At 66.3% G+C, this 111,582-nt stretch carries 104 protein-coding genes and 1 tRNA gene (2 of these 105 running past the window's edge); 50 read left to right on the top strand and 55 right to left on the bottom strand.

Features of this window, described 5'->3' with window-relative positions; all coding sequences use genetic code 11:
- On the top strand, nt 1–780 hold the 3' portion of the coding sequence (locus tag ACSC1S_RS10965) for a DUF63 family protein (protein ID WP_435318903.1). It extends 381 nt beyond the left edge of the window; the window shows 780 of its 1,161 coding nt (coding positions 382–1,161); its start codon lies off the left edge, out of view; its stop codon occupies nt 778–780.
- A 16-nt stretch (nt 781–796) separates the two neighbouring features.
- On the opposite strand, the gene ACSC1S_RS10960 is transcribed toward ACSC1S_RS10965, so the two are convergent.
- From ACSC1S_RS10960 to ACSC1S_RS10945, 4 genes are all read right to left on the bottom strand, one after another.
- Complete coding sequence (locus tag ACSC1S_RS10960) at nt 797–994, bottom strand: DUF7479 domain-containing protein (protein ID WP_435364320.1); 198 nt, start codon at nt 992–994, stop codon at nt 797–799.
- Nucleotides 995–1,086: 92 nt separating this feature from the next.
- Nucleotides 1,087–2,787 (bottom strand): YcaO-like family protein, encoded by a 1,701-nt coding sequence (locus ACSC1S_RS10955; RefSeq protein ID WP_435364319.1) that lies wholly within the window; start codon nt 2,785–2,787, stop codon nt 1,087–1,089.
- Nucleotides 2,788–2,824: 37 nt separating this feature from the next.
- Nucleotides 2,825–3,289, bottom strand: coding sequence for a hypothetical protein (locus tag ACSC1S_RS10950; protein WP_435364318.1), 465 nt, complete (start codon nt 3,287–3,289; stop codon nt 2,825–2,827).
- Nucleotides 3,290–3,316: 27 nt separating this feature from the next.
- Nucleotides 3,317–3,463, bottom strand: coding sequence for a DUF8555 family protein (locus tag ACSC1S_RS10945; protein ID WP_261651886.1), 147 nt, complete (start codon nt 3,461–3,463; stop codon nt 3,317–3,319).
- Nucleotides 3,464–3,628: 165 nt separating this feature from the next.
- Here ACSC1S_RS10945 and ACSC1S_RS10940 point away from each other — a divergent pair, with 165 nt between their 5' ends.
- Complete coding sequence (locus ACSC1S_RS10940) at nt 3,629–3,970, top strand: cupin domain-containing protein (RefSeq protein ID WP_435364317.1); 342 nt, start codon at nt 3,629–3,631, stop codon at nt 3,968–3,970.
- Between the two features lie 71 nt (nt 3,971–4,041).
- Entirely contained in the window at nt 4,042–4,626 is a 585-nt protein-coding gene (locus ACSC1S_RS10935) for an MBL fold metallo-hydrolase (protein ID WP_435364316.1), read from the top strand.
- 28 nt (nt 4,627–4,654) lie between these two features.
- Here the strand turns inward: ACSC1S_RS10935 and ACSC1S_RS10930 are convergent, their stop codons facing one another.
- Both ACSC1S_RS10930 and ACSC1S_RS10925 read right to left on the bottom strand, forming a co-directional pair.
- Nucleotides 4,655–5,458 carry an ATPase gene (locus ACSC1S_RS10930; RefSeq protein ID WP_435364315.1) on the bottom strand — a complete coding sequence of 268 codons (804 nt, stop codon included), beginning with the start codon at nt 5,456–5,458 and terminating at the stop codon, nt 4,655–4,657.
- A complete protein-coding gene (locus ACSC1S_RS10925; RefSeq protein WP_435364314.1) occupies nt 5,455–5,721 on the bottom strand; it encodes a DUF5827 family protein in 267 nt (88 codons plus the stop codon). Before ACSC1S_RS10925 ends, ACSC1S_RS10930 begins: the two co-directional genes overlap by 4 nt.
- 456 nt (nt 5,722–6,177) lie before the next feature.
- Between ACSC1S_RS10925 and ACSC1S_RS10920 the strand changes: the two genes are divergently transcribed.
- Both ACSC1S_RS10920 and ACSC1S_RS10915 read left to right on the top strand, forming a co-directional pair.
- Nucleotides 6,178–7,953 (top strand): histidine kinase N-terminal 7TM domain-containing protein, encoded by a 1,776-nt coding sequence (locus ACSC1S_RS10920; protein WP_435364313.1) that lies wholly within the window; start codon nt 6,178–6,180, stop codon nt 7,951–7,953.
- A 126-nt stretch (nt 7,954–8,079) separates the two neighbouring features.
- The gene (locus ACSC1S_RS10915) at nt 8,080–9,894 is read left to right on the top strand and encodes a sensor histidine kinase (RefSeq protein WP_435364312.1); all 1,815 of its coding nucleotides are present in this window, start codon (nt 8,080–8,082) and stop codon (nt 9,892–9,894) included.
- A 29-nt stretch (nt 9,895–9,923) separates the two neighbouring features.
- On the opposite strand, the gene sod is transcribed toward ACSC1S_RS10915, so the two are convergent.
- The 5 genes from sod to ACSC1S_RS10890 all read right to left on the bottom strand — a co-directional run bounded on the left by sod (nt 9,924) and on the right by ACSC1S_RS10890 (nt 16,727).
- Entirely contained in the window at nt 9,924–10,535 is a 612-nt protein-coding gene (sod, locus tag ACSC1S_RS10910) for a superoxide dismutase [Mn] (RefSeq protein ID WP_435318894.1), read from the bottom strand.
- Nucleotides 10,536–10,597: 62 nt separating this feature from the next.
- Nucleotides 10,598–12,289 carry a histidine kinase N-terminal 7TM domain-containing protein gene (locus tag ACSC1S_RS10905; RefSeq protein WP_435364311.1) on the bottom strand — a complete coding sequence of 564 codons (1,692 nt, stop codon included), beginning with the start codon at nt 12,287–12,289 and terminating at the stop codon, nt 10,598–10,600.
- Nucleotides 12,290–12,388: 99 nt separating this feature from the next.
- Nucleotides 12,389–13,294, bottom strand: a complete 906-nt coding sequence (locus ACSC1S_RS10900) for a UbiA family prenyltransferase (RefSeq protein ID WP_435364310.1) — start codon at nt 13,292–13,294, stop codon at nt 12,389–12,391.
- A 211-nt stretch (nt 13,295–13,505) separates the two neighbouring features.
- Complete coding sequence (locus ACSC1S_RS10895) at nt 13,506–15,230, bottom strand: histidine kinase N-terminal 7TM domain-containing protein (RefSeq protein ID WP_435364309.1); 1,725 nt, start codon at nt 15,228–15,230, stop codon at nt 13,506–13,508.
- An 84-nt stretch (nt 15,231–15,314) separates the two neighbouring features.
- Entirely contained in the window at nt 15,315–16,727 is a 1,413-nt protein-coding gene (locus tag ACSC1S_RS10890; protein WP_435364308.1) for a cryptochrome/photolyase family protein, read from the bottom strand.
- Nucleotides 16,728–16,800: 73 nt separating this feature from the next.
- Here ACSC1S_RS10890 and ACSC1S_RS10885 point away from each other — a divergent pair, with 73 nt between their 5' ends.
- Entirely contained in the window at nt 16,801–17,232 is a 432-nt protein-coding gene (locus tag ACSC1S_RS10885) for a universal stress protein (protein ID WP_435364307.1), read from the top strand.
- Between the two features lie 5 nt (nt 17,233–17,237).
- Here the strand turns inward: ACSC1S_RS10885 and ACSC1S_RS10880 are convergent, their stop codons facing one another.
- Nucleotides 17,238–19,112, bottom strand: coding sequence for an ABC transporter ATP-binding protein (locus ACSC1S_RS10880; protein WP_435364306.1), 1,875 nt, complete (start codon nt 19,110–19,112; stop codon nt 17,238–17,240).
- A 114-nt stretch (nt 19,113–19,226) separates the two neighbouring features.
- Nucleotides 19,227–20,813 (bottom strand): hypothetical protein, encoded by a 1,587-nt coding sequence (locus tag ACSC1S_RS10875; RefSeq protein WP_435364305.1) that lies wholly within the window; start codon nt 20,811–20,813, stop codon nt 19,227–19,229.
- A 203-nt stretch (nt 20,814–21,016) separates the two neighbouring features.
- On the opposite strand from ACSC1S_RS10875, the gene ACSC1S_RS10870 reads away from it, so the two are divergent.
- The 5 genes from ACSC1S_RS10870 (at nt 21,017) to ACSC1S_RS10850 (ending at nt 27,150) form a co-directional block, all read left to right on the top strand.
- Nucleotides 21,017–21,793 (top strand): SDR family NAD(P)-dependent oxidoreductase, encoded by a 777-nt coding sequence (locus ACSC1S_RS10870; RefSeq protein WP_435364304.1) that lies wholly within the window; start codon nt 21,017–21,019, stop codon nt 21,791–21,793.
- Between the two features lie 99 nt (nt 21,794–21,892).
- Complete coding sequence (locus ACSC1S_RS10865) at nt 21,893–22,897, top strand: TIGR04024 family LLM class F420-dependent oxidoreductase (RefSeq protein ID WP_435364303.1); 1,005 nt, start codon at nt 21,893–21,895, stop codon at nt 22,895–22,897.
- Nucleotides 22,898–23,263: 366 nt separating this feature from the next.
- Nucleotides 23,264–24,550 (top strand): O-acetylhomoserine aminocarboxypropyltransferase/cysteine synthase family protein, encoded by a 1,287-nt coding sequence (locus ACSC1S_RS10860; protein ID WP_435318881.1) that lies wholly within the window; start codon nt 23,264–23,266, stop codon nt 24,548–24,550.
- Nucleotides 24,551–24,922: 372 nt separating this feature from the next.
- Nucleotides 24,923–26,617 carry a thiamine pyrophosphate-binding protein gene (locus ACSC1S_RS10855; protein WP_435364302.1) on the top strand — a complete coding sequence of 565 codons (1,695 nt, stop codon included), beginning with the start codon at nt 24,923–24,925 and terminating at the stop codon, nt 26,615–26,617.
- 71 nt (nt 26,618–26,688) lie between these two features.
- Nucleotides 26,689–27,150, top strand: a complete 462-nt coding sequence (locus ACSC1S_RS10850) for an SHOCT domain-containing protein (RefSeq protein WP_435364301.1) — start codon at nt 26,689–26,691, stop codon at nt 27,148–27,150.
- Nucleotides 27,151–27,180: 30 nt separating this feature from the next.
- Here the strand turns inward: ACSC1S_RS10850 and ddh are convergent, their stop codons facing one another.
- The gene (ddh, locus tag ACSC1S_RS10845) at nt 27,181–28,110 is read right to left on the bottom strand and encodes a D-2-hydroxyacid dehydrogenase (protein ID WP_435364300.1); all 930 of its coding nucleotides are present in this window, start codon (nt 28,108–28,110) and stop codon (nt 27,181–27,183) included.
- A gap of 69 nt (nt 28,111–28,179) precedes the next feature.
- On the bottom strand, nt 28,180–29,604 hold the full coding sequence (locus ACSC1S_RS10840; RefSeq protein WP_435364299.1) for an FAD-binding oxidoreductase: 1,425 nt from the start codon (nt 29,602–29,604) through the stop codon (nt 28,180–28,182).
- 141 nt (nt 29,605–29,745) lie between these two features.
- On the opposite strand from ACSC1S_RS10840, the gene ACSC1S_RS10835 reads away from it, so the two are divergent.
- Complete coding sequence (locus ACSC1S_RS10835) at nt 29,746–30,717, top strand: quinone oxidoreductase family protein (protein WP_435364606.1); 972 nt, start codon at nt 29,746–29,748, stop codon at nt 30,715–30,717.
- A gap of 56 nt (nt 30,718–30,773) precedes the next feature.
- Here the strand turns inward: ACSC1S_RS10835 and ACSC1S_RS10830 are convergent, their stop codons facing one another.
- The 3 genes from ACSC1S_RS10830 to ACSC1S_RS10820 all read right to left on the bottom strand — a co-directional run bounded on the left by ACSC1S_RS10830 (nt 30,774) and on the right by ACSC1S_RS10820 (nt 33,949).
- Nucleotides 30,774–31,448, bottom strand: a complete 675-nt coding sequence (locus tag ACSC1S_RS10830) for a 6-hydroxymethylpterin diphosphokinase MptE-like protein (RefSeq protein ID WP_435364298.1) — start codon at nt 31,446–31,448, stop codon at nt 30,774–30,776.
- Nucleotides 31,449–31,800: 352 nt separating this feature from the next.
- The gene (folP, locus tag ACSC1S_RS10825; protein ID WP_435364297.1) at nt 31,801–32,997 is read right to left on the bottom strand and encodes a dihydropteroate synthase; all 1,197 of its coding nucleotides are present in this window, start codon (nt 32,995–32,997) and stop codon (nt 31,801–31,803) included.
- A 76-nt stretch (nt 32,998–33,073) separates the two neighbouring features.
- Nucleotides 33,074–33,949 carry a hypothetical protein gene (locus ACSC1S_RS10820; protein ID WP_435364296.1) on the bottom strand — a complete coding sequence of 292 codons (876 nt, stop codon included), beginning with the start codon at nt 33,947–33,949 and terminating at the stop codon, nt 33,074–33,076.
- 126 nt (nt 33,950–34,075) lie between these two features.
- On the opposite strand from ACSC1S_RS10820, the gene ACSC1S_RS10815 reads away from it, so the two are divergent.
- The 3 genes from ACSC1S_RS10815 to ACSC1S_RS10805 all read left to right on the top strand — a co-directional run bounded on the left by ACSC1S_RS10815 (nt 34,076) and on the right by ACSC1S_RS10805 (nt 36,439).
- Entirely contained in the window at nt 34,076–34,624 is a 549-nt protein-coding gene (locus tag ACSC1S_RS10815; protein ID WP_435364295.1) for a DUF8114 family protein, read from the top strand.
- Nucleotides 34,624–35,412, top strand: a complete 789-nt coding sequence (locus ACSC1S_RS10810) for an RNA methyltransferase (RefSeq protein ID WP_435364294.1) — start codon at nt 34,624–34,626, stop codon at nt 35,410–35,412. Before ACSC1S_RS10815 ends, ACSC1S_RS10810 begins: the two co-directional genes overlap by 1 nt.
- A gap of 154 nt (nt 35,413–35,566) precedes the next feature.
- The gene (locus tag ACSC1S_RS10805; protein ID WP_435364293.1) at nt 35,567–36,439 is read left to right on the top strand and encodes a phosphatase PAP2 family protein; all 873 of its coding nucleotides are present in this window, start codon (nt 35,567–35,569) and stop codon (nt 36,437–36,439) included.
- Nucleotides 36,440–36,481: 42 nt separating this feature from the next.
- Here ACSC1S_RS10805 and ACSC1S_RS10800 read toward each other — a convergent pair whose 3' ends face one another.
- From ACSC1S_RS10800 to ACSC1S_RS10785, 4 genes are all read right to left on the bottom strand, one after another.
- Nucleotides 36,482–36,922: a hypothetical protein gene (locus tag ACSC1S_RS10800; protein ID WP_435318868.1), complete on the bottom strand. Its 441-nt coding sequence runs from the start codon at nt 36,920–36,922 to the stop codon at nt 36,482–36,484.
- A 92-nt stretch (nt 36,923–37,014) separates the two neighbouring features.
- Entirely contained in the window at nt 37,015–38,883 is a 1,869-nt protein-coding gene (gatE, locus tag ACSC1S_RS10795) for a Glu-tRNA(Gln) amidotransferase subunit GatE (protein ID WP_435318867.1), read from the bottom strand.
- A 183-nt stretch (nt 38,884–39,066) separates the two neighbouring features.
- Complete coding sequence (locus tag ACSC1S_RS10790; RefSeq protein WP_261652567.1) at nt 39,067–39,300, bottom strand: HVO_2901 family zinc finger protein; 234 nt, start codon at nt 39,298–39,300, stop codon at nt 39,067–39,069.
- Between the two features lie 243 nt (nt 39,301–39,543).
- A complete protein-coding gene (locus ACSC1S_RS10785; RefSeq protein ID WP_435318866.1) occupies nt 39,544–40,953 on the bottom strand; it encodes a class II fumarate hydratase in 1,410 nt (469 codons plus the stop codon).
- Nucleotides 40,954–41,296: 343 nt separating this feature from the next.
- On the opposite strand from ACSC1S_RS10785, the gene ACSC1S_RS10780 reads away from it, so the two are divergent.
- The 4 genes from ACSC1S_RS10780 to ACSC1S_RS10765 are packed head-to-tail and all read left to right on the top strand — an operon-like array spanning nt 41,297 to nt 45,663.
- Complete coding sequence (locus ACSC1S_RS10780) at nt 41,297–42,544, top strand: ABC transporter substrate-binding protein (protein ID WP_435364292.1); 1,248 nt, start codon at nt 41,297–41,299, stop codon at nt 42,542–42,544.
- Between the two features lie 24 nt (nt 42,545–42,568).
- Complete coding sequence (locus ACSC1S_RS10775) at nt 42,569–43,570, top strand: carbohydrate ABC transporter permease (protein ID WP_435318864.1); 1,002 nt, start codon at nt 42,569–42,571, stop codon at nt 43,568–43,570.
- Nucleotides 43,567–44,481, top strand: a complete 915-nt coding sequence (locus tag ACSC1S_RS10770) for a carbohydrate ABC transporter permease (protein WP_435364291.1) — start codon at nt 43,567–43,569, stop codon at nt 44,479–44,481. The genes ACSC1S_RS10775 and ACSC1S_RS10770 overlap by 4 nt, the downstream gene beginning before the upstream one ends.
- 33 nt (nt 44,482–44,514) lie before the next feature.
- Entirely contained in the window at nt 44,515–45,663 is a 1,149-nt protein-coding gene (locus tag ACSC1S_RS10765; RefSeq protein ID WP_435364290.1) for an ABC transporter ATP-binding protein, read from the top strand.
- 4 nt (nt 45,664–45,667) lie between these two features.
- On the opposite strand, the gene ACSC1S_RS10760 is transcribed toward ACSC1S_RS10765, so the two are convergent.
- The 6 genes from ACSC1S_RS10760 to ACSC1S_RS10735 form a co-directional block, all read right to left on the bottom strand.
- Nucleotides 45,668–46,867, bottom strand: a complete 1,200-nt coding sequence (locus ACSC1S_RS10760; RefSeq protein WP_435364289.1) for an outer membrane protein assembly factor BamB family protein — start codon at nt 46,865–46,867, stop codon at nt 45,668–45,670.
- A 62-nt stretch (nt 46,868–46,929) separates the two neighbouring features.
- Nucleotides 46,930–48,585 carry a PH domain-containing protein gene (locus ACSC1S_RS10755; RefSeq protein WP_435364288.1) on the bottom strand — a complete coding sequence of 552 codons (1,656 nt, stop codon included), beginning with the start codon at nt 48,583–48,585 and terminating at the stop codon, nt 46,930–46,932.
- A gap of 2 nt (nt 48,586–48,587) precedes the next feature.
- A complete protein-coding gene (locus tag ACSC1S_RS10750) occupies nt 48,588–49,052 on the bottom strand; it encodes a PH domain-containing protein (protein WP_435364287.1) in 465 nt (154 codons plus the stop codon).
- A 77-nt stretch (nt 49,053–49,129) separates the two neighbouring features.
- Nucleotides 49,130–49,378 carry a BolA family protein gene (locus ACSC1S_RS10745; RefSeq protein WP_261651847.1) on the bottom strand — a complete coding sequence of 83 codons (249 nt, stop codon included), beginning with the start codon at nt 49,376–49,378 and terminating at the stop codon, nt 49,130–49,132.
- A 503-nt stretch (nt 49,379–49,881) separates the two neighbouring features.
- Nucleotides 49,882–50,862, bottom strand: coding sequence for a flap endonuclease-1 (fen, locus tag ACSC1S_RS10740; protein ID WP_435364286.1), 981 nt, complete (start codon nt 50,860–50,862; stop codon nt 49,882–49,884).
- A 75-nt stretch (nt 50,863–50,937) separates the two neighbouring features.
- A complete protein-coding gene (locus ACSC1S_RS10735; protein WP_435364285.1) occupies nt 50,938–51,534 on the bottom strand; it encodes a GNAT family N-acetyltransferase in 597 nt (198 codons plus the stop codon).
- Between the two features lie 129 nt (nt 51,535–51,663).
- On the opposite strand from ACSC1S_RS10735, the gene ACSC1S_RS10730 reads away from it, so the two are divergent.
- Together ACSC1S_RS10730 and ACSC1S_RS10725 are read left to right on the top strand one after the other, a co-directional pair.
- Nucleotides 51,664–52,347, top strand: coding sequence for a DUF2238 domain-containing protein (locus tag ACSC1S_RS10730; RefSeq protein WP_435364284.1), 684 nt, complete (start codon nt 51,664–51,666; stop codon nt 52,345–52,347).
- Nucleotides 52,348–52,426: 79 nt separating this feature from the next.
- The gene (locus ACSC1S_RS10725; protein ID WP_435364283.1) at nt 52,427–54,211 is read left to right on the top strand and encodes a hypothetical protein; all 1,785 of its coding nucleotides are present in this window, start codon (nt 52,427–52,429) and stop codon (nt 54,209–54,211) included.
- Here ACSC1S_RS10725 and ACSC1S_RS10720 read toward each other — a convergent pair.
- The 8 genes from ACSC1S_RS10720 to ACSC1S_RS10685 form a co-directional block, all read right to left on the bottom strand.
- A complete protein-coding gene (locus tag ACSC1S_RS10720; protein WP_435318852.1) occupies nt 54,201–54,545 on the bottom strand; it encodes an avidin-fold protein in 345 nt (114 codons plus the stop codon). The two genes, ACSC1S_RS10725 and ACSC1S_RS10720, sit on opposite strands and share 11 nt — an antisense overlap.
- 38 nt (nt 54,546–54,583) lie before the next feature.
- The gene (locus ACSC1S_RS10715) at nt 54,584–55,390 is read right to left on the bottom strand and encodes a response regulator (protein ID WP_435364282.1); all 807 of its coding nucleotides are present in this window, start codon (nt 55,388–55,390) and stop codon (nt 54,584–54,586) included.
- Nucleotides 55,391–55,457: 67 nt separating this feature from the next.
- Nucleotides 55,458–56,105 carry a hypothetical protein gene (locus tag ACSC1S_RS10710; RefSeq protein ID WP_435364281.1) on the bottom strand — a complete coding sequence of 216 codons (648 nt, stop codon included), beginning with the start codon at nt 56,103–56,105 and terminating at the stop codon, nt 55,458–55,460.
- Between the two features lie 147 nt (nt 56,106–56,252).
- Nucleotides 56,253–56,323: transfer RNA gene (locus ACSC1S_RS10705), tRNA-Gly, on the bottom strand.
- A 275-nt stretch (nt 56,324–56,598) separates the two neighbouring features.
- Nucleotides 56,599–57,243: a class I SAM-dependent methyltransferase gene (locus ACSC1S_RS10700; RefSeq protein WP_435364280.1), complete on the bottom strand. Its 645-nt coding sequence runs from the start codon at nt 57,241–57,243 to the stop codon at nt 56,599–56,601.
- Nucleotides 57,244–57,302: 59 nt separating this feature from the next.
- Nucleotides 57,303–59,426 carry a type II secretion system F family protein gene (locus tag ACSC1S_RS10695; protein ID WP_435364279.1) on the bottom strand — a complete coding sequence of 708 codons (2,124 nt, stop codon included), beginning with the start codon at nt 59,424–59,426 and terminating at the stop codon, nt 57,303–57,305.
- A gap of 1 nt (nt 59,427) precedes the next feature.
- Nucleotides 59,428–61,125, bottom strand: coding sequence for a type II/IV secretion system ATPase subunit (locus ACSC1S_RS10690; RefSeq protein ID WP_435364278.1), 1,698 nt, complete (start codon nt 61,123–61,125; stop codon nt 59,428–59,430).
- Between the two features lie 118 nt (nt 61,126–61,243).
- Complete coding sequence (locus tag ACSC1S_RS10685; RefSeq protein ID WP_435364277.1) at nt 61,244–61,798, bottom strand: DUF7549 family protein; 555 nt, start codon at nt 61,796–61,798, stop codon at nt 61,244–61,246.
- Between the two features lie 127 nt (nt 61,799–61,925).
- Here ACSC1S_RS10685 and ACSC1S_RS10680 point away from each other — a divergent pair, with 127 nt between their 5' ends.
- Entirely contained in the window at nt 61,926–62,402 is a 477-nt protein-coding gene (locus tag ACSC1S_RS10680) for a DUF5793 family protein (RefSeq protein ID WP_435364276.1), read from the top strand.
- Here ACSC1S_RS10680 and ACSC1S_RS10675 read toward each other — a convergent pair.
- A complete protein-coding gene (locus ACSC1S_RS10675) occupies nt 62,399–63,034 on the bottom strand; it encodes an RAD55 family ATPase (RefSeq protein WP_435364275.1) in 636 nt (211 codons plus the stop codon). The genes ACSC1S_RS10680 and ACSC1S_RS10675 overlap by 4 nt on opposite strands.
- Before the next feature lie 134 nt (nt 63,035–63,168).
- Here ACSC1S_RS10675 and ACSC1S_RS10670 point away from each other — a divergent pair, with 134 nt between their 5' ends.
- From ACSC1S_RS10670 to ACSC1S_RS10650, 5 genes are all read left to right on the top strand, one after another.
- Nucleotides 63,169–64,539: a phosphopentomutase/phosphoglucosamine mutase gene (locus tag ACSC1S_RS10670; RefSeq protein WP_435364274.1), complete on the top strand. Its 1,371-nt coding sequence runs from the start codon at nt 63,169–63,171 to the stop codon at nt 64,537–64,539.
- Between the two features lie 242 nt (nt 64,540–64,781).
- Nucleotides 64,782–65,924, top strand: coding sequence for a BMP family lipoprotein (locus ACSC1S_RS10665; RefSeq protein ID WP_435364273.1), 1,143 nt, complete (start codon nt 64,782–64,784; stop codon nt 65,922–65,924).
- Nucleotides 65,925–65,965: 41 nt separating this feature from the next.
- A complete protein-coding gene (locus ACSC1S_RS10660) occupies nt 65,966–67,516 on the top strand; it encodes an ABC transporter ATP-binding protein (RefSeq protein ID WP_435364272.1) in 1,551 nt (516 codons plus the stop codon).
- On the top strand, nt 67,513–68,805 hold the full coding sequence (locus ACSC1S_RS10655) for an ABC transporter permease (protein WP_435364271.1): 1,293 nt from the start codon (nt 67,513–67,515) through the stop codon (nt 68,803–68,805). Before ACSC1S_RS10660 ends, ACSC1S_RS10655 begins: the two co-directional genes overlap by 4 nt.
- Nucleotides 68,798–69,955 carry an ABC transporter permease gene (locus tag ACSC1S_RS10650; RefSeq protein ID WP_435364270.1) on the top strand — a complete coding sequence of 386 codons (1,158 nt, stop codon included), beginning with the start codon at nt 68,798–68,800 and terminating at the stop codon, nt 69,953–69,955. Before ACSC1S_RS10655 ends, ACSC1S_RS10650 begins: the two co-directional genes overlap by 8 nt.
- A 15-nt stretch (nt 69,956–69,970) precedes the next feature.
- Here ACSC1S_RS10650 and ACSC1S_RS10645 read toward each other — a convergent pair whose 3' ends face one another.
- Nucleotides 69,971–70,189 (bottom strand): hypothetical protein, encoded by a 219-nt coding sequence (locus ACSC1S_RS10645; protein WP_435364269.1) that lies wholly within the window; start codon nt 70,187–70,189, stop codon nt 69,971–69,973.
- A gap of 114 nt (nt 70,190–70,303) precedes the next feature.
- Between ACSC1S_RS10645 and cdd the strand changes: the two genes are divergently transcribed.
- The 3 genes from cdd (at nt 70,304) to ACSC1S_RS10630 (ending at nt 72,574) form a co-directional block, all read left to right on the top strand.
- A complete protein-coding gene (cdd, locus tag ACSC1S_RS10640) occupies nt 70,304–70,708 on the top strand; it encodes a cytidine deaminase (protein ID WP_261651827.1) in 405 nt (134 codons plus the stop codon).
- 48 nt (nt 70,709–70,756) lie between these two features.
- Nucleotides 70,757–71,578 carry a nucleoside phosphorylase gene (locus ACSC1S_RS10635; RefSeq protein ID WP_435364268.1) on the top strand — a complete coding sequence of 274 codons (822 nt, stop codon included), beginning with the start codon at nt 70,757–70,759 and terminating at the stop codon, nt 71,576–71,578.
- 177 nt (nt 71,579–71,755) lie between these two features.
- The gene (locus tag ACSC1S_RS10630) at nt 71,756–72,574 is read left to right on the top strand and encodes a YihY/virulence factor BrkB family protein (RefSeq protein ID WP_435364267.1); all 819 of its coding nucleotides are present in this window, start codon (nt 71,756–71,758) and stop codon (nt 72,572–72,574) included.
- A gap of 65 nt (nt 72,575–72,639) precedes the next feature.
- Here the strand turns inward: ACSC1S_RS10630 and ACSC1S_RS10625 are convergent, their stop codons facing one another.
- Together ACSC1S_RS10625 and ACSC1S_RS10620 are read right to left on the bottom strand one after the other, a co-directional pair.
- Nucleotides 72,640–73,797, bottom strand: coding sequence for an NAD(P)/FAD-dependent oxidoreductase (locus tag ACSC1S_RS10625; protein WP_435364266.1), 1,158 nt, complete (start codon nt 73,795–73,797; stop codon nt 72,640–72,642).
- Nucleotides 73,798–73,866: 69 nt separating this feature from the next.
- The gene (locus tag ACSC1S_RS10620) at nt 73,867–74,400 is read right to left on the bottom strand and encodes an Rrf2 family transcriptional regulator (protein ID WP_261651823.1); all 534 of its coding nucleotides are present in this window, start codon (nt 74,398–74,400) and stop codon (nt 73,867–73,869) included.
- A 126-nt stretch (nt 74,401–74,526) separates the two neighbouring features.
- On the opposite strand from ACSC1S_RS10620, the gene ACSC1S_RS10615 reads away from it, so the two are divergent.
- Nucleotides 74,527–75,462 (top strand): NAD-dependent epimerase/dehydratase family protein, encoded by a 936-nt coding sequence (locus ACSC1S_RS10615; RefSeq protein WP_435318834.1) that lies wholly within the window; start codon nt 74,527–74,529, stop codon nt 75,460–75,462.
- A 9-nt stretch (nt 75,463–75,471) separates the two neighbouring features.
- Here the strand turns inward: ACSC1S_RS10615 and ACSC1S_RS10610 are convergent, their stop codons facing one another.
- Entirely contained in the window at nt 75,472–75,846 is a 375-nt protein-coding gene (locus ACSC1S_RS10610) for a hypothetical protein (RefSeq protein WP_435364265.1), read from the bottom strand.
- Nucleotides 75,847–75,993: 147 nt separating this feature from the next.
- Between ACSC1S_RS10610 and rocF the strand changes: the two genes are divergently transcribed.
- A complete protein-coding gene (rocF, locus tag ACSC1S_RS10605) occupies nt 75,994–76,920 on the top strand; it encodes an arginase (RefSeq protein ID WP_435364264.1) in 927 nt (308 codons plus the stop codon).
- A gap of 49 nt (nt 76,921–76,969) precedes the next feature.
- Here the strand turns inward: rocF and ACSC1S_RS10600 are convergent, their stop codons facing one another.
- The 4 genes from ACSC1S_RS10600 to ACSC1S_RS10585 all read right to left on the bottom strand — a co-directional run bounded on the left by ACSC1S_RS10600 (nt 76,970) and on the right by ACSC1S_RS10585 (nt 82,414).
- On the bottom strand, nt 76,970–77,401 hold the full coding sequence (locus ACSC1S_RS10600; RefSeq protein ID WP_435364263.1) for an ester cyclase: 432 nt from the start codon (nt 77,399–77,401) through the stop codon (nt 76,970–76,972).
- Between the two features lie 109 nt (nt 77,402–77,510).
- On the bottom strand, nt 77,511–80,009 hold the full coding sequence (gene gyrA, locus ACSC1S_RS10595) for a DNA gyrase subunit A (RefSeq protein ID WP_435364262.1): 2,499 nt from the start codon (nt 80,007–80,009) through the stop codon (nt 77,511–77,513).
- Entirely contained in the window at nt 80,010–81,923 is a 1,914-nt protein-coding gene (gene gyrB / locus ACSC1S_RS10590; protein ID WP_435364261.1) for a DNA topoisomerase (ATP-hydrolyzing) subunit B, read from the bottom strand.
- Nucleotides 81,924–82,081: 158 nt separating this feature from the next.
- Complete coding sequence (locus tag ACSC1S_RS10585) at nt 82,082–82,414, bottom strand: hypothetical protein (protein ID WP_435318827.1); 333 nt, start codon at nt 82,412–82,414, stop codon at nt 82,082–82,084.
- 114 nt (nt 82,415–82,528) lie between these two features.
- On the opposite strand from ACSC1S_RS10585, the gene ACSC1S_RS10580 reads away from it, so the two are divergent.
- Nucleotides 82,529–84,955, top strand: coding sequence for a DNA topoisomerase VI subunit B (locus ACSC1S_RS10580; protein WP_435364260.1), 2,427 nt, complete (start codon nt 82,529–82,531; stop codon nt 84,953–84,955).
- Nucleotides 84,952–86,043, top strand: a complete 1,092-nt coding sequence (locus ACSC1S_RS10575) for a DNA topoisomerase IV subunit A (RefSeq protein ID WP_435364259.1) — start codon at nt 84,952–84,954, stop codon at nt 86,041–86,043. Before ACSC1S_RS10580 ends, ACSC1S_RS10575 begins: the two co-directional genes overlap by 4 nt.
- Before the next feature lie 75 nt (nt 86,044–86,118).
- On the opposite strand, the gene ACSC1S_RS10570 is transcribed toward ACSC1S_RS10575, so the two are convergent.
- Nucleotides 86,119–87,189, bottom strand: coding sequence for a zinc ribbon domain-containing protein (locus tag ACSC1S_RS10570; RefSeq protein ID WP_435364258.1), 1,071 nt, complete (start codon nt 87,187–87,189; stop codon nt 86,119–86,121).
- Nucleotides 87,190–87,367: 178 nt separating this feature from the next.
- Here ACSC1S_RS10570 and ACSC1S_RS10565 point away from each other — a divergent pair, with 178 nt between their 5' ends.
- Entirely contained in the window at nt 87,368–88,087 is a 720-nt protein-coding gene (locus tag ACSC1S_RS10565; RefSeq protein WP_435364257.1) for a hypothetical protein, read from the top strand.
- Nucleotides 88,088–88,096: 9 nt separating this feature from the next.
- Here the strand turns inward: ACSC1S_RS10565 and ACSC1S_RS10560 are convergent, their stop codons facing one another.
- Nucleotides 88,097–88,849 carry an MBL fold metallo-hydrolase gene (locus ACSC1S_RS10560; protein ID WP_435364256.1) on the bottom strand — a complete coding sequence of 251 codons (753 nt, stop codon included), beginning with the start codon at nt 88,847–88,849 and terminating at the stop codon, nt 88,097–88,099.
- 84 nt (nt 88,850–88,933) lie between these two features.
- Here ACSC1S_RS10560 and ACSC1S_RS10555 point away from each other — a divergent pair, with 84 nt between their 5' ends.
- Entirely contained in the window at nt 88,934–91,036 is a 2,103-nt protein-coding gene (locus tag ACSC1S_RS10555) for a hypothetical protein (RefSeq protein WP_435364255.1), read from the top strand.
- Between the two features lie 71 nt (nt 91,037–91,107).
- Nucleotides 91,108–91,713, top strand: coding sequence for a hypothetical protein (locus tag ACSC1S_RS10550; RefSeq protein WP_435364254.1), 606 nt, complete (start codon nt 91,108–91,110; stop codon nt 91,711–91,713).
- 30 nt (nt 91,714–91,743) lie between these two features.
- On the opposite strand, the gene ACSC1S_RS10545 is transcribed toward ACSC1S_RS10550, so the two are convergent.
- Nucleotides 91,744–92,262, bottom strand: coding sequence for a hypothetical protein (locus ACSC1S_RS10545; protein ID WP_435318819.1), 519 nt, complete (start codon nt 92,260–92,262; stop codon nt 91,744–91,746).
- 172 nt (nt 92,263–92,434) lie between these two features.
- Between ACSC1S_RS10545 and ACSC1S_RS10540 the strand changes: the two genes are divergently transcribed.
- Together ACSC1S_RS10540 and ACSC1S_RS10535 are read left to right on the top strand one after the other, a co-directional pair.
- The gene (locus tag ACSC1S_RS10540) at nt 92,435–92,773 is read left to right on the top strand and encodes a winged helix-turn-helix domain-containing protein (RefSeq protein WP_435364253.1); all 339 of its coding nucleotides are present in this window, start codon (nt 92,435–92,437) and stop codon (nt 92,771–92,773) included.
- Nucleotides 92,774–92,813: 40 nt separating this feature from the next.
- The gene (locus tag ACSC1S_RS10535; protein ID WP_435364252.1) at nt 92,814–93,464 is read left to right on the top strand and encodes a DUF7504 family protein; all 651 of its coding nucleotides are present in this window, start codon (nt 92,814–92,816) and stop codon (nt 93,462–93,464) included.
- Between the two features lie 36 nt (nt 93,465–93,500).
- Here ACSC1S_RS10535 and ligA read toward each other — a convergent pair whose 3' ends face one another.
- The gene (ligA, locus tag ACSC1S_RS10530) at nt 93,501–95,156 is read right to left on the bottom strand and encodes an ATP-dependent DNA ligase LigA (RefSeq protein ID WP_435364251.1); all 1,656 of its coding nucleotides are present in this window, start codon (nt 95,154–95,156) and stop codon (nt 93,501–93,503) included.
- A gap of 263 nt (nt 95,157–95,419) precedes the next feature.
- Between ligA and ACSC1S_RS10525 the strand changes: the two genes are divergently transcribed.
- From ACSC1S_RS10525 to ACSC1S_RS10500, 6 genes are all read left to right on the top strand, one after another.
- Nucleotides 95,420–96,982, top strand: coding sequence for a glutamate-cysteine ligase family protein (locus tag ACSC1S_RS10525; RefSeq protein WP_435364250.1), 1,563 nt, complete (start codon nt 95,420–95,422; stop codon nt 96,980–96,982).
- Nucleotides 96,983–97,011: 29 nt separating this feature from the next.
- Complete coding sequence (cofD, locus tag ACSC1S_RS10520) at nt 97,012–98,004, top strand: 2-phospho-L-lactate transferase (RefSeq protein WP_435364249.1); 993 nt, start codon at nt 97,012–97,014, stop codon at nt 98,002–98,004.
- Nucleotides 98,001–98,765 (top strand): tRNA-dihydrouridine synthase, encoded by a 765-nt coding sequence (locus tag ACSC1S_RS10515; protein ID WP_435364248.1) that lies wholly within the window; start codon nt 98,001–98,003, stop codon nt 98,763–98,765. Before cofD ends, ACSC1S_RS10515 begins: the two co-directional genes overlap by 4 nt.
- A gap of 86 nt (nt 98,766–98,851) precedes the next feature.
- Nucleotides 98,852–99,697 carry a triphosphoribosyl-dephospho-CoA synthase gene (locus tag ACSC1S_RS10510; protein ID WP_435364247.1) on the top strand — a complete coding sequence of 282 codons (846 nt, stop codon included), beginning with the start codon at nt 98,852–98,854 and terminating at the stop codon, nt 99,695–99,697.
- Nucleotides 99,694–100,296 carry a DUF447 domain-containing protein gene (locus ACSC1S_RS10505; RefSeq protein WP_435364246.1) on the top strand — a complete coding sequence of 201 codons (603 nt, stop codon included), beginning with the start codon at nt 99,694–99,696 and terminating at the stop codon, nt 100,294–100,296. The genes ACSC1S_RS10510 and ACSC1S_RS10505 overlap by 4 nt, the downstream gene beginning before the upstream one ends.
- Before the next feature lie 24 nt (nt 100,297–100,320).
- Nucleotides 100,321–100,512 (top strand): 30S ribosomal protein S17e, encoded by a 192-nt coding sequence (locus tag ACSC1S_RS10500; RefSeq protein WP_261651799.1) that lies wholly within the window; start codon nt 100,321–100,323, stop codon nt 100,510–100,512.
- Between the two features lie 39 nt (nt 100,513–100,551).
- Here ACSC1S_RS10500 and ACSC1S_RS10495 read toward each other — a convergent pair whose 3' ends face one another.
- Nucleotides 100,552–100,746: a hypothetical protein gene (locus ACSC1S_RS10495; protein WP_435364245.1), complete on the bottom strand. Its 195-nt coding sequence runs from the start codon at nt 100,744–100,746 to the stop codon at nt 100,552–100,554.
- 78 nt (nt 100,747–100,824) lie between these two features.
- On the opposite strand from ACSC1S_RS10495, the gene ACSC1S_RS10490 reads away from it, so the two are divergent.
- Complete coding sequence (locus ACSC1S_RS10490; RefSeq protein WP_435364244.1) at nt 100,825–101,808, top strand: aldo/keto reductase; 984 nt, start codon at nt 100,825–100,827, stop codon at nt 101,806–101,808.
- Nucleotides 101,809–101,877: 69 nt separating this feature from the next.
- Here ACSC1S_RS10490 and ACSC1S_RS10485 read toward each other — a convergent pair whose 3' ends face one another.
- Nucleotides 101,878–102,417 (bottom strand): hypothetical protein, encoded by a 540-nt coding sequence (locus tag ACSC1S_RS10485; RefSeq protein WP_435364243.1) that lies wholly within the window; start codon nt 102,415–102,417, stop codon nt 101,878–101,880.
- Nucleotides 102,418–102,598: 181 nt separating this feature from the next.
- Between ACSC1S_RS10485 and asd the strand changes: the two genes are divergently transcribed.
- The gene (asd, locus tag ACSC1S_RS10480; RefSeq protein WP_435364242.1) at nt 102,599–103,639 is read left to right on the top strand and encodes an aspartate-semialdehyde dehydrogenase; all 1,041 of its coding nucleotides are present in this window, start codon (nt 102,599–102,601) and stop codon (nt 103,637–103,639) included.
- 27 nt (nt 103,640–103,666) lie between these two features.
- Here asd and ACSC1S_RS10475 read toward each other — a convergent pair whose 3' ends face one another.
- Together ACSC1S_RS10475 and ACSC1S_RS10470 are read right to left on the bottom strand one after the other, a co-directional pair.
- On the bottom strand, nt 103,667–105,001 hold the full coding sequence (locus tag ACSC1S_RS10475; protein ID WP_435364241.1) for a cytochrome P450: 1,335 nt from the start codon (nt 104,999–105,001) through the stop codon (nt 103,667–103,669).
- Between the two features lie 47 nt (nt 105,002–105,048).
- Complete coding sequence (locus tag ACSC1S_RS10470; RefSeq protein WP_435364240.1) at nt 105,049–106,017, bottom strand: D-2-hydroxyacid dehydrogenase; 969 nt, start codon at nt 106,015–106,017, stop codon at nt 105,049–105,051.
- Between the two features lie 124 nt (nt 106,018–106,141).
- Between ACSC1S_RS10470 and ACSC1S_RS10465 the strand changes: the two genes are divergently transcribed.
- On the top strand, nt 106,142–107,335 hold the full coding sequence (locus ACSC1S_RS10465; protein ID WP_435364239.1) for a hypothetical protein: 1,194 nt from the start codon (nt 106,142–106,144) through the stop codon (nt 107,333–107,335).
- Between the two features lie 15 nt (nt 107,336–107,350).
- Here ACSC1S_RS10465 and ACSC1S_RS10460 read toward each other — a convergent pair whose 3' ends face one another.
- A complete protein-coding gene (locus tag ACSC1S_RS10460; protein WP_435364238.1) occupies nt 107,351–108,139 on the bottom strand; it encodes an enoyl-CoA hydratase/isomerase family protein in 789 nt (262 codons plus the stop codon).
- Between the two features lie 83 nt (nt 108,140–108,222).
- On the opposite strand from ACSC1S_RS10460, the gene ACSC1S_RS10455 reads away from it, so the two are divergent.
- Both ACSC1S_RS10455 and ACSC1S_RS10450 read left to right on the top strand, forming a co-directional pair.
- Complete coding sequence (locus ACSC1S_RS10455) at nt 108,223–109,596, top strand: NAD(P)/FAD-dependent oxidoreductase (RefSeq protein ID WP_435364237.1); 1,374 nt, start codon at nt 108,223–108,225, stop codon at nt 109,594–109,596.
- Nucleotides 109,597–109,667: 71 nt separating this feature from the next.
- Nucleotides 109,668–110,930 (top strand): NAD(P)/FAD-dependent oxidoreductase, encoded by a 1,263-nt coding sequence (locus ACSC1S_RS10450; RefSeq protein WP_435364236.1) that lies wholly within the window; start codon nt 109,668–109,670, stop codon nt 110,928–110,930.
- A gap of 408 nt (nt 110,931–111,338) precedes the next feature.
- Here ACSC1S_RS10450 and ACSC1S_RS10445 read toward each other — a convergent pair whose 3' ends face one another.
- Nucleotides 111,339–111,582, bottom strand: partial view of a DUF2309 domain-containing protein gene (locus tag ACSC1S_RS10445; protein WP_435364235.1) — the final stretch only. 2,162 nt of this gene lie beyond the right edge of the window; 244 of the gene's 2,406 nt are visible here — the last part of the coding sequence; its start codon lies off the right edge, out of view — the gene reads right to left on this strand; the stop codon is at nt 111,339–111,341.

Below are 111,582 nucleotides of genomic sequence, written 5' to 3'. Positions count from 1 at the left end.
TTCATGTTCTTCGGCGGGGCGCTCCGGGTCGTCGAGGACGTGAACAACCGCGCCGCACAGGTCCGCGCTGACGAACTCGCGAGCGGGGTCAGTCCCGCCGAGGCGACGGGTGTCCTCATCGACTACCCGCTCAATTCCTTCCTCATCAGTCCCATCATCTACTTCACCGTGTTCTTCGTCGCGCTCGGGTCGCTGGTGTTGGCGGTCTACCTCTCACGGAACGTCATCGAGCAGACCTACGAGTACCCGCTGTTCGTCATCGCGAGCGCGATTCTGGCCGTGACGCTCGGCTATCTCGGCTGGGCGTCGCTCACCAAGGAGTTCGTCTACTTCTACCCGCAGGTGCTCGTGGTCGTGCTGGTCGGGGCGACCATCTCGACGGCGGTCGTCTGGTACCTCATCGAGAAGTTCAAGCCCGGCATCAACCGCGGCACTGGCCTGATGGGTGTGGTCATCCTCTGGGCGCATTCCATCGACGGCGTCGCGAACGTCGTCGGCCTCGACTGGATGACGTTCCTGACGGGCCAGGCGAACCTCGTCGGGAAGCACCCGGTCAACCGGTTCATCGTCGATATCTCGGGCGGTATCCTCCCGGCGTACCTCGACGCGTTCCCGTTCCTCATCGTGAAGCTGGTCGCGGCGACGTTCGTCATCTACGTCTTCGACGACGTGGTGTTCGAGGATAGCCCGCGCTTCACCGTGATGTTGCTCGTCGCAATCGTCGCGGTCGGCCTCGGGCCGGGGACGCGTGACATGCTTCGGGCGGCGCTGTACGTCTGAACGGTTTCTGTTCCGACTACAGGGCGTCGAGCGTGTTCCGCGGGAAGTACCGGCCGCCGCAGTTCGCACATTCTGCGACCTCGAGTGGGTCGGTCGTTTCGACGCCGATCGTCTCCGGGGAGACGTGAGACCGTGTCAACGAACCGCCGCATGTTGCGCAGCCGAGATCGAACTCCGAGACGACGTGCTCCCCATCCGTGGATAGCTCTGTCATGTTAGTAGTTGGCACACCAATCGTACCTTTGGACCCACCCTGCTTAAAGTTACTCTTCACCGAGGTATCGTTCTCGAAACCGGAACGATTTCTCAGGGATACGGGTGATGTCGCCGGTTCAACCGCGGTTCGAATCCGAGCGACTCGGGGACCGACTCCGCACGCTCCCCGAAGGCGGGCTGGTCGGTGAACAGCGGCTGGGCACCGGGCACGACGACGCGGACGGCCTCGAAGCCAGCCTGGGCCACGTCGGGCGGCGTGAGCCGGACGGCGTAGGGCGTCAGGTCCGCGTCGGTGACACGGCCGACGAGTTCGTCGACGGCCTCGGCACCGGTCGCCGGGTCGTCCGGGCCGACACTCGTCGCCGGGACCGGCCCGCCGGCATCGAGGAAGTCCGCGGCCGCCGAGGGGAAGTCGGCGAAGGCCGCGATTGCGCCGGGTTCGTCCGTCGACTGCGAGCGCCCCATCGACCGCAGTTCCATCCAGTTCTGGAGCGCTTCGGCGAGGCCCGAGCGTGCCGCATCGACCGGGTCCAGTGCCGCCCCGGAGCCGACCGCGAACGCCGGCCAGTCACCGTTCTCGCGGTGGACCGCCACCGCGACGACCGGCACGTCCACGTCCTGCGTGACGAGCAAGGCGGTCGTCCGGAGCCCTTCGGAGCGGGCCCGCCGCGCCAGGGTCTGGTAGGCATCGTCGTCGACACGGAGTTCGAGCGGTTCGAACGTCGAGTACCACGCGAGCATCGTCGCGTCGCGCTCGATGACCTCGGTCAGCCCGGAGGCGAGTGCGTCCGCACCCGAGCTGCCGAGCCCGAGGCCGGTCGTGATGGCGTCGGTGTAGCGCTCTTCCGGCGGCGGGAACTGCACGAGTTCCGCCGGAAGCGGCGCTTCCTCGCCCGTGGCCAGGTTCTCACCCATCACCCACGGAATCGGCTCCTCGGGGTCGACCGCGGGCGCATCGTCCCGCCGGACGACGGCATCGGGGGCGACCCCACCATCGACCATCGCGGGCGGCATCGACTGGAACTCGCTGGTCCGGTACACCGCCGAGGAGTAGCGTTCGAGCGCCTCGCCGACGGCCTTCATGAACGCGGCGTTCCAGTCGTCGTCGACGCCGGCAGCCTGCTTCGGCGCGCTCGCGTCGCTGAAGACGCTGGTCTCGGAGTTCGTCGCGAGGTAGTACGGCGCGGGGAACGACTCCACCTCGCCGATGTCGCTGACGAGGCCGACCCGCGGGTCGAGCGTCTGCTCGGCCCGGCCGACCGCGTCGTCCAGACTCACGTCCTCGTGGTCGCGGCGGATGGTTCGGTCGCGGCTCACACAGCAACCGGGCACGGGGAGGAACGAGCGGTTCTGGTGCGGGAGTTCGTGAACCGCGCCCACGATGTCGCCCTCCTCGGAGAGGAACCCGACCGCCTGCCGCCCGGCGACGGCACCCGCGAGTCTCGCGGTCGGTGCGTCCACGTCCCCCTCGTCGGCCTCGCGGGCGTTCGCGGCGACTCGCGCCCGAAGACAGTCGTAACAGCCACGCCCGGATTCGAGGCCGGTGACGGCGGCGTCGACGCCCGCCACGGGCGCGCCACCGATGCCACCGAGTTCGACGGCCAGCCACGGCCCGTCCGCCACTTCGTTCGCCGTCTCGAACGACTCGTCACCGACCTGCCCGACGACGATGCCGAGGTCGCCCCCGGCGAGCGCGTCGGGCGCGACCCGCTCGGACTCGGCAGCCGTGTCGGCCAGTGCCGCCACCACGGCCTCGGCCGCCGGTCCGTCACCTGCGATACGTACGTTCATGCCACAGCGTGCTCGGGCCCGGGAGAAAAGTGCGACGCTACAGGCCGACCGCGCTCCTGACCTCGGCCACGTCGGCGAGTCCCGCCCAGTTCACGTCCTCACACGTCGGTTCCCGGCCGCCCCGCTCGCTGTACTCGAACCAGGTGTCGGAACACGAACCCAGCGTCCGGGCGACCGCCTGTCCGGCCTCCGCGTCCCGGACGACGCTCTCGTAGCCGAGCCCGGCCGCCATCGCGCTCGCCCTGGCGAAACGGTCCCCCGCGTCCGTCGCCTGCGTCCGGGCCATGGTGAACGCTGGCCCGGCGAGTTCGGGTTCCTCGCCGTCGAGGAGGCGCTTCCCGTCCTCCAGGTTCCTGTTCGACGCGACCACGTTCTCCTGGGCGCGATGGTACTGTTCGACCAGTTCCGGCCGGCGGTCGGGCGGGTCGGACTGACAGCCGGCCAGCGTGACCGCTAGCCCGGTGACACCAGCCAGAACCCCCCGCCGCCCGATGTCTCTCATTCCAGCACAGATAGGCCCCCAGATAGTTTAGATGTGCTCTTCTTCGAGCACCCAGCCGAGGGCCCGCTTGTAGTACGTGAACATCTGTTTGACGCCCTCGTGTTTCATGTCCTCGTCGTCGAGTTGGTCCTTGAGGAACTCGTACTGCTCGCGAATCTCGGCTTCGTCGCGCATACTGTCCCCTGGGGCTTCTGGCCAGAAGTGTGTTTCTTCCGTCACCCCCGAGCGCGAACCGCCATGGGCTGTCCTGCCCCACGCCACCATGGGCTGTCCTGCCCCACGCCACCATGGGCTGTCCCGCCCCACGTTGATACGGCGGGCACCCGTACCGCCACACGCATGAGCTACACGAAAGCCGGCATCGACGACGTGGACTCGGTCATGGACGAGGCGTACGGCGGGATGTGGTTCCTCCGCGACGCCCTCGACGCCGAGCACGTCGGCGTGACGGTCATGGAGATGGAACCGGGCTGCAAGGGCAAGGAACACGACCACGCTCACGACGGGCAGGAGGAGGTGTACGTCGTGGTCGCAGGCAGCGTCGACGTGGTCCTCGACGACGAGACGGTCACCGTCGGTGCGGACGAGGCGCTTCGGCTCTCTGCGGAGGAGACACGCCAGCTGACGAACCCCCACGACGAGCCCGCGAAGCTGGTGCTGGTCGGGGCTGGCGCGGCGTAGGGGAACACCGAACTGGACGCACGCGACCCGCGAGCGGAACCGTCAAACACCTCGCACCGGTAGGGTGGAACATGATCTCCAACCTCGCCGCAGGCGTGCAGGCGTTCACGAGCAACGTCTTCCTTGTCTCGGGCGACCGCCGCGTCCTGGTCGACGCGGGCGCGAACTTCGACGTGGTGCCCAAGATAGAGGAGCGTGGCGGCATCGACGCCGTCGTGATGACCCACACCCACCCAGACCACGTGGGCAACCTCGCCGACGTGAAGGAGGCATTCGGCGTCGAGGCGTGGGGCTTCGACACCGACCAGCCCGGCATCGACCACGCCATCGCCGACGGCGAGATGGTGACAATCGGCGACCACGAGTACGAGGCGCTGCACACGCCCGGGCACAAGAACGACCACCTCTGTTTCTACAGCGACGACGCCGGTGTGCTGTTCGCGGGCGACCTCATCTTCCAGAACGGCAGCTTCGGCCGGACCGACCTCGAGGAGGGCGACCACGGCGCGCTCATCGAGAGCATCGAGCGCGTGAAAGAGCGGGTCGACGAGGACTTCGGGGAGATGCACGTCGGCCACGGGCCGTCCGTGACGAACGAGCCGTACGGCCACGTCGACGCCGCCCTGCAGATGGCCTCCTCGGCGTTCCGACGGTAGGGAACGAGAAGAAGAGAGAACCAGCGAATCAGGAGAGCGCGGCAGTCACGACTGCTTCGTAGGCCACCTCGTACGCGTCGGCCACGCGTTCCGGGTCGGCCCTGGCGTCGCTCCCGAGCGCGGGAAGCCCGACCGTCGCGAGCGGGTCGCAGTACGAGAGAACGTCCGAGACGCGCTCTTCCAGTTTTCCTTCGTGGGTGCTCCCGCCGACCACCGCACAGGCCTTCGCGTAGCGCTCGCCGCCGTACACCCGGGCGCGCTCGGGCTCGACCACTGCCACGGCGTCGAACGCGACGTCCTGGATGGGCAGCGCGATGTCCGCGTAGGACTCGACGACGGCCCGGTCACGGGACAGTATCTCCTCGCGGATTCTCTCGAATTCGGCGGTGTGACGCTCGGCCATGACCTCGTTCAGGTCTGCCAGCGTCTCGACCACGATGGCATCGTCGAGGGGGAGGTGCTCGCGGGCGCTCTCGGGGATGTCGGCGTTCGCGTTGACGACGTACTCGTCGCCCACCCGGTCGAGAACGAACCGGCGGTGACTCGCGCCGAGCATCCCCGAGTCCGAGCCGGGCGAGGGTCGCCAGAGCCGGTGGAGGGGGTTCAGGTCCTCCGGGTCCGGGGAGCCGGGACTGGCGGCCGCGAGCCGTTTCGCGTCCTTCCCGTAGAGTCGGCCCTGCTCGACGGCTCGCTGGTAGTCGTCGTGGTCGAACCAGTAGTCGTTGCCGGCGCGCGGTTTGAAACCGGTCGCGCCGACGTACTCGCACAGGCCGGTCGAGAACGTCGTCTTCCCGGCGTCGACGCGGGCGTCGCCGGCGACGAGTAGCCTCATTCCTTCAGGCCGTAGTAGCCGGGTTCGTCGTCGCTCCGCGGGGTCGCCACGACGAGGTCGTCGGCGTTGCGCATGACCCACGGGATGGCCCAGTCGAGCAGGATGTCCTCGGTGTCGCGGTCGAGGTCGGCGTCGGTGTCGAGCCCCTGCAGGAGCCGGGCGATCTCGTAGACGGTGTACATCTCGTCGTCGTCGAACAGTTCCTCGGGTGTGTAGAAGTCACACGGGTGGAGTTGCTCGAACTCCGACTTCGGGACGGGCATGGTCACGCGTAGGACGCTCCCGCCCCTAAACGGTCCGGTTGCTGGCCGACGCTGTGTCGGTCTATCGCTGTGGACGGGTGGGTATGAAGGGCGCAGGGAGCTACTCGGGTGCAGCGGTTTCCCACGCCGTGCGCGCCGACGCCGTGACACTGGGAAGCAGGATGACAGGTTAGGACATGGTGGTGTCGTGTGGAATCGCAGTGTCGTGTGGCAGTACAGTGGTGGTGTCTGGCTCGGCGGCGTGTGGACGAGGAGGGCTATCCCGCATTTTATTATCTTTTAGTATACATTTTGGTGGATGGAGCACGGGGAACGAGTCGGTGTGACTATAGTACCCACCCGAGGCGCTGTCTGCCGGTGCTGGTGGGGTCGAACCGGTCGTTCGTGAGCTGACGGCGGTGGGTGCTAACGGCCAAAGCACCTATCTATTCCGGAACAATCATTAATGAACGATACATGAGTGGTTTGTTTACTATCGGTGGCGTCACGTACGGGCTCTACGACCTCGTGCTCGTCCTATCGATCCTCGCCTCGATGACCGCGGCGACGCTGGCCTGGCAGAACAGACGCAAACCCATCGCCCGACCGCTGGTGGTGATGATGGTGTCGTCCATCGTCTGGGAGGTCGGGTCGCTGGTCTACCGGTACGGCGTCCTGAGCGGCTCCTACGAGCTCGCCCTCCGGGGCTCCCAGTTCGTGTACCTGGGCATCCCCGTCGTGGTGGCGGCGTGGTTCGTGCTGGCGCTTCGCTACGCCGGTCGGGAGGACCTCGTCGACACTCGGTTGCTGGCTGTGCTCGCTATCGTCCCCATCGGGGTCAACGTCCTCGTCTGGACCGCCCCGATGCACTCGCTCTGGTGGAGCAACGTCCAGCCGGGCACCGACACCGTCATCCAGTACGGTGACGGCTACGGGATTCCGTACTACCTCCACTTCGCCTACGGCTACCTGCTCACCCTGGCGGGGGCCGTGCTCGTCTTCCGGCAGGTCTCGCGGTCGAAGTCGCTGTACCGCGGCCAGGCGTTCATGATGGGCATCGCCGCCCTCACGCCGCTGGTCGGGAACGTCGCGTTCTTCGGGCTTACCGCCGCCGGGAGTGCGGTCCCCGACCTCACCCCGCTCGTCGGGTTCACCCGCGTCCCCGACTTCACGCCGGTCATGTTCGCCATCAGCGGCGTCGCGCTCGTCGCGGGCATCTTCCGGTTCGGGCTGACCGAGGTCGCACCGGTCGCCCGCGCGACCGTCCTCGACAACATCACCGACGGCGTGTTCGTGCTCGACACCGACGACCAGTTCGTCGAGGTGAACCCTCGCGCCAAGGAGATACTGGGCGTCGCGGGCGAGCGGGTCGTTGGCCGGTCGCTGTCGGACGTGCTCGGCGACAACGAGGCGTTGTACCAGCGCTACGCCGATGCCGACGACCTGACCGAGGAGATCAGCCTCGACACCGCCGAGGGTCGGCGCTACTTCGAGATCGAGGTCTCACCACTCGCCTCCGAGAAGGGCCAGCGCGTCGGCCGCCTGTTCATCGTCAGGGACGTGACCGACCGGACCCACCGCGAGCAGGAACTCCAGCGCCAGAACGAGCAACTGGAGCGGTTCACGAGCATCGTGAGCCACGACCTTCGGCGGCCGCTCGCGACCGCCGAGGAGAGCCTGGTCAGGGGGCTCCGACAGGGCGACCGCGGGGAACTCCGCAAGACGCGACAGGCCCTGACCGACATGGACGCCATCGTCGAGGACATGATGACGCTGGCCCAGCAGGGCGAGAGCATCACCGACGAGGACCAGGAGTTCCACCCACTCCGGGACGTCGCCCGGGACGCCTGGAACAACCTCGACACCGGGAACGCCAGCCTGTCGGTGCAGGCCGACCAGTACATCAGGGCGGACCGCAGACGGCTACTCCGGCTGTTCGAGAACCTGTTCGAGAATTCGGTGGAACACGGGGCGAAAACCGACGGCGTCCAGATCCGCGTCGGCACCCTCGGCTCGGCCGAGTCGCTCCTGCGCGCCGACGAGCAAGGGTTCTACGTCGAGGACGACGGCTCGGGGATTCCCATCGACGAGCGTGAACACGTCCTCGAGGCCGGCTACTCCGGAGAGGACGGAACCGGCCTCGGACTGGCTATCGTCGCGTCCATCGCGGACGCCCACGGCTGGAGTGTCGCGGTCACCGAGAGTTCGGCTGGTGGTGCCCGCTTCGAGTTCACCGGTGCCGTCGTCGACTGATACTGTCTATTGTCGGTCGTACCGCTGGTTCGCCGGAACGTGGGGGCGAACCAGCAGTAAACAGCGACAATAGACATGATGACCCGGCCAGCGAATCTAAGTGAGGCTGTCGAGAACCCGTGAACCATGAACGTCTGGGCCGCGACCCCGCTCGGTCCGCTCTCGACGCTCCCGCCCGTCGTCAGGCTCTCACTCCAGGCAGTGTTCAGCGTCGGCATCCCCATCTCGCTCGCCGTCGCGGTCGTGGCGTGGCGGAACCGGCCAGCGCCCGGGTCGCGCCCGCTCTCCGTGTTCATGCTGTCGATGGCGCTCTGGTTCGGGACGGTCCTCGGCTCCTCGCTGGTCCCCGGAACCGACCGCTCGCTCCTGTTGAACAAACTGCTGTACGTCGCGATCGTCACCATCATCCCCGCCTGGTACGCGCTCGTCCTGGAGTACACCGGCCACGGCGACCGCCTGACCCGTCGCCGGGTCGGCGTGTTCGCACTGGTCGGTCTCGTCGCCGTCGCGCTCGCGTTCGCCTATCCCGGGCTCCGGGTCTTCTGGACGGACGTGACCGCGGCAGCGGCCCTTCCACCGGGCGAGACCGCCTCGATCAGCGGTCACCGGTTCGCCCACGGCCCCGCGTTCTGGGCGCTGTTCGCCTACGGTACCGGGCTGCTGGTGGCCGGCACGTACCACCTGCTTCGCTACCTCTACTACGCCCAGGACGTGTACCGCCAGCAGGGGCGGACGTTGATGCTCGCGGTCGCAGCACCCTGGACCGCGAACGCCTTCTACATCACGGACCTGACGCCGTTCGACCCGACGCCGTTCGGCCTGTTCGCCTCCGGCCTCGCGTTCGCCTGGGCAATGTTCCGGTTCCGCTTTCTCGACCTCTCCCCGGTCGCCCGCGAGGCGGTCGTCGAGAACATGCGCGACGGGGTGTTCGTGCTCGACGAAGACGACCGACTCGTCGACATCAACGGGGCCGCCCGGGACATGCTCGACCTTCGGGGCCGGTCGGTGCTCGGGGACCGCATCGACAGCGTGCTGGACGAGTCCTACCAGCCCGTCGCGGCCGTCGCCGTCAGCGCCAGCGAGGACTCTCGGACGACCGTCGGTGTCGAGACCGAGTACGACACGCGCTACTTCGACGTCCAAGCCGCGCCACAGCGTGACGGCCGGGGCCGCGACGTTGGCCGCCTCTATCTCCTCCACGACATCACCGAACGAAAGGCCCGTGAGGAGGAGCTCGAGCGGCAGAACGAGCAACTGGAACGCTTCGCGAGCCTCGTCAGCCACGACCTCCGGAACCCGCTCAACGTCGCCGAGGGGTACGTGGAACTCACCCGAGAGACGGGGAACGTCGCCCACCTCGACGAGGTAACCGTCTCCCACGACCGGATGCGGCACATCATCGACGACGTGCTGGCACTGGCCCGCGCCGGCCAGACCGTCGATGCGACCGAACCCGTCTCCCTGGCGTCGCTCGCCTGGGACGCCTGGGAGACCGTCGACACCGGTTCGGGGACGCTCGTCGTCGACGGCGACTGGTCGTTCCACGCCGACGAACGCCAGCTGCGCCGGGGACTGGAGAACCTGTTCCGCAACGCCGTGGAACACGGTTCCACGAGCCCGCAGCAAGCTGCGGACGCCGTCGAACACACCGCCCCGGACGTCCGGGTTCACGTCGGGCCGCTCTCCAGAGACGAGCAGGGGTTCTACGTCGAGGACGACGGGCCGGGCATCCCCGAGGACGACCGGCAGCAGGTGCTCGAAGACGGCTACTCGACCAACGAGGACGGCACCGGGCTCGGGCTCTCGATCGTCCGCAGCATCGTCGAGGGGCACGGCTGGTCACTCGCGGTGACCGACGGCCGTGACGGCGGTGCGCGATTCGAGGTCACGGGGATAGCGGCGGCTCACGGACGCGTCGCTCCCGAGGCCGGCGACGACTAAAGAAAACGTGTGGTTGTACGACTCGTCGCTTACTCGAAGTGCGCCGTGCACTTCTCGTACTCTGCGGCGACCTTGTCCCAGTTCACGACGTCGAAGAAGCCCTCGATGAAGGAACCGCGGTCCGGACCGTAGTCGTAGTAGTAGGAGTGCTCCCAGACGTCGCAGGCGAGGATGGGGTGTGCGCCCCAGAGCGCGCCCTGGTCGTGCTTGTCGACCTTGACGTTGCGGAGCTGCTTGGCGACCGGGTCGTAGACGAGAAGTGCCCAGCCACCGGCGGCGGAGGCGGCAGCCTCGAATTCGCCCTTCCAGCCCTCGTAGGAGCCGAAGTCGGCCTCGATACGGTCACGGAGGTCACCCTCGGGCTCGTCGCCACCCTCCGGGGACATGTTCTCCCAGAAGAGGGTGTGGAGGTAGTGTCCACAGCCATTGTGCGTCACGTTGCCGAGCGCACCGGCCGTCGACGAGTAGTCGCCAGACTCGCGGTTCTCCGCGAGTGTCTCTTCGGCGGCGTTGAGGCCGTTCACGTAACCCTGATGGTGCGTGTCATGATGCCACGTGAGGACCTGCTCTGAGATGGCGGGTTCGAGTGCGTCATACTCGTACGGAAGCGGCGGAAGTTCGGCGTTGGATTTCTCTGCCATTTGTATCACCCGATGGAATACTTCGCGCGACTGCTGTTTAAAAGTATGGAAGGCGGTTGCTATCACTCCGCACTCGCCTGCTGGTCGGCCGACTGGGCCGACTCGACCACCGGGACGTGGACGGTGACCGCGTTCCCGGTGTCGGAGTGGGACTCGAAGTCGAGTGTCCCTCCCATCGCACGGGTCCCCCAGAGGACCAGCCAGAGGTCGAGACCGCTCGCGTGGTCCAGCGGCGTCTCCGCACCGCTCTCGAGGACGGCCCGCTCGGCGTCGGAGATCGGCGGCCCGTCGTCGGCGACGGTGATGGAGACGTAGTCCTCGGTGTCGGCCGCGACGAACAGTCGGACGTGGGGGTTCGGCGGTCTGTTCGAGGAGGTGGCCGCTTCGAGGAGGTGACGCAACACCGGCTCGATAGGGCGAAAACACCGGATGGCGTGGTCTGGCGTCCACTGGAGCGTAAAGACCGCCCCGGGGTTCTCGGTCTCCGCGTCGTCGAGGAGGCGGTCGATGGCGTCCCGGAGGCCGATTGCAGGGGTGCTCTCCGGGGTCTCGAGGAGGTCCTCTATCTCCCGGGCGGTGTCGCCGAGTGCGGAGACCTCGTTGGCGGATTCGGCGATGGTGGTCGCGAGCGCCACGTCCGCCTCGTCGTCGAGCCGCGACTGGAGTTCCTCGGCACAGCCGGCGACGACCTGCATCTCGTTGCGGAGGTTGTGCCTGAGGACGCGGTTGAGCACGTTCAGGCGCTGCTCGTCGTGTTCGCGCTTGGTGACGTCCCGCATCGTCACCACCTGTCCGAGTGGTCGGCCGTGGGCGTCCTCGACGGCCGAGATGGCCACGTCGAAGTGGCGAACGCCCTCGGGTGAGTCGACCGTCACGGTCTCGCCGTCGGCCGTGCCCTCGGGGAAGCCCGGGACGGTCTCGTTCGCGTCCCGTCCCAGGGCGGTCTGTGCAGAGAATCCCACGACGGTCGTCGCCGCGGTGTTCATGTCCACGATGCGGTCGCGGTTGTCGACGACGACGACGGGGTCGTACATCCCGTCGATGACGATGTCGCGGGCGATGCGGTCGGGCACGGGCACCGCATCGAACAGGTCGAGCTGCTCGAGTGCGACGAAACTGGCGACGCCCGTCACCAGGAACGCCATCGGCGTCGGGTCCACATCGGCGAGCAGGGAGACGTCGAAGATGTAGACGAGGTTGCCGAGCCAGGGGGCGACGATGGCGACGAGGAGCGCGAGCGACTGCTTGCGGTGGGTCGAACTCCGGCCAGCCAGCAGGGAGACGAACAGCGCCGACCCGACCAGCGTGAGCAGGTAGGAGTAGCCGATGCCGACGTAGAACGCCGGGCCGAACACGTGTTCGACGGCGTAGAGGTCACCGTTCTGGACGAGTTCGACCGACCGGTAGAGCAAGGTGTGGTGTTCGAAGGTGAACACCAGCGCGGCCACGACCGTCGGGACGACGAAGAGCCCGGCGATGGAAATGGGGTTGACCCAGCGGTCCCGGCCCGTGTACTCCAGGGAGAACAACAGCCAGAACACCGGGATGCTGAGACTCCCGAGCCACTGGAGCTTCATGAACGGCTGTCGCACCGGGAGGGGTGTGATCGGGAGTTCGACGGCGTAGACGGCCGCCCACCAGGCGACACCGGCCAGCAGCAGGGCGAGCCAGATCGCCCCGGGTTTCGGGCGCTGGCGATAGGCGAAGACTGCAACAACCGCGGCTATGACGGCGGCAAAGAGGAGCAAACTCATGGCGGTGAGAGAATGCGGCATCTTGCAGTCTGTACGTGTATGCGGTGGTTCATCGGCATCAGACTTAACTCGAATGGTGATATCGAGTGCTGAGTCGGCTCACAGGAAGACCACGACTCCGGCCAGCATGAGCGGGTATTCCAGGTCGCGCCAGGCACACAGCCGCGAGAGGTCGACGTCACGACCGACGAGCGCCGTCACGAGCAGCGAGTAGCCGACCGCGGGAAGCAGCGCGAGCACGGCCTGTTCGTCGAGCGTGCCGACGAGACCCGCGCCGAGCAGGAGCGTGATGGTGAGTCCGTCGAGGCCGTAGAGGACCGTCTGCGCCCGCTCGACGCCGAGCCGCGTCGGGAGCGTGCTGACGCCCTCGCGACGGTCACCGACCACGTCGCGAGCGTTGAGGACCTCACCGGCGACGACGGTCTGGAGGAAGAAGAACGCACAGAGGGTGAGTGCGGGCGCGCCGGGGAGCCGGTCGGTGAACGCAACCGGGATGAACGAGATGTAGACCGCCCAGGCGGCCGCGACCAGAACCGTGTTGAGGAGGAAGACGTCCTTGACCCGCGTCCCGCCGCCGTACGGGAGCCACTTGACACTGTACAGGAGCGCGGCGGCCCCGGGGACCAGTGTCAGGGCGACCGCCAGCGGCCCTTCGAGTGCGGCGAGGACGAGCGCGAGGCCGTACCCGCCGACCGTCGCCAGCGTGAGGGCCGCGCGGTGCCGGGCGACGAACGCGGCCCGGTCCGGGCAGTTCACGGCGTCCTCGGCGTCGACGAGCTTGTTCGACCCGTAGACGCCGAAGGTGACGAGGAACGCGAGGGCGACGGCCGGTGAGAGTGAGACCGACAGCAACGCACTGACGACCACGACCTTCGTCGCGGCGACGGCCCCGTCGAGCAGCGACGTGTGGACCGCGACCCCCGCGAGGGACTGGACTCTCGCGGTCGGGTCCGGTAGCCGGTTGCGGATGGACTGGTTGCTGAATCGGTCGGTTGATTGGCTCATCTATAGCCATTGGGCATCTCTAAAGGAAATAAGTTTGGGGGTTGTCGCGGTGGGACGTCGACCGTCACCAGTTCCGACCGCGTCGCCACTGGCAAACCGACGCACCAGTTCCGACCGCGTTGCCACTGGCAAACCGACGCAGTGGACGTGACCAACGCTGTCGAGGCGCGACGTGTCGAAGCAGCAAACCGGAAAAGAGGGACTCGACGCCTCAGTCGAAGGCCGACACTGCCGTCTCCTCCACGAGCGGCAGCCGAAGGTCGACCCGGCCGGTGTCGGTGTCCGGAACGGCCACCGACCCCCCGAGGTGGTCGACCCCCCAGTGCACGAGCCACAGCGAGAGCGTCGACGCATCGGAGTCGTCGGCCTCGGTCGGGACGGCACCCTCACACAGCACGGCGCGACTCTGGTCGGACCGGGCCGGGCCGCTGTCGGTCACGCTGACGGTGACCCTGCCGTCCGACTCGTCGACCCGAACGTCGACGGTCACCGTCGGTTCGGGCCCGGTCGCCCGCGCAGCCGCATCGTTCACGAGCGCCCGGAACACCGGTTCGAACAGTGCCCCGCAGTGAGCCCATTCGCCCAGGGGTGCATCGAGAGACACGTCCACCCGCGGATAGCGCTCGCGGACCCTGTCGAGTTCGGCACCGACGATGGGGACGATGTCTGCGGGCGGGTCCGACACCGAATCGCCGAGCAGGGGTTCGAACTCCTCGGCGACCGAGCCGAGCTCGAGCGCGTCCCGGGCGCGCTCCTGGAGATCGGTCACCACCTCGTCGTCCTCGCGGATCTCCCCGGCGTGGCTATACACCGCGTCCATCTCCTCGCGGAGGGTCCGGCGCAGGACGCGGGTGAGCGTCTCGGTCCGGCGCTCCCGCCGTCGTCGGTCGGTGACGTCGTGGAACGTCAGCACCCAGCCCGTCACGGTGCCACGTCGGTCCCGCAGGGCGCTGGTGCTCGAATCGAAGTAGCGGGTCTCACCGTCGTTCGAGTGCTCGACCGTCGGCACGTCGCCGCCGGCAGCGAGCGTGTCGATGTCGACCACCTCCGGGAGCACCGCGTCGGCGTCGTGCCCGACGACACCAGTCCCGAGGATGCGCTCTGCGGCCGGGTTCGCATCGACGACCTGCCGGTTCCGGTCGAGAACGACCACGGCGTCGTCGAGTCGTTCGATGACGCGGTTCGGTGCGACCTGGGAGGCGACGGGGTCCGATTCGAGGAAGCCGAACCGGCCGATAGCCGCGATACCGATGGCGGCCGACCCGATGAAGCCGAACGGGGTCAGGTTCACCTCCGGTATCGGGCCGGGGTGGGTGAGGTACAGGACCTGTGTGACGAACGGGAGAACCGCTGCCAGGACCATCGCGCCCGCCTGTCGGCGGTACACCGAGGTGCTGTCGAGAGCGAGGACCAGAAGCAGGGTCGCGCCCACGCCGAGCAACAGGTACGAGTAGAGGGCGAACACCCAGTAGCCGATGCCGAACGAGGCCTCGAACTGGGCGACGCCACCGACGACGTCGACCCAGCGGTCGTCCCACATCAGCCCGAACTGTGGATTGGTCCAGACGCCGACGACGGCCAGTGCTGGGAGGGCAGCGATCGCCGCGGTCGACCGCCACGTGACGTACTCCTCTCGCCCGGTGTACTCCAGTGCGAACAGCAGCCAGGCGGTCGGGACGAGGGCCGCGCCGGGGTACTGGATTCGGACGAGAAGGTAGTGTATGCTCTCGTCCGTCGTCCACATCCCCGCGGCCGCGGTCGCGACCCACCAGGTCACGCCGAAGAGCATGACGATGAAGGGTCTCGCGCCCGGCCGGTCGCGGTATCGCCACGCGAGAAGCATGAACGCGACGGCGAGGACGACGCCGAGGACCGCGACCACGTGTAACGGGGTCGCGTCGGTCAGCATCCTGTCCGCCCCGCTGTCGACCGGCACCCGCTAGTACTTTCAGGCGAACTGACACTCCCCATCGTTGGTAGCTACTCTTCGTCTTTCCAACTTAATTCTACTCGCCCCCCGTCACTCCTCCCCACGTGCGGATTTGAACATCGAGAGGGCCTGTTCTCGGCGCTCGGCGTGGTCGACGATGGGGGCGGGATAGTCGGGTGCCTCCTGGTCGCGCATCATCTGGGACGCCTCGTGCCAGCCGTGGACGAGCGACGGGTCGGCATCGCGCAACTCGGGGACGTACTGCCTGATGTACTCGGCGTCGGGGTCGTAGCGCTCGCCCTGCGTCATCGGGTTGAAGATGCGGAAGTACGGCTGTGCGTCGGTGCCGGTCGAGGCGGCCCACTGCCAGCCACCGTTGTCGTTCGCCGTGTCGTGGTCGACCAGCTTCTCGCGATACCAGTCGTACCCCTCGCGCCAGTCGATGAGCAAGTCCTTGGTGAGGAAGGAGGCGACGATCATCCGGACGCGATTGTGGACGTAGCCCTCCTCGCGAAGCTGGCGCATCCCGGCGTCGACGATGGGGTAGCCCGTCTCGCCGTCCTTCCACGCCTGCAACTCGTCGGGGTCGGTCCGCCACGCGATATCGTACTCGTACTCCTTGTAGTTCTCCGAGACCACCTCGGGATTGAAGTAGAGCACGTGGTGGTAGAACTCCCGCCAGGCGAGCTGTGACTGGAACTCGCGGACCGATTCGAGGTCGTCCTCCGTCTCGGCGAAATCCGCGGCGGCCTCGGTCTCCTCGTACACCTCCCGGATGCCGATGGTGCCCCACTTCAGGTCGGCCGACAGCCGAGACGTGCACTCGTCGGTCGGGTAGTCCCGCCGCTCCGCGTAGTCGTAGATGTCCGACTCGCAGAACGACACGAGGCGGTCCCTGGCGGGCTCGGTGCCCGCGGACTGGATGGTCGCTTCGGGCTCGTCGAAGCCCAGCTCGGCGAGCGTCGGCAGGTCGTCGCCCGTCACGTCCGCCAGTGCGCCCTCGTCGGGGGCGTCGTAGGGCGCTTCCTTCGCCCGGTCGCGCCACTTCTTCCAGAAGTAGGTGTAGACCGAGTACGGGTCGCCCTGGTTGGTCGTGATGGAGCCCGGCTCGTGGTGCAGGGCGTCCTCGAACGACTCCCGGGCGATATCGGCGTCGTTCAGTGCCTGCCGGACCGCGGCGTCGCGTTCCCTGGCGAGGCCCGAGTAGCCCTTGTTCCAGACGACGCGCCCGGCGGCGTGCTCGTCGGCCAGCGCCGGCAGCACCTCGCGGGGGTCACCGTGACGGACCAGCAGGTCGCTCCCGTGCCCCCGGTACCACTCGCGAAGGGCGGCCAGGGCGTCGAGCATGAACGCGACACGCGGTGGCGACCCGTGTGCCAGCACGGCGTCGTCGAAGACGAACACGGGACAGACCGGGCCGAGCTCGTCGGCGCTCGTCGCCGCGGCCGACAGCGCCCGGTTGTCGCTGGCGCGCAGGTCGGCGCGGTGCCAGTGGAGTTGCATGTCTCGTACCTGGGGTGATAGATATAAGAACCGCGTGCCAACGGTCAAGTTCTCGGCCGCCTTACATAGACACATGTCCGTGGGATACAGTCACATCCTCGTCCCTGTCGACGGGAGCGACGCCTCCGAGCACGCGGCCGAGCACGCCATCGACCTCGCGACCCGATACGACGCCAAGCTGACGGTCATGCACGTGGTCGACGACGACCTGCTCCCGCTCGACGCCCGGAGCCACCAGCTCGTGGAGCGACTCGAGGAGGAAGCGACAGGTATCGTCACGGAGGTCGTCGAGTGGGCGACCGAGGGCGGTATCACCCCGGTCGAGGAGCACATCGTCCGCGGGTCGCCGGCCGAACAGATTCTGGCGACGATCGAGGACGGGGACGTCGACCTCGTCGTCCTCGGCAGTCACGGTCGCAGTGGCATCGACAAGTTCCTCATGGGAAGCGTGTCAGAACGCGTGGTCAGACAGTCACCGGTTCCCGTGCTGACGGTCCGCTCCTGACGGCGTTACACCGATTCGAGGAACCGGTCCGGAAGCGCCTCTATCTCACCCGCCTGCACCCGCCAGAGGGTCGCGTAGACCCCGTCCTCGTCCAGTAACTCGTCGTGGCTGCCGCGCTCGACGACCGAGCCGTCTTCGAGCACCAGGATAGTGTCGGCGTCTTTCACCGTCGAGAGCCGGTGGGCGATGACGAACGTGGTGCGGTCGGCGCTGACCGCGTCCATGCTCCGCTGGATGAGCACCTCGGTCTCGGTGTCGACGCTGGAGGTCGCCTCGTCGAGCACGAGGATGGCCGGGTCCTGTAACACGACACGGGCGATGGCGAGGCGCTGGCGCTGGCCACCCGAGAGCTTCACGCCGCGCTCGCCGACCCGGGTGTCGTAGCCATCCGGGAGGTTCGCGACGAACTCGTGAGCTTCGGCTGCCTTCGCCGCCTCGCGGACCGCCTCGTCGCTCGCGTCGAACCGGCCGTACCGGATGTTCTCGGCGATGGTGCCATCGAACAGGAACGGGTCCTGTGAGACGTAGCCGATCGCCGACCGGAGCGAGGCGACAGTCACCTCGCGCACGTCCTGGTCGTCGATGCTGACCTGCCCGGCGTTCACGTCGTACAGCCGGAGCAGCAGCTTCACGACGGTCGACTTCCCGGCTCCCGTCGGCCCGACCAGCCCGACCGTCTCGCCGGGGTCGACCTCGAAATCGATGTCCTGCAGGACCAGCTCGTCGTCGTAGCCGAAGCTCACGTCGTCGTACTCGACGGCACCATCCACGTCCGACAGCGGAACCGCGTCGTCGGCCTCGACGACGTGTGGGGGCACGTCCATCAAGCCGAAGACACGCTCGCCGGAGGCCTTCGCGTTCTCGTACCAGTCGACGAGGTTCGACGCCTGCGAGAGCGGTTCGACGAATCGCTGGGTCAGGAAGACGAAGGTGACGAACTCTCCCACCGTCAAGGTGCCTGTGAGCCCGAACGGCGGGCCCTGGAACAGCCAGAGGCCGCCGACGAGGAACGTCGCGGCGAACGAGAGCCCGGCCAGGAGTTCCATCCCGGGCCGGTAGAAGTAGCTCAGCGTGAGCACGGCCATGTTGGACTCGTAGAGGTCGTTGGAGGCCGCTCGCACACGTCCGGTCTCGTACTCCTCGGTGCCCGTCGTCTTGACCAGCTCCACACCGGAGAGCGCGTTCTCCAGGCGCGTGTTCAGGTTGCCCACGTCGCTTCGGACCCGTTTATACAGGGGTTCGACCCGGTGCATGAACCACCAGGTGAACAGCCCCATCGCGGGCACGAGCAGGAGCGTGACGGCGGCCAGTTGCGGGTTCAGATAGACGAGGATACCGGCGATACCGAGAACCATCACGACGATTCGCAGCCCCTCGCTGAGCGCATCGTCGAGGAACGTCTCCAGGTTCGACGCGTCGTTGTTCAGCACCGACATCACCTCGCCGGTCTGCTTGTCGTCGAAGAAGGCCATGTCGAGCGCCTGCATCGCGGCGAAGGTGTCGGTCCGGACCTCGTGCATCACGCCGTGGGCGAACCGGTTCATCGTCACACCCCAGAGGAACGTCCCGATGCCGGTCACGACGAAGCCGACGACGATGAGCGCGACCGAGAACCAGAACTGTGCGGCCTGCTCGGTCGGCAACCAGGCAGCCGGAACCAGGGGCAAGCTGTAGCTTCCGTCGCCGGTGAAGATGGCGTCGATGGCGGTCCCCAGGACCAGCGGCGGGAGCAGACTCGCGCTTCGGCCGACCAGGTTCGCGACGTTCCCCGCGGTGAACCAGCGCAGTCGGGGGAGGCCGTACTCGCGGAACAGCCGGAGCAGTGGACGGTCTACGTCGGCGCGGTACTGGTCGAACGGCGTATCCTCGGACGAAGCCATCGAGTTATCAACCGAGTGGTGGCATCGCCTTATCGTCCCATCGCTTCGTGGTCAGGATTGCCGAGACCGGGCGGTGGTTCCACGAGCTGTACGACGGGTGAGAAGAGCGCGTCCTCAGGCTGGTGACGCCGTGTTCTCCTCCTCGTCGATGTCGTCGAGGAGGTCGGCGATGCTGTACTCCTCTTCCTCGTTCGGGGAGAGCACCACGTCTTCGAGTTCCTCGTCGAGGTCGGAGACGCTCGCCTGCTCGGTCTCTTCTTTGAGCTCGGCGAACACCGCCATCGAATCGTCGGAGTCGCTGGCCGCGTCGTCGTCGTCACTGGTCTCCGCGGCTGCATCGTCGGGCTCGGACTCGGCACGTTCCTCGGGGTCCGCCTGCTCGAACGTGTCGAACCCGCTGCTCTCGTCGTCGAACTCGAAGGCGTTCTCGAACGCCTCGGCGTCACCGAACTCGTCGGTTCCCTCGTCTGCCGGTTCCTCCTCGGCACTCGAACCGGTCGTCTCCGCCGGTTCGAAACCGCCGAAGTCGTCGACGGCCCCCGCACCGAAGTCGTCGCTCGGCGCGTCGTCCTCGGTTGCACCCGCGCTGGCCGTGCTCGGCGCGTCGGTGGGCGGGTCACTGGGCGTGTCGCTTGCAGCCGCTCCCGCAGCTTCCGTCGCTGTCGGCTCTGGAGAGCCGGTCTGCTCGTCGGCCGCGTCCTCGGGGGCAGTCCCTGCAGTCGCGGCACTCTCTCCGAAGAGGACGGTCGACGCCAGCTCCGCGGTCACCGGGTCAGTCTCGGAGACACCTGATGAGAGGCTGGTCGACTGGGGCTCGCGGTCGTGGTCTCCACTGTTCACCGCCCCGGTGAGTTCCGTCACGAGCAGGCCGGAGACACGGTGATCGTCACCGAGAGCAGTCACGATGCGTTCGGCCTGCCAGTTCGTCCCGATGGCCACGTCCAGCACGCGCCACGCACCGTCGTCCCTGTCATCTGCGTCAGCGTACAGCACCGACAGGGCGTTGGTCAGGTCTTCGAGCACCGAGACCTCGCGGTCGCCACGGCCCGCCGTTTCGACGGAGAGCCGGAGATGGTAGTACCGGTCGTGGGCTGACACGTCGGTCCCACCCGAGATAGCGGCGACCACCTCTCCGACCGCCTCGCGGGAGGGGGCAGTGAGGTCGGTGCCTGCTTCGGGCAGGTCGCTCCACTGCGGCAGGCCACTTTCGGCGCGAAGTGCCTCCTGCGGGACGGCCGCCTCAACGGCGCGCTTGAGCTCCGTCGGTCCCGTATCCGGTGTCGCGACGAAGGATTCGTCGAGGACCAGGGGGTCGGTATCCTCGCCGACCTCGCGGATGGCCTCGACGGTCGGTGATGTGAGTAAGGAGAGCGCCCGGTCGGGGCTGTCGAGCCAGACACCGAAGACGGTCTGGACGTGTTCGTCGGGGGCGAGGCGACCTCGCCAGACGAGTTCACCCCCGCCGTAGCAGGTCCAGTTCTCGGCCCCGAACCCGGGATGGAAGCCCAGTCTGTCGGCGCTCAGGTCCGGCGGGAGCTGTTCCACCAGCGTCACCTCGACCAGGTCCGTGCGGTCCGAGACGATGTCGAACGACACCGCAGGGAGCGGCATGGTCTGGACGTCGAGTCGTTTCTCGACGATGACACCGTCTCTGGCGACCGTCATCCCGTGTCGTCGCGTCTCAGGTGTCCTGTTGCTCATCGCCTCGACCGATTCAGTTCTGGACAGGTACCACGAGGGTGAATTTATACGTACTTATCAGTATCCTCCACAAAACCGTTGATTCAATCGCTGATTCGGTGAATATTGGTGGTCCCGGCCCTCCGTGTGGGGTTCGTTCACTTTTATCTCGCCCCCCGTACACTCTCCGAGCGTATGCAAGTTCACGACGCGGAGGGACGACGATGACGACCGAACAGTTCCACGTCGACGGTGACGTAGCCATCGTCACCGGGTCATCGAGTGGCATCGGGAAGGTCATCGCGGAGCGATTCGCGGACGACGGCATCGACGTCGTCGTCTGTTCGCGGGACATGGAGAACGTCGAACCGGTCGCCGAGGCCATCACGGAGAGCGACCGGCCGGGCGATGCGCACGCGGTCGAGTGTGACGTGACCGAGCGCGACGCGGTCGAGGCGCTGGTCGAGGCGACCGTCGAGGAGTTCGGCGGGCTCGACGTGCTGGTGAACAACGCTGGCGCGTCGTTCATGGCCGGCTTCGACGATATCTCGCCGAACGGCTGGTCGACCATCGTCGACATCAACCTCACGGGCACCTACCACTGCACACAGGCCGCGAAGGAGCACCTCGCCGACGGCGGTGGGGTCGTTCTCAATCTCTCCAGTCTGGCCGGGAAGCAGGGTGCGCCGTACATGAGCCACTACGCGGCCGCGAAGGCCGCGGTCGAGAACCTGACTCGAACCCTCGCGTTCGAGTGGGCCGACGACGACATCCGGGTGAACTGCATCGCGCCCGGGTTCGTCGCGACGCCCGGTGTGGCCTCCCAGATGGGAGTCACCGCCGACGAGATCGACCGTGAGGAGGTGAAACGGCGCATCGGCACCAGCGAGGAGATCGCCGACGTGGCGCAGTTCCTCGCCTCGCCGGCCTCCTCGTACGTCACCGGCCAGACCATCGTCGCGGCCGGCGTCCCGAACATCATGGAGACGCCGGACGTCTGAGACGCGAGTGAGTGAACTGCGACCAGTAGCAAACAGGGTTCAACGACACACAACTTCCATCCCTCTTTTTGTTGTTGGGGTGGCATCCCTTCACAGAGCATGACCGAACGGCACGTCCACCTGCCAGTCGCCGCACAGGAGAGCGTCCAGGACTTCGTCGACCAGGCCGTCAAGGCCGAGGAACTGGGCTACGACTTCGTCTGGCTCCCCGAGACGTGGGGCCGCGACGCGGTCACCATCATGACGAGCATCGCCCACGCGACCGAGGAGATCGGCATCGGCTCCTCCATCATGAACGTCTACTCGCGGTCGCCGGCCCTGCTGGCACAGACGGCCGCGACGCTCCAGGAGGTCTCCGACGGGCGGTTCCGCCTCGGTATCGGTCCCTCGGGGCCGGCCGTCATCGGCGGCTGGCACGGCGAGGACTTCGGGAACCCGCTGCGACGCACCCGCGAGTACGTCGACATCATCAAGATGGTGCTCGCCGGCGAGGAACTCGACTACAACGGCGAGTACTTCAACGTCTCCGGGTTCCGGCTGCGCTGTGACCCGCCCGAGCCCGCCCCGAGTGTGGACGTGGCCGGCATGGGGCCGAAAGCGGTCGAACTCGCCGGGCGCTTCGCCGACGGCTGGCACGCCATCCTCTTCACGCCGGAGACGATGCGCGACCGGCTGGACGACTTCGAGCGCGGTGGTGAGATGGGCGACCGTGACCGCAGCCAGCAGCAGTGCACGCTGTCGCTGACGTGCTGTGCGCTGGAAGACGGCGAGGAGGCTCGGGAGCTGACCCGCCAGCACTCCGCGTTCTACGTCGGCGCGATGGGGACGTACTACCGCGACTCGCTGGCGCGACAGGGCTACGAGGAGGAGGCCCACGCCATCGCGGCGAACTGGATGAACGGCGACCGCGAGGAGGCGCTCGAGATATTCACCGACGAGATGCTGGACGACTTCACGGCGGCCGGGACGCCCGAGCGCGCCAGTGACGAACTCCAGAAGTTCGCGGACATCGAGGGCGTCGACGCCGTCAGCGTGGGCTTCCCGCGTGCGGCGACCCAGGAGCAGATCCACGCGACGCTCGAAGCGCTCGCGCCGGACGCATAACGCGGTAGGTTTAGCGCGGTCGGTTTCTTTTCGGTGGCGAACAGGCGACACGGAGCGACAGGACACGGGACGGCCGTGTCACACACCCGCGACACGTCCCGTGGCGGTTCTCAGCGCACGTCGGGTGTGGTTCCGGGTTCGTACTTCAACGTTCGCGCTGTTCTCTGGCGGCCACTGTTGCCGGTATCTGTGACGGGGAAGTACTCGTGCAGTCGGTCCTGGGGCACATATTCGTCTACGAGGGGTGCAGAGGAGGCGATTCTCGTCCGGAACCCGCCCGTAGTGTCCACCGCCCATCGTCAGAGAAACGAGGCCAGTGTTGTGGCTGTCGGTAGGTTAAGGGCACGAGTGAGACGATACGGACGTATGGCAGACGACGACTCTCACGGCTTCGCAACGAACAGCGTCCACGCCGGCCAGGAACCCGACCCGACAACCGGGTCGCGCGCACCGCCGCTCTACCAGACGACCTCGTACGTCTTCGACGACGCCGAGCACGCGGCCAGCCTCTTCGCGCTGGAGGAGGCGGGCAACATCTACAGCCGCATCATGAACCCGACCAATGCGGTACTCGAACAGCGCCTCGCCAAGCTCGAGAACGGGGTCGCGGCCGTCGCGACCTCCTCCGGGATGGCCGCGCTCGACCTCGCGACGTTCGTGCTCGCGGGCGAGGGTGACAACATCGTCACCGCGTCGTCGCTCTACGGCGGCACCTACACCTACTTCACCCACACCGCGCCGCGGCGCGGGGTCGAGGCTCGCTTCGTCGAGACGCTGGACTACGATGCCTACGCCGAGGCCATCGACGAGGACACGGCGTACGTCCACCTCGAGACCATCGGGAACCCGGCGCTCGTGACGCCTGACATCCAGCGCATCGCGGACATCGCTCACGAACACGGCGCGCCCCTGTTCGTGGACAACACGTTCGCGACGCCGTACCTCTGCAACCCGCTCGACCACGGTGCCGACCTCGTCTGGCACTCCACCACGAAGTGGATCCACGGCTCGGGCACCTCCATCGGTGGCGTCCTCATCGACGGCGGCTCGTTCGACTGGACCGCCGAGGACTACCCCGAGGTCGCCGGCGACAACCCGGCGTATCACGGTGTCAACTTCCAGGAGCGCTTCGGCGACATGGCGTTCGCGATGGCCGCCCGCGCCCGCGGCCTGCGCGACCTCGGTGACCAGCAGGCTCCCTTCGACGCCTGGGTCACCATCCAGAAGCTCGAGACCCTGCCCCTGCGCGTCGAGCGCCACTCCGAGAACGCGCTCGAGGTCGCCCAGTTCCTCGAGGACCACCCGAAGGTCGAGTGGGTCACCTATCCCGGACTCGAAAGCCACGAGACCCACGAGACGGCATCCGAGTACCTCGACGGCGGCTACGGCGGCATGATCACGTTCGGGCTCGAAGGCGGCTACGAGGCCGGCCGCGCCGTCACCGAGAGCACGGAACTCCTGAGCCTGCTCGCCAACGTCGGCGACGCCAAGTCGCTCATCATCCACCCCGGCAGCACCACCCATCAGCAGCTCACGGAGGAGGAGCAGATGGCCAGCGGCGTGACGCCCGACCTCGTCCGGCTCTCGGTCGGCATCGAGGAGGTCGACGACATCATCGCGGACCTCGACCAGGCCATCGAGCAGGCGCACTGACGCGGTCACAGCAGTCTTCGACGATTCTTCTCTTTCTGTCTTGTCTGGCGCGCGCTGGCGAGCGTGCCGTGCGAGGCACGGAGTGCCTCGAAGCGAACGGCGCAGCCGTGAGCAGGCCGCGAGTCGGAAGCGCGCGAGGGATGAGGAGCGCAGTGGAGCGGAGCGGAACGAGCACCGGAATCGGCTGGGGAGGGTGTGGACGCGGTGCTGTGCTGTGCGGGGCGGTTGCGGTTTCCATTACCATCGGCGCGAGTGAACTGCTAGCCTTCCCTGACTGGTGCGGACGAACTGGAAACACAACCCATCCTGGCTCCACGGACTGAGACACGCAGCAGGCGAATCGTTTTGTCACCACCACCCGACACTCGACGCATGACAGAATCCCGAACGGGTGCACAGTTGTTCGTGGACGCCCTCGACGCGTACGGCGTCGAGTACGTCTTCGGCAACCCCGGGACGACCGAACTGCCCGTCGTGAACGCCATCGCGGACTCCGAGCTGGAGTACATCCTGGGCCTGCACGAGGACGTGGCGGTCGGGGCGGCCGCCGGGTACGCCAGCGTCAAGCGCCAGTTCGCCGACGAGGACGAGGGGCTTCCCGCGGGCGTCGTCAACCTCCACGTCGCGCCGGGGATGGCTCACGGGCTCGGGAACCTGTACGGGGCGTACATGGCCGGTGCACCACTCGTGGTCACCGCGGGGAACCACGAGCGTCACTTCCGGCACGAGGAGCCTATCCTCTCGGGCGATTTGGTCAAACTCACCGAGCAGTACACGAAGTGGGCCGACGAGGTGCTCTCCGTCGAGGCGCTGCCGACGATGCTCCGGCGGGCCTTCCGGGTCGCCTGCACACCACCGACCGGGCCGGTCTTCCTGGCGCTCCCGCTGGACGTGATGACCGAGGAGACCGACACGGAGCCGGAGCCGGTCGGGACCATCCCGAACCCGGGCCGGGGCGACCCGCGGGCCATCGAGCAGGCCGCCGACGCGCTGGCCGAGGCCGACAATCCGGTGCTCGTCGTCGGAGACCACGTCGGCCGGCACCGCGCCTGGTCGGGCGTGGACCCCGTCGAGGCGGCGGTCGACCTCGCGGAGGCGGCGGGCGCGCGAGTCCACGGCGAGATACTGGGCTACGAGGTGAACTTCCCGACCGACCACGAGCAGTGGGTGAGCCACGTCCCGCCGGACGAGCAACTGGCCCAGACGCTGTTCCACACCGATACGCTCGTCTTCGCGGGCTGTTCGACCAACACGACGCTGTGGGCCCACGAGAACCCGCTGGTGCCCGACGATGCGACCATCGTGGACCTGACCGACCAGCCGTGGGAGGGCGCGAAGAACCACCCCGCGACCGTGGTGACCGGGGATATGGGCCACGTCATGGCCGAACTCGCGGCGGAGGTGGACGACCGGGTCGACGCCGAGACGCGCGAGGAACGCCTGGTCCAGGTGGACGCGATGAAACAGCTCGCCAGCCAGCAGATGACCGCGATGGGCGAGGACGATACTGCCGAGGATGCCATCTCGAAGGCCGACCTCGTGGACGCGATGAAGTCGGTCGACCCGGACGCGTTCGTCATGGACGAGGGCGTGACTTCGCGGTACGCCCTGCTCACGCGCTGGGACTTCCAGACGGGCCAGATAATGGGGAACAAGGGTGGTGGCCTCGGCTACGGCCTGCCGGCGTCCGTCGGCGCGGCACTCGCCGAGCACGACCGTGAGGAATCTCGAACCATCTACGGGTTCGTCGGCGACGGCTCCTACCTCTACTACCCGAACTCGCTCTACACCGCGGCCCGGTACGACCTCGACCTGACGGTCGTGGTCCCGGACAACCGGAACTACCGCATCCTGAAGGACAACACCGTCAGCATGTTCGGCGGCGAGGAGTCGGACTACGAGTTCGTCGGCATGGACTTCGACCCGCCGGTCGATATCCCGAAGAACGCCGAGAGTCACGGCGCGTCGGGGTACCTCGTGGAATCAGTCTCCGAACTGGAGGAGACGCTCTCGGCTGCGGTCGCGGAGTCCGGCCCGTCGGTCGTCGACGTGCTCATCGAGGACTGAGGACCGGCCGGCGAGTCGGCCCCATCACCCGAGTCGAAAACGATATTTTCTCTCACGGGGCTGGTACGACCATGACCGACGACCCGCCCGGCAGCCAGGGGGACGACTTCGACCCGCTCGACGAGGACGCGGACCTCTTCGACAAGCTCCCCGCACTCATCGTGTTCGCCACGCTCGCGGCGGTCATCGTCCTCGGAATGATGGGATTCGGCTCCATCGCGGGCCTGGTCGCCGCGCTCGGGTTCGTCGTCGTGCTCCCGCTGAGCGCCATCCTGAACGACGAACTCCGGGCGCTGTTCGGTGGGGGGAAGCACCGCCAGCGCACACCGGTGTCGACAACGGAATCCGGGCCGAACGACGCCCTCGAGGAACTCAAACGCCGCTACGCTGCGGGCGAACTCTCGGACGAGGAGTTCGAGGCCCGGACCGAGAAACTGCTCGAGAACGAATCGCTCGACGACGTGCGGGCGCGGGTCGATTCGACGGCAGAGCGCGAGACGGCACGCGACAGCGAGTTCGAGTTCGAGCGATAGTGCCAGCCCGCGAGAGACGCCCGTCCGCCCCTATACGATGTGGTTGCGGAGGTCTGCCCCGCGCTCGATGTTCTCGACGTTCTCCCGGACGATACCCGCGACGTTCCGGTAGTAGTCCTCGGTGAAGCCAGCACAGTGCGGGGTGACGAGCACGTTCTCGAACTCCCACAGTGGAGAGTCCTCTGGCAACGGTTCCGTCTCGAAGACGTCGAGTGCGGCTCCGGCGATGGCCCCCGATTCGAGTGCCGCGACGAGCGCCTCTTCGTCGACCACGGGCCCGCGAGCGACGTTGACGAGGACGGCGTCGTCGTCCAGGAGGTCGAACTCCGCGTCCCCGACCATGTGATGGGTCTCCTCGACGAGTGGGACGGCGAGCACGAGGAACCGGGCGTCCCGAATCGCGGTGTGGAGCTCGTCCGGGGTGTACACCTCCTCGACACCGTCGACAGGGTCACCTGACCGCCGGACGCCGACGACCTCCATCCCGAGGCCGTTCGCCCGGTCGACGATTCCCTTGCCGAGCGCGCCGAGCCCGACGATGCACACCTTCTCGCCGGTCAGGGTGAACGCCTCGTCCCACTCCGGCGGGGACCACTCCCGCCGGGTCTGTGCCTTCACGGCCGGCAACAGCCGGCGCGAGAACGAGAGCATGTAGCCGGCGACGGTCTCCCCGATGGCCGGCCCGTGGATACCGTTGCTGCTCGTGAGCGTCACGTCGTGTTCACGGAGATCATCGAGCGGGAACCGGTCGATACCGGTCTGGATGGAGTGGATCCAGTCGACCGCGTCCAGGTAGTCCTCGTGATACGCGAGCGTGACGACGGCGTCGTACGGGTCGAGCGAGTCCGTGGTGGCGTCGACGGTCGCGGCGTCGACGACATCTGCGAGCGCGTGCTGGAGTCGTTCGGGGGGGAAGACGGTCGAGACCGATTCGTCGATGGCGACGCTCCTGACGTTCATACGAAGGGGTCGTGGAAAACCGTCTTCAAGATTGGGGGAGATTCCGACCACCCGAGACGCGCCTCGCGCTTACTGCCCGTCCCGGTCCCTGACTCGCCCGCCGTCGACCGTCTCCGGGAACATCTTGCCCGGGTTCAGGGTGTCGGTCGGGTCCAGCGCACGCTTGACCTTCCGCATCGCCTCGACGGTGGCCTCGCCGTGCTCGCGTTCGAGGTACTCGCGCTTGCCGAGGCCGATGCCGTGCTCGCCGGTGCAGGTCCCGCCGCAGTCGATGGCGAACTCGACGATTCTCTTGTACACTTCTTCGCCAGCCTCGACCTGCTCGGGGTCGTCCTCGTCGACCAGCACCGAGTAGTGGACGTTGCCGTCGCCCGCGTGCCCGAAGCAGGGGACGAGGACGTCGTGTTCCTCGGCGAGTTCTTTGGCGTACCGGATTGCGTCGGCATATCTCGAGATGGGGACGGTGATGTCGCCGGGATGGAGCGGTGTCAGGTCGGGGTCGTAGGTCTGCATGGCGTAGGCCATGTCCTTGCGGGCTTCCCAGAGGTCGGCCATCCCCTCGTCGGCTGCGGCGACCTCGAACCGGGTCGCGCCGTGGTGTTCGAAGATGGAGCGACAGAAGTCGACCTCGCGCTCGATACCGTGGTTGCGGTGGAACTCGAGGAACACCAGCGGGCTGTCGGGGAGGTCGGTGCCCGAATACGCGTTGGCCATCATGGCACTCTCGGCGTCGACGAGTTCGATCTTGGCCACGTCGACGCCCGACTGGATGGTGTCCTCGACCGCGGCGGCGGCCCCGTCCAGCGTCTCGAACACGGCCCGGCCGCCGCGAATCTGCTCGGGGCGGCCCGCGAGCCGGAGGGTCGCTTCGGTGATGATCGCGAGGGTGCCCTCGCTGCCGACGAGCAGGTCGCGCAGGTTGTACCCGGAGGAAGTCTTGACCGCCCGCGAGCCCGCTGAGATGACGCTCCCGTCGGCGAGGACGGCCTCGATTTCGAGTACCCAGTCCGCGACCTCGCCGTACTTCACGGTCTGCATCCCGCTGGCGGCGTTGGCGAGCATGCCGCCGATGGTCGAGATGTCGCCGGAGGAGGGGAGCGGGGGGAAGAACATGCCGGCCTCGCCGGCGCGCTCGTCGACGACCGAGCCCATCACGCCCGGCTGGACGTCTATCTGGAAGTCATCGGGTCGGAAGTCGGTCACCTCGTCCATCCGCATCAGGTCCATGCTGATACCGGCGAAGGCGGGGACCGCGTTCCCCTCCAGGCTGGTCCCGGCAGCGTAGGGCGTCACGGGGACGTCGTGGTCGGTCGCGGCCGCGAGGATGGCCGAGACGTCCGCGGTCGATTCGGGGTACACCACGGCGTCGGGAGTCACCTCCTTCCCGTCGGGGGTGCCCCAGTCCGAGGCGTGGCTCTCGCGTGTCGCCTCGACGGTCGTCACCTGGTCCTCGGCGAGTGAGAGGTCGTCGAGGAACGCAACGTCGTGTGTCATATGCTCCCGTGCGGCGACGGTGGGATTAAACCTGCCCCCTGTGACACCTCCGATGCCGCCGGGACAACCCTGAACTCGTGTGCTGTTTTGCCGGTTTTCTCAGGTGTATAAGTACTGAGTGAGTACTCAGTCACGATGCAGATGAAAGCCATCGAGGTCACCGAGTACGGCGACACCGAGTCGATGCAGGTAGTCGAAGAAGACGTGCCAGAACCGGGTCCCGGCCAGGTCCGAATCGAGGTCGAGGCCGCGGGTATCAACTTCGCCGACGTCATGCAGCGACGCGGCCACTACCCGGGTGGCCCGGAGGCCCCCTTCCGCCCCGGGCTCGAGGCCGCAGGGACCATCGAGGCGGTCGGCGAGGGCGTCGCCTACGAGGGCGGCGAGCGCGTCGTCGGCCTCGTCGGTGTGGGCGGCTACGCCGAGTACGCCGTCACCGACGCTGAGAGCCTGTTCCCCATCCCGGAGGGCATGTCCTTCGCGGAAGCCGCCGGCTTCCCGGTCCAGTTCCTGACCGCGCACAACTGCCTGTTCGGCTGGGGCGGTCTGGAAGAGGGCGAGTCCGTCCTCATCCAGGCTGCCGCCGGGGGCGTCGGGACGGCCGCCGTCCAGCTCGCCGACCGCGCCGGTGCGGAGGTCTTCGGCACCGCGAGCACGCAGGAGAAACTCGACCTCGCCGCCGACCTGGGCTGTGACCACCCCATCAACTACACCGAGGAGGACTTCCGCCCGGTCGTCCTCGAGGAGACCGACGGCGAGGGCGTCGACCTCGCGCTCGACGGGGTCGGCGACGAGGTGTTCGCCGAGTCCGTGCGCGCGACGAAGGACTTCGGGCGTATCGTCCCCTACGGCGCGGCCAGTGGCGTCCCGGGCACGCTCGATACCAGCGAGATGTTGTTCCGCAACCAGTCGGTCACCGGCTACCACCTCGGCAAGGCCATGCAACAGAAACCCCAGCGCGTCCTCGAAGCCGTGCCGGACCTGACGCAGGGCCTCGAATCCGGCGAACTCGAGGTCATCGTCGGTGAGACGTTCGCGCTCGAAGACGCCGCCGAAGCGCACGAGTACATCGAGGCTCGCAAGTCCTCGGGGAAGGTCGTCCTCGAACCCTGACCGGCTTCGGCTTCAGGCCCGCTCGACCCCTGGTCCGGTGCGACGCACGACCCCGATTAGGGTAGTTCTAACCCGTCTCGAACCTCGTCGAGAACCTCGAATCGTTCGTCTCGGCGCTGTTCCAGCCAGTAGAGCAACCGCGCGGCCCACGCCAGCTTCTGCCGTTTCATCGCCCCGACCGCCGGGTCCTCGAAGTCCCAGCCGGGGAAGACCAGTTCGCTCGCGCCGGCGTGGTCCGCGAGGAACGCCGCCCGGTCGCCGTCGGTGAAGCCACCGAAGTTCCGGACGTGCTCCTTCGGGGCCGCTTGCGTCGTCGGCAGGACGTGTTCCTGCGTCAGCGTCGGCACCAACTCGCGGACCGTCTCGATGTTGTCCCCGTGCGCGTGGACGACCGTCGGCGTCCCGGCGGCACTCAGTTCCGCCGCCAGCTCCGGCTCGCCGTCGAGGTCGGTCACGTACACGTCGACCGCCACGCCATGCTCTCGACAGACCGCCGCGGCCGTCGAGGCGGCCACGACCCGGTCCGCGTCGAGGCTCGCGAGGTCCTCGGCCAGCGACGGGCCCGCCCCGCAGATCGCGACGCGCTCGCCCGCCAGCACGGACAGTCGCGACTCGTCGAACGGTGTCGTCAGGCCGGCCAGCACGTCACGGGCGTGCTCGTCACCCTCGCGGCCGAAGCCGAAGTCTCGCAGGATGCGCTCGTAGACGGGTTCGAACTCGGTGAATTCCATACCAGTGGCTACCAGAGTGAGTCCAAGATAACCGTTGGTGTGGGCCGAGATTGCCTCTTACAAGGTACCCCTACCCGAGAGGCCCTCCCGGCTTCCACCCGTTCGTTCATACTGCCCCAGTATAAGTTTTCTCTCTTTCCTCCGTCATTCGCGGCGCGAAACCAGTTGCACGCGGTGGATTCGTTCCTACCATTCGACCATTCTGTTCACTCGAAATTAGTGGGATAATCGACCCTTACACTCCTCAAAAGGTCGTTTTCACCGTTTGAGAAACGGGACACTGCGCCCCTGCCCGTCCGTCCTCGGGTCGGGTCGGCCGCGCGCCGCTCCCCGGCGAATCGCTCGCGCGCGGTCAGGCCACCGTCGCATCTACCGCGTCGATGACAGCGGCCAGACCGGCGTCATCGGGCGTCGAACCGGCCAGTTCGCGAAGTGCGCGGTGACTGCCGACGAGCAGCCCCGCGTTTCCGGGGTCCGCACCCGTGGCGAACACCGCGCCCGCGTCAGACGCCGCCGCGGCGAGCGATTCTGCCTGTCCGGCGGTGAGCCCGGACACCTCGAACACGGCCCGGGTCGCGTCCGCTGCCACGTCCTCGGTCCCGAGGCGTTCGACGTGTCGCGACGCGTCGCCCTCGGTCTGGACGTCGAGTTCCTCGACCGCGATGTCGTCCGCGTCCCCGCGGTACCGCTCCGGCGTGAAGGCGTCGCCGACCGCGCAGGCGTCGACCGTCTCGCGCACGTCGTGGGTCCGGACGACGTGTGCGCCGCGCTCGATTGCCATCGAGGTCGCCGCCAGCGAGACGGCCAGGGCGTCCTCGGTCGAGCGCCCGGTCAGCTCGCGCAGGAAGTTCTTCCGGTTGATGGAGACCAGGATGGGCTGGCCCAGCCCGCGGAACTCCCGCAGTCTTCGCAGGGCCTCGCGGTCCTGCTCGGTGGTCTGCGCTTCGGACCAGCCCCCGAATGCCGGGTCCACGATGGTCTTGTCCGTCAGCCCGTGCTGTTTCAGCGCCTCGTACACCTGGTCGACGTAGTCCGCCGACTCGGCCCACTCGGCTCCCTTTCGCTCGGCCCAGGGCGTCTCCTCGACCGCGCCCGGCCGCGTGAGATCCGGCGGACTGGCCATCTTCGCGACCGCCACGTCGTACTCCGCACAGACCTCGGGCAGTTTCGGGTCCGCGAAGCCCGCGATGTCGTTCACCATATCGAAGCCGCCCTCGATGGCCGCCTCGGCGACCTCGTGGTAGCGCGTCTCGATGGACCAGATGGCGTCTCCCGACGTGGACTCGATGGTTTCGAGGGCCACGTCGAGGCGGTCGAGTTCCTGTTCGGCCGAGAGGACCTCGAACTTCTTGTTCGCCGATTCCAGCCCCACGTCAACGATGTCCGCGCCCTCGCCGATGAGGTCCTCGTCCACGTATGCGGCCGCGTCGCCCGCGTCGTCGAAGACGCTCGGCTTGTACGGCGACTCCGAACTCACGTTGAGCACGCCCATGACCCGTGTCGGGTAGCCGTCCCCGATGCCCAGCCCGGCGGCGTCTACGTCTCTCATTACCTGGGTTGGGGGCCTGAATCGTGAAAAACAGCCTGTTCCCCGTTCGGGCTGCCGGGAGTTGTGGTTCCGCTGACTACGTCTCCGGGGCGTCGTACGCGATGTCCTGCCCGATGGTGCCGCGTTCTGTTACGAAATCGTACTCCACGTCGTGCTCGCCGTCACCACGCGCTTCGGTCGCGACCTCCTCGCCCGTAATCGATTCGTCCGTGTACTCGATGGTCGTCGTCTCGCCGTCGGGGACCAGCATCGAGAACTTCTCCAGTGCGTAGCTTGCGTACTTCAATCCGGACCGGTTGAGGCCGGCGATGAACCGGCCGGGTACGTTCCCCTCGTTCGTAACCGAGAGCCGGAAGCTGGGAGCGGTCCCGACCTCGAGCGTCCCTGGAGCGTCGACCGACAGGGAGAGTTCGGGTGGGGCGGCACCGAGGCGACGGCGAAGTTCATCGTCAGGTGACCACTCCCCGTCCTGCCACTGGAGCGTCGCCTCCGGCAGCGGTGGGTCGACACCCCGTGGCAGTTCGAACACCAGCAGTCCAGTCCCTGACTCGGTCGAATACCCCTCCCTGTCGTCGAACCGGAAGAACCGATTCGCCGTCTCTTCGGACCACGGCGCGTGCGATTCGCCTGCGAGGGCGAACGAGAACTCGTCCCGGGCGAGTGGGTCGCCATCGACGCGAACGTCGAGGAAGAGAGAGGAGCTGTCCCCGGTGTCGATGTAGAACGCGTCGGTGTTCAGCCTGACGAGCGCAGGTTGTAACGCGTCGAATCGAACGCTGACAGACCGGTTCGCGGTGGGCGTCGCGGTGTCCTGCGTGGGCGGACTCGTCTCTGTGGTGGACTGGGACGTCGGTGTCGACGACTCTCCAGCGTCCGTCCCGGTGTCCGATAGACAGCCACCGAGCGTGGTGAGGGAGGTTCCGGCGAGGGCGAGGTAGCGGCGGCGGCGCATACCTCGAATTTCAATACGCCTGATAAATGCTTTCTGTCGGGTCTCGAATCCGGTATGCACCATCGACCCCGCGCCCCGACACCCGAAGACGCGTCGTTTTTACCCACAGACCCGATACCACCGGGTATGAGCAAGATAAGCATCGGTCTCCGGGGGTGGCGCTTCGACGAGGACGAGGTGTTCACCGCGGAGGGCGAAGTCCGTCCCTTCGACGAGATGGACGAGGACACGAAGCGCCGGCTCGTGCGCCTCGGCGTCGTCTACAACGGGCCCTGTGACGCCTGCTGGCTGATCCACGGCGACGCGAACGTCGAGCAGTGCAACGTCGCGTCGGTGGTGTACGGGGAGCCACTGAACGAGGTCGTCCTCTGCGACGACCACGAGTCGGACTTCCTCTACTGGTTCCGCGAGGAGGGTGGCATCGAGCACGCGGAGACGGACCAGTTCGAGGACGAGTTCCACGAGTGGTTCGCAGACGGTGGCCGGGCACCGGAGGGCTACGGCGGGGTCGAGCACGTCGAGACGGACCCGCTGGCCCTGCCGAAGCCGGAGCTGCCGGACGCGGACGACCTTGAGGGTAACGAGCACGCGGGCGTGGACGACGGCGAGCCCAAGGAGCGCATCGACATCCGGAACATGGACATCACGAAGGAGTACCCGACGGGCGATAACTGATGACGACACCAGCAGTCGCCGTCGTCGACAGCAAGACGCCGGGGAACGTGGGCACCATCGCCCGGGCGATGAAGAACTTCGGCATGTCGGAGCTCCTGCTCGTCGACCCGCCGGAGGGGACCCAGGAGAAGCACAGCGAGGCGTGGGGCTTCGCCGGTCGCGCCCGCGAGGACGTGCTGGCGAACGCGAAAGAGGTCGACTTCGACTACCTCGTCGACAACTACTACACCGTGGGCCTCACCGCGACGACCAACGAGGACTGCCGCAAGCACGTCCGGTTCCCGTTCTTCACGCCGGACGAGTTAGCTGACGACCTCGCGGGCCTGGACGCCGACGCCTGTCTCATCTTCGGGCGCGAGGCCGACGGGCTGACCAACGAGGAGCTCTCGAAGGTCGACGCAGTGTGCTCGATTCCGGCGAGCGACGACTATCCCGTCCTCAATCTCGGCCAGGCCGCGACCATCACGCTGTACGAACTCCGCGGGCTCACGGTCGGGGAGACCCAGCTCCCGGACCGCGAGCACGAGCGCGCCGAGGAGGCGATGCTCGACCGGCTCTACGACCAGTTCGGCGACCTGCTCGACAGCATCGACCACCCCGAGGAGAAGCGCGCGAAGACGCTGCGGATGGCTCGTCGCGTGTTCGGGCGGGCGCACCCGACCCAGCGCGAGGCTCGCTCCCTGCTCGGGATCTTCCGGCGGGCGACGAACCACCCGGAGCTCGCGAGTGTCGCGCGGGACCCTGCCGACCGCGACGAGGCCGGTGAGGCCACCGGCCGAGACGACTGAGACCACCCGGGCGACGAACATTACAGAAAGACTTTATTTCCAGCCGAACTAGTACACTGGAGTCCCCAGATGCTACCTCCACACCCGGTGAGACATAGTGGTCTCCGCACCGAAACAATAATACAACGACAGAACGGTATCGGTATATAGACATATGGAGCAGCTACTGCCCGCCCTCTCCCACGGCACCTGGTTCACCCTGCTCGTAGCCGTGCCGACGCTGCTCGTCTTCGCGCTCGGCTTCCGCCTCTTCGTCCCCGACGTCTCGTTCCGGTCGTTCGTCGCCGGGCTCGTGCGGACCGACTGGAAGTACCTCGGCGTCGCCTGGGTGGTCACGTTCGGCGTGAACACGATGGCACACCACTTCTACGCCGGCCGGACCTACACGTCCGTCATCTACGGCCTCGAAGGCACCACGGTCATGCTCTTCCAGACGGTCACGTGGGTCCCGCTCACCTACGCGATGACGTTCGTCTACCTCATCGGGTTCCCGTTCGTCACGCTGTTCACCTACTGGAAGCTGAAGGCACACGACCCCGAGCAGGCCCGACGCTACTGTGCGGCGTACGCCATGCTCGTCCTCATGGCGCTCCCGTACTTCCTCGCGTTCCCGGTGTCGGTCACCTCGGAGTACCTCGGGCACACCGCCACGGGCGGGTCCGGCATGGAGGCCCTGATGTACGACCTCCACCCCATCATCACCGAGGGCATCACCTCGACCGACACGCTCGTGAAGGCGTTCCCGAGCCTGCACACCGGCATCTCAGCGCTCGCCGCGGTGTACTCCCGGTACAGCTCCCCGCGCTACGCCAGGCTCGCTGGCGGGCTCACCGTCGCCATCATGTTCTCGACGTTCTACCTGGGCGTCCACTGGCTGACCGACGCGGCGTTCGCGCTCGTGCTCGTCGGGCTGTCGTTCTACGTCTCCCAGCGCATCTCGGACCCGGCGACCTACGAGGCGCGCATCAAGAAGGCACTGCGCGACCAGGCCGGGTCCGGGGAGCCGTACGGGCGCGGCGCTGACTGAGCGGTCATCCCGGTTCCACTACCTCGATTCTACAACCCCGAATTACGACGCAGTGTGGGTCACCACGACATCGACGACCGTGGTTCCATCGGGCCGAATACTCACTTCGAGTGCTTCCTCGTGGCGGTCGTCGTCGCCGCCCTCCCCCCGCCATACGTCGACGGTTTCGTGTCCGACCGACACGCCATCGACGCTGATTCGGACATCGGTTTCGCCACTGACGAAGAAACGTGCTTTCCGAATCGTCTCGCCGGGTTCGATGGGCTGTTGGAGCCGTCGGTTCGCTGCTGGCTTTCCCTCGTGCATGAAGTGGTCGTTCGTGGCGGTGATCGAGACGGTATGCTGACGGTCGTGCTGGTTCGAGACGACGAGGTCACCGTACGGTTGTTCGACGAACAGTGTCTGTAGACAGCCACCAGTTGATACGGAAAGAACCGCCCCCACCGTCCCACAGAACCGGCGTCTGGAGGTACCAGCCGTCATTCATCTGGTAAGTATGTCAAATAGAGGGAAGTGTCTTGTGTAGCACGGGGAGTCGAGAATCTGGAGAATACGGAGAGTGTCGCGGGAAGCAGTCAGGCGCGCTTCTGAATCTCCTCGCGGAGCACGGCACTCACGGTGTCACCGCCGGCCTTGCCTCGGAGCGCACCCATGCACTCGCCCATGAGCGCGGAGAACGCGCCCATGCCCTCTTCTTCGACCTGGTCCGAATTCCGCTCGACGACCTCCGCAACGGCCTCGCGGACCTCGTCCTCGGAGACGCCACCGAGTCCCTCGGCCTCGACGGCCTCCTCGGCCGTGAGGCTTGGGTCTTCGGCGAGCGCGGTCAGCAGGTCGTTCATGCCCTCGTTGGGCACCTCGCCCTCGTCCACGAGCGAGAGTGCGTCGCGCAGGTGGTCGTCGGTGAGGTTCTCGACGGGCACGTCGTCACGGCGGAGTTCCGTGAGCGTGGATTCGAGTGTGCCGGCGGCCAGGGTCGCGTCGATGCCGTCGGCGACGACGGACTCGAACAGCGGCATGCGCTGGCCGTAGGCGACCTGCTCAGCGAGGCCGGCGTCGAGGCCGTACTCGTCCTGGTAGCGCTCGACTTTTTCAGTGAGGAGTTCGGGCGTCTCGACCTCGCTCGGGTCGAGGTCGACCGGGGGAACGTCCGTCTCGGGGTACATCCGGGCTGCGCCGGGGAGCGGGCGCAGGTAGCGGGTCGTGCCGTCCTCGTTCGCGCCGCGGGTCTCCTCCGGGACGCCCTCGAGTGCGGTCTCGGCGCGCTTGGCGGCGGCCTCGATGGCGTTGTCGGCGACCTCGGGGCTGGCGGCCACGATGGCCACGGCATCGTCCTCGCCGGCGTCGACGGCCTCGCGCAGGGCCGCGACCTCGTCCTCGGTGACGCCGTAGGCCGGGAGTTCGTCCGTGTGGAAGATGCCACCGGCACCGTGGCGCTTGGCGTGGTCGGAGAACTCGGTACCCAGGCGGCGGTCGGGCTGGATCTCGCGGCCGACGAGTCCGTCGAACCCGAAGAGGGGAACGGCGGTGACCTTCCCGCCGGCGTCGAGTGCGCCGCGGATGACGCCGCTCTCGGTGTCGGCGAAGGTGTCGGTCACGTCCTGGACCTCGCCGACGCTCGCGCCGCGCTCGTCGAGTTCGTCACGGATCTCGAGGAGTTCGACCTGTCGGCCAGCCTCGTTGCGGACGATGTCGTCGATGTCGTCGAGGCTCTGGACGCCCTTGACCTCGACGCGGGCACCCTCGGCGATGGAGATGTTCACGTCCTGGCGGATGGTGCCGAGGCCGCGCTTGACGTGGCCGGTCGAGCGCAGCAACATCCCGATGCGCTCGGCGGCCTCGCGGGCCTGCTCGGGCGTCGAGATGTCCGGCTTCGTGCCGATCTCGACCAGCGGGATGCCGAGGCGGTCGAGGCTGAAGGTGACGCCGTCGTCGTGCTCCTCGATGCGCTGGCAGGACTCCTCTTCGAGCATCAGGTCGGCCACGCGGACCGGGCCGTCCTCGGTCGATATCTCGCCGTCGGTCGCGATCTCGGTCGACCGCTGGAAGCCCGAGGTGTTCGAGCCGTCGACGACGATCTTGCGCATGACGTGGGCCGTGTCGACCGGCGTCATGTCCAGTAGCTGGGCGATCTCCAGGGCCACCTCGCGCGCCTCGTCGTCCAGCCGGTGGGGCGGTTCGTCGTCCTCCTCGACGAGGCAGGTCGAGTCGTACGCGAGGTAGGTGAACTCGCGTTCGACCTGGCTCTCTTCGAGCGCCGCCTCGTCCAGTTCCCCGAGTTCGGACTTCGTCGGGTGCAGGTACCGCGTGAACTCGCGCTCGGACTCCGCCGGTTCCCGGATGTCGGTCGGACAGCCACAGAACAGCTTGCTCGCGGTATCGAGCTGCTGGTGGATCTCCAGCCCGGCGACCAGTCCCAGCGCCTCGTAGTCGTGGTCGGTCATTGCGAGAGGGTCCGAGTCGGAGGGGTAAAAAACCGTCCAGTTGCGGCGACCCTGGCCACGGGCGGTCGCCCAGGCGGGGGACCCCGGTCAGGACGAGGCCCGGCCCCGATGCGCGCGGGGCACGCTCTGTCGCATGTAGCACTCTGGAGTCGTCGAGTAGCCGTAGAAGCGTCTCTGGATTCGTTACTGCGTCGCCGCGCGAATATCCTCGATCTGAATAATGTCCTCGCCCAGTCCTTCCCCGTCGCAGTCGTCGTTCGGGCACCGATAATGCCAGCCATCCCGTGTCGCGACACGCTCGGAGAATCGGTCACCACATTCCTCGCAAAAGAGCTGTCCTTTCTCACATGTGTCTACGTGCATCTCAAGGGCAAGCTCTGTGCTGAACGATTGGTTGCAGTTGCGACAGGTGTGCATAGTACAAATTTGGACTGCAACCACCATAACACCCATGGATTGTTCGACTTTCCTCCGTCTCTCGATAACTTTCGGTAAGTTCGCGCCGTCGTGCGGTTGTTTCACTTCCACTGAGAGGATTACCCGGTAATAAACGTTACCCTTGATATCCTCATGCGTGGTCGTTGGTGGCAGGGAGCGGGCTCGTATCGCAGAGGGAGAAAATCCAGCTGTGGATGCTATGCGGGGGTGTTCGACGGGGTATCAGTCGTCCTGCCCGAGGATGCCGCGGTGGGTCATCGCCTCGGGGTCGATGATCTCGTCGGCCTCCTCCTCGCTGAGGTAGCCCTTCTCGATGACGACCTGGCGGACCGTCTTGCCCTCCTTCAGTGCGGTCTTGGCGGCGGTGCTGGCCTTGTCGTAGCCGATGTGCGGGTTGAGCGCGGTGGCGAGCGCCATCGACTGCTCGACCTGCTCCTCGCAGTGCTCCTCGTTGGCCTCCAGCTTCGCGACGAACTTCCGGGCGAACACCTCACTGCCGTTCGAGATGAGTTCGGCGGACTGCAGGAAGTTGTACGCCAGCAGCGGCTTGTAGAGGTTCAGGTCGATCTGGCCCTCGGCGGCCCCGGCCGAGACGGCCGCGTCGTTGCCGACGACCTGCTTGTGGAGCTGGTTGACGGCCTCGGCGACGACCGGGTTGATCTTGCCGGGCATGATGGACGACCCGGGCTGGTTCTCCGGCTGCTCGAGTTCACCAAGCCCGTTGCGGGGGCCGGAGGCGAGCAGACGCAGGTCGTTCGCGATCTTGTTCAGGCTCCCGGCGACGGTCCGGAGGGCACCGTGGGCCTCGGACATGGCGTCGTGGGCGGCCTGTGCCTCGAAGTGGTCGTCGGCCTCGCGGAACTGGACGCCGGTCTCCTTCGTGATGTACTCGGCGGCGCGCTCGGGGAACTCGGGGTGGGTGTTCAGCCCCGTCCCGACCGCCGTGCCACCGAGGGCGAGTTCGGCGAGGTGTTCGCGGGTGTTGTCGACGCGGACGAGGCCCTTCTCGACCTGCGTCTTGTAGCCGCCGAACTCCTGCCCGAGTCGGACCGGCGTGGCGTCCTGCAGGTGGGTACGGCCCGTCTTGACGATGCCGTCGAACTCGTCGGCCTTCTCTTCGAGGGCCTGGCGGAGCGTGTCGAGCGCCGGGATGACGTCCTTCTCGACGGCTTCGAGGGCGGCGACGTGCATCGCGGTCGGGATGACGTCGTTCGAGGACTGCCCGAAGTTGACGTGGTCGTTCGGGTGGATCTCACGGCTCCCGATCTCGCCGCCGTACAGTTCGGTGGCGCGGTTCGAGATGACCTCGTTGGCGTTCATGTTCGAGGAGGTCCCCGACCCGGTCTGGAACACGTCGACCGGGAACTGGTCGTCGTGCTCGCCGGCGATGACCTCGTCGGCGGCCTCGATGATGCACTCGGCCTTGTCCTCGGGAATCATCTCGAGGTCGCGGTTCGCCTGTGCGGCGGCCTTCTTCACGACGCCCAGTGCACGGACGAAACGACGCCCGAACGTGAGCCCGGAGATGGGGAAGTTCTCGACCGCGCGCTGGGTCTGTGCCCCCCAGTAGGCGTCGGCCGGTACCTGCATCTCGCCGAGGCTGTCCTGCTCGGTACGGAAGTCGTCGGACATACCTGATTCGTCGTCGGGCCGGTGCGTAAAACCCACCGAATCGGTTCCCGATCTGACCGGCTGCCGCCTGTGACCACCGCCGCCGAACCACCATGATGTGTGTTGTCAAACATCACGAAACCCGTGATAGAGGACAGTGTGTATACCCAATTCGACAGTTTCTGAAGACGAAAAGACGGTACTACAGCCGTTGTAAACCCGTAATATTCACTCGGATGTGAATTAATTTGGGCAAGTGTTAAGTGTGGGCATCCGTAAAGCTCTCGTAAGTCTCACGCAGCGTGAGGCACGTGGTGGCATGACAGGACACGATTCAACATCTGACGTTTCGCGGCGTAGTATCTTGAAAACAGCCGGCGCTGCCGGTGCGGTCGGACTGACAGGACTCTCCGGGTGTCTCAGTGGTTTCACTGGTGGCGGTGAGAGCCAGGAGCCCATCGAACTCCTCCACGCATGGAGCGACGGCGACGGCTCCGACGCTATCGCGGCACTCCTCGAGGGCTTCCAGGAGGAACACCCCGACGTGGAGTTCGCGGAGGAACCGGTCAACGGTGCCGCCCGGAAGAACCTCGGGACGGTCATCCAGAACCGGATGCAGTCGAACAACCCGCCGAGCACGTGGCAGGCGTGGCCGGGGAAGAACCTCGAGAAGTTCGCCGGTGCGTACGGCGACCTCGAGGGCGACGTCTGGGACGACGACATGAAGAGCAACTACCTGCCAGGACCGAAGAAGCAGGCCAAGCTGGACGGGACGTACGTCACGGTCCCCCTCAACATCCACCGTATCAACAACCTCTTCTACAACAAGGCGGTCGTCGAGGAGGCCGGCGTCGACCCGACGAGCATCGAGACCCCGGACGACCTCACGGCTGCGATGCAGACGGTCGCCGAGGAGACGGACGCGACCCCGATGGCCCAGCAGACCAGCTCCAACTGGTCGACGGTCCAGCTCTGGGCGACCGTGCTGCTCGGCCAGTCCGGCCAGTCCGGCTATAACGCCTTCATCAACGGCAACGGCAAGGAGGCGCAGGTCAAGAAGGCACTCCAGACCGTCAAGGACTACTCGGAGTTCTACTTCAACGACTCCGCATCCATCTCGTGGACCGAGGGCAACTCCCGCTTCATGAAGGACCAGGCTGCGTTCATCCATCAGGGTGACTGGGCAGCAGGTGCCTACAGCGGCAACGACGACTTCAACTACGGCGAGGACTGGGGTCACGTCCCGTTCCCGGGCACCGACGGCTACTACGCCCTCAACATGGACTCGTTCCCGTTCCCGTCGAACAACCCGTCGCCCGAGGCGACGAAGACGTTCCTCAGCTACTGTGGCTCGACGGACGCCCAGATCCGCTTCAACCAGAAGAAGGGCTCCATCCCGCCGCGCAAGGACGCCGACGCGTCCAAGCTGAACGAGTTCCAGCAGGACCAGTTCGCCGACTTCACCGACTCCGAGGCACAGCCGCCGTCGATCCAGCACGGTCTCGCGCTGTCCCCGGCGATTCGGACGAACGTCCTCGACGCCTTCAGTGGCTTCATCGAGTCCTACGACGTGGACAAGACCACCTCGGGCGTCCTCGGGTCGTTCAGCTAAGCACCAACCGCTGCATCACATTTTATGCGCAAGAAACTTACACAACTCAAACAGGCACTCGCAAACCGGCAGCGGGAGGTGCGGACCGACGGTGGCGAGGCGCAGGCGGAACGGTCGTTCCTGGACCGGACCAGCGTCCAGTCCGCACCGTTCTGGCTGCCGCCGTTCCTGCTCGTGGGCCTGTTCGTCTACGGGGCCATCATCTGGAACGTCGTCATCTCACTGACGGACCTCGCCGGGTTTACGGCCTCGCCGGACTACAGCAACCTCGACTTCGAGAACTACGTCATCGCGTTCACCGGTGGGACACCCTCGTGGTCGAACCTGTCCATCGAACCCATCTGGAACTCGGCGCAGAACACACTGGTCCTGATGGTCGCATTCACGGCCATCTGCCTGGTGCTCGGCCTGCTGCTGGCCATCCTCGTCGACCAGAAGATCCGGTACGAGAACACCTTCCGGACGGTGTACCTGCTCCCGATGAGCCTCTCGTTCGTCGTGACGGCGAAGTTCTGGTTGTTCATGTACAACCGCGAATCCGGGCTCATCAACGTCGTCATCACGTCGCTCGGGTTCGATTCCGTCGGCATCGTTCAGAACCCACAGTTGAAGCTCGCGGCGGTGATATTCGCGCTCATCTGGCAGTTCAGCGGCTACGCCATGGTCGTCTACCTCGCCGGCCTGCGCGCGATTCCGAACGAACACTTCGAGGCCGCACGCGTCGACGGTGCGAGTACCGTCCGCATGTACTGGCGCATCATCATCCCACAGCTGCGAACCGCGACCATCAGTGCGGCGGTCGTGCTCGTCGTCTTCGCGCTGAAGGCGTTCGACTTCCTGTACTCGATGTACGGGGGGTACCAGCCCGGGCCGTCCGCGGACATCCTCGCGACCCGCATGGTCCGTGAGGCCTACAGCAACGGGAACTGGGCGTACGGGTCGGCCATCGCGGTCATCCTGTTCGTGATGGCTCTCGCCATCGTCGCACCGTACCTCTACACGCAGTACCAGCGGGGGCAACTATGAGCAACGCAACAGCGACCGCCGACGACTCCGTACAGCTATTCGGGTACTCGCTCCGGCGAATCCTGCTCTACGCCGTCCTCGCCGGGATGGCGACGTTCTACCTCATCCCCATCGAGACGGGGCTGATGACCTCGCTGAAGAGCAACGCGGTCTACACGGGCGATGCCCCGTACCTGCCACCGCTCTCGCCGGCGGCGTTCACCCTGGAGAACTGGGCACAGGCGTTCGACGGCCTCGCGAGTGGCCTGTTCAACAGCCTGTTGCTGACGATTCCGGCGACCATCCTCTCGGCGGTGTTCGGGAGCATGGCCGCCTTCGGGCTGACGAGCGTCCACTGGAAGCGCCAGGTCGGCGTCTACACCCTGTTCGTCGCGGGTATCTTCATCCCGTACCAGGCCGTACTGGTGCCGCTCTCGCAGTTCTGGTACAGCATCGTCCCGCTGCAGGAATGGTTCGAACCGTTCGCGATCCTGTTGCCGCTCATCCAGGAACACCACTGGAAGATTCTGGCACTCGTCATCACGCACACCGCGTACGGGATTCCTATCTGTACACTGCTGTTCCGCTCGTACTACAAGGACCTCTCCGGTGAGATGGTCGAGGCGGCTCGGCTCGACGGTGCCACGGTGTACAAGATATACCGGCGCATCATCCTGCCGCTGTCCATCCCGATGTTCGCGGTGACGTTCATCTACCAGTTCACGCAGATCTGGAACGACCTGCTGTTCGCGCTCATCATCGTCCAGTCCGGCGACGCGTCGGTCGTGACGATGGAGCTCGCAGGGCTCGGCGTCTCGCAGTCCGGGACGAACTTCCCGCTGCGCATGGCCGCGGCGTTCGTCACGGCGCTACCGACGCTGCTGGTGTACATCTTCTTCGGAGAACAGTTCGCGAAAGGAGTAACCGCCTAAGATGATTCACAACGACACAGAGGAGGAAGACAGATGGCTGAACTGACGCTCGACGGCATCACCAAGGTGTTCGTCGAAGACGACGGGAACGAGATCGTAGCCGTCGACGACGTGAACGTCGACATCGAGGACGGGGAGTTCCTCGTCCTCGTCGGCCCATCCGGGTGTGGGAAGTCGACCACCCTGCGGATGATCGCCGGGCTGGAGACCGTCACCGAGGGCGAGCTTCGCCTCGGCGGTGACCTGATGAACCACAAGCAGCCGGCGGACCGCGACATCGCGATGGTGTTCCAGTCCTACGCGCTGTACCCGCACATGACCGTCGCCGAGAACATGAGCTTCGGGCTCGAGGAGTCGACGGACATGCCGGACGACGAGATACAGCAGAAGGTCACCGACGCCGCAGAGATGATGGGTATCGGCGACCTGCTCGACCGCAAGCCCCGGGAGCTCTCCGGCGGCCAACAACAGCGTGTCGCCCTGGGCCGCGCCATCGTGCGCGACCCCTCGGTGTTCCTGATGGACGAGCCGCTGTCGAACCTCGACGCCAAGCTGCGCGCGAAGATGCGCACCGAACTCCAGCGCATCCAGGAGGACCTCGGCGTCTCCACCGTCTACGTCACCCACGACCAGACGGAGGCGATGACGATGGGCGACCGCATCGCCATCCTCGACGACGGCATCCTCCAGCAGGTCGGGACGCCGCTGGAGTGCTACCACGAGCCGAACAACGAGTTCGTCGCGGACTTCATCGGCGAGCCGTCGATGAACTTCTTCGACGTCGAGGTGGAGGGCAATCGCCTCGAAGCCGAGAAGTTCTCCTACCCGGTCTCCCAGGAGACGCTCGATGCCGTCGGCGACGCGACGGATATCACGCTGGGTATCCGGCCCGAAGACATCGAGATTCGCTCCGGTGTCGAGAGCGACCACGACCTCGAGACCGTCGTGGACGTGGTCGAGCCGACCGGCGACGAGAACAACCTCTACCTCACCTTCGACCCCGAGGCGGCCAACCCGGACACGTTCATCGTGACCATCGGTGGCATGCAGCGCGTCGAGGCCGGCCAGCCGGTCGTCGCGCACATCCCCGAAGAGGCCATCCACCTGTTCGACGCGAACACCGGGAAGGCGCTGAAGAACCGCTCGCTGGAGAACGTGGAAGCGCTCGGACAGCCGGTCTGAGCGGCTATTCTTTTTCGACGGTGTAGGCCTGCGTGTTTATCAGGACCGTATCGTCGATGACTGCGAGCTGGCGACTGTCCCCGAGTTCGTCGGGTTCGTCGGTGAGGAGCTTCGTCCCACTTGCGGGGTCGAACGCGTAGACGAACCCCGAGTTATCGGCGACCCAGACGTATCGCTGTGCCTGATACAGGGTCCGAACCTGACTGTTGACGCGTGCCCGCCAGCGACGCTCTCCCGTGCCCCTGTCGAGTGCGATGACGTGGCCGGCCTCTGTTCCGACGACGAGCGAGTCACCGACAATGGCCGGTCTCGTGTTGACTTCAGCAATCACCTGCTGTTCCCACTGCTGGTCGTATCCCGGGAGCGACCTCGATTCCACCGGGTTCGACCCCCCGTACAGGGTATCGTCGCTTCGAGTGTAGGTCGCGAATCCTGCGAACACGTCGTAGTTCGCGTTCCTGGCACCGGACTGGATATCGATGTCCAGGACCTGGTCGGTCATCATGACGTACAGTCGCCCCTGCCACGGCACGAGGTCCGTAACGAACCCGTCCTCGATATCGACGTGCCAGCGGCGCTCCCCGCTGTTCTTGTCGAGTGCGGTGACCCGGGGACGTTGTTCGTCGCCGCCGCCGTCGGCCTGGGTCGCGAACACCACGATGTCTCCAGTGACGCTGACCGCCCGGGACCGGTAGTGGTTCCCGTCATCCGGAGCGTCGTGTGACCAGCGTACCGCGCCGGAACCGTCGTCGTAGGCGAGGAGTGTCGCCGGAGACGATCCTTCGGTTTCGTCGTACGTGACGACTGTGGTTTCGGGGCCAAAGCCCGCGGTCCGTGGGTAGTAGGACTCTGCTGCCGTCTCGCCCTGCCAGCGGTTCTCTCCGTCAGCAGTGACCTTTCGAACCGTCCGGCCGGTGGTCCCGTAGAACGACCCAGCGTTCGCCCACAGCCGGATCACGAAATCTTCCGAGAGCGACCACGCCGGTGTGAGCGAGAGCGGGGCCGGGTCGTCGGTCGGCTCGGACTCGGTCTGCTCCCCGGCGGCCTCGGTTGCCTGGCCCGCCGTATCTGGAGTATCCGTCGTGGATGTCGAGGTTCCAGTGTCGGTGGTCGCGGTGGTCGCTGTGGACCCACCACCTTGTAATCGTAAACAACCTGTCGTCGCCCCCGCCCCAGCCAGGGCGAGGAACGTTCGTCGTCTCATATCCGCACCCCACGTGTCCACCAGCATATGACTGTCGGCCAACCAGTCGATGTTGGCCGGAATCAGGCCCCGTGCAGGCTCGCCTGCAACCGCTCCCGAAGCCCGGTCTGCAACTCGTTCACGGTCGATTCATCGAGGTCGAACGCGGTCGGGCTCCCACCGAGCAGCGTCGCCGAACTCGCCGTATCAGCCACCAGCGTCGCGAGGTCGAGGCGGCGCTGGAACACGGTCGCCTCGCTGACGATGGTCTGGATGCGGTAGTACGGCACCACGCGGGTGGTCCGGTTCCAGAAGCCGTCGCGGATGAGCAGGTGGTCCTCGCCGACGGCGAAGCCGCGGTTGGCCCACTTCAGGTGGGCGGCGAACGGGACCACCAGGAAGGCGACCGCGGGCAGATACCAGGGAATCTGCGCGACGGTCGTCGAGACGAGGTAGCCGACGGCGAGCAGGAGCACGATGGGGATGCTGTACCGGACGGCGTAGCGCCGGCGGGCCCGTTTCGGGGGCCGGGTGAACTCCAGGTCCTCGAAGTCCTCCAGTTCGCGGGCGAGGGCGAGGGTCCGGTCCAGTTTGGCGATGGGGACCGCGGACTGGCTGCCCTGGCTGGCGCGGCTTCCTGCATATCCTGCTGTCTCGACGGTGAGCCCGGCGAACCCGAGCGGGCGCATCAGGAACGTCTCGGTGAGCGTGATGGTCTGGACCTTCTCGCGGGGGATGGAGCCGCTGTAGCGCTGGAGCAGGCCGCGCTCGTAGACGAGGTCGTCGCCCTCGCGGCCCAGCCGGAAGTCGTAGAACTCCAGCGTGGAGACCACGACGCTCAGCAGGATGGAGGCAGCCAGCAGGAGCGGCGGTCCGACGACACCGACCGCGATCATCTCCTGACCGGTCATCACCTCGGGGTCCAGCGTGCTCGGGCCACCGAAGGGAGCCGCGGCACTGAGCAGCAGTCCGAGGATGAAATCCTCTGCGAGCGGGATGGCGACGATGAGCAGCGCGAGCGACCGGAAGCGGAAGCGCGTCACAGCCAGCGCGAGCAGTTCGACGGGCGAGAGTTCGAACAACACCTCGCTGGTCGGTTCCCGGGGCTGGGTCGGTTCGGTGGCGGTCCGCTGGCGCTCGGCAGTGCCGGACTCGGCACCTGCCGGCGGGGCTGGCGGGGACTGGGCAGCGGTTGCCGGCCCGCGCTCGCCCGCCTCGACGTCGGTACCGGTCTCGGCCGCTCCTCCAGCGCCGGGTTCCGCGGTCGTCTCGGCTGCCGGGGCGGCCGCCTCCTCGGCGGTGACTCGTGCCCGGCGCTCGCGAATCTCCCGCCGGAGCCGGTTCGCCTCGGCCTCCGCGACGACCGAAAGTGTCGCCTCGGTTCCGCCGCCACCAGCAGTCTCGATGCGGACCACAGCGACACCGAAGGCCCGGTGCAGGAGGTTCTGGGACACGTCGACGTTCTGGATGCGCCGGAGCGGAATCTCGCGCTCGGTCCGACCGATGACCCCCTGGGCCACGTCGAAGGTGTCCTCGCCGAGGTCGTACTCGTAGCGCAGGTAGGTCATCGCACCGTAGGCGACACCCACCACGAGCCCGACCGGGGCGACGAGGAACAGCCAGTCGACGGAGCCCACGCCGACGGTGTTCAATATCACCACGAGGAAGAACGGAATCGAGAGGCCGTTCACCCCGTACCGGAGCGCCCGCGAGACCGCCGAGATTGGATGGAGTCGCATCGCTAGACCGCGTCCTCCGGTTCGGACTCGACCGCGAGGTCGCGCAACTCGTTTCGCAGTCGCCGGGCCCGCTCGGGTGTCAGTCCGGGCACCGACACGTCGGCCCCGCGCGAGCCCGCGGTGTAGACCACGACGCGGGAGAGCCCGAGCGCCCGGTCGATGGGGCTGCGCTGCGTGTCGACGTGCTGGACGCGGACGTAGGGGACGGCGGTTTCGACCCGCGTAATCACGCCGCGTTCGAGATACAGCGAATCGGATTCGAGGTCGAAGCGCCAGTCGCGGTAGAGGAGTATCGCGTGCCCGACGCCGATGGCGATGATGAGGAGTGCTAGCGCGACGGGAATCGCTAGCCCCAGCCCGAGTTCGGCGATCCGGTCGAGCCCGAACAGGATGCCACCGAGGACGACCGCGGTGATGACCGACCGGACTGCCCACTCGATGCGAACGCGTCCGTGAAGGGTTTCCATACTGACACGGTAGCCCGCTGGCGTGAAAAAGCCGTCCTCGTCGGTCGCCTGTGAGACGACGGGTGCAGTTCGGGCGACTACAGCTCGGCGTACTCCTCGGGCGTGTACGTCTTCAGCTCCAGGGCGTGGATGTCGGTCGTCATGTGCTCACCAAGCGCGTCGTAGACGAGCTGGTGCTGCTGGACCAGCGGCTTGCCCTCGAAGGCGGGTGAGACGACCGTGGCGCGCAGGTGGTCGTCGTCGTGCTCGCCGCGGGCGCGTTCGACGGTGGCCTGGGCGTCGTCGAGGTTCGCTTCGATCATGTCGGCGACTTCCTCGGGTGTCATTACTCGGGGTGAGGAGGGCGTCGGGTTTAATTGTCTGGTTCTGGCTGTTGCTCCGACACTGTGCTTTCCGGGCCGTCTGTGCTGGTTGCCCTTCGGCCAACAAGGTGAACGAAACTCGCGCCGGTGCCCATGACTGCACCACACCCTCCCCAGCCGATTGCGCGCTTCCTGCCGCGACACTCCGTTTCGCTCCAGTCCAGTGCTCATCCACCGTGAGAGCAAGCTCTCACGAGCCCGCACTCGCAGGCTCGTGCGGACCTCGCGCGATTTGGCGGGCGGTCTCGCTCACGGGTCGTTCGTCTTCACGGCTTGCTTCGCTCACCGTCCAGAAACTGGAGACGCTCCCGATAGTCGCGTCTCCCATTCCTCCCCGTTCGCTGTCGAGGCGACAGCGTCGCCTCGCACGCCCCGCCCACCTGCACGCGCCAGACCGGTTTGTCGGCAGCAGACGACCGGTTGAACAAGTCATCGACAAGAACCGAGAGAAACCGACGCTACCGAATTCAGGTCCAGTTGTCCAGCCCGGTCTGGGTCAGGCCGTCCTCGATGCGCTCGAACCCACGACGAACCTCGTCGGGGTCGACTTCCCACTCGTCGACGACGTACTCACGGGCGGCATCCACGTCGGGCGAGATGCTGGTGTCGAACTCGTAGTCGTCGGTGACGTTCGGGTCGCGGAACAGGGCACGGACCAGGTCGGCGTTCTCGACGTACACGTCCTCCTCCTCGAAGACGGTCCAGAGGTCGCCGTGCTCGCGGATCTTCTTCAGGGCGGTCTTCGGGCCGTACCCGTGGACGCCCTCGTTGAAGTCGGTGCCACAGAGGATGGCGATGTCGATGAGCTGTTCGAGGGTCACGTCGAGTTCGTCGAGCGTTTTGGACAGATCCATCCGCTCGGGGTCGCCCTTGCTGGTGAGCTGGCGGAGGGTGACGGGTGCGCCGAACAGGAGCGCGTCGTAGTCCTCGGTGCCGACGTACTCGGCGTCGCCGCGCTTCGCGATGTGGGCACACTGGGCCTCGCCCTCTGCGGGGGCCTCGACCACGGGCACGTCGAGCAGGCGCAGGAGTTCGCGACTGGTCTCCTGGATAACAGGGGTCAGGCGCTGGGTGGCGGAGTCGAGGCGGGCGACCTCGGCGGTGTCACCCTCCTCGCGGGCCTCCTCGAGGCGTTCTTCCATCTTCTGGCGCTGCTCGCGTCGGGACTCTATCTCGTCGGTCTTCAGCTCCGAGGGGCCGCCGTCGAACACCATCACGGGGGTCAGGTCGTGCTCGAAGAACTTGGGGAGCCCCTGGACGATGCCGATGAGGTTCGCGACCTCGTCACCGTCTTCGGTGGTGTAGCGGTGGTCGCTGGTCCAGCGGACCGTGGTCGTCAGGTAGCGATAGAGCCAGTTGTGGGCGTCGACCGCCACGACGCCACCGCCGAGTTCGTCGAACGGGACCTCCTCGATGTGTGCGAGGGCCCGAAGGTCTGAATTTCCCATCTTGGCGTCGCTACGGGCCGGAGGCTTTCAATACTGGTGATTCCGGGGCTGCACCGAGAGGAGTCCCCGGCGGGCTCACCGGGGCGGGCCGCGCTCGCGCTTCTCCGCGATGAACGAGCTCTCGGCCGCCGACAGGTCGTCGCGGTCCGCGAAGACGGCGAGCCCTTCGCGGTAGGCCGCGACGTGGGCGTCCCGGTCACTCCCCGCGGGGACCGGGTGTTCGAGGACGAGTTCCGCGATGCCGGTCTCGCGCCCGGTGTATCCGAACCTGGCCCGGTACAGCGCCTCGTAGGAGTAGGCGTTGTTGACGGCGATGCGGGCGCGGTCGTACCCTGCCTCGCGGGCCCGGTCGACCACGTACTCGACGAGGGCGGGGCCGAGCCCCTCGCCGCGGCGGTCCTCGCGGACCGTGACGTACCGAAGCCAGACCGTCTCGGCGTCGGTCCGGTCCTCGTTGAACGCGACGGCGGCGACCACGTCGCGGTCGTACTCGCCTGCGTCGGGGCGCGAGTCGTCCATGTCGTGCTCCGGGCCGCGGACCACCGCCTTCCCCGTACTCGTCATGACGAACTTCCCGGCGTAGCTGAACCGCTGGTAGTCGAGTCTGAGCGTCGGCTCGTCGTCGGGCCAGCCGAGGAACGCGAACGAACGCGACGGGGCGTCGTCGGTCACGGGTCACCAGAGGGCACCGGAACAGTAGGCACTTTCGGGCGAGCGTCTCTCACTGGTTTCGACCCGGTTAGGTCGTCTCTTTTCGGTCGCTTCCACCTTATCCGCGCTCGTCTCGATTCTCAGGATAGTATGTCTGTCGGACACTCGCGAGCGGTCAGGGGGTCCCCGCTCGGGCGCGCCGTCGCGGGCGTGGTCAGGCTGGTGCTCGCGGCGATACTGCTCGGGTTCGCGCTCACCTCCGACGCCGTCCACGATTATCCCCACTACGCGGTCCTGATCCTGGTCCACCCACTCATCGTCCGGCAGGCACTCGGTGTGAGCCTCGAACCGTTCCACATCGTCTGGGTGAGCGTCGCGCTGTTCGTCCACCCCCTCGGCGGTATCCTCGGCCTGTACGACACCATCTGGTGGTGGGACCATCTCACCCACCTCATGTCCGCGACACTCGTCGCCGGGCCGACCTACATCCTCGCGCGGGCGTACTACCTCAGCGGCCAGACACCCATCGTTCCCGGCTGGACCGTCCCGGCCGCCGTCGTGACGACGACGCTCGCCCTCGGGCTGGTCTGGGAGGGAATCGAACTCGTCCACCCGTGGCTCATCGTCTACAGCGACGAGGATACGGCGATGGACGCCGTGTTCAACGCGGTCGGCGCACTCGCGACGGTGGCGACCGCCCCCCGGGTCCTCGGCGGACTCGTTTGCCAGGCGCTTCCGGCCGACACGTTCACCGGGACGGGAACGAGCGCCGAGGTAGCCGACCGAGGGGACGACCACGACCGGCACCCCGAGTTCGACCCGGGAGACGATTGACCCCCTGCAGGGGTGAAGCGTCGATTTCTGGGACTGCAGCCACTAAGGCGGTCCAGTGCGTAACTCTGATAGATACCCGATGCCTCCGTCTCGCGCCGCATTCGACGACCTCGTCGCCGCCCTCTCGACGGTGCAGTTCGAGGAGTTCGTCGCGGCCCTCCTCGCCGCCGATAGCGAGGCGTTCGAGACGCTGGAGTCACTGGAGTCGGATGCGGGACCCGGCGGCCAGACGGTGGTCGTCCGGGACGGGACGCGGTATCGACTGGTGACGAGTCGGACCGAGTCGGCCGATTCGGTCGACGAGAGCGACGAATCGATCCAGAACCGGCCGGCGCAGCCCACGTCTCGCCCCGGGGACGAGCGACTCGTCTACCATCCAGCCATCGCGCCCGATGACCCGCCGGAGCGCGTCCTCGACCTCTACACGTTCGCGTGCTACGGGCTGGACCGCGAGCCGGTCGACGCCATCTGTGAGGACCAGCTCGGGACGCGGCTGAGTGACCTCCCGTCGGCCAGCCAGTCTTCCCATCCGGACACCACGGCCGAACCGGAGACGGCGACCGACCAGCCCGGTCCGGAACCACCAGCGAACACCGAGCAGCCCGGACCGGACAAACCGGACAGCCCGGACAGCCCGGACAAACCTGACAGCCCGGATAAACCTGACAGCCCGGATAAACCTGACAGCCCGGATAGCCAGGACAGCCCGGCCCAGTCGCCGCGGTACTCGAAACGCCCCGACGGGCTCGCAGCCTCGCCCGAGTTCCTTCGGTACGGTTCCGCCCCGGGGACGGCTGCGCGCGACGGCGACGAGGACCTGGCAGCCCCTCCCGAATCGCCCGCCGAGGAGACAGCCGGTGTTGGGTCGGTCCTGGCCCGAGTCCGCTCGACCCGCCGCTCGGCAGTCCTCGCTATCGTCGTGGTGTCACTGCTCGTCGTCGGTGGCGGCATCGCATTCGGGTTGCTGCCGGGCATTGCGGACGACGCTGGCGACGGCACCGGGGCAGCTGGGTCGAACACCAGCATCGCCGCCGAGGACCCCGACTTCAGACTCGGCGAGAGCGACACGTATCCCGGTGACTTCGGTGACGGCACCCTGACCGACCCGACCCCGTTCGACGACCGGCCGCCCGGGCTCGCGGACCACGGTATCACCGACGCCGCGATGCTCGCCCAGGCGCACGCGAACGTCCTCGCCGGCCAGTCGTACCGCTGGACCGTGGAGTTCGGCGGCGTGGCGGACCCATCGGTCGACGGGCCGGAGTGGCAGGTGGCCAGGCAGGTCGTCACCGTCGAGAACCGGACGGCCTACCGGTCTGAGACGGTCGGCATCACTGTCGAGGGCGACACCATCGAGCAGACCGGGGTCGCGGATGGTGAGACCCGACAGGTCGTCACGAAGCAGGGTGACACGTACGCGGTCAGCCGCCACCCAGTGGTGGTGCGCTACGGCGAGGGCTACCACGAGGACAGGGCCGAGCGCTTCGTCGAGATATACCTCGACAGCCCACGGAACATCCGAAGCGCCTCGTACACCGTCGGCGGCACGACCTACCACCGTATCGTCGGCTGGAGCACACCGCCGTCACTGTCGAACGTCTCGGAGTACCGGTTCGTCGCGGTCGTGACCGAGGAGGGACTGGTCCAGGACCTCTCGGTCCGCTACGTCCAGTCGACGCCCGACGGGCCACGGACCGTGACCGTCTCGTTCCACTACGACGAGGTCGGGACGGCCGTGCGTGACGCGGACGGTGAGACGACCACGGCCGACTCGTCCGTCCCCAGCGGAACGACGGAGACACAGAACGGAACCGGAACGACGGATGGACCCGCCATGATGCCAGCTGCAGCGATCACTCGATGACTTCTTCCAGCACGCTTCGACCGCCGCCCGGTTTCGACTCCCACTCCCACTCGTCCTCGACGCGGACCCGGCCGTCGTCGAGCAGTGTCACATCACCGATGGAGTGCCCGGTCGCCGTCTCCCCGTCCTCGTTCAACTGGACGTATCTCACGTCCCAGCGGTCGCCATCGAAGGTCCCCACGAGGTAGCCCTCCACGATACGCCCACCGGCGTAGTCGGCACTGATGTGTGTGCCGTCCTGCCGGAAGTGCATGCTCGTATCCCCCGATACATCTCCACCTTCGTTCTGGCGGGCGGTGAGCGTCCGCCCATCCAGCGAGATAGCTGTCGCCATGGTGGAACTACGTGCCCAGCGAGAGTAAAGCTGCGTGCTCAGTCCAGTGGCTGGTGCACCTGGTCTTCCTCGAACACCTGCCCGTCGACGACGATTGGCTCGGACCCGTTCGCGTCCTGTGGCTCGCCGACGGTACAGATCATCGTCTGGTCGCGGGCGAACGCGAGCTGGTGGTTCAACAGGACGCGGCTCTGGTCCTTGCGGATCTGTCGGGTCTGTCCCGTCCAGTAGCCGTTGTCGGGGATGGAGTTGACCACGCCCGCCATGTGCTCGACGTCCTCGTCGGTCTCGTACAGGAGCGACCAGTGTTCCCCGACGAGTTCGTCGGCCTCGTAGCCGAAGCACCTCGCGTAGGCGTCGTTGACGAAGATGAACTCGCCCGCCTGGTTCAGCAGGCTCACGCCCTGGCCGATGGACTCGATGGCGTCGAGGAACTGCTGGTTGCGCCGCTCGGCGTGGTACTTTTCGACGAGGTTCCGTACCCGGTTCGCGAGTATCTCGTACTTCTCCAGCCCACCCGACTTCTGGAGGTAGTCCGAGACACCCGCGGAGATGGCCTCGCTCGCGACCTCCTCTGACCCTTTGCCGGTGAACAGCACGAACGGAATCTCTGCTTCCCGCTCTCGAACCTTCCGCAGCAGTTCCAGTCCGTTCATCCTCGGCATATCGTAATCGCTGACGATGCAGTCCGGACACTCCTCCTCTAGCATCGCCAGCGCCTTCTCTGGTGACGTGACGGACTCGACGGTGAGCTGGCTGTCGGTCCGTTCGAGCACCGTCCCGACCAGTTCCGTGAACGAGGGGTCGTCGTCCACGTGAAGGATACGGACCGTCACCTGACTCATGTCTTCTACAGCAGAGTGCTCGTGCGAACGCTTAACGGTTCTTGCCAGCTGTCACTCGGCAAATCTGTCACCCCTCAATGTACTTCATCCGAGTTGGGTTCTCGAGACCGGTCCGTCCCGATGGCCACGAAACCGCGGGTCCCGGCGGCCTGAGACGCGGGAGCGTCCCCGGTCCCACCTCGATTGGTCCCGTCAGCGTACCGGGGTCGGCGGTCGGCCCACGATCACACCGGGACGGGCGGACCTTCCACGCCAGGATGGTTCCTCGCCAGAACACCTCGACGTCGATGATTATCTGGTGCAGGTTCTCGAACGAGTCCGTGACAGTGCCCTCGTACGGGCCGTGCACACGGTTGAAGGCGTAGGCTGTCTCGTCGTCCCGGTGGCGCGTTCGCAGATAGAACGACGTCGCTCGCGGCTCGACCGTGACGGTGAGGTCGGTACACGTGAGGTCGATAGTCACAAACGGCAGATGCGGCATGGGCGGGAAGGTTGGCTCCCCGCTCGTGAGCTTCGCCATCTCAGCATCCGTTTGCCGTCGCATCGCTTCCGGAGCCTCCATCGCCCGTCCGATGGTGGTGCCGTATCCGGTGAGGCCACCAAGAAGGCCGAGACCGACGCCTGCGAGAAGATTCCGCTTCGAGACCGCTCTGGACGAGTCCCCCATGTGGAAGGTAACGGTCCCAGGGGGTGAGAGCATGTTCCATGATAGCATGGAACGTCCCCCGGGCAGAGGTATCAGAGAACTGCTCGACTGTGACAGAATCAGGAAGGGAAAATCGAGCGAGGGACCAACGGGATGCATCGGGCGGGAGTTCACCGAGCACTGCGAGGTGAACGTCGGGCGGGGCGACCGAAGGGATGCACCGGCCGGGAATTGAACCCGGATCGTTGGCTTGGAAGGCCAAAGTCTTGCCATTAGACCACCGGTGCGCGGTCTATCACAGCCGCGTGCTGCGATTGCATTCACTGGTTCGCCCCGAGGGACACAAAACACTTCGGAATTGCATCGACGGGGACGCCACTACCTGTCGTAGGGTTCGTTGCCGAAATACCCGCAGCGGCTCGTGCGCGGGGCACGAACCTGCGACGCAGGGCGCGTCGCTGCGGTCGCCACGGCGAGCCGTGCGCGAGGGCCCACCGCGGCACGCGAGTCCCACACCAACGGGTGTGCGCACCTGTCGGTTCTCGGTGACGCCTTATGGTCTTTACTGTTTCGGACCGGCTACGGTCGCGTAGCAGTTGCCGGAGGAGACCTCGCTGGCATGGATACGCAGGTCGCTGGCGGCGAGGTCGGCGTCGAACTCCGCGGGCGAGTAGATGTGGTAGAACCGGGGCACGGTGACGCCGCCGGGGAGCGTCCAGTCGACCTCGGTGTCGAACGGGTCGTCGCGGTCGAAGCTGTCGTGTGCGGTCGACCACGCCGAGACGAGCGCGAGGCCGTCAGGTGAGAGGACCCGGGCGAGTTCGTCCAGGCTCGCGCGACGGGCCTCGCGGGTCGGCAGGTGGTGCAGGGTCGCGACGTACACCGCGAGGTCGACCGAGGCGTCCCGGAGCGGGAGCGAGGACGCATCACCCTGGACGAGGTCGACCGCGAACCCGTGGTCAGTCGCGCGCTCGCGGCCGGTCTCCAGTAGCCCACGGGAGAGGTCGAGGCCGACGACGCTGTCGCAGTGGGCGGCGAGCAGTTCGGCGTGCCGGCAGTTGCCACAGCCGAGGTCGAGCCCCCGGCCGCCGGTCGGCGCGTCCTCGACGAAGGATTCGACCTCCGGCCAGGCGTACTCCCGGGTCTTCGCGAAGTGGGCCGCGATACGGTCGTAGGTCTCGCGGGTGGTCGACGGGGAGCGGTCCATGGACGACCGGTCGGGGCGGACCGAAGTAAGGAATTGGATTCCGCGTCGCGACGTGAGTCTCAGGGACCGGGGATGAGGACGATGAACGTCGCGTACGCCAGCGCGATGAGGATGGCGGCGTGCTTCGCGCCGGTCCGGATGTCACCGGAGGAGAGTTGCCCGGCGACCAGCCCGGAGAGCAGCCCCTGGATGATGGTCGTGTGGAAGAACACGAGGATGTACTCGTCCTTGTCGATGCTGCCGGTCTGTCCGACCCCGCCGACGGCCGGCACGTTCTGTGGACCGGTCCCCGGCGCACCGCCACCGCCGGTCGCGTTGAGCGCCGCGCCGGTCCCCCCGTCCGGGAGGCTCGGGATGAGGACGGTGGAGAGGACCACCACGATGAACAGGAAGACGAAGAACGCGAGGTAGACGACGACCATGTAGGTCACCATCTCCTGGCGGCGGGCGCGCTTGAGCCGGCGGTCGGCCTTCGCCTGCTTCGCCGCGATGCGCAGGACCGTCGCGAGGTCCCCGCTGGCGTTCATCGCCTTCGTCGTGATGGCGACGACCCGCGAGATGATCTTGGTTCGCATCCGTGCCTCGAAGCGCTTCAGGGCGGTCTCGATGTCTGCCCCCCACCTGATGTCTGCCCAGACGCGGTCCATCTCACTGTCGAGTGCGCCGAGCTCGGACCGGCGCACGCGGCCGATGGACTCCACGACGGTCATCCCGGCCTCGTTGACGCTGGCGAGCCGGTCGAGCAGGTCGGGGACGGCGGCCTCGATGGCCTCCGCCCGGCGGCGATGCACCTCGAACGCGATGGCGAACGTGCCGATGACGAACAGGGCCGCCTGGATGAGGAGATCGTCGAACTCCCGGATGTTCAGCCCGCCGGCATCGACGACGCCCGGCAGGCGAACGAGTACGATGAGTGCGGCGAGGGGAACCGTCACCCAGAGCAACGAGAGGGGTTTCTCGACGACCGTCCGAAGCGGGTTCCCGAGGATGGACCGCAGGGACCGTAACTGCCGATACGTTTCCAACCGGGCGACGTTCCCGTCGGCATCGTGGCCACCGTCGGTCTGGGCCGAGTCGATTCGGCGGACCCCGGCGAGCCCGTCCACCGGTGCCTCGACGTCCTCGTACCCGCGGCTGGTGGCGATGGTATCCGTCGCCGAGAGCAGGTAGAGGATGAAGATGAAGTTCGCACAGGGGAGGATGACGTAGACGAACACGCGAAGCGGGTCCAGCGTGTCACCGACCGCGATGCCGAGGACGACCAGGATGGTGATGAGAAAGAGCGGTCCGGCGACGAGGACGGTGACGTACGCCTCCGCCAGCGTCGCGAGCAGGTCGAGCAGTTTCTCCTGCTGGGCCTCGGCCTCCTCCTGGAAGTCGCGGTACTGCTGGTGGAGGAACTCCGAGAGCGAGCGCCCGGACTGCAACACGCTGGCCAGGTTCTCCGCGAACTCCTTGAACTGCGAACTCGGTGACCGCCGCGCCATCGTGTGGATGGCGGTGATCATGTCCTGGCCGAACATGTCCATGTTCCTGACGGCGACGTGAATCTCCTCGGCGGACTCGCCGTAGATGTGCTGGTGCTCCGCGAGGATGCGCATCACCTTGGGGAACTCCATGCCCGACCGGGAGAGCGCGTAGATGAACGCGATGGTCCGCGGCAGGGACGCGTCGATTCGGCGCTCGCGTTCGTCCCCGCGGTAGTCCGGGTACCACCAGCGGTACCAGTACGTCATCCCAGCGAAGGACACCCCGAGGGTGAGGCTGGTGACCGCCATGAGCGCGAACAGCTCGAACACCGAGATGGACGGCAGGCCGACGAAGTTGGTCAGGAAGTGCAGGTCCGAAGGGAACACCGACCGGATGGTCTCCTCGTCGATTGCGAGGATGATGAGTCCGAGCCAGATGAAGTACATCCCGAGGATGGAGCCGACGAGTGCCGCGACGCCGGTGTAGAGGGCGGTCTTCGAGGCGTAGGTTCGATACGTCGTCGGGATGTGTGCGGCCCGGAGGAGCTGTTTTCGCCGGGTCCGCTTGCGCCCGCGCTGGCTGATGTACTTCCCGAAGATGACCAGCGAGAACCGGGTGACGATACGGTCGGCGTGCAGGCTGACGGGCGAGAGTACCACTGGTAGCGCGATGACGAGGGCGATGACCAGCGGGACGTAATTCGCCCAGGACATCTCAGTCGGTCTCGGCCTCGGGGGTCGTCATCTCGATGTCCTCGTCGCTCTGCTCGATCTGGGCCATCGCGCGGTCGGCGTCGGCGTAGTACTCGTTTATCATCGCCGTGAACCGGCGGTAGTCCGTGATCTCTTTCTCCCAGAGGTACTCCAGGAACCGTCGGCGGTTCCGGAGTTCGGTCAGCATCTCTTGCTGGCTCCAGCCGCGTTCGTCGCGTATATCGTCGAGTATCTCCGAGCCCGAGGAGGTGAACGTGTCGTCGGTGGCGTTCCAGGTGAACGCGGTCGAGTAGTCGAGTTCGCCGGTCCGCTGGTCGATGCCCTCTATCTCGGCGATGGTCTTGTTCCGGCGGACGCGCTCGCCGTCGAGACGGGTCAGCGTCTGCACGCAGAGCACGTCGAGGCTCTGGACCATCGACCGCGGGACGTTGATGGGTTCGTTCTCCAGACGGTTGATGACCGTCCGGACGGAGTCGGCGTGCATCGTCGAGTAGGTGGTGTGGCCGGTGTTCATCGCCTGGAACAGCGTGATGGCCTCCTCACCACGGACCTCACCGACGATGATGTACTCCGGGCGGTGGCGCAGTGCCGAGCGCAGGAGATCGTACATCGTCACGTCGGTCCCCTCGTGGAGGCGTTCCCGGGTCACCGAGGAGAGCCAGTTGTCGTGGTACAGCGTGAGTTCGCGGGTGTCCTCGATGGTCAGCACCTTCGACCGCGGCGGGATGAACATCGAGATGGCGTTCATCGAGGTGGTCTTCCCCGATGCCGTCCCGCCGGCGAAGATGAGCGACTTGTTGTTCTCGATGGCGAGCCAGAGGAACGCCATCTGGTCGATGTTGAACGTCCCGTAGTCCAGCAGGTCGATGGGTGTGAACGGCTCTTCGGCGTACTTCCGGATGGTGAACGCCGAGCCACGCGGGGTGACTTCCTCGCCGAGTGCGAGTTCGGCGCGAGAGCCATCAGGGAGCGTGGTCTCGACCATCGGGTCACCGATGGAGATGTGCCGGCCGGAGTGCTGGGCGAGGCGGACGACGAAGTTGTCGAGTTCCTCCGAGCCGAACGAGACGTTCGTCTCGATGTCGGTGTAGTCGTCGTGGTAGACGAACAGCGGGAGGTCGTACCCGTCACACGAGATGTCCTCGACGTGGGGGTCGTGCATCACCGGGTCGAGCTTGCCGTAGCCCCGGAACGCCCGCCAGAGGTAGTACAGGAGCTTGTGGTAGGTCAGCATGTCCACGTCGGCACCGTAGCGCTCGAGGTGTTCGAGCAGGGCGTCGTCGAGTACCTCCTCGTTGTCCATGTCGTCGAGGTCCCGCCGGTACACCAGCGGGTCGCGGATGTCCTCGAACAGGGTCTCCAGCAGGGCGTGTTCGTAGTCGTCCAGTTCCGGTTCGACGACGTGGTAGAGGTGTTCGTTGGCGTCCGGGTCGTGGTTGATGGAGATGAAGGCGTAGGGCGCGTTCACCCAGTACCGGTCTTCCTCGACGTAGTCGTCCAGCCCGTCGAAGGTGACGAGCGGGCCGTGCTTGTCGGGGAAGTACGGTTCCCGGGAGATGGTCGTCCCCCTGAGCATCTGGAGCGTCCGCTTGATGCGGTCGGTGAGCGAGGTCGCGTTGGAGGCCGCCGCGAGGCTCGCGGAGCGGTCGCTCACGCCACGAGACCGCGTATTCGACCGGTTATGTTCTTCGTGTGGCATGATTGCCGGCCGACCGGCGACGAGGGAGCGACCGCCGACGGGGGGACGACCGTACGTTGTCAGCCACGTAAGCGAGGCCGTCACTTAAATCAGGCGGCCAATTCGGTCGGGAGAAGGCCTATGTTCGCTGTGCAAACAGGTTGAGGACAGCGAAGACGAGCAGGAGGAACGTCCCGACGAGGCCGATGGGGACGAACTGCTGGATACCGAGTATCTTCGTGTTCTGCGAGGCGTTGAGCCGAAGGGCCGCCCAGAGGTAGACGCTGGCGAGAGCGAGCATGAGCGCGCCGACCGCGTAGACACCCCGGCCGGGCAGTCTGTCGATGACCTCGTCGACTTCCAGGTACATCAGCAGGCTCACGACGAGCAACAGGACGACGATGCCGACCGCCAGCGTCCAGCCGAAGTGGGCGGCTGCCTGTTCGGGAATCGTCCCGGCGGTCTCGTTGTAGAACCCGAGCGGCGTCTTCAGCGTCGTGCCGTCGATGAAACCGGAGCCGAGGACGTATCTGATACCGAAGAACGGGAACCGCAGGATGACGACGGTGGTCTCCTTGGCGGCGTCACCGACCAGCGACGCACGGCCGTAGGCGACCGACCACGGGAGCAACATCGAGAGCCACGCCGTCAGGACGGCGAATTCCTCGGTGTACTCCGAGTTGATCCAGACCATACTTCGAGGCCCTCCCCGACGGGGATAAAACCTGTCGAAGCGCGTCGACCGCCTCCGGCCTCTCCTACGCATGCGCCTGTCTGGGCGTTACGTTCTTACCTCGTGAGTGCTAAGCCGCCTCCGAGGAATGAGGCGCGATTACTTCACGCTGCAGGTTGGCAACGTCGACTGGGTCGAAGACGACGACGGCACCCCCGAGAAGCCGACGGTAACCATCGAGTTCGAGGGTCCCGTATCGACGCTCCAGGAGCGCCTCACAGGAATCGACGGTGAACCGCTCGACGCCGAGGAGACCGACGTGGCGTTCCGTCTCCAGACGGCACTCGACGAGGACGACCAGGCTCGCGGCGTCGTGAGCGTCACGAACCGGGTGACGGGTGACTTCATCCTCGAGCTCAACGAGGACGCAGATGACGTGCTGCGGTTCATCAGGGCGGCCCGACGCTACGGCGAGTCGGCCGAGACGGAGGGCGAGTACACGGTGAACGTGTCGCTCGAAGGCGAGTCCTTCGTCACGTACGACAAGAGCACCTTCCTCGTCTACAACGAGGACGGCGGCCTGCTGCGGAGTCAGAGCCTGATTCCGAGCGGCGTCGAACTCTAGAAGCCGGTCCACTCCGTCGGCTCCGACCCGAAGCCGACGATACGGAGTTCTCTTCCCTCGGAGCCGGTCCGTGTCTCTACCATCCCGTCGAACAGCTGCCGGACCGTGTTGACGGTCTGTTCGTCGTGTGCGTTGGCGTCGAGCGTGGCGAAGCCGATGGCACCCGCGGCGCTGATGCGGCCGGTGAGGATGTGGAGGAAGCGGAACACCGTCTTCACGTCGGCGTACATCAGGAGCTGTGAGACCGAGTCCAGTGCGACACGGGTCTGCTGGTCCTGTCGTGCGAAGTCCTCGAGCAGTCGCGAGGAGGACATCCCGATGCCGGTGAACTCGCCGGGCGAGGAGACGAACCGGTTCAGGTCGTGTTCGGCGGGTTCGACACCGCGCTCTTTGGAGACGCAGTCGACGATACCGAGCGGCGGCGTGTCGGCGTCTGCCATCCCGATCTGGCCGCGGACCGTCCCGGCGTCGTTCTGTGTCGTGACCACGAGTGCGGCGTCACCAGCACGAAGGCCGTCCGCCAGCAGGCCACAGAGGAGGTCGTACTTCCCGGACATCGCTGGTCCGGTGACGAGCACGTTCGTCCCGGGTCGAAGCTCCGCCACCGGAAGCGTGTCGCTCACGTCGTACATGCTCCTCTGTCCCCCTGCGACACTGGCGCTAGCCGAGGCATCGCCCCGAGGTTCGACGTACTCGTGCTTAAATGCAGGGTTGTCTCTCGTCTCGGATGCCAACACATACGTATCGCCCCACAGAATCCACCGCCATGACACTGTTCGGGACTGCAGGTATTCGTGGGCCAGTCGCCGATGTCGTGACACCGGAACTGGCGCTGGCGGTCGGTCGCGCGGCCGGACTCGACGGCGAGACGTTCGTGGTCGGCCGAGATGGTCGTGAGACGGGACCGGCGCTCGCCGCCGCGATGGAGGCCGGACTGGAGAGTTCGGGTGCGACCGTTGCCCGTGTCGGTCAGCTCCCGACCCCAGCACTGGCGTTCGCCTCACAGGGACGACGGGGCGTCATGATAACCGCCAGCCACAACCCACCTGCGGACAACGGCATCAAGATGTTCGCCGATGGCGTCGAGTACGACCGGGATGCCGAGACACGACTCGAGAACCGTGTCGAGGGCGAGACACCGGCCGTCGCGTGGGACGAGTGGGGTGACGGTCACCGCGAGGCCGTTCTCGACGAGTACCAGGCAGCAGTCACCGAGTACGCCGGTGACCTCGGCGGTCGCAGGGCGGACCCCCTGGCAGGGCGACGCATCGTCGTGGACTGCGGGACCGGGATGGCGAGTCTCGCGACGCCCCAGGTACTCGAACGGCTCGGAGCTGAAGTCGTCGCGCTCAACGCGAACGTCGACGGGCACTTCCCGGCACGAGAGTCGAAGCCGACGCCCGAGACGCTGACCGACCTCGTCGCCTTCCTCGAAGACGGTGACTTCGACCTCGGCATCGCCCACGACGGCGACGCCGACCGCATCGTCATCGCGACGCCCGACGGCGAGATCGTCCACGAGGACACCGTCCTCGCGATGCTCGCCGGGCACTACACCCGGAAATCGGACGCCGATGACCCGGTCGTGGTGACGACCCCCAACGCCTCGGCCCGCATCGACGAACAGGTCGAGGCGGCCGGCGGGCGCGTCGAGCGGGTCAGACTCGGGGCGCTGCACGAAGGCATCGCACGCGAACTCGAGGCTGGCACCGAGGAGACGAGCGTCGTCTTCGCCGCCGAACCGTGGAAGCACATCCACACCGCCTTCGGCGGCTGGATAGACGGCGTGGTCAGCGCTGCGGTCATCTCCCGGCTCGTCGCCGAACACGACGGGCTCGACGCCCTTCGTTCCCCCATCACGGAGCGACCGTACCGGAAGGTCAGCGTCGACTGTCCCGACGACGCCAAGGCCGGGACGATGGAGCGACTGGCGACCACGCTTCCCGAGACGTTCCCCGAGGGTGACGTCGACACCGACTATGGCGTCCGTATCGACCGTCCCGACGGGTCGTGGGTGCTCGTTCGCCCCAGTGGAACCGAACCGTACGTCCGGGTGTACGCCGAGAGCGAGGACGTCGACGCGCTGGTCGAGACCGCGGTCGACACCGTCGAAGCAGCCGTCACCGATGTCCAGTAATCGGACGAATAACTGACCGGAACACCAGACTATTGTCGTTTTCCTTAACGAATAGCGTGCCCGACGTATGTGATTCGTCCCCTTGCAAGGTCATGGCATCCCACTGTATATATTTCTCACCGAAATTCCGTACCACCAGTATTATTCCATACTAATAAAATCTAAATATTTCGTGCGTGAGTGTGTGTGCCCGGGGGCGGTCCGACGGGTTTAAATCACGGTCGTTCATGGTACAACGACATATGAAGGGTGACAGACGAACGTTTTTGAAGAGTGCAGGTGTGGCAGGCACCATCGCACTTGCGGGATGTATCAGCAGCACTGACGATTCTGGCTCGACGAGTACACCGACCGAAGAGTCCACGGACGCCTCCGGTGGCGAGACCGACACGCAAACCGAGGAGCAGTCCACCTCAACCGGCGAGGTCGCGGCAAACGTCGGGATGGTGTACGCGACGGGTGGCCTCGGCGACAAGTCGTTCAACGACATGGCACAGCTCGGCGCAATCCAGGCCAAAGAGGAACTCGGCATCGCCTTCGACGAGGCCCAGCCGGAGACGAACTCCGACTTCAAGCCGGCCCAGCGCCAGTTCGCCCAGGAGACCGACCCGAACTACGACCTGATCAGCTGTATCGGGTTCGCCCAGACGGACGCGCTCAAGGAGAACGCGAGTCGCTACTCCGACCAGCACTTCATGCTGGTCGACTCCGTCGTCGAGGCGGAGAACGTCGCGAACTACGTGTTCAAGGAGCACGAAGGCTCGTTCCAGGTCGGGCACCTGGCAGGCCTCCTCACGTCGCAGTCGTTCTCCACCGCCCAGGCGGAGACCAGCGGTGACTCCACGACGCTCGGCTTCGTCGGTGGCGTGAAGGCCCCACTCATCGAGAAGTTCCAGGCCGGCTTCGAGGCCGGTGCGAAGTACGCCAACAGCGACATCGAGGTCCAGAGCTCCTACATCGGCTCGTTCAACGACCCGACGGCCGGGAAGGAAGCCGCCGCCTCGATGTACGACGCCGGTGCGGACATCGTCTACCACGCCTCCGGTGCGACCGGTCTCGGCGTGTTCCAGGCCGCAAAGGAGAAGGGCAAGTTCGCCATCGGCGTCGACGCCGACCAGTCGCGCAGTGACCCCGACTTCAAGGAGTACATCCTCGCGAGCATGGTCAAGCGCGTGAACACGGCCGTCTTCGAGGCCATCGAGTCCGAGGTCAATGGCGAGTTCCAGGGTGGCAGCGTCATCACGCTCGGTCTCGAGCGCAACGGTGTCGAGTGCGTCTACGGCCAGACCCTCGGCTCCGAGATCCCGCAGTCCATCAAGGACAAGATCTCCCAGTCCCGCGAGGACATCATCAACGGAGACATCTCGGTCCCACAAACACCGTAGATAGGTGGTGCCACAATGGGCCACGACGGGGGGGATAAGAGATGACTGACGCTATTCGCCTCGAAGGTATCACGAAGCGGTTCCCGGGCGTTATCGCCAACGACAACGTCAACCTCACCGTCGAGAAGGGCAGCGTGCACGCCCTGCTCGGCGAGAACGGGGCCGGGAAGACGACGCTGATGAACGTCCTCTATGGCCTGCTAGAGCCGAACGAGGGTGACATCTACGTCGACGGTGAGAAACGAGCGTTCGACTCACCGCGTGATGCCATCGACGCCGGTATCGGGATGATCCACCAGCACTTCATGCTGGTCGACCCGATGACGATAACCGAGAACATCGTCCTCGGGAACGAGCCCCGGAAGTACTTCGACCTCGTCGTCGACAAGGACCGGGCGAGACAGGAGGTCCGCGAGCTCAGCCAGCGGTACGGTTTCGACGTGGATCCCACCGCGACCGTCGAGGACGTCAGCGTCGGCGTGCAACAGCGCGTCGAGATCCTGAAGGCGCTGTACCGCGGCGCAGACACGCTCATCCTCGACGAGCCGACGGCCGTGCTGACGCCCCAGGAGGTCGAGGACCTGTTCGCCGTCATCGACGAACTGACCGACCAGGGCAAGACGGTCATCTTCATCACGCACAAACTCGGCGAGGCGATGCACTCGGCCGACGACATCACCGTCCTCCGGGACGGCAAGACCATCGCGACGATGTCCGCCGACGGCGTGACGCGGGAGGAACTCGCCGAGAAGATGGTGGGCAGAGAGGTGCTCCTCGAAGTGGACGCACCCGACCAGGAGCCCGGGGCGACCGGACTCGAGGTCGAGACGCTCACCGTCACGGACGACGAGAACATCGACGTCGTCAACGACGTCTCCTTCCAGGTCCGCGAGGGCGAGATATTCGGCATCGCGGGCGTCGACGGCAACGGCCAGGCAGAACTCGTCGAGGCCGTCACCGGCCTGCGACTCCCCTCGGAAGGACGCATCCACGTCGAAGGCGAGGACATCACCGACAAGACCCGCCGTGAGCGCATCGACGACGGGATGGCCTACATCCCCGAAGACCGCCACGAGCGCGGGCTGGTGATGGACTTCGACCTCGTCGAGAACGGCCTGCTCGGGAGCCAACACAGCGCGCCCTACGCCGAGAACGGCCGCATCGACTGGGAGAGGGTTCGCAACCACGCGGAAGACATCATCGAGAAGTACGACGTCCGTCCCCCGAACCCGGACGCCGAAGCACACTCGCTCTCCGGCGGGAACCAGCAGAAGTTCATCGTCGGCCGCGAGTTCGCCCGCGACCCGCGGGTCGTCGTCGCCACGCACCCGACGCGGGGTGTCGACATCGGCTCGACGGAGTTCATCCACGAGCAGATCCTCGAACTCCGCAAACAGGGGCGCGCTATCCTGCTGGTCTCGTCGAAGCTCGACGAGGTCCGCCAGCTATCCGACAGACTCGGTGTGATGTACGAAGGAGAGATCATGGACGTCGTCGACCCGGACGAAGCGACAGAAGAAGACATCGGCCTCTTGATGGCCGGCGAACAGCCAGAGGGACTGGAGACGGTCCGGGCCGAGGAGGGACGATGACTCGCATCCGCGACGTTCTCGACCGGTTCGCCGCCATCTCCGGTGCGGAACGACTGTTCATCAGCGCCGCCGCGCTGGTGCTCTCCATCGTGGTCGGCGGCTTCCTCGTGTTCTTCTCGGGCCTGGCGGCGTCGTGCCAGCAGGCCACCCAGTTCCACCTCGCGATTCCGCTCCCCGGTGCGTTCGAGATACTCCTGTTCGACGGGAGCATCTCGCTGTTCGGCGCGACCGCGTGTTACGACCCCATCAACGTCTACGGGAAGCTGTTCATCGGAGCCATCGGTGGCTTCCCGTGGGAGCCGGGCTGGTCGGCGACGAACTTCTCGATGGAGGTCCTCCTCCAGCGAGCCACGCTGTTGCTGTTCACCGGCCTCTCCGTCGCCGTCGCGTTCCGCGCCGGCATGTTCAACATCGGGACCCAGGGCCAGCTCATCTTCGGGGCGCTCGCCTCGGCGGTGGTCCTCATCGCAGCCGGCGACGTCGTCCCCGGCGGTCTCGCCGGGACGGTCGTCCTCGTCCCGCTCGGACTCCTCACTGGCGCGATCTTCGGCGGTATCTGGGGTGCGATTCCCGGCGCGCTGAAGGCGTACGCGGAGGCGAACGAGGTCATCACGACCATCATGCTGAACTTCGTCGCGCTGTACCTCGCGACCCTGCTCACGAAGGAGTTCTTCCAGGACCCCGGCGCAGGCATCACGCAGACGCGGTCGGTTCCCCAGAACGCGTTCTTCCCGAGCCTCCCGTTCGGGTTCACCGAGGGGACCTTCTCGATGCTGGTGTTCTTCTTCGCACTCGCCCTTGCAGCCGGCGTGTACGTCCTGCTCTGGCGGACCTCGTTCGGCTTCGACGTCCGGACGAGCGGCCTCCAGCCGGAAGCCGCGACCTACGGCGGCGTCGATGCCGAACGGACGATGGTCGCCAGTATGGCGCTCTCCGGTGCCCTCGGTGGCATCGCCGGTGCTGCCTGGGTACTCACCTCGACGGGTCGCTTCCTGAGTTCGGTGCCGTCGCTCGGCTTCGACGGCATCACGGTCTCCGTGCTCGCCGGGAACAACCCGGTCGGCGTCGTCTTCAGCTCGCTGCTGTTCGGCGTCCTGAAGAGCGGAGGCAACGCGCTCAACTTCGAGACGGACGTGCCGCCGGAACTGACGGCGGTCCTCTCCGGACTCATCATCCTGTTCGTCGCCATGCCGGAGTTCTTCCGGATGATCGGCCAGCGGTTCCCGGACTTCGGGGCGACGGACGACACTGCTGCCGTCGCGACCGACGGAGGTGAGGACGATGGCTGAGACACTCGGCGAGACCGTCGAGGAGCTCGGCACCCGGCGGCTGGCCGCCTACGTGACGGCCGCGCTGCTCGCCGTCCTCGCCCTGTGGGGTATCGTCGCACCGCAGTCGACCGCGGGCAAGATATTCTCGACGGCGGTCAGCCAGAGCACCATCGAGTCGTCGCTCCGGCTCGCGGTGCCCATCGCGCTCACCGCCGTCGGCGGTATCTACGCCGAGAAGAGCGGTGTCATCAACATCGGGCTCGAAGGACTGCTCATCGTCTCCGCGTTCGTGAGCGTCCTCGTCACCGAGCGCCTCGGTGCCGGTGGCTCGACCGGCCTCCCGCCGGTCATCAACCTCGACATGGGTGGCACCATCTACCACCTCGACCCCGGCTACCAGGTTCTCGTCCCGAACATCTGGGTCGGGTTCCTCGCCGGCGTACTCACCAGCGTGCTGTTCGCGCTGCTGTTCGGCATCATCTGCATCGAGTTCGAGGCGGACCAGATCATCGCCGGTCTGGCGGTCTGGCTGGTGGCGCTCGGGCTCGCCCCCTTCGCCGCCAAGGTGTTCTACAACCGTCCCTCGACCCCGCAGGTCGGGACGGTCGGTACCTGGTCGATTCCGTTGCTCTCGGACATCCCGTTCATCGGGCCCATCTTCTTCGAGGCGAGTCCGATGGTGTTCATGATGCTCATCGCGGTCCCCGGGTCGTGGTACGTCATGAACCGGACGAGCTTCGGGTACTGGGTCCGCGCCAGCGGTGAGAACCCGAAGGCACTGGACACGGTTGGTGTCAACGTCCACCGCGTCCGCTACGCGGCAGTCCTGCTCTCGGGGTTCTTCGCCGGTATCGGCGGCACCGCGCTGTCGGTCGGGAACATCGGGCAGTTCTCCGGCGCTGGCCAGACCATGGTCGATGGCCGTGGCTTCATCGCCATCGCCGCCTACCTGTTCGGGAACTACAACCCCATCGGGGCGTTCGGCGCGTCGTACCTGTTCTCCAGCCTGCAGGCGATTCAACTCCGGCTGCAGGGGGTCCAGATCGACATCCCGACGGAGATCTTCCTCATGCTTCCGTACGTGGTCGTCGTCGTCGTGCTCGTGCTGGTCGGCAAGACCCGCACGCCCGCGGCAGCTGGCGAACACTACGACTCGAACGAGGACTGACCTTCGCGAGCCCGATTACGCTTCTTCCGTGGCCGTTTTGGCCCGGTGCGCCATCGTCGCTTTGAGCGCCAGCAGGACGAACACGAGCCCTTCGATGCGGGCAGCCTTGACGACCCACGGCCTGACTTCGAACTCCTCGGGGGTGGTGTACGCCAGGCGCGTCCAGAAGTTCGTGAACCGCTTCGGGAACAGGAACTCCAGCAGGCCGAACACGAGCATGACCGTTCGGAACATACTCGACAGTACGGGGCCCGGACGGAAGAGTCGATATTCACCCTGCTGAACGAATCACCGCGGTGAACAACCTGTCTCGGTGGGTACTTGGGACCGGTCGTCGTACGTGGTTCTATGGACGACGACGCCCTCATCGCCGCCGCTCGCGAGATGCTCGACCGAGCCTACGCGCCGTACTCGGAGTACACCGTTGGCGCGGCCATCGAGACCGCCGACGGCACCGTCTACACCGGCTGCAACATCGAGAACGCGAACTACTCGAACAGCCTGCACGCAGAGGAGGTCGCCATCTCGCAGGCCATCAAAGAGGGCCACACCGAATTCGTCAAGATCGCAGTGACCTCGGGCAAGCGCGACGGCGTCACCCCCTGTGGGATGTGTCGGCAGACGCTCGCGGAGTTCTGTGACGACGACTTCGTCGTGCTCTGCGACGAGGAAGACGGCTACGCCGCCTACGAACTCGGCACCCTCCTCCCGGACACTATCACCGCCGAGATGGTCGCCCGCGACGGCGAGTGAACGACCCGAGTGGACAGACCTATTTTCTTGCCCGCGTAACGCGATTGCATGACTGGCGACAGCGAAGACCCCAACGCCGACGTGCAGTATCACATCGAGGTCGGCCCCGAGGACGTGGCCGACACGGTGTTGCTGCCCGGCAACCCCGAGCGAGTCGACAAGATAACCGAGCTCTGGGACGGCCACGAGGAGCGCGCCTACCACCGCGAGTACCGGACTGCGACAGGGACCTACGACGGGACACCCATCTCGGTCACCTCCACCGGCATCGGCTCTCCATCTGCGGCCATCGCGGTCGAGGAACTCGCTCGTGTCGGCGTGGACACGTTCATCCGCGTCGGCTCCTGTGGCGCGATTCAGCCTGACATGGAGGTCGGCGACCTCGTCATCACGACCGGCGGCGTCCGCCAGGAGGGGACGAGCAAGGAGTACGTCCGCGAGGACTACCCCGCGACCGCCGATTTCGAGGTCGTGAGCGCACTCATCGCCGCCGCCGAGCGCCTCGGTTACGACTACCACACCGGCATCACGATGTCTGCTGACTCCTTCTACGCCGGGCAGGGGCGACCCGGCTTCGAGGACTTCCAGGCTGCCGGTGGGGAGGAGCTGGTCGAGAACCTCAAGGAGGCCAACGTGAAGAACATCGAGATGGAGGCCGCCGCCATCATGACCATCGCGAACGTCTACGGTCTGCGCGCCGGCGCGGTCTGCTCGGTGTACGCCAACCGCATCACCGGTGAGTTCCGGACCGAGGGCGAGTCCCGTGCCTCGGAGTGTGCGTCGCTCGCGACGAAGCTGCTCGCGAAGATGGACGAGAAGAAGGCAGAAGCTGGTGTCGACCGCTGGCACGCCGGGCTCTCGCTGGACTGAGTTTGGCGAACAGGCGACGAACCTCACTATTCTCGCGCGGAGGGTCGTCGCACACCCGCCGTGTTCCCCGCGCGGCTTCGTTCAGGACACGACGGGTTTCGGTCCGTTCTGGTACTTCAACGCTGGGCCCCACCGTCAGGGGGGTCGATTACGGTCGCAGGACGCCATATGTGACGTATGGATCTCCAGCCGGTCGTCGAACGGGCGAAACTGGTCAAGCACGTCTTCAGCGAGAAGAACGTGACCTTCCTCGCCGGCAGCATCGCCTACAGCGCGTTCGTCTCACTCGTCCCGTTGCTCCTGTTCTTCTTCCTCGCGGTCTCCGTGTTCGGAGCGACAGAACTCCAGGACCGGATCGTCGAGGTCACCACCAGTAGCGTCTCCCCGGCGGTGGGCGGCGTCATCGAGGTGATGATAGAACAACAGCGTAGCGCCGGGGCGGGCTCGACCGTCGGCGCGTCCGTCATCGGGGTGCTCGCGCTCGTCTGGGGTGCCATCAAGGTGTTCCGCGGCATCGACACCGCCTTCTCGGCCGTCTACGAGACGACCGGGAGGGAGACGTTCGTCGGCCAGCTGCAAAAGAGCCTGTTGATGCTCGTGACCCTCACGCTGGGGGTCGTCGCGATGGTCGGTGCGACCAGCGTGGTCGCGTTCTTCTCGTTCGTCCCGTTCCTCTGGGCCCTGGTGCCCCTGATACTGGTCGTCGGTCTCGTCGTCGCGTTCTTCCCGATGTACTACCTGTTCCCGGACGTCGAGACCGAGCCACGTGACGTCTTGCCCGGGACGCTCGTCGCGGCCGTCGGGTGGACGCTGCTCCAGGTGCTCTTCCAGGTCTACGCCTCCCTGAGCGGGGAGGATGGCAACCTCATCGCGAGTATCCTGCTGCTGGTCACCTGGCTCTACTTCTGTGGGGTCGTCCTGTTGCTCGGCGCTGTCGTGAACGCGGTCGAACTGGACCGTTCGAGTACCGAACCGGGAACGGCTGGCGGGGGCTGACCGCCCGCCGAGCGCCACGGCTGGCTGGTCGAGGCGTGAAGACGGGGAGAAAGACGGCGTCGGGTCTACAGCGCGTCCCAGGACTTCCGGGCGCGATTCCAGGAGGTGACCGTCGCGATCCAGCGGGCGGCGATGAGCTTCTTCAGCGTCTCGGCCGGGAACCCACCGAACGTCGAGATGGGGAGCATGTCGACATCGTGGGCGACCGCCTTGTCGCCGATGGAGACGACGGTCCCTTTGTCGTTGTGGGTCCAGGACTCGAGGCGCTGGCCGTTGATGGCGCGGACGACGTTCTCGGCGGCGACTTCGGCAGCCTGCCAGGCGGCCTGGGCGGTCGGCGGGGCCGGGCGCTCGCCGGGCTGCTCGATGACGGCGGAGTCGCCGATGGCGAACACGTGCTCGTCGGAGGTCTGGAAGGTCATGTCCGCGTTGACGCGGTTGTGCTCGTTCTCGAGGTCGACCTCGTCCATGCAGTCGTGGCCGGTGATACCGCCGGTCCAGAGGAAGACGTCGTAGTCGAGGGGCTCGCCCTCGTCGAAGTGGATGGTACCCTCCTCGGCTTCCGTGATGGGGTCGTTCGTGAGAATCTCGATGTCGGCGTCCTCGAGGCGCTTGCGGAGCGCGCCCTGGATCTCCGCGTCGCCCGGCGGGAAGATCTCTTCGAGCGCTTCGACGAGGTAGATGTCCATCGGGGCGCGGTGCTTGTCGCGGAACTCCGCGATCTCACCGGCGGACTGGATGCCGGAGAGACCGGCACCGCCGACGACGACGGTCGCGCGGTCGTCACGGGTCGCGTTCTCGGCAGCCTCTTTGACCTGCTCGTGGATCTCGAGGGCGTCGTCGAGGTTCTTCAGCGTGAGGGAGTTCTCGGCCATCCCGGGGATGCCGTAGTAGGCGGTCTGGCTGCCCATCGCGACGACGACGTAGTCGTAGTCGACGGTGGTGTCGTCGGCGAGTTCGACGACCTGTTCGTCGACGTCGACGTTCGTCACTTCGCCCTTGATGAACTCGGTCCCGGGGTCGGCGATCTCGCCGACGGGGATGGTGATCTTGTCCTGCACGTTCGGGTCCCGGATGCAGCGATGGGACTCGTGCAGTACGAGGTGATAGTCCTTGTCGGCGACCCACGTCAGTTCGACGTTCGGGCCGACCTTCTCCTGTAAATCGTTGATGGTGCCTGCGCCGGCATAGCCCGCGCCGAGCACGACGACCTTCGTAGCCATACGGCAACCTCAGAAACCGACCGATACAAAGGTGTTGAAACCCCGGCGGGTGTGCGAACTGTTGGCAGTCTAATGCGCCGGCTCTTCGGCCGGTGCCTCCATCTCATCGATGCGAAGGATGACGATATTGTTGGTGTCGTCCTTCCCGTCGACGGTGCCGGCGATGCGGAGCTTCGAGAGCGGCGTCGGACCGACGATGACCGAGTCCCCTTCGTGGATGTCACGCACTGACCCCTGCACGTGAATCTCGGCACGACAGAGTTCCGGGTGGTGGACCGACGAGAGGTCGATCTCCTCGACGATGGCGTCCTCGACCTCCTCGCCCTCGTGGAAGAACGGGACGGTCGCGGGCTCGTCCATCTGCTGTATCTCGAGTGCTTCGTACGCGGCTGCGGTCGGCTTGTACCCACCCTTCGGGCCGGGTACACCCTCGACCAGCTGGAGGGCCTTCAGACTCTGCATCTGGTTGCGGATGGTCCCCGGATTCCGGTCGACACGCTTGGCGATGTCCTCACCCTTGACGGCGTCCTCGGTTTTCCGATGGAGGTTGATGAGTGCCTGCAAGATGTTTTTCTGGCTCGGGGTCAGCTCGATTGACGACATGGAAAATCATTCGTAATTAGCGTCCTTAAAGGCGTGGGATACTGGCCGATTCGGCGGACTGTCCAGTTCGTCAGGGTGAGGACAGTAAACGATAGTGATACAAGCGTCGCCGAACGACCCGGACGCATGCAGGACAAGCGCGTCCTCGTCACAGGTGGCGCAGGCTTTATCGGTTCGAATCTCGCGAACTATCTCGCACAGGAGAACGACGTGGTGGTCGTCGACGACTGTTACCTCGGGACGCCCGAGAACCTCGACGACGGCGTCGAGTTCGTTCAGGCGAGCGTCCTCGACGACGACCTCCCGACCGAGGGCGTCGACGCCCTCTTCCATCTCGCGGCACTCTCCTCGCTGAAAATGCACGAGGACTCCCGCGAGAACCTCCTCAACGGCCTTCGTGTCAACGTCGAAGGCTTCGCCAACACGGTCGAGCAGTGCCGCCAGGACGGCTGTGACACCGTCGTCTACGCCTCGACCTCCTCCATCTACGGGAACCGCACCGAACCGTCGCCAGAGTCCATGGACGTCGCCGCGAACACCGGCTACGAGGCTTCCAAGCTCGCCCGCGAGCGCTACGCCGAGTACTTCCACAACTACCACGACCTCTCGATGGCGGGCATGCGTTTCTTCTCCGTCTACCAGGGCTACGAGGGCGGTGCCGAGGAACACAAGGGCGAGTTCGCCAACATCGTCGCCCAGTTCGCCGACTGGCTCGCGAACGACGAACCGCCGGTCATCTACGGTGACGGCACCCATACCCGCGACCTCACCTACGTCGACGACATCGTCCGCGGCCTCGAAGCGGCCGCGGACCACGAACTGACCGGCATCTACAACCTCGGCACCGGCGAGCAGTACTCCGCGAACGAGATCGTCGAGACGCTGTGTGACATCATGGGGAAGGACATCGAGCCGGAACACGTCGAGAACCCCATCGACGAGGACGTGTTCGTCCAGCATACGATGGCCGACCACACGAAGATGACCGAAGCGACCGGCTGGGAGCCCCAGGTCAGCTTCGAAGAAGGGATGCGTCGGGTCTGCGCGCCGTACCTGGACTGAAGAACCGAATCAGTCGAACTTTCGCCCCGCGGTGATGGCTTCCCACTTCCGCGCGTCGGCGTACTCCTCGTTGTCGGTGGCGTACACCATGATACGAATGATGAGCCACGGGAGCATCCACATCGCGACGAAGCCCCCGGAGGCGACGATGACGATGGCGGCGATGTCCGGCCGTGCCAGGACCCCGAGCCAGTAGCCGAACGCACCGAGGACCGCGAGCGACCCCAGCCGGACGAGGACCTGTTCGGCGCTGAGCTGTCGGAGGTCGTACAGCGAGTTGTTCTGGAACAGTCGGCCGAGGAGGATGGCGGCGAGGACCCAGACGACGAACCGGAGCGGGAGGTTCCCCAGACCGTCGTAACTGGTCGAGGCGTCGGTGCTCATGTGACTGAGTAACGCGGGATACTGACTTGTAAGTGCGGGAAACTACAGCGCCCATTTTTCTTTTCACCCAGCCGACCGCTCTTGTCCCCCGGTCCTCTCACGGTCCCAACCGGTTCGTTGATAGGTGCGCCGCGACAAGCCGGCACCATGAGCAGAAAGGTCCGACTCATCGGTGCACCGACCGACTACGGAGCGAACCGACGTGGCGTCGACATGGGGCCCTCGGCCATCCGCTACGCCGGGCTGGCGGCGCAACTCGAGAAGGCAGGCGTCGACTGTGTCGACACCGGTGACCTCCTCGTGCCGACCGCGGAGACGCGCGATCCGGCGGCGGAGGAACCGGACGAGGAGGGCCGCGATGCGAAGTTCGTCCGCGAGGTCGAGGACGTCTGTACCCGCCTCGCCGACCGAGTTGCCGAGTCCATCGACGACGGCTACGTCCCGGTCGCCCTCGGTGGCGACCACTCCATCGCCATCGGGTCGCTGAAGGGTGCCTCCCGCGACGCGGAGATCGGCACCATCTGGTTCGACGCCCACGGTGACTACAACACGCCCGAGACCTCGCCGAGTGGGAACATCCACGGGATGCCCCTCGCGGCGGCACTCGGCTACCGCGACTTCGAGGGTGTCGAGTGGGCGAACTCGCCGAACCTCAGCGAGGAGAACACGGTGTGGGTCGGCCTGCGCGACATCGACAGCGAGGAGGCCGAGGCCATTCGAAACAGCGAGGGCACGGTGTTCACCATGTCCGACATCGACGAACACGGCATCGCCGAGGTCGTCGACGAGGCGCTGGAGGTCGCGACCGCGGGTGTCGACGGCATCCACGTCAGCCTCGACCTGGACTGGCTCGACCCCAACGAGGCCCCCGGCGTCGGGACGCCCGTCCACGGCGGCGTCACCTACCGCGAGGCCCACTACGCGCTCGAACGCGTGGCTGAATACGACCGCAACCACGACGTGCTCCGGTCGATGGAGCTCGTCGAGGTGAACCCGGTGCTCGACGAACAGAACCAGACCGCGAAGCTGGCGACCGAGCTGGCAGCCAGCGGGCTCGGCAAGCGCATCATCTGAACGCCCCGGAGACGTCGTTTCTCGGTGACCCGGGACGGGCTACCTCGTCCTATACCCTCGTATCGCCCAGTCCGTCGAGTACGCTCGGCACGTCGAGGAACGTCCGCGACTCGGCTATGAGCCCGTCCTCGAAGGCGTAGAGAACCATCCCCCCGGTCCGGAGCTCGTCGCCCGTCGGAGGAACGCCTGCGATGGAGCCCTCGTGTGTCCCAGTCACCCCGAAGTGGACGGCCACGAAGTCACCCTCGCAGACCACCGCACGGACCGTCGTCCGGAGGTCCGGGAACGCCTCGTGGACGGTCGCGACCGCGGCGGCCTCACCGGCGGCATCGGCCGGGTCCGTGGTGAGTCCGCAGGCCTGGTAGTCTGCCGTTACGAGCTCCGGGTCGAACTGGCCCGTCTGCCAGCGACTCTCGAACAGTGCACACGCGTGTTCGCGTTTCTCTCGAATCGTCAGGGCTGTGGGGCTGAGTGTCGGCATTGGTGGTCGTCGACGTGATGGTCGAGTACCCACAGGGATGTACGCGAGACCCATAGCTAATGAGCGACTATTCGAGTATGGAGAACGGAAGGATGGAGTCGGTGAGAGCTTACTCGGCGGCTGCCTCTTCGGCCTCCTCGACCTCGTCCGGTTCATCCGGAACGGTCGGGACGACCTCGACGGTCGCGACCGCGTCGTCCGCAGCGACGTCCATCACGGTCACGCCCATGGTGTTGCGGCCCTGGAGCGAGATGTCCGAGACGCGGGTCCGCATGATCTGGCCCTGTTCGGACATGACGACCGCGTGGTCGTCATCGCTGACGGCCTTCACCGACGTGACGGTCCCGTTGCGCTCGTTCGTCTTGATGTCGATGAGGCCCTTCCCGTAGCGGGACTGGCGGCGGTAGTTCGACAGGAGCGTGCGCTTCCCGTAGCCGTTCTTCGTGACGGTCAGGAGTGCGCGCTCGTCGGCCTCGTCGGTGGCGACGAGCCCGGCGATGTGGTCGTCCTCGTCGAGCTTGATGCCGCGGACACCGCGGGTGTTGCGCCCCATCGTCCGGACTTCGTCCTCGTCGAACCGGATGGTCATCCCCTGCTCGGTGCCGATGACGAGGTCCTTCGTGCCGTCGGTGACCTCGACGTCGACGAGCTCGTCGCCGTCGTCGAGCTTCGCGGCGATGATGCCGGTCGAGAGGATGTTCTGGAAGTCCTCGGTCTTCGTCCGCTTGACGTAGCCGTTCCGGGTGGCCATCGTGATGGCCTCGTCCTCCTCGAAGTCGTCCGTGTTGACGACGGCGGTTATCTCCTCGCCGTCGTCGAGGTCGATGATGTTCACGGCCGACTTCCCGCGGGCAGTGCGGGACATCTCGGGAATCTGGTAGCCCTTGAGCTGGTACACCTGCCCGTGGTTGGTAAAGCAAAGCAAGTAGTCGTGGGTGCTCGCGCGGAACACCTTCGACACCCGGTCGCCCTCCTTGATGTCGCCGCCGATGATGCCCTTGCCACCGCGGTGCTGGGCGTCGAACGCGTCGACGGGCATGCGCTTGACGTAGTCGTCCTCGGTGAAGACGACGAGCACGTCCTCCTCCGGGATGAGGTCTTCGTGGGTGACCTCGCCGGTGTCCGCGACGAAGGAGGTGCGGCGGTCATCGTCGTACTTGTCTTTGACCTGCCGGAGTTCCGTCTTGATGACGTTGAGGAGCTTCTCCTCGCTGGCGAGGACGGATTCGAGGTACTCGATGGTCTCCTGGACCTGCTCGTACTCGTCCTCGATCTCGGCGCGCTCCATGCTGGTGAGCGAGCCGAGTTGCATCCGGACGATGTGCTCGGACTGGGCCTCGGAGAGTTCGTACGTCTCCTCGAGGCCGATCTTCGCGGCGTCGCGGTCGTCGGAGTTCCGGATGAGTTCGACCACGTCGTCGATGTGGTCGAGCGCCTTCAGGCGGCCTTCGAGGATGTGCGCGCGGTCCTCGGCCTGCTGGAGGTCGTACTGCGAGCGCCGGCGGACGACCTCCTTGCGGTGGTCGATGTAGTGCTCGAGTGTCTCCTTCAGCGAGAGCACCTTCGGCTGGCCGTCGACGAGCGCGAGGTTGATGACACCGAACGTCTTCTCGAGGTGGTGCTCGATGAGCTGGTTCTTGACGACCTCGACGTTCGCACCGCGCTTGAGGTCGATGGCGACGCGGACGCCGTCACGGTCGGACTCGTCGCGCAGGTCCGAGATGCCCTCTATCTTGCCCTCGTTGACGTTGTCGGCGATGCGCTCGACGAGTCGGGCCTTGTTCTCCTGGTAGGGCAGTTCGGTGATGACGATGCGTTTCCGGTCCTTCTTCCAGTCCTCGACCTCGAACTCGGCGCGGATGCGGATGCGGCCGCGGCCGGTCGCGTACGCCTTGCGGACGGCGTTGCGGCCGACGATGTTCGCGCCGGTCGGGAAGTCCGGGCCCTTGACGTGCTCCATCAGGTCGTTCACGTCGACTCCGGGGTTGTCGATGACCTCGATGGTCGCGTCGATTATCTCGCCGAGGTTGTGCGGCGGGATGTTGGTGGACATCCCGACCGCGATACCCGTGCTGCCGTTGACGAGGAGGTTCGGGAAGGATGCCGGGAGTACGTCGGGCTCCTCGAGGCGGTCGTCGTAGTTCGAGGAGAAGTCGACCGTGTCCTTCTCGATGTCCTCCATGAGCGTCTCGGCGATGGATGCCATCCGGGCCTCCGTGTACCGCATGGCTGCGGCCGGGTCGCCGTCCATGCTGCCGAAGTTCCCCTGGCCGTCGACCAGCGGGTAGCGCATGGAGAAGTCCTGGGCCATGCCCACGAGGGTGTCGTAGATGGCCTGGTCGCCGTGGGGGTGGTAGTCACCCATCGTCTCGCCGACGATGGACGAACTCTTGCGGTGGCTCGACCGACTCGTGACGCCCATGTCGTGCATCGCGTAGAGGATGCGACGGTGGACGGGCTTGAGGCCGTCACGAACGTCGGGCAGGGCACGCCCGACGATGACGGACATCGCGTAGTCGATGTAGCTCTGCTCCATCTCGTCCTCGATGCGGACGTGTTCGATGCGGTCTGCTGGAACGTCGGGGGATTCGGGGGCTTCTGAACTCATCTATATGTCGACCCAGTTGGCTTCGGGGGCGTGTTCCTTGATGAACTCCTTTCGCGGGCCGACGGCGTCGCCCATCAGCACGGAGAACATCTTGTCCGCTGCGGCTGCGTCCTCGATGTTGATCTGCTTGAGGACGCGGCGGTCGGGGTCCATGGTGGTGGACCAGAGCTGCTCGGGGTTCATCTCGCCGAGGCCCTTGAACCGCTGGACCTGCGTCGGATTCCCGTTGCACTTCTCCTCGACGACCTGCTCGCGCTCGGCCTCGTTCATCACGTCGTACGTCTTCCCGTTGTAGCGGATGCGGTAGAGCGGCGGCTTCGTCGCGTAGACGTAGCCGGCCTCGAGCAGCGGGCGCATGTGCCGGTAGAGGAACGTCAACAGGAGCGTCCGGATGTGCGCCCCGTCGACGTCGGCGTCGGTCGCCATGATGATCTTCTTGTAGCGGGCGTCCTCGATGTCGAACTCGTCACCGATGCCGGTGCCGATGGCGGTGATGAGGTTCCGGATCTGCTCGTTCTCCAGGATGCGGTCGAGGCGGTGCTTCTCGACGTTCAGCACCTTCCCGCGGATGGGCAGGACCGCCTGGAACGCGGGCGCGCGAGCCTGCTTCGCGCTCCCGCCTGCGGAGTCACCCTCCACGATGAACAGCTCGGCCTCGTCGGGGTCGCGGGTCTGGCAGTCCGCGAGCTTGCCGGGGAGGCTCGTGGACTCCAGTGCCGACTTCCGGCGGGTGAGCTCCTCGGCCTTCTTCGCGGCCTTGCGGGCCTTCGCGGCCTCGACCGCCTTCGAGACGATGGCGGTGGCCGTGTTCGGGTTCTCCTCGAAGTAGGTGCCGAGGTTCTCGTGCATCGCGCTCTCGACGATGCCACGAACCTCGCTGTTCCCCAGTTTCGTCTTCGTCTGGCCCTCGAACTGCGGGTCCGGGTGTTTCACCGAGATGACCGCGGTGAGGCCCTCGCGGATGTCGTCGCCCTTGAGGGTGTCGTCGAGGTCCTTCAGCAGCCCGTTGTTGGTCGCGTAGTCGTTGACGACGCGTGTCAGGGCCGTCTTGAACCCGGTGAGGTGCGAGCCACCCTCACGCGTGTTGATGTTGTTGGCGAAGGCGTGGATGGAGCCCTGGAGTTCGTCGGTGGCCTGCATGGCCACCTCGACCTGGATGTTCTGCTCCTCGTCCTCGAAGTAGATGACGTCGTCGTGGAGCGCCGTCTTCGTCTCGTTCAGGTAGCGGACGAAGGCCCGGATACCACCCTCGTAGTGGAACGTTTCGGACTTCCCGTCGCGCTCGTCGACGAGCGAGATGTTCACGCCGGAGTTGAGGAACGCGAGTTCGCGCAGGCGGTTCGCGAGCGTGGTGTAGGAGTAGTCGTCCTGCTCGAAGATGTCCTGGTCGGGCCAGAAGTGGATCGACGTCCCGTTCTCCTCGTCCGGCTCCATGTCGCGGACCCGTTCGAGTTCACCCTGCGGGACACCCCGTTCGAAGGCCTGTCTCCAGACCGCGCCGTCACGGGTCACCTCGACCTCCAGACGCTCGGAGAGCGCGTTCACGACGCTCACACCGACGCCGTGGAGGCCGCCCGAGACCTGGTAGGACTTGTTGTCGAACTTCCCACCGGCGTGGAGGACGGTCATGATGACCTCGACGGCGGGTTTGTCGTACTCAGCGTGTGTGTCGACAGGGATACCGCGCCCGTCGTCAGAGACGCTGATGGAGTTGTCCTCGTGCACCGTGACGGTGATGTCGTCACAGTAGCCGGCGAGGGCCTCGTCGATGGAGTTGTCGACCACCTCGTAGACGAGGTGGTGAAGGCCTCGAGAGTCAGTAGAACCGATATACATCGCCGGGCGTTTTCGGACCGCTTCCAGGCCTTCTAAGACCTGGATTTGACCGGCGCTGTATTCATTTTCGTCGGACATGAAAACCTGTTCTCGCCTACACTGCCACGGGTTATAAAAGTCACGTGTGCGCTCGCGCGCGTGAACCGAGATTCAGTGATGGCGCGGCGACCATGGAGCAACGACGACAGCCCAGCCGGTCCTCGTTCGGGTGTCGACCGGTGGAGAAAGAGACGTGTTCAGATATCTTCGATGTCGTACGTCCCGAGCAGCTCGGTCCGGGTCTGCTGGTAGCCGCCGACGACGGCGAAGAACACGCCGAACGCGCCGAGCAGCATGAGCGTCGAGGCCTCATGGCCGGTCGTCATCGTGTACAGTGCCAGCGCGGCGAGCAACACGGCGTTGACCGCCGAGAAGGCGATTCCGGCGAGGAACCACAGCGGTGTCTCGTCGACGGACCACGGGCTGTTCCGGAGCGTCAGAAGCGTCGCCGTCGAGACCAGCAGGGCCGCGAGCGCGACGGCGACGACCACGAGGGTGTAATCGGTACCGGTTGGTCCGAGGAGTGCCATCTCTTGACACGTCGATACAGGACGGACATATATCACGTTACTGGCCGGGGGGCTTCACTTCCACCCTGCTTGCACACGGCTTTTAACCCCGCGGGCGAAACGTTGCGCCACAGAATGACGTCCTTCCAGTCGACACTCGGCGAGGAAGCAGGAATCGCCGAGGAGTTGGCCGAGAGCCAACGGGCCATCTCCATCGCCGAGTTCTTCGAGAAGAACAAGCAGATGCTCGGCTTCAACAGCGGAGCCCGAGGGCTGGTCACTGCGGTCAAGGAAGCCGTAGACAACGCCCTCGACGCCGCCGAAGAAGCCAAGATTCTCCCCGACGTCTACGTCGAGATACAGGAGGCGGACGACTACTACCGCCTCATCGTCGAAGACAACGGGCCGGGCATCACCAAGGAATCGCTCCCGAAGGTCTTCGGGAAACTGCTGTACGGGAGTCGCTTCCACGCGCGCGAGCAGTCACGCGGGCAGCAGGGTATCGGTATCTCCGCGGCCGTCCTCTACTCGCAGCTGACCAGCGGGAAGCCCGCCAAGATAACCTCCAGAACGGAGGGCGCCGCCGAGGCGAACTACTACGAGCTCATCATCGATACGGACACCAACGAGCCCGAGATCCGCGAGGAGAAGACCACCTCGTGGGACCGCCCCCACGGGACCCGTATCGAACTGGAGATGGAGGCGAACATGCGGGCGCGCCAGCAGCTCCACGACTACATCCAGCACACCGCGGTCGTCAACCCGCACGCCCGCATCGAGCTCAAGGAACCGCAGGAGCACTTCAAGTACGAGCGGGCGACCGACGAACTCCCGAAGGAGACCGAGGAGATCCGCCCGCATCCCCACGGGGTCGAACTCGGGAACGTCCTGAAGATGCTGAAGGCGAGTGACTCCCACTCCGTCTCGGGCTTCCTGCAGTCGGAGTTCACCCGCGTCGGGCGCAAGACCTCCGACAACATCATCGACGAGTTCCGCGACCGCTACTACGGCCGCGAGATGGCGTGGTCGCTCCCCGACGACGAGGACCTACGACAGGCCATCGACGACGCCGTGAACAACAAGCCGTCCGACGCGAAGGCGACGTTCGCGGATGCGGCCGTCTCGGGCTTCCACGACGCCGCCAGCGACGGGCGCGTCGCCCACCACCAGGTCGCCGCGGCTGTCACCGACGCCGCGGACGACGACGACCTCGGCACGACCTTCGGCGACACCGTTCAGGAGAACGTCGTCGAGGCGGTCTGGCGCACCATCACCGGCTATGGACTCGACGAGGAACCGGACCGGCTCCTCGACGATATCCGCGGCTACGCTGACGACGCGACCAGCGTCCAGAAGGACGACGCGGTCGTCGTCGCGTTCGCCGACCGCCTCGCCGCCAAGTTCGTCCCCGAGGCTGACGCCGACTACCGGAACCGCCTCACCCGCAAGCAGTTACGGGACTACGTCGACCGCGCCGCAGACATGACCGAGGAGCGCGAGGAAGCGACCTTCGGCGACACCGCGCGCGAGAACGTCGTCGAGGCGGTCTGGGCCGGGATGGTCACCGTCCCGGACGACCCGCCGAACGTCAAAAACCTCGCGGACAACCGTGACGGGGCGAGCGACCTCGTGGCGGCCATGCGCGTCACCGACATCATGGCACCGCCGACCTCGTGTCTCTCGCCCATCACGTCAGAACTCGTGGAAGCAGGCCTGAAGAAGGTGTACGACGCCGAGTTCTACGCCTCCGCCTCCCGCGACGCCGAGGTCCACGCCGGCGACCCGTTCATCGCCGAGGCCGGCATCGCCTACGGCGGCGAGTTGCAGGCCGAGGGGCAGGCCGACCTGCTCCGGTTCGCCAACCGCGTCCCGCTCGTCTACAAGCGCGGCGGCTGTGGCATCACCGAGGTCGTCAAGGGCATCGGCTGGCGGAACTACAACCTCGACCAGCCCGGTGGCTCGGGCATCCCGAACGGCCCGGTCGTCATCATGGTCCACGTCGCCTCGACCAACGTCCCCTTCACCAGCGAATCGAAGGACGCGGTCGCCTCGGTCGAGGTCATCCAGGACGAGATCGAACTCGCCATCCGCGAGGCCGCACGCGAACTCAAGTCCTACCTGAAGAAGCAGCGCTCGATGCGCAAGCGCCAGAAGAAGCAGAACGTCCTCGCGGAGATACTCCCGCAGATGGCCGAGAAGGTCGCCCACGTCACGGGCCGCCCCCAGCCGAACATCGACGACGCGATGGCGCGCATCATGAACAACGTCCTCGTCGACCGCGAGACCACAGTCGACGGCGACACCCAGACGGTCAGGGTCGTCGTCGAGAACCACTCGAACACGAACGAGTCGCCCGACGTGACCGACATCGTCGACGCCGAGCCACAGGACGTCACAGACGGCGCGACCGTCGTCGAGATGGAGGGCGAGTGGTTCATCAAGTGGACACCGGACGTGTCCAGCGGTGACGAGGCCGTCCTCGAGTACACCGTCCCGGCAGACGCATCGTTCGACCTCAGCGTGAGCGAGGTCGAGGCAGCAAAACTCACCGTCAACCAATGAGCACCGACACAGACGCCCAAGCACGGCAGAAACTCATCGACCTCGCCGCAGAGTTCTACGACCAGTTCGAGGGAGGTCAGATTCCCACGATGACCCTCCCGACCCGGACGAAGTCCAACATCATCTACGACGAGGACAAGAAGGTCTGGGTGTACGGCGACCGGACCTCCTCGCGCTCGGCCAACTCGGTCCGGGGCGCGCGGAAGCTCCTGAAGGCCGTCTACACCATCGACTTCCTCGCCCAGCAGCTCGACGAGGACCGCTCGTCCACCCTGCGTGAGCTGTACTACCTCTCCGAGTCCTGGGACAACGAGGAGGCGCAGTTCAACGGGCAGGACGAGTCGAACAAGCTCGTCGAGGACCTAGAGATCGTCAGCGAGGTCAAGCGCGAGGACTTCCACATGCGCCCGGAGGAGTCGGGTGCGACGCTGATCGGCCCGCTGAAGATTCGCGAGCAGACCCGCCGCGGCGAACGCGAGATCCACTGCCAGAAGGACGTCGGCGAGGGTGGCTACCAGATTCCGAACAACCCCGACACGGTCGAGTTCCTCGACCACGACATCGACTTCGTCATGTGCGTCGAGACCGGTGGTATGCGCGACCGGCTCGTCGAGAACGGGTTCGACGAGGACTACAACGCCCTCGTCGTCCACCTCAAGGGCCAGCCCGCCCGGGCGACCCGCCGCATCACCAAACGACTCCACGACGAACTCGACCTCCCGGTCGTGGTGTTCACTGACGGTGACCCGTGGTCGTACCGCATCTTCGGGTCGGTCGCCTACGGCTCCATCAAGTCCGCACACCTCTCGGAGTACCTCGCGACGCCGGAGGCCCGCTACGTCGGTATCCGCCCGCAGGACATCGTCGAGTACGACCTGCCGACGGACCCCCTCTCGGATTCGGACACCAACGCCCTGGAGTCAGAGCTGGACGACCCGCGCTTCCAGTCCGACTTCTGGACCGAACAGATCGAGCTCCAGCTCGACATCGGGAAGAAGGCCGAACAGCAGGCACTCGCTGCGCGCGGTCTCGACTTCGTGACCGACACCTACCTGCCAGAGCGTCTGGACGAGATGGGCGTCATCTGACGGCGGTCTCGGTCCCCCGGCCAGTCTCGGCCACCTGTCGTTTGCGGCGGCTGCGAGCAACAGCGCTCGCCGGCCTCAGAAGTCGTGTTCGAACTCGAAGCCGCCGTCGTCGGACGTTGCGGTCGCAGCGTCTTCGTCCGCCGAGTCCGCCGCCGTCTCCTCTTCCGGAATCTCCGTGTCGGTCTCCCCGTCGGCACAGGACCGACAGTAGTGGTTCGTCCCCGTCTCGTAGGTCTTGACGGGGACGCCCAACACGAGGAACTGGTCGCTGTAGCGCCGCTCGACACCGGCCTCGATAGGCGACAGGCACGCGGTACAGGGCAGGTCGGGGTCGTAGACGACGCGCTCTGTCACGTCCTTCGTCCGGCCGAAGTCGGTGAAGGAGTGCTCCGAGCTGGCGGCCCTGGACGCGGCGACCGCACCGCCGATGAGCATCGCGCCGACGAGCACCACCAGCGCCAGCTCCTCGAACACCAGCGCCAGCCCGAACAGCAGGGGCAAGAACAGCATGAGGCCGAGGAAGCCGAGGATGAGCCCAGCGACCACGGCCGCCGTCCCCTTCGAGCGCGAGCCTTCGTGTGACTCGGTGACGACCGTCCCTTCCGGGCCGTCCCGCCGGGTCAGCACGAGTCGCTCGGCGTCGGCGTAGTACTTGTAGGCGGCGTAGGCGGCGTTCCCGAGCCCCGAGGTCCACCAGATGGTCGTCAGGGCGACGAGGACGTGCATCCCGGCGCTCCCGTAGGACCGGTCGACGAGCACCACCCGGTCGCCGAAATCCTCCTCGACCTCCCAGCCCTCGATGAGCCGGGCGTCGACGCGCTCGCGCAGCGTCCGGTCGGCACCGCGCCTGTACCGGCTGTCCGGCGGGTCTCGCTGCCGGTTCGCCGAGTCCGCCCGCTCTCGCTGGTCACGAGGTCGTCGGTCCCGTCCCCGAGCGTCGTCTTGTCGGGGCTGGGTAGCGTGCGCTCGGGAGGTCTCATCGGTCTCCCGAGAGGTGGTGGCGCGACCCGTCTCGTGTTCGTTGAGGGCTGGCACGCGTGTGCCACACTGGGGGCAGAACCGTGCGTCCGCCCCGAGGCGAGACCCGCACCGGGAACAGAACGGCGGCGCTGCCGTGCCGTCGTCGCGGGGACTGCCGGAGTCCATACGTCAACATAGTGACCAGCGGGGTAAATCGTTTTGGCCCTGGTATTGTCGAAAGAATGGGCTATCGTGGAAGGATTCCTGTCCTGGGTCACCGACGGACCTGACAGAACCGCCTCATGTGCGGCGTGTCGAGGTTACTCATACGTAATCTTATAGTAAATGAAGTCGTATCACTTGCATGAATAGACGACTCGTTCTGGCAGTGGTACTGTCGCTGTGCATGGTGACTGCAGGCTGTCTCTCCGGCGGCACAGGCGGTGATGCAGACGCCACAGATACCCAGAGTCCCGGCGATGCGGGCGATGGGGCCGGCGGCTCCGGCGGCGGTGATGCCGGGGATGGCGACGCCGGCGGCAGCGGTGACAGCTCGTCGCTCCAGCCCGGCGAATGGACCGTGTTCGACTTCGACGAACCGGCCACCTACACCTACGACGTCTACATGGAAGGCGAAGGCGAGGGCCAGCTCATCTGGGACATCCAGAGCGTCGACGGCGATACGGTCACCGTCCGGATGGTGTACGACGTCGGTGACGAACGCTACGAGTCCACGGTCTCCGGGACCAAGGAGACCGTCCAGAGCCAGCTCTACACCAACCCCGCGGGCATCCTCCTCGTGACGACGATGTTCACGCCCGCCACCTGGTACGCGGGCCAGGACCTCAGTGAGGGAACCAAGTGGTCGTACACCACCCAGGACGGCTCGGCGAGCTTCGCGGTCACCGGCACCAGCACCTACGCCGACGTCGAGTGCTACACGTCCGAGATGACGGTCGACCAGCAGGTCCTCCACGAGGGCTGTTTCGCCCCGCAACTCGGCCTCGCACCCTACACCGCGTACTACAACGAGGACGGGAGCCTCTCGATGGAGATGAAGCTCGTCAGCTACGTGAAGAACTGAGCGACCGACCTACCGCTCGTCCAGCACGACCGGGAGTCCCCGGCGTGCCACGTCTTTTGCGAACTCGCCCGAATCCGTGGTGAGGATGTCGATGGTGTTGTAGTGGACCGGTAGGACCAGGTCGGGGTCCATCGCCTCGGCCAGGTCCGCGGCCTCGTGGCGATCCGAAACGACCGTCCCGCCGATGTTCGCGAGGAACAGCGACACGTCCAGTTCGGCGAACCCGTCCAGCGCGTCGGAGTCACCGGGCCAGAACACCGAGATTCCGTTGATGCCGAGCTTGAACCCGCACCCGAACCCTTCCGGATGCGTGACGCTCCCGTCCGGCTTCGCGTGGGGGCCATCCGGCTCGTTGTACGCCGGGACCGACCAGACGTCTACCCCGGCCGCACTCACGTGTGCCTCGTCGTCCACACGGACCACCTCGTACGGCAGGTCCTCGACCGGCTCGACGTCACGGTCGATGTTGCTGGCGTCGACCGCCTCGTACACCACGAGGGTCGCATCGCTGTCGGCGACTCGCGTGACGGCGTCGGAATCGTAGTGATGGTCGTGGGTGATACAGACCACGTCGCCATCTTTCGGGTACTCGTCCTGCGGTTCGGGGTGGGGCAGGTCCTGACCACCCGGTGGTTCCCACTCACCGGAGAGCACGCCGTACCGTCCGGGGTCGAGGTAGACTACGGTTCCATCAGGTGCTTCGATGCGCGTGGTCGCGTACCCGAGCCAGTCGACGAGTAGGCCGTCGTGTCGAATCGTCATGGATGGCCGTTCGACTGCCCGGGAGAAAAGCGTCCCGTCGGCGGAAACGACTACGTACTCGCGGGCCAATCACCGGGTAATCGAATGGCACTGGAGTATCGGCAGACGACGGACCCGTGTGGTATCGAGGTGGTGGATACGTTGGAGCAGATATCGCTCCAGTTCTCCACCTCTGACAACCGGTTTGCCCCGGGTCCGACCGACGTGTCGTTCTGGGAGTTCGTCGACGAGACCATCGCGGTCGACACACGATACGTCACGTTCGAGAGCGACGTATTCGTGGGGACGTTCGACGGGGACCTGAACTCGCACGAAAAGATCTTCGAGAGAGAAGCGGTTTCGCTCCCGGTCGGGACGCACATCGTGAGTGCCCCCACGTCGATCAAACTATACCTGCTTGTGACCGGGAGTCCGGAGATTCGGGTCGGTCCAGCTCGGACGCACATCGAGTTCGAGACGACGAGACGTGTCGTCTTCGGGTTCCGGTCTGAGCATTCGGAACCCACCGCGACGGTCAAGACCACCAGCGACCCGTCCGATATCGCCAGGGCCATCACGGCGCTCTCCGGGGAGCAACCGACAGCTCCGGACGGGACCTGGCCCGCCCTGCGTCGGTACCCGCCCCGAATCGCGCTCGATGACGAGCTGGCCATCCCTGCGGACCTGGATGCGCCGGAAGCCTCGATAGAGATCGTCGTCCCACCCCGGTACGGCGCGCTGTTCTCGGCGGCACCGATGGCGCACTATCTCGGAGCGCGGCTGGTCGTCGGGGAATCGCCGGCACTGGCCGTCGACGGCGAGACCATCTCTCTGGGGCGAGACCGCTCGCTCCAGTCGGACATCGAGCGGACGGTTCGTCGAACCTTCTTCCTCGATGGTCTCTCCCGGACGGCGAGCAGATTCAACCCACGGCTTCCGGCGACCGAGGAGCTTCGTGCGGCGCTTCCGTTCGACCTGGAATGGGCGTACGACGCGAGTATGTCGGACAGACTGCGTGCCTACATGGACGTACCGTTCGAGATGCTCGAACCCGAGATGCCGAGGGTCCCACTCGTAGCGCATCTGCCGCCCGTGCCGGAACACGTTTCCCTCATCCCACACATCCTGCATCGCTTCGGCTTCGTCCGGCCGGCACGGGGGCGACCCACGACGGTCCACCAATCGACCGTCGAGGCTTTCGTCAGGGAATCCTGTCACGGGGTGGGGACCGTGAAACAGGATGGAGAGCGGTACGTCGACGTAGCGGTCAGTGACGATGCCCTCGCGAACGCGTGGTTCGGGCCAGGTATCCCGTCGAACGCGGCCAAGGGTATCGCACAGGGCTACGAGCACGCACTCCAGAACCGGCAGGAGAAAGACACCATCGACGTGCTCGTCGTCTGCACCGACCGGTCGATGCTCCCCGAACAGGACGTTGTCGACGAGTACTACGACAAGAAAAGTGGCATTCGACGGAAGGTCTCGGCACACTCGGACGTGTCCCGTTCCGAGTTATCTCGCCTTCTCGAAGACGAGCAGTACGACCTCTTTCACTTCATCGGGCATGCTACTGAGCGCGGGTTGGAATGTCGCGATGGCTTTCTCGACGTGGCACAGGTGGACACGGTTGGGGTCGACCTGTTCGTCCTGAACGCCTGTGAGACATACCAGCAAGGGGTGGAACTCGTGTCGCGGGGTGCGGTCGGCGGCGTCGGAACAAACGTCCGGGTCTCGAACCGTGATGCGACGGTCGTCGGGCAGAACGTCTCCCGGTTGCTGAGCGAGGGGTTCTCGCTGAGTGCCGCAGTAGAGCAGGCGACCATAGAAATCGACTCTCCTTCGCAGTACCTCGTTCTGGGTGAGTGTCTCGCACACCACTCCGTTCCAGTGAATAGCCTCCCGGCAGTCGTCAAACTCGACCCCCGGGAGAACGACACCTGCGAGATGACCGTCGAGACGAATCTACGTGGACCGGACCGCTTCGGCCAGTCGTCGAACAACGTCATCGACGCGAACGACGGTGACGAACCGGCGTTGCACGAGACGTTCTTCGACCCCGGATGCACGACCCCGTGCATACTGCCGAACGAACGGGTGGCGGAAGCCGTTCTGAGCTTTGGGACTGGGCCGGGTGGGCCACCGGTGCGAGTGGGCGGGAAGCTCCACTGGCCGGTTACCGAAGCCGAGGTCGAAGACCTGCTCGAGTGACACCGGCTTGCTGAGGGGTTCGAACAGTAGTAACGACTACGTTTTCACGCCCCAATTCCCGGCATGACCGAATGGCACTGGAGTATCGGCAGACGACGGACCCGTGTGGTATCGAGGTGCTCGATCCGATAGCGCAGGTGAGTCTGGAACTCTCGACGTCCACGAACCAGCTCTTTCCCGGGCCGGAGGACCTTCCGTTCTCTGAATTCGTAGCGGACACGTTCGAAGTCGAGACGACGTACGTCGACATCAACCATGGGGTATTTCTGCCCTTCTACGACGAGGAGATGAACTTCATCCAGTGGTTCGTCGAGCATCAGCAGGGGTCGCTCCCGTTCGGAACCTACATCGTCAACACGACGGCGGTCATCAAGTGCTATCTTCTCTTCACCGGCGCACCGACCGTCACGGTCAGTCCCGATCGGGCACGAATCGAGTTCGACGACGCGAGACGTGTCGTTCTCGGGTGCCGGTCCGAACACTCGAATCCCGACGTGGAATGGGAAGCGGTAGTTCTCGACCCTGGTGTGACCCCGAAATACGCACTCCCGGCGGAGCGGCTTCCAGAAGTCGTGATGGGATTCGGTAGTGGGGACCGTGGACCGCCAGTCAGGATGAACGGGCGGCTCCACTGGCCGAACTCCGAGGCGGCTGTCGAGCAGTTGCTGGACCGCTAGCAGCCAGTGACGGCTCCGTTAGCCGGGGTCTCACTCCAGTTCGGTCCACGACCGCGTAGTGTCGTAGTCGACGATCTCGATGACGTCGTCGATCTCGTCGAGGGGTTCGTCGAAGGCACGGCGAAGGATCTCGGCGGCGACGTAGGCGTCGGCGGAAGCGACCGGCTCGTGGAACCGGACGGCGACGCCGCAGTCGCCGTCGACTTCGATGGTCATCTGCTGGTCGGCGGCGACGGCGTGGACCATCCGGCGCACGTCGCCCTCGACGTTCTGCGCGTAGTGGACGCCCTTGATGTAGTCGTAGCGGCCGTCGGGGCCGTCGTAGAGTCGGATTCGCGTGTGGTCGGAGACCATCGGCCGTTCGAGATGCGCGTCGAAGAACCGGGCGAGGCGAGTGCGATGTTCCCCGGTGGCCACGACGTCGCTCTCGATGTTCCGTTCGAGATAGTCCCATACGACGGCTGGTGGCACGTCCAGTTCTGTCGCACGTTCCAGTACCCATTCCGTCTGGTCCTCCCGGACCCCACCAGGAGGAATGCCGAAGCTCATATGCGACACAGCATGCCCCAACAGGTAAAAGATGTTGGCATGATAGCCAATATTTTCAAAATAATGTAGTTATTAGGGCTATACATCGAACACATGTTTGATATTGTTGGGGTGGCTGAATGAATGGTGGTATTCAAAATATACTTGGTGGCATGGTCCATTGAGTCGGTCGATGCCCGGGCAACAATCGTTCGACCCACCGCTGACCCAGGCGCTCGCCTATCCCGCGAGGGTGGCGATACTGGGTATCCTCGTCGAGCGTCACGACGAGCGACTCGGGGCGAGCGAGGTGGCGACCGAAGCCGACCTCTCGCCGAGTACGTTCCACGAACACCGTGACGCGCTCATCGACCTCGGCCTGATGGAGAAACACGACGGTGAAGGGTACCCGTCGTACTCCCTCGCCGACACCGAACAGACGGCGATTCTCCGTGAGTTGAACACGGTGTTGAGTCGGCTTTACGCGGAGCAAGAGGACTTCTCGGCGTCGGTCGAGGAGTTCGTCGAGTGAGCAAGAAGCGTTTTGGTCGTTCGGCTGGTACGAACCGTCGATGGATGCCGACCGAATCGTGTTCGAGCGGCAGTTGTCCGGCGCGGAGTTCCGCGACGGGGCTGGCGACGAAGACTTCTCCGCGATACTGGCCGACTACAAGCAGCACGGCTGTGCGATGCTGGTCTCGGGAGACGTAGGCATTGACACCGTCGCTCGGGCATTTCGCCTGCTCGGCGGCGCGGCGGACGCCGACCGAAAGCGTGTGGTCCTCACCCCGTCGGCGGACCAGAACGTGGCGTCGTATCTCCCGGAGGGTGTTTCGCCGTCCGACCCCGACGTCCGTGTCTACGCTGGCGACGAGTTCCGGACTCTCTCGGGTGTTCGAGATGCGGTGTTCGAATCGGTGGTTCGGTTCGACACCCGTGAGTCGACGCTCCGCTCCGGGCAGTTACGCCTGCTCGCGCCGACCGCCGGCGCGTTACTCGCGGACGTCGACCCCCAGCGGCGCGAGCGCTTCTTCCGGTCGCTGGGGACCGTCGTCCGCGGCTGTCGCGGGATGGGGTACTTCCACGTCGGCACAGACGACGTTCCCCACGGGGTCGTCGACCTCTTCGACGGCTGGATAGAACTCAGGGAGGGGGCGACCGGGGCGCAACAGCGCTGGCACGTGCCGGCGGGCGAACGGACCACGACGTGGATGTCGCTCTGACCGTCGGCGACCGAACCAACACGCACCTTCTGACCATCACTGCGCGTCGGCGAGTCGTTCGACCCGCGCGAGCGAATCAGCGTCGGCGGGTTCCTTGTCGTCCCGGACCGCGACGAAGCGGGGGAACCGGAGCGCGTACCCGGACGAGTACGTCGGTGACGCCTGGATCTCTTCGTAGCCGACCTCGAAGACGACGGCCGGGGCGAGCGTGACGGCCTGTCCATCCTGGGACTGGACGTGGGGTTCGAGCAGTTCGGTCAGGTTGGCGAGTTCCTCGTCGGTGATGCCGGTGGCGACCTTGCCGATGGTCTCGAACCCGCCGGCGTCCTCGACCCGGACGGAGAGCTGGAACGTCCCCAGCAGTTCTGCGCGACGGCCCTCACCCCATTCCGCGCCGGTGACGACGCAGTCCAGCGTCTCCACGTCTGGCTTCCGTTTCAGCCAGTTCTGTCCGCGCTTGCCCGGGCTGTAGGTCGAGTCCGGTGCCTTCAGCATGATGCCCTCGTGACCCGCGTCGAGTGCGTCCGCCTCGACCGCCGCGACCGTCTCCGGGTCGTCGGTCAGCGTCAGGTCACCGACGTTGGAATCGAGGACGGTCCGGAGACGGTCGTGTCGCTCGGTCAGCGGTGCGTCGAGCAGGTCCTCGCCGTCGGCGTGCAGACAGTCGAACGCTCGGAGTTCGACGGTCACGTCCTCGCGGGCCTTCGCCACGTCGTGCTTCCGGCGGAACCGGCGGAGCACCTGCTGGAACGGGAGCGGTTCTCCGTCGTCGCCGATGGCGACCACCTCGCCGTCGATGATCGCTGGTGCGTCGCAGGCGGATTCGACGAACTCGACCACCTCGGGGAGCGCCTCGGTGACGTTCTCCATGTTGCGCGAGAACACCGAGACCGAGTCGCTGTCCCAGTGTACCTGGACCCGGGCACCGTCGAACTTCGTCTCGACCGCGGCCTGCTCCCAGGAATCCAGGGCGTCAGCGGCGGTCCCCGCCTGCGCGAGCATCGCCTGGACCGGCCGCCCGACGGTCAGCCGATGCCCGGCGAGGCCGTCCTCGCCGTCGTCGCGGGCAGTCTCTGCGACCAGCCCGTAGTCGTTGGTCACCTGGACGGCCCGTTCGACCGCCTCGACCGGCACGTCGAACGCCGCGGCGATGGCGTCTCGCACCGCGCCTTCCCCGACGCCGATTCGCATCTCGGAGAGGACGAGGCGCGCGAGGAAGCGTGCCTCCTCTGGGGTGGACCGATTGAACAGCCCGAACAACAGGTCGAGTTTCGTGTCCTGGCTCCCATCGCCCTCGGTGTCTGCGAGGGTCTCGAAGGAGCCGTACAGCGAATCGACGGTGATGTCCTCGCTCCCACCGGCACCAAACGCGGCGAGTCCCTGCTGCCCGCCGAAATCGTAGCTGGCGGCGACCGCGCCGATCTCACCGAGGTCTGCGAGGCGCGCCTCGACGTCGTCCGAACTCACGTTCTGCCCTGCGGCACGTGCGATGGCGGCGTACACCGTGTTCGGTCCCACGTCGAGTTTCCGTTCGTCCCACGCCGGGAACACCCGGCCCTGGACGAAGCGCGCCACGACCGGCAGGTCCGCCCCGGCGTCCCGGAACAGGTCACGGACGAGGGAGACGGTCTCCAGGTCCGCCGGCTCTGCTTCTATCTCGGCCGCGCGGGCGGCGAAGGCAGCGAACTCCATTGGCGGCATCTCTGCCTGACGCGAGTATAAACGACCCGACTTCGACGACCGCGCGAGGAACCTGAACCGAGGGTTCATCCCGGAAGCCGCGGCCAGTTCCGGCGTGTCCTGACGACCCATCGCCGGCAGGGCAGCGGTTGTGCGACACCGTCTGCCGGCGATTCGCTGTGGTGTCGCCTGTTCGCCCGACGGTCGTTCACGCAGGACGAACCTAGCTTCGCTACCCGCGGGTTTGAAGACCGCGCGAGCATCATATCTGGCATATGCCGGACGACGACCTCGCCGCACGAGTCGAAGACGTGCTCGCTGTCGACCCCGAGGAGTTCCAGTCACAGGTCGACGCCGACGCCGAGACTATCAAGGAGGAACTGGCGGCAGGGACGTTCGACAACCCCCAGGCCATCCTCGGGTTCGAGTACGAGTTCTATGCGGTCTCCGAGAGCAACGGTGACATCCAGGGCGACGCCGACGAGTGCGCCCTGACCCGGGTCCCGCGCCGACTCCTCGAGTTCATCGGCTTCGAGAAAGAGCTCGGGCTTCACAACGCGGAGATGACGACGAGCCCGCAGCCGTTCAACCGCCACGGCCTCCTCGCCCAGGAACACGAGGTGCTCTCGCGCCTGCAGACCGCGCTCGACTGTACCCGTCCAGAGGGGATACGGCTGGTGAGCGACGGTCTCTGGACCATCCCGCCGGAGGGTGAGACCAGCCGCGAGTACCTCACCGACAGCGTCGAGGACCGCGGTGTTCGCATCGCGACCAACATGAGCGACAGCGCTCGCTATCACGCGATGGCGAACACCGACCGGGGGACCGCAGCAGGGATGCGCCTGGACGCGCCACACATCGACCTCCAGGCCGACACCGTGTTCCCGGAGAGCCTCATCACCTCCATCCAGCCCCACTACCAGGTGCCGCACGCGGCCGACCTGCCGACGTACTTCCAGTACGCCATCCGTGTCGCCGGCCCGCTGCTCGCGCTGGGTGCCAACTCGCCCTTCTTCCCGCCGGACCTCTACGACGACGACGCGAGCGCCGAGGAGATCCTTGCAGATGGCTGGATGGAACACCGTATCAGCGTGTTCGAGACCGTGCTCAACGCCCGTGCCGAAACGGTCGGGAAGGTCCGGTTCCCGCGCGACATCGACTCGGTCGAGCAGGCCGTCGACCGCATCGCCGAGGACGACACGTTCGTCCCGATGCCCGTTTCGGAATCCGACCGCTTCGACGACGCGTTCGCGCACTTCCGGACGAAACACGGCACGTACTGGCGATGGGTTCGCCCGGTGTTCGGTGGGCCGACGCGGTCGGCGGCGAACGCCCGCATCGAGTTCCGGCCCATCCCGGCCCAGCCCACGGTGACCGACTCGGTCGCCTTCCAGGCCGTCTTCGCCGGGTTGATGGACAGCCTGCCGCGTCTCGAACACCCGGTCCACGACCTCGACTGGGAGCTCGCCCACGACAACTTCTACCGGGCGATGCGCGACGGGCTCGACGCCGAGTTCACCTGGATCACCAACGACGGCAAGGAGACCAGCGACACGACCGCCATCTTCGCCGACCTGTTCGACCACGCCGAGGCCGGCCTGAAGAACCGTGGCCTGAGCGACGACGAGGCGGCGCACTACCTCTATCCCCTGCGGATGCGCGTCCGCCAGGAGACGACACCGGCGAGCTGGAAACACGAGCGCGTCGCCAACGCGGTCGAGGATGGGGCCGACTTCGCTGACGCCGTCCACGCCACCCAGCGCGAGTACGTCGCCAACCAGCGGAAGACGTTGCTGGATGGGACGTTCGCCGACTGGCTACGTCAAGGCCGGAACTGATTATAGCCCCCACGCTGAAACGGGGTCACATGGTGACGTTCCTCTCCGGTGGCACCGGAACACCAAAGCTCCTAGACGGTGCCGCTGCCGCCTTCTCGCCGGACGAGACGACCGTTATCGCCAACACCGGGGACGACATCGAACTCGGCGGACTGTTCATCTGCCCCGATATCGACACGCTGGTGTTCCAGGGTGGTGGCATCCTCGACCGCGAGCGGTGGTGGGGGATTCGTGGCGACACGACACGAACCCACGACGCCCTCTACGACATCGCGAACGCGATGGGGCTGCCGGAGGGCCCACAGTTCCTTCCGGCTGACCAGCAGACGGCGGGCCGCGACATCGCCCGCTGGCGACGCTTCTCTGGCGTCGCCGAGTTCATGGAGATCGGCGACCGCGACCGCGCGGTCCACATCACACGGACCAGTCTGCTCGACGCTGGCCACACGCTCTCGGAGGTAACGAAACAGCTCGCGGAAGGGTTCGGCCTGAGCATCGATATCCTGCCCATGACCGACGACCCGGTCGCGAGCCTCATCCACACCGACGAGGGCATGATGCACTTCCAGGAGTTCTGGGTCGCCCACGGGGCGGAACCCGACATCGAGAACGTCGAGTTCCGAGGCTCCTCGAAGGCCGACCCGGCACCCGGTGTCCTCGACGCACTGGACGACACCGTCGTCATCGGGCCCTCGAACCCGGTGACGAGTATCGGCCCGATGCTCTCGATTCCCGAGTTCGGGCAGGCCCTGAGCGAGACGACCGTCGTCGTCGTCTCGCCGTTCCTCGGTGACGAGGTGTTCTCCGGTCCGGCCGCGAAGCTGATGGAGGCCGTCGGCGGGGAACCGAGCACGTCCGGACTCAGTGTCGCGTATCCGTTCGCCGACGCGTTCGTCGTCGACGAGTCCGACGACGTCTCCTTCGACGTGCCGACCGAGTACACGGACATCCGCATCGACGACCGCCAGGACGCGGCCCGCGTCTGCCAGGCGGTCACCCGGGCCATCGACGCGGTCGAATGACCGCGGCCATGACCCCTGTCGAGTTCACCCCGCGCGTCGCACTTGCCAGCCTGAGTGGCGAGGCTGACGCCGAGTGGGCACGCGCCGGCAGCGAGTACGCGGGACTGGCATTCCTGGGCGGTATCGCACTGGACGATGGCTCCCGGGACGCCGCCCGGATGCTCGTCGCGCGCGACCGGAACGAGTTCCTGCCCGAGGACCCGTTCGCGTTCATCGACGCCCAGCTCACGGCGCTCGCGGACGTCCCGATTCGTGCAGCCTTCAACGTCCGGAGTGCGACGGTCGGCCCAGTTCGGAAGGCAGCGGCGGTCTGTGCCGACCACGACGCGATTCTGGAGGTGAACGCGCACTGCCGCCAGGACGAGCTCTGTGCGGTGGGCTGTGGCGAATCCCTGCTCCGGGACACCGACCGGCTCTGTGAGTATGTCAGCACTGCGGCCGAAACCGGCGCGACAGTCAGCGTGAAGGTCCGCGCCGAGGTCCCGGGCGTGGACCTCGCCGAGACCGCGAGTCGACTGGAGTCCGCGGGGGCGACGATGCTCCACGTCGACGCGATGGACGCCGAACCGGTGATTCGCGACGTGGTCGACGCCTGTGACTGCGTCGTCGTCGCGAACAACGGCGTCCGGAACCGCGAGACCGTCCACGAGTACCTCGACTACGGCGCGGACGCGGTCAGCGTCGGCCGGCCGAGCGACGACCCGGTCGTGATGGAGCGGGTGCGGGACGCGACCGAGGCGTGGTTCGCGGCGCGGCCCTGACTTGCACTGCGGACTCGATGGGGGATGCTGGCAGTGCGTTCTCCGGTGGCGCGTGATTCTTCACGGCGGACGGCCAACCGTCAGCCATGCGAACACCAGCACAGAACGCGGAACTCGCTCTCTTGCTGGAGGTGGCGGGGACCCCGAAGCCGGGGAACGTGGACCGGCATCGCGACTTCCCCGACCTCCGGTTCGAGCACTTCCTCGCGGGTGCCGTCGGCGCGAGCGAGGGGCTGGGAGCCGCCGCCGCCGGTACCCCGGTCGGCGAGGCGTTCGAGACGGCGGTCGCGGGGATGGCCGACCAGCGCGGTGGGAACACCCAGTTCGGCGCGCTGTTGCTGCTCGTCCCGCTGGTTCGTGCGGCGGGCGAGGGCGACCTGAGTCCCGAAGGTGTCGCGTCGGTCGTCGAGTCGACCACGGTCGCCGACGCAGCCGGGTTCTACCGGGCGTTCGACCACGTCGACGTGTTCGTCGACGACCCGCCCGCGGACGCCGGCGACCTCGACGCACGCCGGGGGAGCGACGCGATTCCGGCCGTCGAGGAGCGGGGGCTGACGCTTGCCGACCTCATGGCGATGAGCGCCCCCGAGGACGACAACGCGGTCGAATGGACCGACGGGTTCCCGCGGACGTTCGCCGTTGCCGACCAGATTGCGGACGGAGACGGACCAGTGCTGGACCGGATCGCCGACGCGTTCCTCACCCAGCTGGCCGACTACCCCGACTCGCTCGTTGCGAAACAGCACGGGAGAGCGGTCGCGGAGGAGGTCGCCTCGCGGGCCGCCGAACTGCTGGCCGGTGGGGCTGAGACGGGCGCCATCGACGCCTTCGGCGACGACCTGGTCGACCGAGGGTTGAACCCCGGCACGACCGCAGACATCGTCGCCGCGGGGACGTTCGTCGCGCTCGAACGCGACGAGGTGGTCGTGTGACTGGCCCGGCGGGCGGCGTGGACTGGCCGGTCGACCTCCACGGCGTCACCGAATCCGTCGTCGCGACCGAGGGGCCGAACGGCCGCTGGAACCTCGCGGCCCTCGGCCTGCATTCGGGTGACCCCGTGACCGCCAGGACGTGGGGCCGCACCCGGACCCGAATCAACTTCGACCGCCGGGGCGAAGCCGTCGTGCAGTTCACCCGTGACCCGGTCCACTTCACCGAGGCCGCGCTGAACGTCTTCGAGCTCGACGAGCCGGTGCTCGACAGTGCCGACGCCTGGGCCCGGGTCGACGTGGAACTCGTGACTACCGGCGACGACGGGACGACCGACTGGGCCGAGTGGGAACTCCATCCCATCGAGGCCGCGGTCGAGCGCGAGTCCGTCGTTCCCATCAATCGAGCGTTCGGGGCCGTCATCGAGGCGACGGTCGCGGCCTCCCGGCTGGACGTGCCGACATACGACAGCACGACGCTCCGCCAGCGACTCTCGTACTTCGAGGCCGTGGTCGACCGCTGCGGCGGCGAGCGCGAGCGCGAAGCGATGGACCGAATCGCGACACTCACGGACTGGAAGACACAGAACGAATCCTTTTAGGGGCCGACCGAAGAATCAGCGGGTATGGCAATCAAACCCGACTACGTCAAGAAGACGGGTGCAATCCTGCTCGAACGGTACCCGAAGGCGTTCACAACGGACTTCGAGACGAACAAGAAGAGCGTTTCCAAGCTCACGAACATCGAGTCCAAGGGCGTGCGAAACCGGATCGCCGGCTACGTCACGCGCAAGAAGGGCGCGACCGAACAGCAGTAACGCGGCTTCTGCAGCACTGATCGTCTTCTCCCCGGTGACTCACGTCCGAGAGCGGTCGCAGTAGCGGTCCGTCTGTTCGTCTCCGGGCGGATAGCGTCTGGCGAACTCTTTCCGCCCAGTCGAATCCAGGCGGACGACCATCGCTGTCGACCCGGAGAGCCTGCCGGTCTCGTGTCCCCGGCCGCGACACCTCTCGCGGGCGTTCGACTCGTCCGGGGCTGCCTCGGTCCGCATCGATTCGGCACGACGGCCATCGACCGCTCGCCTGCCCCGACCCGAATCCCTTTCCGGGGGACGCTCGTCGCCCCTCGCATGAACGACCGACGACTCGGTTCGACGGGCGCACAGGTGACAGAGGTCGGCCTCGGCTGCTGGCAGATCGGCGGGGCGTGGGGCGACGTGTCCGAGGAAGACGGCAAGGCAGCGGTTCGCGCTGCACTCGACGAGGGAATCACGTTCCTCGACACGGCCGACGTGTACGGCGACGGCCGGAGCGAACGCCTCATCCGTGAGGTGCTCGACGAGCGCGAGGAGGAACCCTTCGTGGCGACGAAGGCGGGCCGCCGACTCGACCCGCACACGGCGGACCGGTACAACCGGGAGAACCTCGAACGGTTCGTCGACCGGAGCCGCGAGAACCTGGGCGTCGACACGCTCGACCTCGTCCAGTTGCACTGCCCGCCGACCGATGCGTACTACCAGCCCGAGACGTTCGCGGCCATGGACGCACTGAAGGACGAGGGCAAGATCGCCCACTATGGCGTCTCGGTCGAGCGCGTCGAGGAGGCGATGAAGGCCATCGAGTACCCCGGCGTGGAGACCGTCCAGATAATCTTCAACCCGTTCCGCCAGCGCCCAGCCGGGCGGTTCTTCGAGGCGGCCCAGGCGGAAGACGTGGGCGTCATCGTCCGGGTCCCGCTCGCCTCCGGACTTCTCACCGGGAAGCTCGACGCGGACGCCGAGTTCCCGGAGAACGACCACCGGAACTTCAACCGCGAGGGCGAGGCGTTCGACATCGGCGAGACGTTCGCGGGCGTCCCACTGGCCGAGGGTGTCGAGGCGGCCGAGCAACTGCGCCCGGCGGTGCCGGCGAACGCGACGATGGCGCAGTTCGTGCTCCGATGGATCCTCTCGTTCGACGCGGTGTCGACCGTGATTCCGGGGTCGACCTCGCCGGCGCACATCGCCGACAACGTCTCTGCGGCCAGCCTGCCGGCCCCGTCGCCCGAGGACCGGCGACTGGTCGAGGACGTGTACGACGAGCGAGTCCGCGAGTTCGTCCACCACCGCTGGTGAGAACGGCGCTACAGGGGGTGTAACTCGTGAGAACGAGGGTCGCAGTTCAGGACCGGAGTCTCCTTTGATTTACTCGACGGAGTGGTCGGTAGCCGACTGTTCGTCGGCGGTGTCGCGGTCGGTTTCTGCTTCTACGTCGGTGTCGGTAGCCGACTGTTCGTCGGCGGTGTCGCGGTCGGTTTCTGCTTCTACGTCGGTGTCGGTAGCCGTCTCTGTTTCGGCGTCGTCCGCCACGTCCGTGGTCTCCTCGCTGGTGGTTGCTGCATCGTCAGGGTCCGACTCGGCACCCTCTTTCAGGGCCTCTGCGGCCTCTCTTCGCTGTTCCAGCACTGCGGACGACACCGCGTTCGAGGCGGCAGCAGCGGCGACCGGGTTCCCCTTGACGCGGGCGGTCCGGACCACGGCATCGGCTACCTCTTTCGACTTCGCGGCCCGGGCAGCCCGGCGAACCTGCGCGAGTGAGACGAGGTGGGTCTTGGGACCGGCGATACCGATGGTCGCGTACGAGGCACCGGAGAGGAGGAGTTCGCGGCGGTGCATCGGGAACGAGCCCTCCTCGTCGGAGCCGTCCTCGGTCGTCCCGTCGGAAGTGAAGGGTATGTCAGCCATGGGGATCCTCGTGACGAGCCGACTGCCCCGCGGCAGCAGGGCTCATCTGTCTACTGAACCTTCCGATGCAACGCCTATACCAGTTGCGGCTGGGTGTCGTGGTCGCGATTCCGGTGACGACCCCAGCAAACGCTGACCCCACCCGAAGGGTTTTGCTGCGGCGGGGTTTTCCCGTCTAACAATGACTGTCCGCGTTGGCGTCCTCGGCGCGACCGGTGCCGTAGGACAGCGACTCATCCAGCTTCTCGAACCGCACGACGACTTCGAAATCGCCGCGCTCACGGCCAGCGAATCCAGCGCCGGAAAGACCTACCGCGAGGCCGCGAAGTGGCGGGTCGACTCCCCGATTCCGGAGAGCGTCGCCGAACAGACCGTCACCGCGACCGACCCCGACGAGGTTCCCGACGACGTCGACCTCCTGTTCTCTTCGCTCCCCTCCTCGGTCGGCGAGGCCGTCGAGCCCGCCTTCTGTGAGGCCGGCTACGTCGTCTCCTCGAACTCCTCGAACGCCCGGATGGCCGAGGACGTCCCCCTCATCATCCCCGAGGTCAATGCGGACCACCTCGACATGCTGGAGGTCCAGCGCGAGGAGCGCGGCTGGGACGGCGCACTCGTGAAGAACCCGAACTGCTCGACCATCACGTTCGTCCCGACGCTCGCCGCGCTCGCGGACGCCGGTCACGACATCGAGACCGTCCACGTCTCGACGCTGCAGGCCGTCTCCGGCGCGGGCTACGACGGCGTCACCTCGATGGAGATCATCGACAACGCCATCCCCTACATCGGCGGCGAGGAGGACAAGCTGGAGACCGAGTCCCGCAAGCTGCTGGGGTCGTTCGACGGCGCGAGCTTCGAACTCGAGGGCTTCGACGTGGCCGCCTCGTGTAACCGCATCCCGACGCTGGACGGCCACCTGGAGAACGTCTTCGTCGGCACCGCCGAGGAACTCACGCCCGAGGACGCCGCCGAGGCCATGGAAGCGTACCCGAGCCTCGACCTGCCCTCCTCGCCCGAGCCCCTCATCCACGTCTTCGAGGAGCCCGAGCGACCGCAGCCGCGTCTCGACCGGACCCTCGGTGGCGGCATGGCGGTCGCCGCAGGCGGGTTCAAGCAGACCGAACTCGGCCTGCAGTACAACTGCCTCTCGCACAACACCATCCGCGGTGCGGCCGGCGCGAGCGTCCTGAACGGCGAACTGCTGCTCTCGGAAGGCTACCTGTAGCCCGGTCCTCGTTTTTCCTTCGACGCGTTATCGTTCGTGGACCCGCATCTCGATGGGCGAGGTCGGTCGCGTCGTGATGCTGGCGCCGAGGTCCAGCGACGGGTCCGAGACGAGTTCGAGGTGGTACGACTGCAGGATACGCGCCAGCACGAGTCGCGCCTCCATCATGGCGAAGCGGTCGCCGATGCACCGGCGGGGCCCGCCTCCGAACGGGAAGTAGGCGTATCGCGGTAACTCGGCCTCGAAGTCGTCGGTCCAGCGGTCGGGCTGGAACGCCATCGGGTCGTCGTAGTGCGCGGGGTCGCGGTGGACGGTCCACTGGGGCATCGAGATGGGCGACCCGGCCGGAACCCTGTAGCCGTCGAACACCACGTCCTCGGTGGGTTCCCGGATGATGGCGTGGACCGGCGGGTAGAGCCGCATCGACTCCTTCACGACGCGTTCGAGGTACGGCAGGTCCCCGAGGTCGGCCACGGTCGGGGTCGCGCCGTCGAGCGTGTCGTCGAGCTCCGTCACGAGCCGTTCCTCGATGCCGGGGTGCTGGGCGAGCACGAACAGGGTGAACGAGAGCGAGAGCGCGGTCGTCTCGTGGCCGGCGAGGAACAGCGTCATCACCTCGTCGCGGAGCTGGTCGTCGCTCATCGTCCGGCCGTCCTCGTCCTCGGCCGCGAGGAGCGCCGAGATGACGTCGTCGCCGGGGTCAGCCCGGCGCTCCTCGATGATGTCGGCGACGACAGCGTCGAGAATCTCCATGGCCTCGTCGAATCGTCGCTTCCCCGGGGTCGGCACCCAGTTCGGCACCATCGACGAGGAGAGCGATTCCGCGTAGCCCATCACCACGTCGAGCGCCTCGGCGACGACCTCGGTGCGGTCGCTCACGTCCACGCCGAACAGCGACCGGGCGACGATCTCGCCGGTCAGCGCCAGCATATCCTCGTGGACGTTCCGGACCTCGCCGGGGGTCCACGTCGCCAGTTCCTCCTCGGTCTCCTCGACCATGATGTCCGCGTAGTGGTTCAGGGCGTCTGGCCGGAAGGCGGGCTGGATGCGGTGGCGCTGTTTGCGCCACTGCTCGCCCTCGCTGGTGAGCAAGCCCTGGCCGACCACCGGCGAGAGCAGGGTCTGGAAGATATCTCCCTTGATGAACTTCTCGTTCTCGTGGACGAGCACCCGCTCGATGTGTTCGGGACCGGTCAGGAGGTAGAACGTCTCGGTGAGGACGTCGAAACTCGCCACCGGGCCGTAGGTCCGGGCGACCTTCGTCCGGAAGGTGAAGGCGTCGCGCTGGAAGTCGAGGGTACTGCCGATGAGGGGGAGACCGCGGGGACCCGGCGGCCGCCAGTCCGTCGTCTGCTGGGGCATGTCCCGTGTGTTGGTCCCCTCGTGTCAAGAATCGTCCGACAGCGTCGCTACCCCTGCACCTGGTTCTCCAGTCCCTCGTACTCGCCGGTCTCGGTGACGTGGCGGACGTTCGAGGCCACGATGTCTGCCAGTCGCTCGTAGTACTTCGGCGTGTGCCCGGCGTTGTGCGGCGTTATCTGGACGTTCCCGAGGTCCCAGAGTTCGTGGTCCGACGGCAGGGGCTCGGGGTCGGTCACGTCAAGGGACGCGCCGCGAATCCAGTTGCTCTGGAGCGCGGTCAGGAGCGCGTCGGTGTCGACGACGGCCCCGCGGGCGACGTTGACGACCACCGCGTTCGGCGGGAGCGTGACGAGTTCGGAGGTGCCGACGAGTCCCTCGGTCAGCTCCGTGAGGGGGCACGCCAGCACGAGGTAGTCCGTCCGGGCCAGCGCGTCGTGGAGCGCGTCCTCATCGAAGCCGATGACCTCGTCGGTCGGGCCGCCCTTCTCGGGCGAGTAGCGCACGCCGACGGTCTCGACCTCGAAGCCTTCGAGGCGCTTCGCGGTGGCTTGCCCGAGCGCACCGAGGCCGACGAGGGTGACCGTCGAGTCCTTCAGCTCGTGGGTCTCGTAGCTTCGCCACTCGTTCCGGCGCTGTCGACGGAAGCCCTCGTGGAACCGCCGGGAGAACGTGAGGATGGCACCGAGAACGTGCTCGCCGATGTTCGGGCCGTGGACGCCAGAGGCGTTGGTCAGGGTAACGCCCATCTCGGCGAGGCGGTCGCGCGGCAGGTGGCCGGTCCCGGCGTAGGCGCAGGCGAACAGTTGCAGGTTCTCGGCGCGGTCGAGCAACTCGTCGGTCAACCACATGCCGGTGACGATCTCGGCGTCCTCGATGTACTCGCGCTCCTGTTTCGGCGTCCGGGCGAGGGTGACCTCGTGGTCCGGCAGTCGGTCGCGGAGTGCCGCGGCGTACTGTTCGATGGGGATGCCGTGGGCTCCTTTTCGAAGCACAAGGACGGCTGGGGCCTCGCTCATGGCTGACCGAACGGGTGCCGGTGGCTAACGGGTTACGGGATGTGGCGGGGTTTGCCGGAACGAATCACGAACGAACCTGTTGGCTGCCAAATCGTTTATAATAGACTACTCCTTTGGCATGGGTATGTTTCGCACCGCCAGACGAGCCATCACGGTCGTGAATCGACGGCCGGCGGTGCTGCTGGGTGGGTTCGGGCTGGCGGTCGCACAGGGGATCGCCGTGTTCGTCGGCTGGACCGTCGCGACCGCGTTCGGACTCTCGCTCACCCCGACACGCATCGCGGCCGACATCGTCGGCAGTATGGGCGCGCTCGCGGCGGGCATCGCGGCGGGCTCGGCGGTCTGGGCGCTGCTCGCTCCGGCACCGCTGGCGGCCATCTACCACCTCGGGCGCGAGACGCTCGTCTACGGCACACGCGCCAATGACCTCGCAGACGAGGCCCGGCACGCGCTCTCTGCAGTACGGGTGTACTACCTCAAACTCCTCGCGGCGTCGGTCTGGCACCTCGTCGGCATCCTCCTCGCAACCGTCCTCTCCTCGCTCGTCGTCTTCGGCCTCCTGTTCATCGTACTCACACCCCTCCAGTTCCTCAGCTATCACACCCCGCTCTCGTTGCCCTGGTTCGACCCGGTCGATTACGGCATGGTCGCGCTGCTCGTCGTCGCGGGCGCACACGTCGCCGGCGGCCTGCCGATTCGCTTCTTCGACACCGTCTCGCTGTTCGCCAACGAGCGTCCGAGCCGGGCCTGGATGACCAGCCTTCGCTTCGCGCTGGTCCGTCCCGAGGGACTCCTCCGGTATGCGGTCGGCGTCTTCCCCCCGACCGTGGCGTTCGCGGTGGTGTTCTGGCTCACGGTCGAGGCGCTCCCGGCGGGTCCGATGGCGATTCCGATGGCGGGATTCGTCTTCGTCGTCGTCGGTGGTATCGTCGCAGCGTACACCCGTGCGTTCCACCTCGCGTTCTTCGAGTACACCGTCTCCCCGACGGTGTGTCGACTCGCGCCTGCCGAGGCCGCGCCGGTTCGGTCGGTGACGGCCGAGGAATTGCCCGTCCTGACGAACAAACCACGGACCCTCGCGAAGGTGCTCGTGTTCGTGTTGCTGGTGACGAGTGCGGGGATGGTCCGGACGGCTGATGTCGGCGTGACCGACGACGCGCGAATCGAGGTGCCCGCGATGGTGACGGTGGACGACGGTACGACGACGTTCGAGTCGTCCGGAGAGGACGTGAACGCGAAGCCCAGCGGTGCGGGTAACGACGGCGGCCACGGCAAGAGGACGGTGATGGAATGGTTCTGGGACGTGGCGATCTATTGACCCGGGCTCCCGAACTCAGTTCCCCTCGAACTCGGCCTCTTCGTCGCCGAAGAAGGCCGCGTACCCGCGCTCGTAGTCGCCCGAGTTCGCGAGCCGCGAGATGGCGTCCTTCTCGGCCGAGAGCTGTGCCGAGAGGTTCCGTTCGCCGGACTTGCTCAGCAGGCGCTTGACCGTCCCGAAGGCCTTCGTCGGGCCAGTCGCGAGGTCGGTGGCGACCTCGTCCACGCGGTCCGGCCAGTCGTCGTCCGCGACGACCTCGGTGGCGAGACCGTCCTGGACGGCCTGCGCCGCCGGAATCGGCTCGTCCAGCAGGGCGATCTCGCGCGCCTTCCGGTAGCCGACCAGTCGAGGAAGGAACCAGGTGGAGCCGCCGTCGCCCGAGAGCCCGATGCGGGGGTAGGTGAACTCGAACCGTGAGTCCTCGTGGGCGAGCACCACGTCGGCCGCGAGCGCGAGGCCGAGGCCGCCACCGGCGGCGACCCCGTTGACCGCCGTGATGGTCGGTTTGGGGGCGGTCGCGAGGGCTTCGACGGCCCCGTGGAGCCGGCCCGCGAGGCGGTCGAGGCGGCGCGAGTCGGAGGAGTCACCTTCGAAGGTGGTGAGGTCCGCACCGGTGCAGAACGCGGGGCCAGCACCGGTGAGGGTGATGCAGCGGACTACGTCGTCGTCGGCGAGGTCGTCCGCGGCGGCGCGGAGGTCTGCGGCGGTGTCGGGGGACAGCGAGTTGTACTTCTCCGGGCGGTCGATGACGATTCGGCCGACCCCGTCGGTCCGCTCGACGGCGACGTGCTCGTAATCACTCATGGTCCGGAGTGTGCAGGGCAGCGACAAAAAGCCGCCGAGGCGGTTCGGGGGCTTTATTTGGGACTGCCGAGAGGGAACGAGGTATGAAGCGCGTTGACGTGGCCATCGTCGGCGGCGGGCCGGCGGGCACATGTGCCGCCATGGAAGCGGCCTATCACGGTGCGGACGCCCTCGTCCTCGAGAAGGGCGTGCCGCGAGCCGACCGAGAGGGCCTCGGGCCAGACTCGACGGACGCGGCGGGCATGCTCGACTACTGGGTGGACATCATGGACTTCGACCCCGACGAGTTCCCCGAGGGCATCGTCCTGCAGGAACTCGACGCGGTCGACTTCGTCGGCCCGACCGAGACGACGACCCTCCGCAGCACCGGCATCGACTCCTCCTACGACCGGTTCGGCTACACCTTCCAGCGGGCCCGGATGGACGACTGGCTCCGCGAGCAGGCCGAGGAAGAGGGCGCGAGCTACGAGGTCGGTGTCTCGGTCAAGAGCGTCGATTCCGACCTCGATTCGGAGTACCGCCACACCGTCCACCTGGCCGACGGCGAGGACGTCGAGGCACGCTACCTCGTGCTGGCGGACGGCCCCCAGCGGACCGTCACCATCCCGACGCTCGACCAGTTCATGCCCGAGGGCAAGAGCGTCTCCGACGTGATGAGCCCGCCGACGGCGAACCACATCGCCTACCAGGAGCACCGTGAGGTGCCCGAGGAGGTGTTCGAGGAGACCCACCTCAAGTTCTGGTGGGGCTGGATGCCCGGCGAGACCGCCTACCCGTGGATATTCCCGAACGACGGCAACGTCGCCCGAATCGGCCTGACGATGCCCATCGGGATGACGCTCGACGACGTCGAGGACCCCGACGGCTACCGTCTGCTCGACCCCGAGGACGAGTCGCTCCCCCGCGCCGGCGAGTACATCCGCCGACTGCTGGAGATCGAGTACGGCGACGAGTACGACATCGAGGAGGACTTCCCGCTCGTCGAGGAACGCGGCAAGTCCGGTGGGACCGAGACATACCCCATCTCCTCGACCAAGCCCATCGAGTCCCCGACCGGAGCCGGTATCGCGGTCGCCGGCGGTGCGATGGGCACCACCTCGGCGTTCCACGAGGGCGGCTACCACGTCGCCTGCCGAACCGGTAAAATCGCGGGCCGGCTCGCGGCCGTCGACTCGCTCGACCGGTACAACGAGGTCTGGCGCAACACCATCGGTGACGAGCTCCTGCGCAACGTCACCTTCGCGGACATCGTCGCGGAGTACGGTCCCGACGAGTGGGACCGTACCTTCGAGATGACGAACAAGCTCATCAGCGACGGGAGCGACGGCTCGCTCATCAAGAGCCGCCTCTCGGGTGGACTCTCCGGCATGAAGCTGCTCGCGAAGTACAAGCGCACGAAGCGCTCGCTCCGCAAGAACGGCTACGTCAAGCTCACCGAAGACGACTACACGGTCTGACGGCATTCGATTCCCCGGCAGGCACCGACGCCTGACGACGTGTTTTTGTGCTGGCAGTCGAAGACCCGGGTATGACTCGACCCGACGCCGAGACGGACCCGTTCCTCTCGTACCTCGGCACCTATCGGCTCCCCGACCGGCTCGACCGTTCGGGGACTTCTGCGGCGGTCGTCGGCGGGGCGATGGCCGGGCTCGCCGCCGCCCACGCCCTGCGGACACTGAACTACGACGTGACCCTCTACGAGCGCCAGTCCTACGACGCAAAGCGCGTGAACTGTGGTGAGGCGATGACGAACGTCTCGATGCTCCCGATGGCGAAGACCCGCCAGAACGGCTTCGCGAACCACACGCCCGCCTTCGACGTCGAAGTATACACCGGCGACACCGATGACCGCCAGCTGGCTGGCAAGGGTCGGTTCCCCTCCGAGCACGGCTACGTGACCGACCGCAACCTCGTCGAGCGAACGTGGGCCGAACAGCTCGCCGACCGGGGCGTCGACGTGGTCGAGAACCACGGCGTCACGAAGGCCGAGTTCGAGTCGCTCCAGCACGACCACGACCTCGTGGTCGACGCGACCGGCCAGCCCTCGATGGCCAGCAAGGTCGAGGGCGAGACGGGCGAGTACGCCGGGGCGATGACCGCCCTCAACGCCGACGTGGAGGGCGACTTCTCGGACCTCTACCCCGACTCCCTCATCATCTTCGAGAACTACCTGGGCTACTCGTGGGCCTTCCCGAAGTCGAAGACGAGAGCCAACGTCGGCATCGGCTGGGCCCAGGACAAGAAGCCCGGCGACTACATGGAAGCCTTCGAGCGCGCCTGCGAGCGCAACGACTGGCCGGTCCCCACCCGCGAGCAGGCCAACGTCTACACCATCCCGCGCGGCCCCTCGCTCGACCCCCGGCGGACCTACCTCCCCGAGAAGCGCGTGGTTCGGGTCGGCGACGCCGCCGGTATCGCGAACCGCTTCACCGGCAAGGGCATCTCCCAGGCCGTCGAGTCCTCGTATCTGATGGCGAAACTCGCCGCCGAGAACAAGCTCGTCGACTACCCGAACCACCTCTACAGGCGACTCCGGAACGAGTACCGCCTCGCCTACATCGTCCGCGGTGCCCTCGAAGACGGTCGCCCGGACCTCCTGGGTGGCGTCATGGACGCCGTCTCCGGCATCGACGTGGAGGAGGTCGACCGCAACCCGAAGAAGGCGTTCCTGCGCCTCGCCCGCCACCCGAAACTGCTCGCCGGACTGCTCAAGAACGAGACGATGCGAACCCGGCTCTACCGCGCCTACACCGACGACTGGGAGTACAAACACATCCCCGGCGCGGTCTGAGCCAATACGATGTGACGGGGTCGGCCTGCGTCGAGTCGCAAGACCTTACCCCGGTGGCCGGCTACTCCCGGGTGCGTGCCACAAGTCCCCGCTCCGAGCGGACCCATTTCGGCAGCGATGACGAAGCGGAGAACCCAGGTACGCGATATCGAACTCGCCGGTCGCAGTACGCGGCCAGCCGAGTCGGCTTCGGTCGATTCGGAACCTCGGCAGCAGTGGCAGTCCTGCCCGCCCGGCACGAGGGTTTCCCGGTTGACGCGGCACGCCGCCAAGGGATGATACCGGTCGTTAGTGTTCCGGGCGTACATTCTGTTATCGCCAAGAGGCGTCCGTAGCCCTCAGCTACCGTTCAACGAATGCATCAGAACAGTTCAGCCACGGGTGTCCACTGCGAAGACGGACCGGAGCTTAGTCGTCTGCGACAGCCGTCGGGGCGACTCTCGCTGGCTGCGCCTCGAGCTGTTCGGACACCGGCGTCCACTCCAGGTTCTCCTCATAGTGGAACGCACGATGGCGCTGCGTCGGGTCGACGACCGTCATCGAGAACCAGCCGTTGTCCAGTAGCTGGGTGATCTCGCCGTTATCGGCCAGAATATCGGTGACACGCTCGACTGGAGCGTGGACGACCGTCGAGAGGCGGAGGGGCTGATGG

The organism is Haloarchaeobius pelagicus (assembly GCF_051207375.1).
Lineage (GTDB): Archaea > Halobacteriota > Halobacteria > Halobacteriales > Natrialbaceae > Haloarchaeobius.
This window is presented reverse-complemented; position numbering and strand designations above follow the sequence as displayed.

Coding starts and splice junctions, on each gene's coding strand:
- ACSC1S_RS10960 (WP_435364320.1), bottom strand. CDS start 994: ATGACAGAGCTATCCACGGATGGGGAGCACGTCGTCTCGGAGTTCGAT.
- ACSC1S_RS10955 (WP_435364319.1), bottom strand. CDS start 2,787: ATGAACGTACGTATCGCAGGTGACGGACCGGCGGCCGAGGCCGTGGTG.
- ACSC1S_RS10950 (WP_435364318.1), bottom strand. CDS start 3,289: ATGAGAGACATCGGGCGGCGGGGGGTTCTGGCTGGTGTCACCGGGCTA.
- ACSC1S_RS10945 (WP_261651886.1), bottom strand. CDS start 3,463: ATGCGCGACGAAGCCGAGATTCGCGAGCAGTACGAGTTCCTCAAGGAC.
- ACSC1S_RS10940 (WP_435364317.1), top strand. CDS start 3,629: ATGAGCTACACGAAAGCCGGCATCGACGACGTGGACTCGGTCATGGAC.
- ACSC1S_RS10935 (WP_435364316.1), top strand. CDS start 4,042: ATGATCTCCAACCTCGCCGCAGGCGTGCAGGCGTTCACGAGCAACGTC.
- ACSC1S_RS10930 (WP_435364315.1), bottom strand. CDS start 5,458: ATGAGGCTACTCGTCGCCGGCGACGCCCGCGTCGACGCCGGGAAGACG.
- ACSC1S_RS10925 (WP_435364314.1), bottom strand. CDS start 5,721: ATGCCCGTCCCGAAGTCGGAGTTCGAGCAACTCCACCCGTGTGACTTC.
- ACSC1S_RS10920 (WP_435364313.1), top strand. CDS start 6,178: ATGAGTGGTTTGTTTACTATCGGTGGCGTCACGTACGGGCTCTACGAC.
- ACSC1S_RS10915 (WP_435364312.1), top strand. CDS start 8,080: ATGAACGTCTGGGCCGCGACCCCGCTCGGTCCGCTCTCGACGCTCCCG.
- sod (WP_435318894.1), bottom strand. CDS start 10,535: ATGGCAGAGAAATCCAACGCCGAACTTCCGCCGCTTCCGTACGAGTAT.
- ACSC1S_RS10905 (WP_435364311.1), bottom strand. CDS start 12,289: ATGAGTTTGCTCCTCTTTGCCGCCGTCATAGCCGCGGTTGTTGCAGTC.
- ACSC1S_RS10900 (WP_435364310.1), bottom strand. CDS start 13,294: ATGAGCCAATCAACCGACCGATTCAGCAACCAGTCCATCCGCAACCGG.
- ACSC1S_RS10890 (WP_435364308.1), bottom strand. CDS start 16,727: ATGCAACTCCACTGGCACCGCGCCGACCTGCGCGCCAGCGACAACCGG.
- ACSC1S_RS10885 (WP_435364307.1), top strand. CDS start 16,801: ATGTCCGTGGGATACAGTCACATCCTCGTCCCTGTCGACGGGAGCGAC.
- ACSC1S_RS10880 (WP_435364306.1), bottom strand. CDS start 19,112: ATGGCTTCGTCCGAGGATACGCCGTTCGACCAGTACCGCGCCGACGTA.
- ACSC1S_RS10875 (WP_435364305.1), bottom strand. CDS start 20,813: ATGAGCAACAGGACACCTGAGACGCGACGACACGGGATGACGGTCGCC.
- ACSC1S_RS10870 (WP_435364304.1), top strand. CDS start 21,017: ATGACGACCGAACAGTTCCACGTCGACGGTGACGTAGCCATCGTCACC.
- ACSC1S_RS10865 (WP_435364303.1), top strand. CDS start 21,893: ATGACCGAACGGCACGTCCACCTGCCAGTCGCCGCACAGGAGAGCGTC.
- ACSC1S_RS10860 (WP_435318881.1), top strand. CDS start 23,264: ATGGCAGACGACGACTCTCACGGCTTCGCAACGAACAGCGTCCACGCC.
- ACSC1S_RS10855 (WP_435364302.1), top strand. CDS start 24,923: ATGACAGAATCCCGAACGGGTGCACAGTTGTTCGTGGACGCCCTCGAC.
- ACSC1S_RS10850 (WP_435364301.1), top strand. CDS start 26,689: ATGACCGACGACCCGCCCGGCAGCCAGGGGGACGACTTCGACCCGCTC.
- ddh (WP_435364300.1), bottom strand. CDS start 28,110: ATGAACGTCAGGAGCGTCGCCATCGACGAATCGGTCTCGACCGTCTTC.
- ACSC1S_RS10840 (WP_435364299.1), bottom strand. CDS start 29,604: ATGACACACGACGTTGCGTTCCTCGACGACCTCTCACTCGCCGAGGAC.
- ACSC1S_RS10835 (WP_435364606.1), top strand. CDS start 29,746: ATGAAAGCCATCGAGGTCACCGAGTACGGCGACACCGAGTCGATGCAG.
- ACSC1S_RS10830 (WP_435364298.1), bottom strand. CDS start 31,448: ATGGAATTCACCGAGTTCGAACCCGTCTACGAGCGCATCCTGCGAGAC.
- folP (WP_435364297.1), bottom strand. CDS start 32,997: ATGAGAGACGTAGACGCCGCCGGGCTGGGCATCGGGGACGGCTACCCG.
- ACSC1S_RS10820 (WP_435364296.1), bottom strand. CDS start 33,949: ATGCGCCGCCGCCGCTACCTCGCCCTCGCCGGAACCTCCCTCACCACG.
- ACSC1S_RS10815 (WP_435364295.1), top strand. CDS start 34,076: ATGAGCAAGATAAGCATCGGTCTCCGGGGGTGGCGCTTCGACGAGGAC.
- ACSC1S_RS10810 (WP_435364294.1), top strand. CDS start 34,624: ATGACGACACCAGCAGTCGCCGTCGTCGACAGCAAGACGCCGGGGAAC.
- ACSC1S_RS10805 (WP_435364293.1), top strand. CDS start 35,567: ATGGAGCAGCTACTGCCCGCCCTCTCCCACGGCACCTGGTTCACCCTG.
- ACSC1S_RS10800 (WP_435318868.1), bottom strand. CDS start 36,922: ATGACGGCTGGTACCTCCAGACGCCGGTTCTGTGGGACGGTGGGGGCG.
- gatE (WP_435318867.1), bottom strand. CDS start 38,883: ATGACCGACCACGACTACGAGGCGCTGGGACTGGTCGCCGGGCTGGAG.
- ACSC1S_RS10790 (WP_261652567.1), bottom strand. CDS start 39,300: ATGCACACCTGTCGCAACTGCAACCAATCGTTCAGCACAGAGCTTGCC.
- ACSC1S_RS10785 (WP_435318866.1), bottom strand. CDS start 40,953: ATGTCCGACGACTTCCGTACCGAGCAGGACAGCCTCGGCGAGATGCAG.
- ACSC1S_RS10775 (WP_435318864.1), top strand. CDS start 42,569: ATGCGCAAGAAACTTACACAACTCAAACAGGCACTCGCAAACCGGCAG.
- ACSC1S_RS10770 (WP_435364291.1), top strand. CDS start 43,567: ATGAGCAACGCAACAGCGACCGCCGACGACTCCGTACAGCTATTCGGG.
- ACSC1S_RS10765 (WP_435364290.1), top strand. CDS start 44,515: ATGGCTGAACTGACGCTCGACGGCATCACCAAGGTGTTCGTCGAAGAC.
- ACSC1S_RS10760 (WP_435364289.1), bottom strand. CDS start 46,867: ATGAGACGACGAACGTTCCTCGCCCTGGCTGGGGCGGGGGCGACGACA.
- ACSC1S_RS10755 (WP_435364288.1), bottom strand. CDS start 48,585: ATGCGACTCCATCCAATCTCGGCGGTCTCGCGGGCGCTCCGGTACGGG.
- ACSC1S_RS10750 (WP_435364287.1), bottom strand. CDS start 49,052: ATGGAAACCCTTCACGGACGCGTTCGCATCGAGTGGGCAGTCCGGTCG.
- ACSC1S_RS10745 (WP_261651847.1), bottom strand. CDS start 49,378: ATGACACCCGAGGAAGTCGCCGACATGATCGAAGCGAACCTCGACGAC.
- fen (WP_435364286.1), bottom strand. CDS start 50,862: ATGGGAAATTCAGACCTTCGGGCCCTCGCACACATCGAGGAGGTCCCG.
- ACSC1S_RS10730 (WP_435364284.1), top strand. CDS start 51,664: ATGTCTGTCGGACACTCGCGAGCGGTCAGGGGGTCCCCGCTCGGGCGC.
- ACSC1S_RS10725 (WP_435364283.1), top strand. CDS start 52,427: ATGCCTCCGTCTCGCGCCGCATTCGACGACCTCGTCGCCGCCCTCTCG.
- ACSC1S_RS10720 (WP_435318852.1), bottom strand. CDS start 54,545: ATGGCGACAGCTATCTCGCTGGATGGGCGGACGCTCACCGCCCGCCAG.
- ACSC1S_RS10715 (WP_435364282.1), bottom strand. CDS start 55,390: ATGAGTCAGGTGACGGTCCGTATCCTTCACGTGGACGACGACCCCTCG.
- ACSC1S_RS10710 (WP_435364281.1), bottom strand. CDS start 56,105: ATGCTATCATGGAACATGCTCTCACCCCCTGGGACCGTTACCTTCCAC.
- ACSC1S_RS10700 (WP_435364280.1), bottom strand. CDS start 57,243: ATGGACCGCTCCCCGTCGACCACCCGCGAGACCTACGACCGTATCGCG.
- ACSC1S_RS10695 (WP_435364279.1), bottom strand. CDS start 59,426: ATGTCCTGGGCGAATTACGTCCCGCTGGTCATCGCCCTCGTCATCGCG.
- ACSC1S_RS10690 (WP_435364278.1), bottom strand. CDS start 61,125: ATGCCACACGAAGAACATAACCGGTCGAATACGCGGTCTCGTGGCGTG.
- ACSC1S_RS10685 (WP_435364277.1), bottom strand. CDS start 61,798: ATGGTCTGGATCAACTCGGAGTACACCGAGGAATTCGCCGTCCTGACG.
- ACSC1S_RS10680 (WP_435364276.1), top strand. CDS start 61,926: ATGAGGCGCGATTACTTCACGCTGCAGGTTGGCAACGTCGACTGGGTC.
- ACSC1S_RS10675 (WP_435364275.1), bottom strand. CDS start 63,034: ATGTACGACGTGAGCGACACGCTTCCGGTGGCGGAGCTTCGACCCGGG.
- ACSC1S_RS10670 (WP_435364274.1), top strand. CDS start 63,169: ATGACACTGTTCGGGACTGCAGGTATTCGTGGGCCAGTCGCCGATGTC.
- ACSC1S_RS10665 (WP_435364273.1), top strand. CDS start 64,782: ATGAAGGGTGACAGACGAACGTTTTTGAAGAGTGCAGGTGTGGCAGGC.
- ACSC1S_RS10660 (WP_435364272.1), top strand. CDS start 65,966: ATGACTGACGCTATTCGCCTCGAAGGTATCACGAAGCGGTTCCCGGGC.
- ACSC1S_RS10655 (WP_435364271.1), top strand. CDS start 67,513: ATGACTCGCATCCGCGACGTTCTCGACCGGTTCGCCGCCATCTCCGGT.
- ACSC1S_RS10650 (WP_435364270.1), top strand. CDS start 68,798: ATGGCTGAGACACTCGGCGAGACCGTCGAGGAGCTCGGCACCCGGCGG.
- ACSC1S_RS10645 (WP_435364269.1), bottom strand. CDS start 70,189: ATGTTCCGAACGGTCATGCTCGTGTTCGGCCTGCTGGAGTTCCTGTTC.
- cdd (WP_261651827.1), top strand. CDS start 70,304: ATGGACGACGACGCCCTCATCGCCGCCGCTCGCGAGATGCTCGACCGA.
- ACSC1S_RS10635 (WP_435364268.1), top strand. CDS start 70,757: ATGACTGGCGACAGCGAAGACCCCAACGCCGACGTGCAGTATCACATC.
- ACSC1S_RS10630 (WP_435364267.1), top strand. CDS start 71,756: ATGGATCTCCAGCCGGTCGTCGAACGGGCGAAACTGGTCAAGCACGTC.
- ACSC1S_RS10625 (WP_435364266.1), bottom strand. CDS start 73,797: ATGGCTACGAAGGTCGTCGTGCTCGGCGCGGGCTATGCCGGCGCAGGC.
- ACSC1S_RS10620 (WP_261651823.1), bottom strand. CDS start 74,400: ATGTCGTCAATCGAGCTGACCCCGAGCCAGAAAAACATCTTGCAGGCA.
- ACSC1S_RS10615 (WP_435318834.1), top strand. CDS start 74,527: ATGCAGGACAAGCGCGTCCTCGTCACAGGTGGCGCAGGCTTTATCGGT.
- ACSC1S_RS10610 (WP_435364265.1), bottom strand. CDS start 75,846: ATGAGCACCGACGCCTCGACCAGTTACGACGGTCTGGGGAACCTCCCG.
- rocF (WP_435364264.1), top strand. CDS start 75,994: ATGAGCAGAAAGGTCCGACTCATCGGTGCACCGACCGACTACGGAGCG.
- ACSC1S_RS10600 (WP_435364263.1), bottom strand. CDS start 77,401: ATGCCGACACTCAGCCCCACAGCCCTGACGATTCGAGAGAAACGCGAA.
- gyrA (WP_435364262.1), bottom strand. CDS start 80,009: ATGAGTTCAGAAGCCCCCGAATCCCCCGACGTTCCAGCAGACCGCATC.
- gyrB (WP_435364261.1), bottom strand. CDS start 81,923: ATGTCCGACGAAAATGAATACAGCGCCGGTCAAATCCAGGTCTTAGAA.
- ACSC1S_RS10585 (WP_435318827.1), bottom strand. CDS start 82,414: ATGGCACTCCTCGGACCAACCGGTACCGATTACACCCTCGTGGTCGTC.
- ACSC1S_RS10580 (WP_435364260.1), top strand. CDS start 82,529: ATGACGTCCTTCCAGTCGACACTCGGCGAGGAAGCAGGAATCGCCGAG.
- ACSC1S_RS10575 (WP_435364259.1), top strand. CDS start 84,952: ATGAGCACCGACACAGACGCCCAAGCACGGCAGAAACTCATCGACCTC.
- ACSC1S_RS10570 (WP_435364258.1), bottom strand. CDS start 87,189: ATGGACTCCGGCAGTCCCCGCGACGACGGCACGGCAGCGCCGCCGTTC.
- ACSC1S_RS10565 (WP_435364257.1), top strand. CDS start 87,368: ATGAATAGACGACTCGTTCTGGCAGTGGTACTGTCGCTGTGCATGGTG.
- ACSC1S_RS10560 (WP_435364256.1), bottom strand. CDS start 88,849: ATGACGATTCGACACGACGGCCTACTCGTCGACTGGCTCGGGTACGCG.
- ACSC1S_RS10555 (WP_435364255.1), top strand. CDS start 88,934: ATGGCACTGGAGTATCGGCAGACGACGGACCCGTGTGGTATCGAGGTG.
- ACSC1S_RS10550 (WP_435364254.1), top strand. CDS start 91,108: ATGGCACTGGAGTATCGGCAGACGACGGACCCGTGTGGTATCGAGGTG.
- ACSC1S_RS10545 (WP_435318819.1), bottom strand. CDS start 92,262: ATGAGCTTCGGCATTCCTCCTGGTGGGGTCCGGGAGGACCAGACGGAA.
- ACSC1S_RS10540 (WP_435364253.1), top strand. CDS start 92,435: ATGCCCGGGCAACAATCGTTCGACCCACCGCTGACCCAGGCGCTCGCC.
- ACSC1S_RS10535 (WP_435364252.1), top strand. CDS start 92,814: ATGGATGCCGACCGAATCGTGTTCGAGCGGCAGTTGTCCGGCGCGGAG.
- ligA (WP_435364251.1), bottom strand. CDS start 95,156: ATGGAGTTCGCTGCCTTCGCCGCCCGCGCGGCCGAGATAGAAGCAGAG.
- ACSC1S_RS10525 (WP_435364250.1), top strand. CDS start 95,420: ATGCCGGACGACGACCTCGCCGCACGAGTCGAAGACGTGCTCGCTGTC.
- cofD (WP_435364249.1), top strand. CDS start 97,012: ATGGTGACGTTCCTCTCCGGTGGCACCGGAACACCAAAGCTCCTAGAC.
- ACSC1S_RS10515 (WP_435364248.1), top strand. CDS start 98,001: ATGACCGCGGCCATGACCCCTGTCGAGTTCACCCCGCGCGTCGCACTT.
- ACSC1S_RS10510 (WP_435364247.1), top strand. CDS start 98,852: ATGCGAACACCAGCACAGAACGCGGAACTCGCTCTCTTGCTGGAGGTG.
- ACSC1S_RS10500 (WP_261651799.1), top strand. CDS start 100,321: ATGGCAATCAAACCCGACTACGTCAAGAAGACGGGTGCAATCCTGCTC.
- ACSC1S_RS10495 (WP_435364245.1), bottom strand. CDS start 100,746: ATGCGGACCGAGGCAGCCCCGGACGAGTCGAACGCCCGCGAGAGGTGT.
- ACSC1S_RS10490 (WP_435364244.1), top strand. CDS start 100,825: ATGAACGACCGACGACTCGGTTCGACGGGCGCACAGGTGACAGAGGTC.
- ACSC1S_RS10485 (WP_435364243.1), bottom strand. CDS start 102,417: ATGGCTGACATACCCTTCACTTCCGACGGGACGACCGAGGACGGCTCC.
- asd (WP_435364242.1), top strand. CDS start 102,599: ATGACTGTCCGCGTTGGCGTCCTCGGCGCGACCGGTGCCGTAGGACAG.
- ACSC1S_RS10475 (WP_435364241.1), bottom strand. CDS start 105,001: ATGCCCCAGCAGACGACGGACTGGCGGCCGCCGGGTCCCCGCGGTCTC.
- ACSC1S_RS10470 (WP_435364240.1), bottom strand. CDS start 106,017: ATGAGCGAGGCCCCAGCCGTCCTTGTGCTTCGAAAAGGAGCCCACGGC.
- ACSC1S_RS10465 (WP_435364239.1), top strand. CDS start 106,142: ATGTTTCGCACCGCCAGACGAGCCATCACGGTCGTGAATCGACGGCCG.
- ACSC1S_RS10460 (WP_435364238.1), bottom strand. CDS start 108,139: ATGAGTGATTACGAGCACGTCGCCGTCGAGCGGACCGACGGGGTCGGC.
- ACSC1S_RS10455 (WP_435364237.1), top strand. CDS start 108,223: ATGAAGCGCGTTGACGTGGCCATCGTCGGCGGCGGGCCGGCGGGCACA.
- ACSC1S_RS10450 (WP_435364236.1), top strand. CDS start 109,668: ATGACTCGACCCGACGCCGAGACGGACCCGTTCCTCTCGTACCTCGGC.